The organism is Pilimelia anulata, from assembly GCF_014647895.1.
Taxonomy (GTDB): Bacteria; Actinomycetota; Actinomycetes; order Mycobacteriales; family Micromonosporaceae; genus Pilimelia; species Pilimelia anulata.
Genome location: NZ_BMQB01000006.1, coordinates 1 through 115343, shown reverse-complemented (window position 1 = coordinate 115343; position 115343 = coordinate 1). Strand labels below are relative to the sequence as shown.

The window sequence follows — 115343 nt, the reverse complement described above, 5'->3', positions numbered from 1 at the left end:
GCCCGCGCTGGTCGTACGCGTGCCCGGTGGTCCGGACCTGCTTGCCGTCGACGTCGCGGACCCGCTCCTCGGTCACCCGCCCGGCCGGGCTGTAGTCGAACTCGACCTGCTCGGTGCGGTCCGGGCGGAAGAAGCCCGGCATGTTGGACGGCCGGCCGTACCGGTTCGTGCGGGTCACGTTGCCGTTGCCGTCGCGCAGGAACGCGGTCCGCCGGTCCAGCCCGTTCGGGTCGTCGGCGGTGAACGTCATCCGCCCGGCCGGGTCGATGCCGAACTCCTGGACCCGCTTGCCGTCGGCGCCGGTCCGCCGGACCAGGTGGCCGGCGTTGTCGTAGGAGTTCTCCTCGACGACGTAGTCCCGCCGGCAGTCCTCCGGCTTCGGCTTCGTGCAGCCGGGGATGACCAGGTTCTTCAGCACGATCCGGTGCAGCAGGTCGTCGCCGAGGTAGCTGTACTCCAGCCGGCGGCCCATCGCGTCGGTGTCGCTGGCCAGCCGGCCGGCGTAGTCGTAGGAGTACGAGTGCAGGACCAGGTCCCGGCTCGCCCGGCGCGGCGCGTCCTCGGGGTCGTCGCGCCAGTCCCGCAGCCGCACCTCGGCGATCTTCTGCGCGGCGGTGTACCGGTAGGCGTACTGGTTGCCGTTGGCGTCGACCTCCAGCACCTTGTTGCCGAACCGGTCGTGGTCGTACGTCGTCTCGCCGCCCTCGGCGTCGACCGTGCGGACGGCGTTGCGGTACTCGTCGTACTCGGTCGTCGTGGTCCGCTTCGGCGCGTCCGATTTCAGGTCGGCGACGGTGGTGGACAGCAGCGCGCCGTCGGGGTCGTACGCGTACGTGGTCTGCTGCTGGTGCTCGGCCCCGGTGACCGCGTTGCGGGTGGCCGGGCCGGTGGCCGAGGCGAGCCAGCCGTGCTCCTCGTAGGTGTACGTGGTGGTCGCGCCGGCCGGGTGGGTGTCCGAGATGACCTTCTCGGTGAGCTTGCGGCCGAGCCCGTCGTACGCGTACTCGGTGCGCAGCCCCGACGGCTCGGTGACCCGGGCGAGGTCGCCGGTGCGGTAGTAGGCGTAGGTGGTCTCCTTGCCCTTCGCGTCCGTCGTCGCCGCGAGCAGGCCGGGCGGGGTGGTGCCGCCGTCGGCGGCCGGCGAGAACCCCGTCGTGTACCGGTGCGCCACCTCCACCCAGCCGGGGCTGGTCTGCTTGCGGACGGCGCCGAACGGGTCGTACTCCAGCCTGGTCAGGTACGTCTCGTCCCTGGCGTCGGCCGACCGGCCGTCCCGGCTCTCGGTCATCAGGTCGCCGAGCGGGTCGAACGGGTCGGTCACCCCGGCCGGGTACGTCGAGTACGTGGTGCTGCACTGGCCGAAGCCGCCGGCCGGCTCCAGCGTGCGGCACGTCCTGCGCTGGGTGACGTTGCCGCGCTTGTCGTACGCCAGCTCGACGGCGAAGCCGTTCTCGTTGCGGATCGTGCGCAGCCGGCCGCGGTCGTACTCGAACGACCGGATCGCCATGCCCTTGAGCGGGTGCTTGACGAACACCGGACCGCCGCCGCTGGACGGGATCTCCGTGCAGAACATCGGGTCGCCGGGGTCCGGCTTCGTGCACACCTCGACCGGCCCGGTCGGCGACGGGCTCGGGGTCGGCCGGGTCGGGTCGTCGTCGACCGCCTCGATGCCGAGCGGGGTGCCCGAGCGCAGCATCTGGCCCCCGAGCGCGTCGTACTCGTACAGGTACGGGTGGTCGCGCGGGTCCAGCACCTGCACGCTGAGCCGCAGGTCGGTGGCGTCGCCGTAGACGGTCGGGCGGCCGATCTCCCAGGTGCCGCCGTGCTCGTCGGTGTACTCGCGGACCCGGTCGGCGTCGGCGTCGTACTCCGCCTCGGCGGCGACCCGGCCGCTGGGCAGCGTGTACTTGCTCAGCCGGTGCGCGACGGCCCCGGCCATGCCGTAGTGCGCGGCGACCGCCTCGGGGCCGAGCGGCCGCAGGTACAGCGCGACCTCGTCGATCGTCCCGCCGAACGACTGGGTCGGCTGGCCGAACCACTCCGGCCACGCGCCGGTGGCCGTGCCCGCGCCGATCTGGGCGTGGTTCAGCGCCGCGGAGTCGATCGCGCCGGTCAGCTTGCCCTGCGCGACGCCGTCCACGTACAGCGTCTGCACGCCGTTGGCGGCGGACAGCACGACGTGGTGCCACTTGCCGTCGAGGAGGTACACCGGCGCCCGGATCGGCTCGATCCGCCCGGTGGCGAACTGGCCGCGGACGAAGCCGTCCCGGTCGACATACAGGATCGGCACGCCCTTGGTGACCTTGTTGGAGCCGGCCGGCGCGTCCTGGTAGGCCAGCAGCGGGCCGGGGTTGTGGCCCGGCGGCAGCTTGAACCACAGCTCGACCGCGGCGTCGCGGGCCTTCTTCAGCGCGCCCATCGGCAGCGCGATCGAGGAGTCGACGCCGTTGAACGAGGCCGCCTTGTTGGGGCTGCCGGCCAGCCGGCCGTCGGCCCCGAAGGTGACGTTGCGGGCCTTCCCGGCGTCCCGGCCGAGGTTCACCGCCACGTCGCTGGCCGCCGCGTCGGCGCCGACCGGGTCGCCGAGCCGCCAGTACGACTCCGGGCGGGCGTCGTGCACGGCCGTGCGGTAGTGGCTGCCCTCGGTGTACTCGTAGGCGGCGCACTCGCCGGCCCGCGGCCCGCAGACGCGGCGCAGGAGGTCGCCCTCGTACTCGTACGACCAGGTCAGCGGCGCGCCGTTGACCGGCTCGGTGGAGATCTTCCGGATCCGCTTGCCGTCGGACTCGATCCGCAGCGTGCGGATCGGCTTGTCCTCGTTGCCGAGCACCTCCATCGACACGAGCCTGCCGCTGCCGAGCTGGGTGTCGTACGTCAGCCGCAGCGCCTTGCCGTACCGGTCCTCGGCCCGGAACAGCCGCCCGCTGCTGCCGAAGCTGTACACCGCGCCGGTGCGGTCCTTGAGCCGGAACGCGTCCCGCTCGACGTACAGCTTGGCCACCCGGCCGCGCGGCGCCGCGTACGTGCCGTCGGCGTTGCGGCCGAACCGGACCACCTGCCCGTCCGGGTACGTGACCACCTGGCTGCCGCTGCCGTCGGTGTCCGCGGTCAGCCGCATGTCGAACCGGCTGGACCAGCCGGCGCCGAACAGCCCGTCCCGGCGCGGGTCCAGGCTGTTGTACGTGCGGACGACGTTCGGGTCGAGCCCGGTGCCGGCCAGCGTCGCGTCGACCGCGGTGAAGCTGACGTTGCCCAGCCGGGCGTCGAACTCGCGGCCCTGCGCCGCCTGCGGCGCGCCGGCCAGGTTGCCGACGATCGCCGGCTGCGGTACCGCGGTGCCGATCGTGGCCCGGCCCAGCGGCACCTCGGTGCTGGTGTCCTTGACCGTCGCCGACCAGGTGTACCCCTTGCTCCACTGCATCCGGCCGACGGGCACGGTCCACATCGAGTCGGTCGAGTACGGCGTCGTCTTGCAGGTCGCCTTGATCGGGTTGCCGTCGTCGTCGTTGTCGCACAGCTCGAACCGGTACTGGAGGGCCGAGTTCGCCGGGGCGTCCGGGTCGACGGCCTGCACCAGCAGCGTCGGCGTGAGTACCTCGCTGGTGTACCCGTTCGGCGGGAAGGCCGCGCGGATGTCGGCCGGCTTGTCGAACACGTGCAGGGTCAGCCGGCCGGGCGGGACCTGGTGGTCGGTGTAGAACGCGCCCTTGACCACCATTGAGAAGTCGATCAGGTACGCCCCCGGCGGCAGCGGCTGGATCAGCGCGTCGATTGTCGCGGACTTCCCCACCGGCACGGCGGCCGGCAGCGCGCCGGCCTTCTGCTGGCCGATCGGCTTGTGGTCGGCCGCGCCGTAGATCCGGTACCCGAGGTAGTGCTCGCCGACCTTCCAGTCGGCGGCGCCGCGGTTGGTGACGGTGACCGCGACCCGCCCGCCGCGGGCCTGGGTGACCTCCGGGTTGGGGCGCGGGTTCGGGATCGCGTACGCCGCGTTGTACGGCGAGTGCGTCACGTACAGCTTCGGCTTGTTCGGGGTGGCCGGGCCGGCGAGCGCCTTCCAGGCCGAGGCGTCCGAGGTGGACGCGCGCAGCGACAGGCCGTTGTTGGCGGCGCCGTTCGCCCAGCCCTGGATCAGCTTGGCGCCGGCCGCGCCGAGGTCGACGGCGTCGGCGCCGGCCGGGCAGGGCGACTGCTGGCCGTGCGGGACGTACCCGCGGTTGGCCGACTTGCGGGCCAGCGAGCCGCCGACCCGCGGGCCGGGGTAGCCGTGGTCGCCGCCCGAGGACCAGCCCTCGGTCACCGGGTGCACGGTCATCGCCCGGGCGGCGCAGGTCGGCGCGAACGCCTGCGCGTAGGAGAGCATCGCGCCGAGGATCGTGTGCCGCCTGATGCTGTCCACGTCGAACTTGAGGTATGTCGCGGCCGGCCGGCTGTCGACCTCGGCGGGCACCCCGGGGTCGCGGGGGCCGCGCCCGACGTACAGGTACTCGCTGTTGCGGCCCACCGAGCCGGTCCCGTGCACGTACATCGCGTCGCTGGGCCCGATGCTGCCCACGTCCGGGCCGGCGAGGCTCAGCTCGGTGGTCTGCGTGCCGTCCGGGTTGCGGAACAGCCGCCGGCCCGGCCCGGCGCCCTCCGGCACCTCGACCGCGCCCGCGCGCAGCCCCGCGGCCGCGGGCGCGGCGGTCAGCATCCGGAAGCTCGCGGCGTTGCCGGGCCGGACCGCGCGCGGCGCCAGCAGCGGGAACCGCCCGCGGGTGGAGGCCGGCAGGTGCCGGTTCGCGCTGCCGGCGGCCAGGTGGCCGAGCCCGTCGGCCGAGCCCCAGCGTTGCTGCGGCTTCGGCGTCACCGCGTGCGGCGCGACGGGCGCCGCCGGGCGCGCGGGCGCGCCGAACGCGCCCGGCGCGCCGAGGTTCACCACCAGCGCGGCTGCCAGCCCGGCCATGATCGTGCCGCGTGCCGCGGAGCGCCGTTGCCCGCACCAACCCATGACCGTACGCATCGACGCGTTCACCGATGGAACCCCCGCAACCGATCGGCCGACCGAAACATCGGCCACTATCACCGATCGATATGGATCAGTCAACGCGCGCCGGGCGGCCCCCCGCCGGCGGGTCGGTCACGCTCCGCGGCGGCTCAGCCCGCCGCCGGGGCCGGGTCCGGGCGCCGGTGGTAATCGGCGCTGGCGACCGCCGCCGGGTACCGCCGGGCGAGCCAGTGGCCGTAATTCACGGCGAGGCTGTCCGCCGCGACGATCAGCCGCACCTCCGGCGGGAGCAGCCGGCCGACCGCGCGGTCGGCCAGCCGGGCCAGCACGTACGGGCGGAACAGCCGGTACCCGCGCAGGTAGACGTACCGGTCGAACGCCCCGGTCAGCTTGCCGTACCCGCGCTCGAACCCGCCGACGGCCGCCGAGACGCCGCGGCGGCGCGCGGTCGCGGCGGCGAGCCCGCGCAGCACCCGCCGCGGCCTGCGGTCCACAATGGACAAAAGTCCAGCCCGGGCGGGGTGCCGGTACTCGGCCGCGCCGATGTCGAACACGCGCAGTCCCGGCCGCGCGGCCAGGTCCGCCCACGCCTCAGCCCGCATCGTGACGAGGATCACGTCGTGGCCGTCGTCCAGGAGCTGCGCGACCGCCAGCTTCACCGCCTCGCGCGGCTCGATGACGAACGACAGGTACACCACCGGCGCCGCCATCAGACCGGCTCCCCGACCCGCACGGGCGCGCTCGGCGCCGCCGCCGGGGTGAGCGGGCGGCCGTCCACGATCTCGGCCAGCCGGGTGGCGAACGGGTCGAGCAGCCGGTCCCGCTGGTACCGGACCGCCCACTCCCGCGCCGCCGCCCGCAGCGCCGGCGGAGCCGTGCGGGCGGCGTCGGCCGCCGCGCGCATCGCCCCGGCCAGCGCGCCCGGCTCCAGGCTGTTCGCGGTGAACCACAGCGGGTACCCCGACAGCACGTCCTCGGCGGCGATCCCCGGCGCGTGCACCGACACGATCGGCCGGCCGGCGGCCATGTACTCGAAGATCTTCCCCGAGGTGACGTAGCGCGAGCCGCCGGCGAGGAACACCAGCACGTCGCTGTCCCGGTAGAAGCCGGCGACCTCGGTCTTGCTGACCGGGCCGCGGTACCGGATCCCGCCGGGCGTCTCGTCGGCGCCGTCGGGCAGGCCGAGCAGCTCGCGCAGCGCGGCCACCGCGTTCGGCGTGAACCCCAGGTGCCCGTACAGGTCCAGGGTCGCGCCGGCCAGCTCGGGCGCGCCGCGGGCGGCGCCGAACGCCGCGACCAGCTCGCCGATCGGCATCCGGTCGGTGAGCGTGCCGAGGAAGCCCAGCCGCAGCGGCCGGTCCGCCGGCGCGCCCGCGCCGTCGGCGAGGCCGCTGAGGTCGAGCAGGTCCGGGTCCCAGCCGTTGGGCACGACCATCGTGCGGTCGGCGACGGCCGGGTACCGCTCGGCGTACCACTGCCGGGTGCACTCGTTGACGAACACCGAGCTCGCCGCGCGGCCCATCGCCCGCCGCTCCCAGCGGCAGGCCGGGTGGTTCGGCGGGTACTTCACGGTGTCGCCGAACTGGTCCAGCGTCCACGAGTCGCGGAAGTCGATCACGTACGGGATGCCGCGCAGCCGGTGCAGGGTGTGCGCGGCGGCGAACGTCGCGTACGGGTTGCCGGTGGCGACGACGGCGTCGAACGGGCGCTCGCGGTGCAGCTTGAGGCCGGCGCGGACGCACGACCAGCCCCAGGAGCCGTAGTGCTCGGGGAAGTTGAGGTTGCTGACGACCTCGTACCGGCGCTTGGCGACCTTGGGCAGGAACCGGCGCAGCCGGCCGTACCGCCGCAGGTCCTTCTCCCAGACGTACGTGTCCAGCGGCGGGCGCTCGATCCGGACCCGCGGGTCGAGCGTGGCGAGCAGGCTGTCGTCGGTCGACCGGACCACGTCGCGCAGGAACTCCAGCGGCGCGCCCAGCGCGGTGACGTCCCAGCCCTCGCGGGCCAGCCGGTTGACCATCGCCCGGGTGCGGTACACGCCGCTGGCCCGCGACGGCGGGAGGAAGAAGCCCAGGAAGAGCAGGCGGCGGTTCACGCGTCACCCCGTACGGCCAGGTGGTCGAAGCTGTAGGCGATCCGGGCCCGGCGCCGCGCGGCGGCGTCCGCCCGGACGGCGTCGTGCAGGAGCAGGATGGCGTGCGGGTCGGCCGCGATGATCGCATCGTACCCACCGGCGGCGACGTGCGCGGCGAACAGCCGGGCGGCCGCGGCCGGCCAGAGCCGGCGGTGCACCCGGTCGACGAGCCGGCGCTGCACCGGGAACGCGATCCGCCGCTGGTACGCCCGCCCGAGCCGGCGCAGCGGCGCGCGCAGCGGACCGACGGCCGGGCGGTGCAGCAGGAACAGCGGGATCCGCCAGACCAGCAGCCGGGCGATCCACTGCGGCCAGTGCCCCGCCCACAGCAGCTCCCGCCGGAAGTGCACCGGGAAGCCGGCCGCGGCCAGCTCGTGCGTCCAGGCGCCGGGCTCGTGGGTGAACAGGCTCGCCTCGCCGCCCGCGGCGCGGACGGCCTCGGCCTCGGCCCGGGCGGCCGTCCGGCGGGCGGCGCCGAGCGCCACGATCAGGACCCTCACGCGGTCACCCCCGGCGTGACGGGCGCGTCGGCGGCGCGCCGCTGCGGCGGCACGGCCGCCGGGCGGTCGGCCGGGGCCGGGTCGCCGAACCAGTGGTGGTGGTGGTGCGCCGCGACGGCGGCGGGGCCGTACCGGGCGACCAGCCGCCGCCGGGCCTCGGCCAGGTCGATCCGGGTGTCGAACCGGTCGCGCAGGCGCCGGTAGCCGGCGATGAGCGAGCCGGCCGTGTCCTCGACGGCGACCAGCTCGCCGGCGACGTCCACGACGTCGGCCAGGGTCTCCTCCGGGCCGCCGCAGCGGGTGACGACGACCGGGGTGCCGGCGCTGATCGCCTCGACCGGGGTCATCCCGAAGGTCTCCCAGCGACTCGCGTGCAGCAGCAGATCGTGGGTGCCCATCAGGCGCAGCGACTCGGCGTGCGGGACGGCGCCGGTGAAGGTGACGGCGTCGGCGACGCCGAGGCTCGCGGCCAGGTCGTGCAGCCGGGTGCTGTCGCCGACCGCGCCGACCAGGGTCAGGGTGAGCCGGGGGTCGTCGGCCCGGCAGGCGGCGAACGCCTCCACGATGAGGTGCACGGCCTTGCGCTCGATGAACGAGCCGACGTACAGCCAGCGCAGCAGCTCCCGGACGGGCTCCGCGCGCTCCGGCCCGAACTCCACCGGGTTCGGCACGATCACGATCTTGCCGGCGTGCTCCGGGAAGGCGTCGAGGAGCTGGTCGACGAGGACCTGCCCGACGGCGAACAGCTTGGTGCAGCCGGCCAGCACCTCGCCGTACATCGCGCGGCTCTCCGGCTCGGCGAGGATGTCGGCGAGGAAGGACATGTGCTCGGTGACGTACAGCTCGGCGCCGGGGGCCAGGTTCTGCAGCGCGGCCCAGGCGGTCGGGGTCCCGACGTGGGCGTGCACGACCGGGGCGGGGATGGGCCCGCCGAACGCGCGGCGCATCGCCTCGGCGTGCAGCCGGGAGATGCGCGGGCGCCCGGACCGGGACACGACCGGCACCGGGTGGTACCCGACGGTGGCGTTGGCGACCCGGCCGACCGTGGCCGGCAGGTCCGGTCTGAGCGCGTCCTGGGCGGCCAGCACCGCGGACTCGGTCGCGATCGTCATGGCCGCGCCCCAGGAGTCGAAGTGGTGCAGCGCGATCTCGTCGCAGCCGGGGGCCACCGCGCGGACCATCGCCTCGACGAAGGTGCCGCCGAACGGCTGTTGCCGGGTCGGGTACCACGGGGTGAGGACGGCCACCCGCCGTGCTGACGTCACGGCCATGTGCAGGGCTCCTCCATGTACGCGATCGCGGGCGCGTACCCGGTGGCCCACCGGTCGGACCGCATCGGCCCTGACGGATGCCGCTCGGGGACGCGCACGGATGAGTCCGGGTCGTCTGTGGTCAGATCCTATCGAGTGCGATCGACACCCTGCATCCCCACCGCGGCCAGCGTTCGGCCACGGAACGTACCACTGGGCAAAGAGGAAGAGAACGCCCATAATCGGCGTCACATTCCACTGTATAGCCGCTGAACAGGCGCTTTACCGAAGATCAACGCATGGCTACATGGACATGTATATGTCGCATTTATTGATACATAGCCAAAGAGGGCGCCCGCGGCCACCGGGTCGGCGGCGACGCGGGCACCCTCTCACGCGGGTGCGGCCGGGCGGGTTACGCGGGGGCGCAGTCCACCGTGATCCCCTCGCGGGCCGACTCCAGGATCGCCCCGCACACCTCGACCGTCCGCAGGCCCTGGCGCAGCGTGACGATCCCGCTCTCCTTGCCGTCCACGGCGTCCCGGAACCGCTCGTGCTCGACCAGCAGCGGCTCCCGCTTCGGGATCGCGAACCGGACCATGTCGCCCTCGGCGACGCCGCGGAAGTTGCGCAGCGCCTCCCACTCGGTGTCGATCGCCGCGTTGGCGTAGAAGGTCAGGTCGGCGGTCAGCGTGTCGGCGACGAAGCAGCCGCGCTCGCCGGTGACGACCGTCTGCCGCTCCTTGAGCGGGCTCAGCCAGTTGACCAGGTGGTTGACCATCAGGCCGTCGCTGAGCTGGGCGGTCGCGGCCACCATGTCCTCGTGCGGGCGGCCGGAGCGGGACACCGTCCGGGCCGATACCGCGCGGTACTCCTTGCCGGTCACCCAGGCCGTCAGGTCGACGTCGTGGGTGGCCAGGTCCATCACCACGCCGACGTCGGCGATCCGGTGCGGGAACGGGCCCTGCCGGCGGGTGGTGACCTGGTAGATGTCGCCGAGGTCGCCGGACTCCAGCCGCTGCCGCAGGCTCTGCAGCGACGGGTTGTACCGCTCGATGTGGCCGACCCCGGCCACCAGCCCCTTGCGCTCGAACGCGTCCACCAGCCGGCGGGCGGCGTCCACGTTCTGCGCCAGCGGCTTCTCGATCAGCGCGCACACGCCGGCGTCGGCGAGCGCCAGGCCGATCTTCTCGTGCAGCGCGGTCGGGCACGCGACCATCGCGTAGTCGAGGTTGAGCGCGAGCAGCTCCTCCAGCGAGGCCACGACGGGCGCCGGGGCGGCATTCTGGGGGTCGCCGGCCGGGTCCATGATGCCGACCAGCTCCACGCCGTCGAGCCGGGACAGGACGCGGGCGTGGTTGCGGCCCATCGCGCCCAGCCCGATCAGGCCGGCACGGAGGGTGGTGGTCATGCGGTACTCCTTCGAATTCGGTACGGCGGGTCAGGCGCTCGCGTTGACGCCGGCGGCGATGCGGCCGAGCTGCGCGGTGGTCAGGGCCGGGTGGACCGGCAGCGAGACGACCTCGCGGGCGGCCTTCTCGGTCTCCGGCAGGTCCCACGGGCCCGGCTTGCCGTCGACCAGGTACGGCAGCAGCCGGTGGATCGGCGTCGGGTAGTAGACCGCGTTGCCGATCCCCTTCTCCTTCAACGACGCCTGGAACGCGTCCCGGTCGCCGGACACCCGGACGGTGTACTGGTGGTACACGTGGGTTGCGCCCTCGGCCACCGGCGGGGTGACGGCGGTGGTGATGTGCTCGTCCAGGTACGCGGCGTTGGCCTGGCGCTGCTTGGTCCAGCCGGGGAGCTGCTTGAGCTGCTCGCGGCCGATCGCGGCGGCCACGTCGGTGAGCCGCATGTTGGCGCCGACGACCTCGTTGGCGTACCGCTGCTCCATGCCCTGGTTGCGCAGCAGCCGCAGCGTGCGGGCGAGCCCGGCGTCGGCGGTGGTGATCATGCCGCCCTCGAGGCTGTGCATGTTCTTGGTCGGGTAGAAGCTGAAGCAGCCGGCGGTGCCCCACGCGCCGACCGGCGTGCCGGCGAGGGCGGCGGCGTGCGCCTGGGCCGCGTCCTCGACCACGCCGAGGCCGTGCTTGGCGGCGATCTCCATGATCCGGTCCATGGCGGCCGGGTGGCCGTACAGGTGGACGGGCATGATCGCGACGGTCCGCGGGGTGACCGCGGCGGCGACGGCGGCCGGGTCGAGGCAGAAGCTGTCCGGCTCGATGTCCACGAAGACCGGGGTGGCGCCGACCAGCCGGATCGCGTTGCCCGAGGCGGCGAACGAGAAGGACGGGACGATGACCTCGTCGCCGGGGCCGTAGCCGAGCGCCAGCAGGGTGAGCTGGAGCGCCGAGGTGCCGGAGTTGACCGCGATGCAGTGCCGCCCCTCGACCAGCGCGCTGAACTCCTGCTCGAACGCCGCGACCTCGGGCCCCTGGACGACCATCCCGCTGCGCAGGACCCGCACGGCGGCCTCGATCTCGGCCTCGCCGATCACCGGCTTGGCCGGCGGGATGAACTCGTTGTGCTGCCCGGACATGGGCTCTCCTTCGCTGGTGGTGCGGGCCGTGCCAGCGTAGCCGCAGGCTGTTCCCGCAGGTCAGGTGGTAATGGTTACGGTTCGGTGCGGACGCGGCCGCCCAGGGATACAACGACGGCGTCGGCGAGCGAGTCGAGGTACGCGGGCGCGATCGGGGTGCGGACGATCGCGGCCCGCCAGTACAGCGGCCCGAGGATGAGGTCGACGGCAAGCTCGGTCGACGCCGCCGCCGGCAGCTCGCCGCGCTCGACGGCCCGGCCGACGATCCGGGCGGCGATGTCGCGCTGGTGGGTCCGCAGCGTGTCCAGCAGCGTCTCGGCGATCTGCGGCGTGCGGGCGGCCTCGGCGAGCAGGTCGGGGATGATCTGCGAGGCGAGCGGGTGGCGCAGGCCCAGGGCGAGGGCCTGGAGCAGTACCCGCAGGTCGTCGCGGAGGGTGCCGGTGTCCGGCAGCGGCAGCCGCTGCCCGGCGATGGCCGAGACGATCTCGATGACCATGTCCAGCTTCGACGGCCAGCGGCGGTAGATCGCGGTCTTGCCGACGCCGGCGCGGCGGGCCACGGCCTCGATGGAGAGCCGCCCGTACCCGACGTCGGCCAGCTCTTTCATGACCGCGCCGCGGATCGCCGTGGTGACCTCGTCGCGGAGCACCGCGGCGCCCGCCGGGGCCCGGCCGGTGCCGGAGGGACGTCGGTTCTCGGTGATCGCCACGTACGCACTATAGCGTAACGACGCTACGGTTGCGTCTCGACGGGCCGATGCCCTACGGTGGGGGGACCCGGGACGGGCCGCACCCCGTACCCTGAGTCATGCGCCCCACCAGCCACGAAGATCGGAGCGCCACCCCTATGGCCGAAACGGCGGTAACCGCCGGGACGCGAACCGAGCCCGGCGCCGCCGCGCTCGCCGCCCGGCACGGCCTCGGGGTCGCCGGCGCGCGACCCGGCCTCCTCGCCTACACCCGGCAGCTCTGGGCGTACCGGCACTTCATCACCGCCTACGCCAACGCCCGGGTCATCGCCCAGTTCTCCACCGCCAAGCTCGGCCGGATCTGGCAGGTCCTGACGCCGGTCACGAACGCCCTCGTGTACTACCTGATCTTCGGCGTGATCCTGCACGCGGGGCACGGCATGAAGAACTTCATCGGGTACCTGTGCGCCGGGATCTTCCTCTTCACCTTCACCTCGGCCGTGGTCAGCGCCGGGCTGTCGGCGATCAGCGGCAACCTCGGCCTGATCCGGGCGCTGCACTTCCCCCGGGCCAGCCTGCCGCTGGCGCTGACGATGGTGCAGTTCCAGCACATCATCGCCTCGATGCTGGTGCTGTCCGGGATCATGCTGGTGACCGGCGAGCGGATCACCGCGCAGTGGCTGCTGGTCGTCCCGGCGCTGCTGCTCCAGTCCATCTTCAACGCCGGGCTGGCCCTGGCGATGGCCCGGCTGGGCGCGAAGCTCACGGACCTGCGGCAGGTCATGCCGTTCATCCTGCGGACCTGGATGTACGGCTCCGGCGTCCTGTACAGCGTGACCCTCTTCGCCAACCACCTCCCGCCGTGGGCCCGCGAGCTGGTCGGCTTCAACCCCCTGCTGGCGTACATCGAGCTGATCCGGCACGCGATGATGGAGGAAGTCCCGCTGACCAACGAGATCGGCGTCACCTGGCTGGTGGCCGGGGGCTGGACCCTGCTGGTCGGGCTCGGCGGTTTCGTCTACTTCTGGCGCGGCGAACAGGAGTACGGACGTGGTTGAGGCCAGCACCGCCGCCGACGCGGCGACCACCAGCGACGGCGAGCGCATCCCCACCGTGATCGTGGACGACGTGCACATCGTCTACCGGGTGCACGGCGCCGGCAGCGCGACCGGCAACACCCCGGTCGCCGGCCTGCGCCGGCTGGTCACCGGCAAGCGGGCGCCGAACGTCACCGAGGTGCACGCGGTCAAGGGCGTGAACTTCACCGCGTACCGGGGCGAGGCCATCGGCCTGATCGGCTCCAACGGCTCCGGCAAGTCGACGATCCTGCGGGCCATCGCCGGCCTGCTCCCGGTCGAGCGCGGCCACATCTACACCCAGGGGCAGCCGTCGCTGCTCGGGGTCAACGCCGCGCTGCAGAACGACCTCACCGGCGAGCGCAACGTGGCGCTGGGCTGCCTGGCCATGGGCATGTCGCCCGAGGAGGTCAAGGTCCGGACGCCGGAGATCATCAAGTTCTCCGGGATCAACGACCGGGGCGACTTCTCCTCGCTGCCGATGCGCACGTACTCCTCCGGCATGTCCGCCCGGCTGCGCTTCTCGATCGCGGCGGCCAAGAAGCACGACGTACTGCTCATCGACGAGGCGCTGGCCACCGGCGACGCCCGGTTCCGCCGGCGCAGCGAGGGGCGGGTGCGCGAGCTGCGGGCCGAGGCCGGGACGGTGTTCCTGGTCAGCCACGCGATCGGCACGATCAAGACCACCTGCGAGCGGACGATCTGGCTGGAGAGCGGCCTGATCCGCGCGGACGGCCCGACGGCCGACGTGTGCCGCGAGTACGAGTCCTACATGAACAAGTAGAGAGCGAGCCGATGGACTTCTTTGCCCACCCGAGCGCGGACGTCGAGTCCGGGGCCGCCGTCGGCGCCGGCACGAAGATCTGGCACATCGCGCACGTGCGGTCCACGGCCACGATCGGCGCGGACTGCGTGATCGGCCGCAACGTCTACGTCGACGCGGGCGCCGTCGTCGGCGACCGGGTGAAGATCCAGAACAACGTGTCGGTGTACCGGGGCGTGACGATCGAGGACGAGGTCTTCGTCGGCCCGTGCGCGGTGTTCACCAACGACTTCCGCCCGCGGGCGCAGAACCCCGACTGGGAGATCACCCCGACGCTGGTCCGGCGCGGCGCGTCGATCGGCGCCAACGCCACCCTGATCTGCGGGATCACCGTCGGCGAGTACGCGATGGTCGCCGCCGGCTCGGTGGTCACCAAGGACGTGGCGCCGTACCAGCTCGTCGCCGGCAACCCGGCCCGGCCGCGCGGCTGGGTGGACGAGAAGGGCAACGTGATCTCCCGCGACCCGGCCGCCCCGCCTGCCCGCTGAGGGGCGTGGCCGCCGGCGGTACGGGGTAGAACGGGAGGATGCAGACGTTCCTGCCGTACCCCGATTTCCGGGACAGCGCGCTGGCGCTCGACCAGCGGCGCCTGGGCAAGCAGCGGGTGGAGACCATCCAGGTGCTGCGCGGCCTGACCGTGCCGGGGTACGGCTGGCGGCACCACCCGGCGGTCAAGATGTGGTCCGGGTACGAGGAGGCGCTGGTCCGGTACGGCCTCGACATGTGCGCCGTGTGGTGCGCGACCGGGCGGGCCGACACCTGCGCCGGGACGCTCGCGGCCGACCTGGTCGCGGCCGGCGGGCCGGCGGCGGTGCGGACCCGGGCGGAGCTGGCGGCGGCCGGCGACCTGCCGCCGTGGCTCGGCGACGAGGAGTTCCACCGCAGCCACCGGTCGTCGCTGCTGACCAAGGACCCGGCGCACTACGGCGACCGGTTCGCCGACACCCCGCCCGGCCTCCCGTACGTCTGGCCGGCCTCGGACCGCCCGCCCGCACTGCTCGCCGCCGCCGGGTCATAGCCGCCGGCGGGCTGCCGCGCATAGCGGGCAACGGACCGGCCACGAAACCGGTCCGCACGTTGTCCGGCGGCGCCGGGCGGCCATACCGTCGCGGCATACCCGCGGGAGGTCCACCCATGCGCCGCAGCGCCGTACCGATGGCGATAGCCCTGCTCCTGACAGGCGCCGCCGCCCCGGCCGCGGCGCGGCCCGCGCCGGCCGACATCCCGACGATCACGCTGGAATCGCTGCGGGCGCACCTGGCCACGTTCGCCCGGATCACCGCGGAGAACGGCGGCCACCGGCTGACCGGCAGCCCCGGCGAGGTGGCGCTGCGCCAGCACGTCGCCGGGGCGTTGCGCGCCGCCGGCTACGAGGTGAGCACGCAGGGCTGCCCGCCGAAGTGCAAGGGCGTCAACCTGTTCGCCGACAGTACCGGCGGCGACCCGCAGCGGCTCTACCTGTTCGGCGCCCACCTGGACAGCGTCTCGACCACGCCCGGCCTCAACGACAACGCGGCGGCGGTGGCGACCGTCCTGGAGACCGCGCTGGTGCTCGCCGAGCGGAAGCCGGCGCTGGCCGCGCGGGTCCGGTTCGCGTTCTGGGGCGACGAGGAGCCGGGGATGGTCGGGTCGCTGCACTACGTGCGCGGGCTCGACGCCGCCGCCCGGGCGCGGATCAAGGGGTACCTGAACTTCGAGATGGTCGGCTCGCCCAACGGCGGCTACTTCGTCAACAACCCGGCCACGCCGCTGGGGACGCTGTTCCGCGAGTACTACGACGCCAGGGGCGTACCGGTCGAGGAGAGCGTGGAGCTGGCCCGGCGCTCGGACAACGTCGGCTTCGACACGGCCGGGCTGCCGGCGACCGGGGTGAACGGCGGCGCGGGGGCGAAGAAGACGGAGGCGCAGGCGGGCAAGTGGGGCGGGACGGCCGGGCAGCCGTACGACGGGTGCTACCACCGGGCCTGCGACACGGCGGCCAACGTGGACCCGGTGGCGCTGACGCACGCGGCGAACGCCCAGCTCACCGCCCTGTACAAGCTGGCCGTCGCCCGCTGATCACCCGTGGCCGAAGGCGCGCACGCAGCTCGGCGGCCGAAGGGGCGGTCAGGGGCGGTTGGCGTCGCGGTCGGTCAGGAGGCCCGCCGGTTCGTGGATGGGGTACTCCTGTAGCGACCTGCCGCTCCGAGCGGCCCGGCCGGCCAGCGCGTGGTACACGTCGTCGGGAACGTTCCGAATGGTCACCGCCGCCATGCCTGCACTCCGGCGGCTGTGCAGGCATGGCGGCAAGGACGTTTCAGCCGCCGATGACCTCGTGGTGGGCGCCGGTCCAGCGGTCCGGGTCGGTGACCCGGCGGCCGTCCACGATCACCCGTACGCCCGGCAGGTCCTTCAGGCCCAGCGTCCGGTACTCCGCGTGGTCCGCCTGCACCACCACCGCCGTCACCGGCTGCCCCGAGTACGCCGGCAGCCCGAGCGCGGCCAGCTCCTCCGGCGTGTACATCGGGTCCGACACGTACGGCTGCGCCCCGCGGGCCCGCAGCGCCGCGACCGTCGGGAACACCCCGGAGAACGCGGTCTCCTTCACCCCGCCCCGGTACGCGGCGCCCAGCACCAGCACCTCGGCGTCGGTCAGGTCGCCGTACGCGTCGGCGAGGAGCTGCACCGCGTACTCCGGCATCTCCGCGTTGGCCTCGCGGGCCGCGCGGACGACCGTCGCGGCCGGGTCGTTCCACAGGTACAGCCGCGGGTACACCGGGATGCAGTGGCCGCCGACGGCGATGCCGGGCCGGTGGATGTGGCTGTACGGCTGGCTGTTGCAGGCGTCGATCACGGTGTTGACGTCCACGCCGATCGTGTCGGCGTAGCGGGCGAACTGGTTGGCCAGGCCGATGTTGACGTCCCGGTACGTGGTCTCGGCCAGCTTGGCCAGCTCGGCGGCCTCGGCGTTGCCCATGTTCCACACGCCGTTGGGCTTCGGCAGGTCGTCGCGGGCGTCGAAGTCGAGCACCTGCTCGTAGAAGGCGAGGCCGCGGGCGGTGGAGCCCTCGTCGATGCCGCCGACCAGCTTGGGGTACTTGCGCAGGTCGGCGAAGACCCGGCCGGTGAGCACCCGCTCGGGGCTGAACACCAGGTGGAAGTCGGTGCCGGCGGTCAGGCCCGAGCCCTGCTCCAGCATCGGCGCCCAGCGGTTGCGGGTGGTGCCGACGGGCAGGGTGGTCTCGTAGCTGACCAGGGTGCCGGGGCGCAGGCCCTTGGCGATGGCCTGGGTGGCGGCGTCCATCCAGCCGAAGTCCGGTACCCCGTCGGCGTCCACGAACAGCGGCACCACGACGACGACGGCCTCGGACCCGGCGACGGCGGCGGCGGTGTCCGTGGTCGCGCGCATCGTGCCGGCCTCGACCGCCCGCTTGAGGGTGACGTCCAGGTCGGTCTCGCCGGGGAAGGGCGCGGTGCCCTCGTTGACCAGGGCGACGACGCGCTCCGACACGTCGGCGCCGACGACCTCGTGCCCCTTGGCGGCGAACTGCACGGCGAGCGGCAGGCCGATCTTTCCGAGCGCGACGACACAGATCTTCATGGTTTTCCTCCTCGGGACCGGCTGATCAGCCGGCGGATCACCCGACCGGGCGTGACCGGGGCGATGGCGACGACCAGGCGGCCGTGGTGGTTCGCGGTGAGCGTGACGACGTACAGGCGGGCGCCGCGGCGGTGCAGGACCCGCCGGGCGCCGAGGCCGCGTGGGGCGCGCAGCCCGGCGGTACCGGTGCGGCCGGCGACGGTGACGCTGGCTTCAACGACCCGCACGCTGCCCAGGTGGGACGATTCATCAAAAAAGTCGGTGAACTGGAACGAACCACGCACACGGGTACCGGCCTCGTCGGCGTCCGCCAGCACGGTGGCCCGGGCGTCGCCGGCCCGGATGCTCAGGTCACCGCGCGGCAGGTCGGCGAGCTGCCGCCGGGTGCTGTGCGCGTGCACGGTAAGCCGGCCGGTCCGGCCGCCGGCCCAGCTCAGGCCGACCGTGTCCAGCCGGGCCAGCCAGTCCACGGCCATCGCCGGGCTGAGCGCGAACACGTCGTCCGGCAGCCGCAGCCGCGGGTCGCGGAAGCCGGGGTACGCGACGTACTCCCGCCCGCCGTCGACCACCAGCGGCGGGTCGGCCTCGTCCTGCTGCACCCGCAGGAACGCCAGCAGCTCCGCCAGGGGCGTGTGCTGGGCGTACGCGATCCGGACCCGCTCCGGCACGAACAGCCGTTCGCGCAGCCCGTCGGTCAGGTACCGGTCGGCCAGGTGGCGCACGCCCTCGTGGATGCGCCGCTGGGTCGCCGCGTCCTGGTTCGGGAAGTCGCGGCCGATCAGCGTCGCCACCTCCCAGCGGAAGTGCCGGAGCAGGATCGCGTCCCGCTTCGGGCCCGCCGGGATCAGCTCGGCGACGAAGTCCATCAGCTTGCCGACGCAGTCCAGCTTCACGTCGCTGCGCCGCGGCTTGAAGGTGATGTTGCTGAAGTCCAGCCGGCGGACCGCGTAGTAGCAGGCGTAGTCGGCGACCACCGCGATCCGCTCCGCCCGGACCATCGCCTCCAGCGTGAACGGCTGGTCGCTGAGCATCGGCATGTCGGTCGGGAAGCGCAGCTCGTACTTGTCCAGCAGCGCCCGGCGGAACAGCTTCGTGTTGGCCAGCGACCACGGCAGCGCCGAGTCGTACAGGTCCACGTCGTCGGCGTTGCGCTCGAAGATCTGCTGGTCCACGTACCGGCCGTTCACCCCGACCACCCGGCCCAGGGTCACGTCGGCGCCGCTGCGGTCGGCCATCGCGACCATCCGGTACAGCGCCTGCGGGCCCAGGTAGTCGTCCGCGCCGACGAACAGCACGTACCGGCCGGTGGCCTCCTCCAGCGCGCGGTTGCTCGGCTCGGCCGGGCCGCCGGAGTTCGGCTGGTGGCGGACCCGGACCAGCTCGGGGTACCGGGCGGCGAACCGGTCCAGCTCCGCCCCGCTGCCGTCGGTGGACCCGTCGTCGACCGCGATGACCTCCATGCGGTCCGCCCCGATGCTCTGGTTCACCAGGGACTCCAGGCACCGGGTCAGGTACGGCATCGTGTTGTAGACGGCGACGACCACCGTCACATCCGGTTGCGCCACTCAGCCCTCGCCCGTGCTCTCGGCCCGACCAGCGGGCACCCCGGCGGCCCGCCCGGCGGCGGGCAGCAGCCCTCGATACAGCTCGTCCAGCGTGTCGACCTGCGCCTCCCAGGTCCAGCCGGCCAGCAGCCCCGGCGTCGCGTACGCGGCCCGGTACCGCGCCGGGTCGGCCAGCACCGCCGACACCGCCCGAACGTAGTCGGCCGTGTCCACCGCCGTGAACACCTCGCCCTGCCCGGTCGCCCGGACCGTCTCCGCCATCGTCTTCACGTCGCTGACCACCAGCGGCAGCCGGGCGTGCGAGTACTCGAAGAACTTCGTGATCAGCGCGATCTCGTGGTTCGGCCAGTGGTGGATCGGGATCGCGCCCACGTCGGCCCCGGCCAGGTACGGCACCACGTGGTAGTGCGGCACGTACGGCAGCACGTGCAGCCGGTCGGCCACCCCCAGCTCGGCGGCCCGCCGGACCAGCGACGTCACGTAGTGGCCGTCGGGCTGGTTGACCACGAACGCGGTGTGCACGCCGGGCAGGTCCGGCAGCGCCTCGACCATCGTGCCCAGGCCGCGCTGCGGGGCGGCCGCGCCGCTGTACACGACCAGCGGGGTCGCCACGCCGATGCCGCAGCGGGCGCGCAGGTCCGGCGCCGGGCCGGCGTCGGCCGGGGCGTGGTCGGCGGCCGGGGCGTTGAGCACCACGGCCGGCTGCGCGGCCAGCTCGTGCTCCGCGCGCAGCAGGTCGCCCAGCGCGGGCGAGACGGTCATCACCGCGTCGGCGTACGGGGCGTACTCCCGCTCGTGCGCCATGTTGCCGGGCCGCCAGCGGGCGTTGTCCTGCCACGGCTTCACGCCGGGGAGGAACTCGTGCGCGTCCCAGACCAGCTTGACGTCGCGGCCGCGGGCAGCGGCGCGGATCTTCGCCCGGGCGCCGACGCCGAGCATCCGGAAGTCGTTGGCGTGGATCAGGTCGGGGGCCAGGGCGTCCACCGTGGCCGCGTACGCCCGCTCGTAGTCCCACAGCCCCGGCTCCAGCCGGCGCCACGCGCGGTCGCCCAGCGCCCTCTGCCAGAACACCGTGTACAGCCGGTCCCACGGGCCGGTCAGCTTGCGCCGGGACCGGGCCCGCTTGAGCATCCCGGTGCGCAGCCACACCCACTTGCCGAGCAGCTTCGCCGCCGCCCGCTCGGCCCGGATCCGCCGGCGCGCCCCGCGCAGCCGCTCGGCCGGGGTGCCGGCGCGCTCGGCCAGGGTGAGCTGCGCGGCGCGCACGTCCAGGTCGGCCCGCCAGGACTGGACGACCGCCGCGCGGTGGGCGGCGATGCCGTTCTGCGGGTACGCCAGCGGGTACCGCAGCCAGGCCCGCCGGAACTCGTGCCGGCGCCGGCCCATCGCGGTCGGCATCGGCAGCAGCCGGACGGTCGCGGGGCCCAGCGACCACTCCTGCGGCTGGCCGGTCAGCGACCGGCCGAGCAGCGTGACGTCCCAGCCGCGCTCGGCCGCGGAGCGGGCCGTCTTCTGCACCCGCGAATCGCCGAGAACGCCGTTGTCGACGAGCATGACGATGCGTCCACGCCGAGCGTTGTCGAGATTCATGGGTCCGGAGGCCGCCTTCCCGCGCGGTCGTGCACCGACCAGCGCGAGTCTACGACAACGCCGATACGCCCCCGGATCGGCGTCCGGCCCACCCGGGAGCGACCCGGGTGCCGCCGCGCGGCCTCAGCCGACGCGCAGCGCCACCGGCGCGCTCAGCTTGGTGCCCACCCGGGCGATCACCTCGTACGAGCCGGCCGGCATCGCCCCGATCGGGACGCCGCTGCCGCACTTCTGCCCCTGCGTACTGGATCGGCCGTTCCAGGTCACCATGTACTCCAGCCGCTCCCCCGCCCGGATCGTCCGGACGTTCGGCAGATTGCGGCCCGTCGCGCAGTGGTCGGACGACCACATCGTCTCCGCGCCGCGGACGATGCGCAGCTCCTGGGCGTCCGCGCCCAGGTCCCGGGCGCACGAGTGGGTGGCCGCGTTCTGCACCACCAGCCGGATCGACAGCGCGGTGCCGGCGGGCGCGCCGGCCCGGTCCGGTACCGGCGTCAGGGCCAGGTCGGTGTCCGTACAGGAGGGTGCGGTCAGCGTCGGCGCGGCCGGGGCGCCGCCCGGCACCGGCGCGACCGCCGGCGTCGGCTTGCCGGTGCCCGCGCCCGCGGGGCCGGGCGTACCGGCGGCGTTGCCCGACGTGGACGGCGCGACCGCGCCCGGGTCCGCGCTGCCGAGGTCCCCGCCGATGCCCGGCTCCTCGGTGCGGGTGCTGTCGCTGGTCGCGGTCGGCTTGTCCGGTTCGCCGGCACTGCACGCGGCGTACGGGATGAATGCCAGCAGCACCAGGCCGCCGAGCACGACAGCGCGCCGCCGCCAGTAGACGGCGGAGGGCAGAGGGCCCACCGTCATTCGCATGATGTCCTCACCGTAACCGCGACACGCCAGCCGAACGGCCACGACGCGCCGGTGCGCCGGCCGTTCCCGCCCGCCATCCGGCGGGCCGGCCGGCGGCAGTACTGTCGACGTCTCAGTCAGACACTTCCCCCACGAGTGGACCCGCCCCGGGTCGGCCGGGCGCCCGCGCCGGGCCCGCCGCCGCGGCGCCCGCGGAAGGAATCGACGGATGCCGACGGTCGCCGACGAGGCCCTGGCGTGGTACGACACGCACGCCCGGGACCTGCCCTGGCGCGCGCCCGACGCCGGCGCGTGGGGCGTCCTGGTCAGCGAGATCATGCTCCAGCAGACGCCGGTCCGCCGGGTGCTGCCGGTCTGGCGCGAGTGGCTGGACCGGTGGCCGGCGCCCGCGGCGCTCGCCGCCGAGCCGGTGGCCGAGGCGATCCGGGCGTGGGGGCGGCTCGGGTACCCGCGGCGGGCGATGCGGCTGCACGCCTGCGCGGCGGCGATCACCGCCGAGCACGGCGGCGCGGTACCGGCCGACCTCGACGTGCTGCTGGCGCTGCCCGGCATCGGCGCGTACACCGCCCGCGCGGTCGCGGCGTTCGCGTACGGCCAGCGGCACCCCGTGGTGGACACCAACGTGCGCCGGTTCGTGGCCCGCTGCGTGGCCGGCGAGCCGGACGGCGGCGCCACCACGACCCGGGCCGACCTGGCCGCGACCGAGGCACTGCTGCCGGTCGCGCCGGGGGTGGCGGCGCGGGCCAGCGCGGCGTTCATGGAGCTGGGCGCGGTGGTGTGCACGGCGCGGGCGCCGCGCTGCCCGGCCTGCCCGGTGCGCGGGCGGTGCGCCTGGCGGCGGGGCGGCCGGGCGCTGCCGGCCGGGCCGAGCCGGCGGCCGCAGGCGTACGCGGGGACGGACCGGCAGGTGCGCGGCCTGCTGCTCGCGGTGCTGCGCGAGGCGGTGGACCCGGTCCCGGCGGCGACGCTGGCGGGGGTGTGGGCGGACGCGGTACAGCGGGACCGCGCCCTGGCCAGCCTCCTGACCGACGGCCTGGTGGTCTCCCCCACCCCGGGCCGGTACGCCCTACCGACCTGACCCCCGCCCTGCCGACCCCGGCGCCGGGCCGCGGATGCGGAACGGGCGGCCGGCTCGACGCCGACCGCCCGTTCCCGTGCTCTCCGCCGCCCGGCTAGGAGGCCTTCTCCTCCGGCGGGGTGCTGGCCGGGCCGCCGGCGGTGGCCGCGTCGGCGGCCAGGTCGGCGGGGATCGTCTCCGGTACCGGGGACGTCTTGTCCGCCCCGCGGAAGACCAGCTTGGCCTTCTCCACCTGGTCGGGGTCGCCCTCGCAGTCCACGATGACGATCTGGCCGGGGCGCAGCTCGTTGAAGAGGATGCGCTCGGACAGGGTGTCCTCCAGGTCGCGCTGGATCGTCCGGCGCAGCGGCCGGGCGCCCAGCACCGGGTCGAAGCCCTTCTTCGCCAGGTACTTCTTGGCGCTGTCGGTCAGCTCCAGGCCCATGTCCTTGTTCCTGAGCTGGGTCTCGATCCGGGCGATCATGATGTCCACGATCTGCAGGATCTCGTCCTGGCCGAGCTGCGGGAAGACGATCGTGTCGTCGATCCGGTTCAGGAACTCGGGCCGGAAGTGCTGCTTCAGCTCGTCGGTGACCTTGGTCTTCATCCGCTCGTAGCTGGCCTCGGACGCCTCGGACTGCTGGAAGCCCAGCGACACCGCCTTGGCCACGTCGCGCGTGCCCAGGTTGGTGGTCAGGACGATGACCGTGTTCTTGAAGTCCACGATCCGGCCCTGGCCGTCGGTGAGGCGGCCGTCCTCCAGGATCTGCAGCAGCGTGTTGAAGACGTCCGGGTGGGCCTTCTCGATCTCGTCGAAGAGGATCACCGAGAACGGCCGGCGGCGCACCTTCTCGGTGAGCTGGCCGCCCTCGTCGTAGCCCACGTAGCCGGGGGGCGCGCCGACGAGGCGGGACACCGTGTACCGGTCGTGGAACTCCGACATGTCGAGCTGGATCAGCGCCTCCTCGGAGCCGAAGAGGAACTCGGCCAGCGCCTTGGTCAGCTCGGTCTTGCCGACGCCGGACGGGCCGGCGAAGATGAACGAGCCGGCCGGGCGCTTCGGGTCCTTGAGGCCCGCCCGGGTGCGGCGGATCGCCTTGGAGACGGCGCGGACCGCATCGAGCTGGCCGACGATCCGCTTGTGCAGCTCGTCCTCCATGCGCAGCAGCCGGGCGGTCTCCTCCTCGGTCAGCTTGTACACCGGGATGCCGGTCCAGTTCGCCAGGACCTCGGCGATCTGCTCGTCGTCGACCTCGCTGACGACGTCCAGGTCGCCGGCCTTCCACTCCTTCTCCCGCTGCGACTTCTGGCCGAGGAGCTGCTTCTCGTCGTCGCGGAGCTGGGCGGCCTTCTCGAAGTCCTGCGCGTCGATCGCGGACTCCTTGTCCCGGCGGACGTTGGCGATCTTCTCGTCGAAGTCGCGCAGGTCCGGCGGCGCCGTCATCCGGCGGATCCGCATCCGGGCGCCGGCCTCGTCGATCAGGTCGATCGCCTTGTCCGGCAGGAACCGGTCCGAGATGTACCGGTCGGCCAGGTTCGCCGCCGCGACCAGGGCCGCGTCGGTGATCGTGATCCGGTGGTGCGCCTCGTACCGGTCGCGCAGGCCCTTGAGCATCTCGATGGTGTGCGCCACCGACGGCTCGGGCACGTTGATCGGCTGGAACCGGCGCTCGAGCGCCGCGTCCTTCTCGACGTACTTGCGGTACTCGTCGAGCGTGGTCGCGCCGATCGTCTGCAGCTCGCCGCGGGCGAGCATCGGCTTGAGGATGCTGGCCGCGTCGATCGCGCCCTCGGCGGCGCCCGCCCCGACGAGGGTGTGGATCTCGTCGATGAACAGGATGATGTCGCCGCGGGTGCGGATCTCCTTGAGCACCTTCTTCAGGCGCTCCTCGAAGTCGCCGCGGTACCGCGAGCCGGCAACCAGGGCACCCAGGTCGAGGGTGTAGAGCTGCTTGTCCTTCAGCGTCTCGGGCACCTCGCCCTTGACGATCTTCTGGGCCAGGCCCTCGACGACCGTGGTCTTGCCGACGCCGGGCTCGCCGATGAGCACCGGGTTGTTCTTGGTGCGGCGGGACAGCACCTGCATGACCCGCTCGATCTCCTTCTCGCGCCCGATGACCGGGTCGAGCTTGCCCTCGCGGGCGGACTGGGTCAGGTTGCGGCCGAACTGGTCCAGCACCAGGCTGGTCGACGGCGCGCCCGCCTCCCCGGTGGCGGTGCCGGCGGCGGCCGGCTCCTTCCCGCCCTGGTACCCGGAGAGGAGCTGGATGACCTGCTGCCGGACCCGGTTGAGGTCGGCGCCCAGCTTCACCAGGACCTGCGCGGCGACGCCCTCGCCCTCGCGGATCAGGCCGAGCAGGATGTGCTCGGTGCCGATGTAGTTGTGGCCGAGCTGGAGCGCCTCGCGCAGCGACAGCTCCAGCACCTTCTTGGCCCGGGGGGTGAACGGGATGTGCCCGCTCGGCGCCTGCTGGCCCTGGCCGATGATCTCCTCGACCTGCTGGCGGACGCCCTCCAGCGAGATGCCGAGGCTCTCGAGGGCCTTGGCGGCGACGCCCTCGCCCTCGTGGATCAGCCCGAGCAGGATGTGCTCGGTGCCGATGTAGTTGTGGTTGAGCATCCGGGCCTCTTCTTGGGCCAGGACGACAACGCGCCGCGCTCGGTCGGTGAACCGCTCGAACATCCCTCGTGCTCCTCACGTGCCGTGCCGAGCGCCGCGTGACATTCGGCGCTGTCCGCGCCGGGTGTGCCCCGCGGCGCCGTGCCACGCCGCCGGCCGGCGGCGTGCGCCGGGATCGATCCGGTCCGTCGGCGCCCCGCCCCGATGCCCCGGGGCGGTGTCCGTTCACTCTATCGCCGTTGGCCGACCCTGCCGGCCACACGAACGCGCTACCTGCTGATCCGCGCCGCCGCCGGGGCGCCGGAGCGGACGTTTTCCCTAACCGCGCGCCCGCGCCGGGGCTTCCCCGCGCGGCCGCTGTACGCGCAGAGCGAAATTACCCCGCCGGGCGGCGGCGCCGCAGCCCGTTGTCCACAGCCTGTGGACAACGCCGGCCGGGCCCGGCCGGCGGCCCCGGACCCGGCCCGGCCCGCCCGGGAACCCGGGCCGGCCCGTCCCCGGAAATCGCTCCCGGAAAGCAGCACGGGCGGCCCGGCGCCGCAGCGCCCGGCCGCCCGTGGCGGCGTGCTGGTGGAACCGGCTCAGCGGCCGGCCCGCGCGTTGTACTCCTCGACGATCTCGGCCGGAATGCGGCCGCGGTCGGAGATGTCCTTGCCCTCCTTCTTGGCCCACGCCCGGATCGCCTTGTTCTGCTCCCGGTCCGACGGCGGGACGCCGCGGCCGCGGGCGGCCCGGCCGCCGACGACCACGCCGCCGCGCCCGATTCGGGTGCCATTGGCGACGTAGTTCTTCAGCGCGTCGCGCATCTTGGCGGCGTTCTGCTTGGACAGGTCGATCTCGTACTGGACGCCGTCGAGCGCGAACTTCACGGTCTCGTCGGCGTCACCGCCATCGATGTCGTCGACGAGCTTGTGGATGATCTGCTTTGCCACTGCGGATACCTTTCCAGGGACCATGCGACCGGGCACGCCTTCGTACGCGCTCACGGCACTGTATTTCCCGACACATTCGCGTGGGTCGGACGCTCTCCGTGAACGATTGCGTGAGCAAACGATCACTCTCCACGATCATTGGCCCACGAACTGCTAAAGCCCACGAACGTCGAACGCGTGATGCCCTGCACAATATCCTAATAGCCGCCGGATGCGTCAATGGGATCCGCAACATGTTTCGCCGGGGCGCGCAGGATCGCCCCGGCGGGGGTGGTTACTCGGCCCGGACCAGGGGGAACAGGATGGTTTCCCGAATTCCCAGGCCGGTCAGGGCCATCATCAGTCTGTCGATTCCCATTCCCATACCGCCGGCGGGCGGCATTCCGTACTCCATGGCCCGCAGGTAGTCCTCGTCCTGGCGCATGGCCTCGGCGTCCCCGCGGGCGGCCAGCTCAGCCTGGGCGCGGAACCGCTCCCGCTGCTCGACCGGGTCGACCAGCTCGGAGTAGGCCGTGGCCAACTCGACACCCCCGAGGACGTACAGGTCCCACTTTTCGGTGACCCCGGCCGCGCTCCGGTGGGCCCGGGTCAATGGGCTGGTCTCGGCGGGATAGTCCCGGACGAAGGTCGGCGCGTGCAGGGTCGGGGCGACCAGGTGCTCGAACAGCTCCTCGGCCAGCTTCCCCGGGCCCCACTTCGGGTCGACGGCCAGTTCGTGCTTCTCGGCGAACCGGACCAGCTCGGCCATCGGGGTGACCGGGGTCACCTCCTCGCCGAGCGCGGCCGAGAGCGACCCGTACAACGTGACGGTGGCCCACTCGCCGCCCAGGTCGTACTCGGTCCCGTCGGCATGCGTGACGACGTGAGAACCGCTCAGCGAATGGGCCGCCGCCTGGACCAACGTCCTGGTCAGCGCGGCCATCGTGTCGTAATCGCCGTACGCCTCGTACGCCTCGAGCATGGCGAACTCCGGCGAATGGGTGGAGTCGATGCCCTCGTTGCGGAAGTTACGGTTGATCTCGAAAACCCGCTCGATGCCCCCCACGACGCAGCGCTTGAGGAATAGCTCCGGGGCGATCCGCAGATAAAGATCCGTATCGAGCGCATTGCTGTGCGTGACAAACGGCCGGGCCGCCGCGCCCCCGTGCAGGGTTTGCAGCATCGGGGTCTCGACCTCGACGAATTGCCGCTCGTGCAGCACCCCGCGCAGCGTCCGGACCACCTCGGCCCGGGCCCGGACGGTCTCCCGGGCGGCCGGGCGGACGATCAGGTCGACGTACCGCTGCCGGACCCTGGCCTCCTCGCTGAGCGGCCTGTGCGCCACCGGCAGCGGCCGCAGCGCCTTGGCCGCGAGGTCCCAGCGGTCGGCCAGCACGGACAGCTCGCCGCGCCGGCTGGAGATCACCTCGCCGGTGACCGAGACCAGGTCGCCCAGGTCGACCAGGCGCTTCCAGCCGGCGAGCCGGTCGGCGCCGACCCGGTCCAGGGACAGCATCGCCTGGAGCTCGGTCCCGTCGCCCTCACGCAGCGTGGCGAAGCAGAGCTTGCCGGTGTTCCGTACGAAGATCACCCGGCCGGTCACCGAGACCGTGTCGCCGGTGGCGGTGTCGGTCGGCAGCGCGGCGTACGCCGCCCGCACGGCGGCCAGGGTGGTCGTGCGCGGCACGGCGACCGGGTACGGGCTGACGCCCTCGGCGAGCAGCTCGTCCCGCTTGGCCCGCCGGATCCGGAGCTGCTCCGGCAGGTCGTCGTCGGCGGTCGGCGGTGCCTGTTCGGTCACGGGGCTTCCTCGCACATCGGGCTCGGGCCGCGGCGGCGTCGCGCGGTCCGGGCGCCGCCGGCGGGGTCAATGGGGACCGCCCGAGCCTACTCAACCCCGCCCGACCCCTTACAACCCGATCAGCGCCCGGCGTCGGCGGGGTGATTGCGGTCGTACACCAGGCGCAGCCCGATCAGGGTGATGTTCGGCTCGTGGTGGGTGATCGAGCGGCACTCGTCCAGCACCACCGGGGCCAGCCCGCCGGTCGCGATGACCGCGCGCAGCGGGCCCAGCTCGGCGCCCATCCGCTCGATGATGCGGTCGACCAGGCCGGCGTACCCGAAGTACATGCCGGCCTGGAGGCATTCGACGGTGTTCTTGCCGATCACCGAGGCGGGCGCGGCCGGCTCGACCTTGCGGAGCTGGGCGGCCCGGGCGGCGAGCGCGTCGAACGAGATCTGAATACCGGGGCTGAACGCGCCGCCGAGGAACTCGCCGCGCGCGCTGATGACGTCGAAGGTGTTCGTGGTGCCGATGTCCACGACGATCGACGGGCCGCCGTACAGGGTGTATGCGGCGAGGGTGTTGACGACCCGGTCGGTGCCCACCTCCTTCGGATTGTCGATGAGCAGCTTCACCCCGGTCCGCACGCCGGGCTCCACGACGAGCGTCGGTACGTGCGGGTAGTACTTCTCGAACATCTTGCGCAGCGCCCGCAGCGCGCTCGGCACGGTCGAGCAGGCGGACACCCCGGTGATCTCGACGGCGTCGCCGGCGAGCAGGCCGCGGTACAGCAGGCTCAGTTCGTCCGGGGTCGCCTCGGGGTCGGTCTTGATCCGCCACGAGTGCACGAGCTTCTCGCCGGCGAACGTGGCCAGCACGGTGTTGGTGTTGCCGATGTCGATGCAGAGCAGCACGTCAGGCTCCCCGTACCCGCAGGTCCAGTGCGATGTCCAGGATGGGCGACGAGTGGGTCAGGCCGCCGACCGACAGGTAGTCGACGCCGGTGGCCGCGTACGCCGCGGCGTCGGCCAGCACCAGCCCGCCGGTGGCCTCCAGCTCGGCCCGGTCGCCGACGGCGGCCACCACCTCGCGCAGCCGGTCCGGCGGCAGGTTGTCGGCCAGCAGGAAGTCGGCGCCCGCCCCGACGGCCTCGACCGCCTCGGCGACCGTGGTGACCTCCACCTGCACCGGCACGTCCGGGAACGCCGCCCGGACCCGCCGGTACGCCTCGCCCACGCCGCCGGCGGCGAGCTTGTGGTTGTCCTTGATCATGGCCACGTCGTACAGACCCATCCGCTTGTTGGTGCCGCCGCCGACCCGGACCGCGTACTTCTCCAGCGCGCGCAGGCCGGGGGTGGTCTTGCGGGTGTCCAGCACCCGGGCCTTGCTGCCGTCCAGCGCCGCGGCCCAGCGGCGGGTGTGGGTGGCGACGCCGGCGGCGCGGCAGAGCAGGTTCAGGGCGCTGCGCTCGGCGCCCAGCAGCGCCCGGGTCGGGCCGCTGACCACGGCGAGGACGTCGCCGCGGGCCACGGCGTCGCCGTCGGCGGCGCGCAGCTCGACGGCCACGTCCGGGGCCACGGTCTCGAAGACGGCGGCCGCGACCCAGAGGCCGGCGACCACGCCGTCGGCCCGGGCCACCACGTCTGCGGTGTCCCGCTGGTCGACCGGGATGGTCGCCTCGCAGGTCACGTCGCGCCACGGCGTACCGAGGTCCTCGTCCAGCGTGCGGGCGACCAGGCGGGCGACCCCGGCCGGGTCGAGGCCGCCGGCCCGCAGGGCCGCGGCGGTGCGGTCGCGCATCGCTCCTCCGTTCGTCGGGGCGGCGGCCGGGGCGGCCGGCGCCACCGGGCGCCAGGCGTCCCGCCGGCTCCCGTCCGGGTCGAGGGTGGCCACCAGGTGCCCGCGCCAGCGGTCGGCCGCCTCGGGGAAGTCCTCCCGCCAGTGGCAGCCGCGGGTCTCGGCGCGGGCCGCGGCGGCGCCGACCAGCAGGGTCGCCACGGTGGCCAGGTTCGCCATCTCCCAGCTCGCCGTGCCGGCGGGGGCCGGGGCCGCGGCCAGCTCGACCAGGGCGGCGGCCGCGCCGGCCAGCGAGTCGGCCGAGCGCAGCACGCCGGCGCCGCGGGTCATCGCCCGCTGCAGGGCGGCCCGCCCGGCCGGGTCGACCGCCGCGGCCGGGCCCGCCGGCGCGGGCGCCGGGTCGGCCTGCGGGGGCAGGCCGGCGGCGATGTCGTCGACGATCCGGCGGGCGAAGACCAGGCCCTCGAGCAGCGAGTTCGAGGCGAGCCGGTTGGCGCCGTGCACGCCGGTGCAGGCCACCTCGCCGCACGCGTACAGGCCGGGGATCGACGTGCGGCCGGCGAGGTCCGTGACCACCCCGCCGGAGGCGTAGTGGGCGGCCGGGGTGACCGGCACCAGGTCGTGCGCCGGGTCGATGCCGGCGGCCCGGCAGGAGGCGACGATCGTCGGGAACCGGCCGTGGACGAACCCGGCGCCCAGGTGCCGGGCGTCCAGGAAGACGTGGTCGGCGCCGGTGGCCAGCAGCTCGCGGTGGATGTTCTTGGCGACGACGTCGCGCGGGGCCAGCTCGGCCAGGTCGTGCCGGCCGACCATGAACCGGCGGCCGGCGGCGTCCACCAGGTGGGCGCCCTCGCCGCGCAGCGCCTCGGAGACCAGCGCCTGCTGGGCGGCGGCCGGGCCGGCCACGCCGCCGCCGACCGCCAGCGCGGTCGGGTGGAACTGCACGAACTCGATGTCGGTGACCGCGGCGCCGGCCCGCAGCGCCAGCGCCACCCCGTCGCCGGTGGAGACGACCGGGTTGGTGGTGGCGGCGAACACCTGGCCCATCCCGCCGGTGGCCAGCACGACCGCCCGGGCGAGGATCGCGCCGACGCCGTCCTCGCTGCCCTCGCCGAGCACGTGCAGGGTCAGCCCGCAGGCCCGGCCGTCGGCGGCCCGCAGCAGGTCCAGGACCAGGGCGTGCTCGACCAGCCGGATCCACGGGTCGCGGCGGACCGCCTCGTGCAGCGCCCGCTGCACCTCGGCGCCGGTGGCGTCGCCGCCGGCGTGCACGATCCGGTCGGCGTGGTGGCCGCCCTCGCGGGTGAGCATCAGCGAGCCGTCCGGGTGCCGGTCGAACCGGGCGCCCCAGCGCATCAGCTCGCGGACCCGCTCCGGCCCCTCCTCGACCAGCACCCGGACCGCGGCGGGGTCGCACAGCCCGACGCCGGCGACCTCGGTGTCCGCGGCGTGCGCGGCGGGGGTGTCCAGCGGGTGCAGGACCGCGGCGATGCCGCCCTGCGCCCAGCGGGTCGAGCCGTCGTCGATGTTGACCTTGGTGACGACCGTGACGTGCAGGCCCGCCTCGCGCAGGTGCAGCGCCGCGGTCAGCCCGGCGATGCCCGAGCCCACCACGACGACGTCCGTCGTCTCCGACCAGCCCGGGTCGGGGGCGGCCAGGCGGACGGGCAGGGCGGGCAGGGGCGGCCTCATGGCCTCATTCAACCCGGCCGGACCCCCGGCGCCCAACGCCGGGTGCGCCATCAGCGCTCGGGCAGGCCCTTGACGCCCGCACCCTTGAGGGACTCGGTGAACTTGCCGGTGTTCACGTACAGGTAGCAGCGCACGCCGCGGTTCCCCGCCTCCCAGTCCTCCTCGGTGTTGGGGACGGCGACGGTGCCGGTGCGGTAGCGCAGGTTCGCGTCGTTGGGCACCTTCACGTACGTCGCCACGACCGCCCGGCAGCGGGTGTGCATCCGCTCCCAGTCCGGGCCGGTCGTCGGGTACGCCAGCGCGGCCGGGGCGGTGAACACGCCGACGAACTCGCTGTTGTGCCGGCCGGTGCAGGCCACCGGGGTCATCTTCGTGATCGCGCCGGCGGCCGAGGCGGTGACCCGGTAGCAGCCCAGGTCCAGCGGCGACGCCGTGGCCAGGCCGTCGGCCAGGGTGCCGGAGCGGTTGATCAGGTCGCCGAAGTCCTCGACGTTGGCCACCTCGCCCAGCTCGCACCGGTACCAGCGGGCGCCGCCCGCCCAGCCCGGGCTCGACGGGACGGTCACCCCGAGCCACAGCCGGCCGTACCGGAAGTCCTTGCCGAGGAACTTCGTCGCCTCCTTGTCGCAGGTGGCGTACGCGCCGCGGTACGCCGCCGACGACGTGGTCGGCGGGGACTTGGCCTCGGCCGCGGTACCGGTGAACCCGCCGACGTGGATCGTCTCGGTCTTGTGCGGCTTGTCGCAGTCCACCGGCTCGTACGCCGCCCGCGGCCCGGACTCGGCGAACGCCGCGTGGCAGGTCTCGTCCCGCGGGGTGAACGTGGTCAGCTCGGGCAGGTCTGGCCACTCGTCGGCGAGCACGCCGTCGATGCCCGGCGGGCGGCCGGTGCCGCAGGCGGCGAGCGCGCCGAGCAGCGCCGGGACCAGCGCCGCGCGCAGTGCCCGTCCGACCCGCATCCGCCCTCCCTCGCGCACCGCTTCCGCCGGGGCGCCGCGGGCGCCCCTATCCGACCGTAGCGGCCAGGTCGCCCCGACGCAGGTCACCGGGCATTCCGGGGGCCGCCGCGGCGGGGTCGGCGCCCAGCTCGATGATCCGGTTGTGGGCATCGACGTGCACCACCCGCGGCTCGTACGCGCGCGCGGCGGCGTCCTCGAACTGCCCGTACGAGATCATGATCACCAGGTCGCCGGGGTGCACCAGGTGGGCGGCGGCGCCGTTGATGCCGATCACGCCGCTGCCCCGCTGGCCCGGGATCACGTACGTCTCCAGCCGGGCCCCGTTGGTGACGTCGACGATCGCCACCTGCTCGCCGGCGAGCAGGTCGGCGGCGTCCATCAGGTCCTCGTCGACCGTGACCGACCCCACGTAGTGCAGGTCGGCCTGGGTGACGGTGGCCCGGTGGATCTTGGACTTGAGCATCGTGCGGATCACGGCGGTCTCCCGTCAGCGCGTGGGGGCGAGGTCGAGGGGGGCGTTGTCGATCAGTCGGGTGGCGCCGACCCTGGCCGCGACCAGCAGTCGGGCCGGGCCGGCGGCCGGGGGCGGGCCCAGGTCCGGGTCGGTCAGGACCAGGTAGTCCAGGACCGGGTCCGCCGGGCCGGGCGGGTCCGGGGCGGGCGGCAGGTGGGCCCGCGCGGCGGCCAGCGCGCCGGCCGCTCCGGCGCCCGCGGCGGCCGCCGCGGCGCCCGCGCGCAGGGCCGCGGACAGGGCCAGGGCGGCGGCCCGCTGGGCCGGGTCGAGGTACCGGTTGCGGCTGGACAGCGCCAGCCCGTCCGGCTCCCGCACGGTCGGCACGCCGACCACCCGCACCGGTACGTCCAGGTCGCGGACCATCCGGCGGACCAGGGTGAGCTGCTGGTAGTCCTTCTCGCCGAAGAACGCCAGGTGCGGCCGGGTGAGCTGGAGCAGCTTCAGCACGACGGTCAGCACGCCGGTGAAGAAGCCCGGCCGGCTGGCGCCCTCCAGCAGCTCGCCGGGCGGGCCGGCGGAGACGGCGGTGGCGGGCCGGCCGGCGGGGTACAGCTCCGCGGCGTCCGGGGCGAAGACCAGGTCCACGCCCTCCCGGGTGCAGATGGCCAGGTCGGCGTCGAGGGTGCGCGGGTACCGGTCGAAGTCCTCGGCCGGCCCGAACTGCAGCGGGTTCACGAAGACCGTGGCGACGACGCGGTCGGCGGCGGCCCGGGCGGCGCGCAGCAGGGTGGCGTGGCCCTCGTGCAGCGCGCCCATGGTCATGACGACGGCGACGGTGCCGGGGAGGGCGTCGCGGGCGGCGGCGAGCGCGCCCCGGTCGTGCACGAGCCGCGTCACCGCGCACCCCCGGCCGGGTCGGTCGGGGTGGCGGGCGGGTCGGCGAGGGCGGCGTGCAGGGCCGCGGTGGTCGCCGGCGGGTGGGCGGCGCGGTCGGCCGCGCGGCGGGCCAGCGCCCGGTACGGCGCCGCGATCCCCGGCGCGGTCCGGTCCAGGTCGGCGAGGTGGGCCCGGACCGTCGCGGCGTCCCCGCGGGCGACCGGGCCGGTGAGCGCGGCGGCGCCGCGGGCCAGGACGTTGTCCAGCGCGGCGCGCAGCAGCGGGGCGAGCAGCGCGGCCGGGTCGGCCACCCCGGCCCGGCCGGCCAGCTCGGCGGCGTCGGCGACGAGGGTGACCAGGTGGTTGGCGCCGTGGGCGAGGGCGGCGTGGTACCGCACCCGGTCCGCCTCGGCGATCCACTCCAACCGGCCGCCGAGGTCGGCGACCAGCCGCCGGGCGACCGCCCCGGCGCCCGGCGAGGCGGTCGCGCCGAACGTCACGCCGGCGGCGAGCCGGGCGGCGTCGCCGGGGTCGCCCACGAAGGTCATCGCGGGGTGCAGGGCGAGCGCGCCGGCGCCGCGGTCGAGGGCGGGGGCGAGGACGCCGAGGCCGTACGCGCCGGAGAGGTGCGCCACCACCCGGCCGGGGCCGACGGCGGGGGCGAGCGCGGCGACGACATCGGCGACGGCGGCGTCGGGGACGGCGACGACGACGAGATCGGCGCCCTCGGCGGCCGCGCGGGGGTCGGCGACGACCCGGGCGGCGGGCGGGGCGGGATCGGCGGCGGTGCCGGCGGTGAGGTCGTGTGCCAGGCGGGCCGCGGTCCCGGGGGTGCGGCCGGCGACGGCGATGATGTGGTGGCCGGCGGCGGCGAGTGCCGCGGCGACGGCGCTCCCGGCGCGGCCGGGGCCGACCAGGGCGACGCGGAGGGCGGGGCCGGGGGGCGGCGCGGTGCGGGGGTCGCCGGCCCGGCTGGCGGGCGGGCGCACGGGTGCGCTCATGTCGTGATCCAGTCCTGGACGGGGTACCGGTCGAGCGCCAGTATGCGCCCGCCCGGACGCGATCCCACCATCCCTGTGACCAATCTCCCGCCGCCGGATACGCCACGTTTTGCCCGGCGCGCCGGCAGCCGCCCGGCGGGTCAGCCGGACCGGGCGGCGCGCCACTCGTCGGCGAGCAGGGCGTAGATCAGCTCGTCGGTCCACTCGCCCTTGATGTACTCGTTCCGGACGAAATGGGCCTCCAGCCGCATGCCCAGCCGCTCCAGCACCCGGGCCGACGGGCGGTTGCGGGCGTCCAGCCGGGCGTGCACCCGGTGCAGGCCGGCGCCGTCGAAGGCCAGCGGGAGCAGGGCCGCCGCGGCCTCGGTGGCGTACCCGCGGCCGCCGTGCTCGGGGAGGAACATGTACCCCAGCTCGCCGCCCAGGTGCTCGGCGCTGCGGTGGAACAGCAGGACCTCGCCGAGGTACGTGCCGTCGGGCAGGGTGACGGCCAGCTCCAGCGCGTCCCCCTCGGCGGCCAGCACCCCGCCCCGGCGCACCTTGCGCTCCAACTGCACCCGCGCCTCGGCCTCGTCGCGCGGGCCGAACAGCAGGTACCGGGTGACCTCCGGCAGCGACTGGATGTGCCGCACGTGCGGCAGGTCGGCGGGCGTGTAGGGCCGGACCACCAGCCGCTCGGTGCGCAGCGGCTCCGTCAGGTTGACCATGACCGCGACCCTACTGCCCGCCCGGCGCCCCGCCGAGCGCGTTTCCGGCACCGCCGGCCGGCCGCCGGGGCGGGGCCGCGTAGCGTCGGGCGCCGTGGGCGGCGAGACGTGGCGGGCGGCGATGGAGCGGGCGCTGTACGGGCCCGCGGGGTTCTTCCGCCGCGGCGCGCCGGCCGACCACTTCCGGACCAGCGCGCACGCCTCGCCGCTGTTCGCCGGCGCCCTCGCCCGCCTGGTCGCGACCGTGGACGCGGCGCTCGGCCGGCCCGACCCGCTCGACCTCGTCGACGTCGGCGCCGGGCGGGGCGAGCTGCTGCTGGCGCTCGCCGCCGCGCTGCCGGCGGGCGTCCGGGCCCGGCTGCGCGCCGTCGCGGTCGAGGTGGCGCCCCGGCCCGCGGGGCTGCCGGCGTGGCTGGACTGGCGGGCCGCCGCGCCGGACGCGGTGACCGGCGTGCTGCTGGCGACCGAGTGGCTGGACAACGTACCGCTGGACCTGGCCCGCGCCGGCCGGTACGTCACCGTGGACGCCGCCGGGCGCGAGGGCCGCGGCGGGCCGCTGGCGGCCGCCGACGCCGCGTGGTGCGCGCGCTGGTGGCCGGGCCCGGGGCCGGCGGAGATCGGCCGGAGCCGGGACGCCGCGTGGGCCGGCGCGGTCGCCCGGCTGCGCCGGGGCGTCGCGCTGGCCGTCGACTACGGGCACACCCTGGCCGACCGGCCCGCGGGCGGGAGCCTGGTGGGGTACCGCGGCGGGCGGCGGGTGCCGCCGGTCCCGGACGGGCGCACCGACCTCACCGCGCACGTGGCGCTGGACTCGGCCGCGGCGGCGGCCGGGGCGCCGTACCGGCTGGTCCGGCAGCGGGACGCGCTGCGCGCGCTCGGCGTCGACGGCGGCCGGCCGCCGCTGGAATCGGCGCACCGCGACCCGGCGGCGTACCTGCGCGCGCTGGCGGCGGCCGGCGCGGCCGGCGAGCTGCTGGACCCGGGCGGGCTGGGCGGGCACTGGTTCCTGCTGCACCCGCGCGGCCTCGGCGACCTCGACCCGCTGGCGGCCGGTCCGGGGTAACGCGGCCGCCGGCCCGGGGTGGCCCGCGGACCGCCGGCAGGGGGTAGCGCGCTGGCCCGCCGGCCCGGAATGGCAACGGCCCCCCGGCCCGAATGGCGCGCGGGCGCGCCGGCCCGGGATGGCGCCGGCTGGCGGTCCGCAGTGGCGCGTGGGCCGCCGGGCCGGCGTGGCGGGCGGCGGATGGGAGGATGGGCGGGTGCAGGACAGCGCGCGGGAGATGGTCGTCGGCACGCAGGGCGGGGTCGCGGCCACCGACATGGTGCTCAACATCGGACCGCAGCACCCGTCCACCCACGGCGTGCTGCGGCTGCGGCTCGTCGTCGACGGCGAGCGGGTGACCGCGTGCGAACCGGTCGTCGGGTACATGCACCGCGGCGCCGAGAAGCTGTTCGAGGTGCGCGACTACCGGCAGATCCTCGTGCTGGCGAACCGGCACGACTGGCTGAGCGCGTTCAGCAACGAGCTGGGCGTGGCGCTCGCGGTCGAGCGGCTGATGGGCATCGAGGTACCGGAGCGGGCCACCTGGCTGCGCACGGCGCTCGCCGAGCTGAACCGCGTCCTCAACCACCTGATGTTCCTCGGCTCGTACCCGCTGGAGATCGGCGCGATCACGCCGGTCTTCTACGCGTTCCGCGAGCGGGAGGCGCTGCAGGAGGTGCTGGAGGAGGTCTCCGGCGGGCGGATGCACTACATGTTCAACCGGGTCGGCGGGCTCAAGGAGGAGGTGCCGGCCGGCTGGACCGGGCGGGCCCGGGCGGCGATCGACCTGGTCCGCCGCCGGCTGCCCGACCTGGACAACCTGATCCGGCGCAACGAGATCTTCCTCGCCCGTACGGTCGGCGTGGGCGTGCTGTCGGCGGCGGCCGCGGCCGCGTACGGCGCGTCGGGGCCGGTGGCCCGGGCGTCCGGGCTGGACCTGGACCTGCGCCGGGACGAGCCCTACCTGGCGTACGGCGAGCTGGACGTCCCGGTCGTCACCCGGACGGCCGGCGACTGCCACGCCCGGTTCGAGGTGCTGCTGGACCAGGTGTACGCCTCCCTCGACCTGGCCCGCACCTGCCTGGACCGGGTCGACCGGATCACCGGACCGGTGAACGTCCGGCTGCCCAAAGTGGTCAAGGCGCCCGAGGGCCACACCTACGCGTGGACCGAGAACCCGCTCGGGATCAACGGCTACTACCTGGTCTCGCGCGGCGAGAAGACGCCGTACCGGCTCAAGCTGCGCACCGCCTCCTACGCCAACGTGCAGGCGCTGGCCACGCTGATCCCCGGCTGCCTCGTGCCGGACCTGATCGCCATCCTCGGCTCGATGTTCTTCGTCGTCGGCGACATCGACAAGTAGCGCCTACCAGGTCTCGCCCGCGCGGTAGCCCTGCGCCGCGTAGCCGCGGGCCTCGTCGCGGTAGCTGGGCTGCGCCCCGGCCGGGCGGGCGGCGGCGTCGGCGTACCGGTCGCGGCGGTTGTGCGCCGACGGCACCGACCGCTCCGCGGCCCGGGCCTCGGCGGCGCGCGCCTCGGCGATCCGGGCCTCCTCGGCGTGCCGGGACTGCTCGGCGTACCGGGAGCCGGCGGACCGGGACTCGGCCGGGCGCTGTACGTTCCGCGCGTCGGTCCAGCGGGACTCGCCGCGCGGCTCGGCCCAGCGGGTCTCCGGGCGCTGCTCGTACCGGGCGTCGGCGTACCGGCCGGCGAACCGCTCCTCGGCGTGCCGGTCCTCGGTCCAGCGGGGGTTGCCCGCGGTCTCGGCGTACCGGGTGGCCTCCTCCTCGGCGTGCCGGGCGGCGGCGCGCTCGGTGTACCGGGACAGCTCCTCGTACCGCTGGGCGCGGTGCCGGGCGGCGCCGTACCGGGTCGGCTCGGCGTACCCGGCCGCGTCGGCGCGCTCGGCGTACCGGCCCTCGGCGGGCTCGGCGCGGTCGGCGTAGCGGCCCTCGGCGGGCTCGGCGCGGTCGGCGTAGCGGGCGTCGGCGGGCTCGGTCCAGCGCTGGTCGGCCGGCTGGTCGGCGGCGGGGCGCTGGTCGGCGTACCGGGGGTCCGCGGGGCGGGCCTCGGCGCGGCGGTGCTCGGCGGGCCGGGGGTCGGCGTGGCGGGGGTCGGCGTGGCGGGCGTCGGGCTGGCGGGGGTCGGCTCCGCGGGGGTCGGTGTAGCGGTCGTCGGCCCAGCGCCGGTCGGCGCGCGGGTCGGGCCAGCGCTCGTCGGCGGCGTGGGTCACGGCCGGGATGCCGTAGCCGTCGGTCCGGGCGGCCTGCAGGTCGGCGTAGCCGCCGGTCGCCGCGGCGGCGCGGGGGTCGGCGTAACCGTCGGTCGCCGCCGCGGCGCGGGGGTCGGCGTAGCCCTCGGGCAGCGCCGCGCGGGGGTCGGCGTAGCCGTCGGTGGCGGCGGAGCCGTAGCCGCCGTCGGGGTAGCCCGCGACCCAGCCCTCGGCGGCGGGGTGGCCCGCGGCGGCCCGGGCGGCCTCGGCACCGTAGCCGGCGCGGTCGGTGCGGCCGGGCACGTACCGGGTCCCGGCCGGCTCCTCGGCGGCCCAGCGGGCGGCGTCGGCGTACCGGGCGTCGGCGGCCCGGCGCGGGTCGGCCGGCGGCTCGGTCCAGCGCGGCGCGGCGGGCTGCTCGGCCCAGCTCTGGTCGGTCCAGCTCTGATCGGCTCGGCTCTGGTCGGTCCGGCTCTGGTCGGCCCGCGGGTCGGCGGCCCACCGCTGCTGGTCGGCCGGCTGGCCGGTCCAGCCCCGGTCGGCGCGCTCGGCCGGCCACTGCTGCTCGGCGGTCCACCGGCCGTCCCGCTCGTCGGCGTACCCGGCCCCGTACCGGGGTCGGCCGCGGCCGTCGGTCTCCGCCCAGCGGGACCCCGCGGCGCCCGACCGGCCCCGGTCGTTGACGGGGTCGCGTCGGGCGCTGCCCTGCAGGTCGTTGGCGTACTGCCAGTCACCGTCGCGCTGCTGCTCGATCATCGCGGGTACCTCGTATCGGGGTTGCTCGGACTCGGGCTGGTCGTCGCCGGGCCGGTCGGCCCGCGCTTGCGGGGGCGGTTCGGGCGCCGCGGCGGGCGGGCCGGTCTCCAGGTGCGTGATCCGGGCGCGCAGGTCGGCCACCTCGCCGGCCGAGCCGTGCTGCTTCTCGACGAGCGACTTGTGCACCGCCCGGACGGCCGTCTTGATGTCCTCGCGCAGGTCCTCGCGCAGCGCGTCGCTCTCGTCGAAGATGGCTTCCTCGACGCGGTCCAGGCTCGCCATGCCGCCGCGCAGCGTGCCGGACAGCCCGATGACGACGACCGCGAGGACCGCCACCACCGCCGCGATCCGCAGCCCGCCGTCACCGTCAGCGAACAGGATCATCAGTGCGGCGACCGGTGCCGCGACGACGCCGCCCCAGAACAGCAGGGAGCGGGCGCCGCGCACGGATGCGGGGTCGACGCTGGGCATGCGAGGAACGCTACGGACGGTAATGCCCGATGGGAATGCGCTGGTGCCGTTCCGGCACGGTCAGCGGCCCGGCCCGATCCGGCCGGGGTGAACCGGGCGCCGGCCGGCCGACAGGGGAACCGGACGCCTCAGCCGGGGTCGCCGCCGCGCAGGTACTCGATGAAGGCCGCCCGCAGCAGCGGCTCGCTGGCGCCGTACCCGTGGCCGTGGAACTCCCGCCACATCGCCACCGCGTCGTCGACCGTGGCGCCGTACGCGCCGAGCGAGCCGTCCAGGTCCTCGACCGCCGCCGCGTGCGGCAGGTGCTGGATGACCGACCAGAAGAACCGCAGGTCGACCCGCTGGCGGGCGCGGGCGAACGCCCGCTGGCGCAGCTCCTCGGTGGGCAGCGCGTCGAGCGCGGCGACGTCCGGTGCGGAACCCTCGGCGGTGCTCATGCGCCCACCCTACCGGCGGGTCGCCCGCCCCACCGGTCAGCGGCGGTCGGGGTCGCCGACCCACGACTCGCGCGTGGGCGCGTCGGACCAGCCCGCGACGGCGGGCGGGCGGCCGTACCGCTCGACCAGCCGGGTCACCACCAGGCCCCCCAGCACGGCCAGGGCGGCGAGCACGTACGGCGGCTCGGTGACCAGCGTGCCGACGGCGACCACGAGCAGCGTGGCGAGCAGGGTGCCGGCGATGCCGCCGCGCCGCCCGTACGCGCTGACCCCGCCCAGCAGGGCGATGCCGAGGGCGAGGCCGGTCCACTGGAGGCCGCTGTTCGGGACGACCGGCTCCCCGGCCAGGGCGGTCAGCGCGGCCCCGCCGGCCGCGGCGAGCGCGCAGCTCGCGGTCAGCGCGGCGGTCACGACGGCGGCCGCCGCCCCGCCCCGGCGGACGGCCGGGTCGCGGACCGGCCGGAACCGGCCGAGCACCCGGCGGAACCGGCGGCCCGCCCCGAGCAGGCCGAGCAGCACCAGCGCGACGCCGACCGCGGCGGCCAGCGGCAGGGCGTGGGTGAGCAGGACGTACCCGTTCTGCGGCTCGACCGGCGCGGAGCGGCCGGCGACCAGCGCGGCCGCGGCGAGCGCGGCGGCGGCGGTGGCCGCCCAGCCGGGCACCTGGAGCAGCCCGACGAGCAGGCCGAGCAGCAGCCCGACGACGGCGGCGGCGCCGACGGCGACGACCGCGGCGGTCAGCGTCCCCTTGTCGCCCTGCTCGGCGACGTGCAGCGCGGCGGCGACGCCGATCGGGCCGATGGCGAGGTTCGCGGCGCCGGCCCGCAGGCTCACGTCCGCGGCCAGCGCGAGCAGCCCGAACCCGGCCGCGGTGACCAGCAGCGCGGACCGCGCGTCGCCGGCGAACCCGGCCGCGTCCCGCCGGTACAGCAGCGCGACCGCGAGCGCGGCGGCGACCAGCAGCGCGGCCTCCCAGAACAGGTGGAAGCCGAGCCGGTCGCGGCCGGGCTCGCCCTGCTCGGGGTCGTCGAAGACCCGGTCGAGCACCTCGGCCGGGACCGCCGCGGGCGGCCGGGCCGGGGCGGCCGGCAGCGGGCGGGGCGGGTCGCGGAAGTCCTTGATCCGGTCGTATGCGGTGCGCTGCTGCGGTACGCGCGGGTCGTCCACCTCGTCGACATAGGGTGGGAACTGGGCGAATGACGTGCCCTCGTCCCGGTCGCCGTAAGCCATGACCCTGCCTTCCGCTCGTCTCCCGGCGCACGCTACCGGCACGAACGGTCAGCCGTAACCGGATGTCCGGCTGGTTACCGCGGCCCCGGCCCCGGGCGGCCGCGGAGGGTCACCCGGGCGTCGCGCGGCGCTGTCGCGGCGGGTCAGGCCGGGGGCGCGGGCGGGGGTTCGGGGTCGTCGTCGCGGGGCGGGACGCGGCAGGCGCGCTCCAGCAGCAGGCCGCCGGTGACCAGGGCGAGGGCGGCGACCGTACCGGCGACCGCGACCGGCACGTCGGCCGTCCGGGCCTCGGTCGAGCCGGCCCGGGCCTGCTCGATCATCAGCCAGACCAGCGATCCGCCGTACATGCCGGCGAACACCGCGCCGGTGACCGACGACGCCTTGGCCAGCACGGCCAGCCGGGCGACGAGCAGCGGCGCGGCGACCCGCCGGCCGGCGACCCGGGCCCGGGTCTGCGCGGCCAGCACGAACGCCACGACGGCGAGGACGGCGCTGCACGCCGCCGGTACCCACGGCAGCGCCGGGAGCTGCCCGTAGAAGCGGCTGATCAGCAGCCAGGACAGGGCCAGCGTGAGCAGGCCGGCGAGGACGAGGGTGGACGGGCTGGTGGGAACGAGGCCGGGGCCCCGCGGCGGGGGCGGGTCCGGTGGCTGGTCCGGTGCGCTCATCGCCTACGAGCCTAGCGGCAGGTCGGGTCGGCCCTTGATGTCCGGTACGTCACCCAGGACGGGCTCGACCTGGAGCAGGTCGGTGAGCCAGCCGCGGCCGGGCAGCTCGCCGTACGGCTGGATGTCGATCCACGGGCGCAGCACGAACGCGCGCAGGTGCGCCCGCGGGTGCGGCAGGGTCAGTTCGGGGTCGTCGCTGTACACCGGGGCGTCGGCGTCGTCCCAGACCGCGACGACGTCGACGTCGAGGCTGCGGGGCGCGTACCGGCGGTCGGGGTCGCGGCGGCGGCCGGCGGCGTCCTCCAGCGCGCGGGCGCGGTCGAGCCAGTACCGCGGCGGCACGTCCGGCGCGACCGCGAGGACGGCGGCGTTGAGGTACGCGGGCTGGTCGGCGTCGCCCCACGGCGGCGTCTCGTACACGCCGGAGGTGAGGACGAGCACGTCGTCGAGGGCGGCGACGGCGTCCCGCAGGTGGCCGATCCGGTCGCCGAGGTTGCTGCCGAGGCCGAGCACGGCGCGACTCACGGCCCCTCCCCCGGGCCGGCGGCGGGCGGTTGTTCGCGGCGGAGGGTGACCGCGACGTCGGCGAAGGTGAGCGGGATCGGCGCGGACGGCTTGTGCACCGTCACCGTCGCGGCCCGCACCCGCGGGTCGGCCAGGCAGGCGTCGACCAGCCGGGCGGCCAGCGTCTCGATCAGGTCCACCGGCGGGCCGGCGACGATCCCGGCCAGGCGGTCGGCCAGGGTGCCGTAGTCGACGGTGTCGGCCAGGGCGTCGCTGCGCCCGGCCGCCGCGAGGTCGACCTCCAGGACGGCGTCCACGACGAAGTCCTGCCCGGCCGCCCGCTCGTGGTCGAACACGCCGTGGTGGCCGCGCACGCGCAGCCCGGTGAGCGTGATCCGGTCCGTGCCGGGCGCCGCCGGCTCCGACGCGGGGGCTGCCGGTTCCGCAACGGGGGCCGCCGATCCAGCCGCGGGGGCCGCTACCGGCCCGGGAGGCGCTGGCACCGGCCCGGGAGGCGCTGGTGCCGGTCCGGGGGCTGCCGGTCCGGGGGCTGATGGTTCCGCCATGCGCACAGCTAATCAGGTGGGTCCGACGACCGGGCGGCCGGTGGCCGCCCAGACGGCGAGCGCGTCGGCGGTCGCCCGGACCGCGTGCACCCGCACCCCCCAGGCCCCGGCCGCGACCGCGAGCACGGACGTGGCCAGCGTCGCGGCCTCCCGGCTGGCCGGCGGGCGCGGGTGGCCGGCGGCGTCCGGCAGGAGGGCGCCGAGGTACGACTTGCGGCTCGCCCCGAACAGCACCGGGAAGCCCAGCCCGACCAGCTCGCCCAGCCGCGCCGCCAGGGCCCAGTTGTGCTCCGGGCGCTTGGCGAAGCCCAGGCCGGGGTCGAGGATCAGCCGGTCGGGCGCGACCCCGGCGGCCAGCGCGGCGTCGACCCGGCCGGTCAGCTCGCGGCGGACGTCGGCGACCACGTCGTCGTACCGGGCCAGCGCGGCCATGTCGCGCGCGTGCGCGCGCCAGTGCATGAGGACCCAGGGGCAGCCGGCGGCGGCGACGACCGCGCCCATCGCCGGGTCGGCGAGGCCGCCGGAGACGTCGTTGACCAGCGCGGCGCCGGCGGCCAGCGCCGCCTCGGCGACCCGGGCCCGGGTGGTGTCCACGCTGACCGGTACGCCGGCCGCGACCAGGGCGCGGATCACCGGCAGCACCCGGCGGCTCTCGGTGTCGGCGTCGACCCGGGCGGCGCCGGGCCGGGTGGACTCGCCGCCGACGTCCACGTAGTCCGCCCCGTCGGCGCGCAGCGCGACGCCGTGCGCGACGGCCGCGTCGAGCGAGTCGTACCGGCCGCCGTCGGAGAACGAGTCGGGGGTGACGTTGAGCACCCCCATGACGACGGGACCGGGCGGGAGCGTGTTCACCGGCCCGACGGTACGCCGGGCGGGCCGCGGCGGCTGCCGCGCCCCGCGTGCCCGTGATCACGTCGAGGGTCGGCGTGTCGGCGGCGTGTCCCGCTGGGCCGCCCATGATCGACCGGATCGCCCGCGGTGCCCGATTCGGGCATCCCCGGGGCGTTCGCGCAGGTGGGGAGCGTCTCAACCGCATCACGAGGCCCAGTGAGAACACTCTTCTTAGGTTGTTCTGAAGGGGGGCGACCCGTACGCTCTGCAAATGCGGGGCATCAAGTGCCTGGGCCTGCGGAAATAGGTTGAAAGTCCGACAAACCGGCACAGACTCGCTCACCCCCGGTGGCGAGGTGACGAACGGAGTGTTATGAGCGCCAGCGATCTCGTGCACGCGGCGTGGTCCGTCGGCGACCCGCGCGAGGCACTGCTCGCGCTCCACGCCGCCGCCCCGCCGAAGGGCGTCAACACCGAGGGCGTCGTCAGCTTCTTCGCCAGCAAGATCGCGCCGATCCTGCTCGCCATCCTCGGCATCATCTTCATCGGCCGGGCCAGCCGCGGCGAGATCAGCAAGGTGCTGACCAGCTCGGCCATCGCGATCGTGGGGCTCGGGTTCATCGCCGGCGCCGCGACGATGTTCTTCGTCGGCGAGTACCTCATCGGCCTGATGTTCAAGTAGGTCGGCATGCGGCTGCGTACCGACGACGACATCTACCGGGCCCGCCTCGTCTACCTGGGTCCCCCCGGCTACACGCTGCCGGTGCACCTGCCGTACGCGCAGTACGGCCTGTTCATCATCCTGGTGCCCGCGTACATGTTCGTCTCCTGGCTGTTCACCCAGGAGGTCGAGATCTTCCCTGCCTGGCCCATCGCCCTGGCGATGGTGACCACCTCGTTCGTCTTCCGCCACGTCGACCCCGACCGCCCGGCCCGCGCGGTGATCCGCACGGCGCTGACCGACTGGCGACGCACCCGCGAACCCGCGGTGGAGCAGCGTGACCCCCGGTTGGTGGCGAACCGGATACGAGTGCGGCAGGAGCTGACGTGACGGATTCCACGCCCGACCATCGCGGTACCGACGACGACCGGATCATCGAGGGCGACCTCGTGACGAGCCCGGGGCACGGCGCGGTGGCGGTGTTCCGCGCGGTCGGCAGCCCGCCGCGCCCGCCGCTCGCGCCCCGGCCGGACGCCGGCGCACCGTCCGAGCTGGACATCGAGTCGCCGTTCCTCGATTTGTTCGCCGAGGAGCCGGCGCGCGCGCCGCAGCGGCCGGAGCCGCATGCCGGCGCGCCGGCCGCGACCCGCCGCGCCGCCGACCGGCGGGCGCTCGGCGCCCGCGGCACCGCCGAGCGACCCGGCGCCGGACCGGGCGACGGAGCGGACGCGGAGTCGCGGCCGGGCCGACGGGCCGGCGAGCGGGCGCGGCCGGCCGACGAGTCCGGGCGGGCACGGCCCGGCGACGACGCCGGGCGGGTGGGCGGCGACCGGCGCGAGCGACCCGGCCGGGACAATCCCGGTCGCGGGGCCGCGTCGCGGCGCGCGGGCAGCGACCGGGACAGCGCCGACGGCCGGGCCGGCTCGGGCGGCCCCGGTGGCGCCGCCGGCCTCGGTGGCGCCGGTGGCCCCGGCGCGCGGGACGCCGCCCGCAACTCCGCGGTGCGGGCCGGCAGCGGCCGGGCGGCCGGGGGGCGGCGGCCGGTGCCGCGCGAGAGCGCCTGGACCGGGCTGGTCGACCCACCCGGCACCCGACCGAACGGCATCGAGCCGGCCAGCGCCCGGCAAGCCGCCGGCGACCCGACCGGGGCAGAGCCACTCCCCCGGGACCGAGCGACGCGGGACCGAGCGACGCGGGACGGGGCAGCGAGAGAGTCCGTGACGCCGGACCAGCCGGCGCGCGAGCCCGCGACGCCGGACCAGTCGGCACGGGAGTCGGCGGCTCGGGGTCGGGCGGTGCGGGATCCGGTCGTCCGTGGGCGGGCGGCCGGGGAGCGAGCGGCCCGGGAGCACGGTCGCGACGGTGCGGCCGAGCTGCCCGGACGCGACCCGCGCGACGGACGCCGGGTGCCCGGCGACGACCGGCGCGCGGACAGCGGTGCGGCCGGTGCGATCGGTGTCGGCGGCCCGCCGCGGGCCGGCGCCCGGACGACGGCCGCCGAGGCGGTCGGCCGGATCCGCACCGTGCGCGACCGCGGCCCGCGCGGCCGCGGCGTGATCGACGCCGACGTCGTCGAGGCCGACATGGTCGGGTCAGACGTGGTCGAGGCCGAGGTGATCAAGGCCGATGTGGTCGGGTCCGCGCCGCTGCCCGGGCGGGCCGGCCCGCCGGCCGGCCGGCCGCACGACGCCGACGTCTTCGACGGGGACGCCCTCGACGCCGACGTCCTCCACCCCGGGGTGCTCGACCACCCCGGGGTGCTCGACGCCGACGTGCTGGACGTCCGCCCGCTCGACCCGGCCGCGGCCGACGTCGACGTACTGGATGTCGACGTGCTCGACGCCGGCCCGCCGACGCGCGAGCCGACGGCGGCCGCCCCCACAGCCCCGCCGGCCGGCCGCGGCACACCGCCCGGGCGCGGCACGCCGACCGGGCACGGCGAATCGACCGTCGAGCAGGGCAGGTCCGCGGTCGGACGGGGTGGGGCCGCGGTCGACCGCGCACGGCCGGCGCTGACCGAGGAGGCGCCGGGCGTGTACGCGATCGCCCCCGCCCCGGCGGGCCCGGTCGACAACCCCCGCCGTCCCACCGGGCCGCCGGCCGACGGCACCGGCATCGGCATCGGCATCGGCACCGGAATCGAGCGGCCGGGCCGCCGACCGGCCCAGCGCCCGGCCGACGCCTGGTACCGCGAGGACCCCGCCGACCCGCGCGACCGCACCGCCGCGCCGGCCGAGCGCCGCCCCGAGCGCAAGCCCGGCAACCGCCCGCCGGGCGAGCGCCAGCCGGGCGAGCGCCAGCCGCGGGAGCGGACGTCGACCGTCCGCCGGTCGTCCCGCGGCGGGGGCGAACTCGTCGTCCGCCGGCCGTCCCCGCGCAAGCCGCGGTTCCGCGACCGCGACCCGGCCGTGGACCTGGCGATCACCGAGATCGCCGGGCACCTGACCTTCACGCCGCACACGGTCACCGCCTGGTACTGGCTGCCCGAGGCGCGGTGGGCGTTCCGCCCGGACGCCGAGCGGGAGGCGCTGCTGTCGGCGATCTCCGAGCAGTACGCCGGCCTCGCCGGGTTCCGGCTGCACCTGCGCCGCACGACCCGGCCGTTCCCGGCCGACGAGTGGGCGCGCACCGTGGACGCGCACACCCCGGCGCCGCTGGCCGCCGTACCGGGGGCGACCTCCTGGCCGGACCACCTGGTGGCGGCGCAGCGGCACCTGCTGTCGGTGAACCACGCCGAGGGGCAGACGTACCTGGGCGTGACGTTCCACCGGCGGTCGCTGGGCGACTCGCTGGGCGAGCGGCTGCTGCGGGCGTTCGGCCGCGGCGTCGCCGACACCGAGCGCAAGCGGATGAGCCGGACGGTCGAGCAGTTCGACGAGGTGCTGGGCGCGTTCGGCATGCGCGGGCGGCGGGCGAGCGCGCACGAGCTGGAGTGGCTGCTGTACCGGTCGGTGGCGCTGTGCATGGCGCCGCCGGGCGCGCTGTCGCCGGGCGCCGGCGGGCGCTGGGACACCGCCGACCTGCTGGGGCTGACCGAGCAGATCGAGCGGTACCGCACGCCGTACGGCAGCACGGTCAAGCTGGTGAACCGGATGACCGGCGAGGAGCGGCACGTCGCCGTGCTCACGGTCGGGCGGATGGAGCCGCTGGAGATCCCCGAGCGGCACGAGCCGTGGCTGCACTTCCACGAGCGGCTGCCGTGGCCGATGGAGCTGTCCAGCCGGATCGACATCCTCGGGCCGAACGATTCGTTCAAGAACCTCGAGCACCGGCTGCGGATGATCCGGTCGCAGCAGCAGGACTACGCCGAGCACGGCATCGACGCCCCGCCCGAGCTGGAGCGGCTGGCCAAGCGCGCCCTGCACATCGGCGACGACATGACCACCGGCCTGCCGGTGGAGTCGGCCCGGGCGCACGGCTGGCACCGGGTGGCGGTCGGCGGGCGGTCCCGGGAGGAGTGCCTGGAGCGGGCCCGGCGGCTGATGCAGTTGTACTCGCGGGAGCTGCGGCTGTCGTTGCAGCACCCGAAGCAGCAGGACTGGCTGGCCCGCGAGTTCATCCCGGGCGAGCCGGTGGCGAACACCGGGTACCTGCGCCGGATGCCGGTGAAGCTGCTGGCGGCGGCGCTGCCGCAGGCGGCGAGCACGGTCGGCGACCGGCGCGGCGACCTGATCGGCCGCACGGCCGGCACCTGCCGGCGGCCGGTGTTCCTGGACCTGCACTTCCCGATGGAGGTGCGGGAGCGGTCCGGCCTGGCGGTGTTCGTGGCCGAGCCGGGCGGCGGCAAGTCGACGCTGCTCGGCGCGCTGGGCTACCTGGCGGCGCGGCGCGGCGTGCAGGTCACGCTGCTGGACCCGTCCGGCCCGCTGGCCCGGCTGTGCGCGATGCCGGAGCTGCGGCCGTACAGCCGGGTGCTGAACCTGACCGGGTCCGAGCAGGGGACGCTGGCGCCGTACTCGCTGATCCCGACGCCGACCCGGACGGAGTTCGCGACGGGCGCGTCGGGCGACCGGGAGTTCGAGATCGCGGTGTCGAACGCCCGGGCCGAGCGGCGGATGCTGGTGCAGGACATCTGCATGATGCTGGTCCCGCCGCAGGTGGCCCGGGAGGCGTCGACGGCGACGCTGCTGCGGCACGCGGTCCGGCAGGTCCCGGCCGAGGAGACGTCCACCCTGGACGACGTCATCACCTGCCTGCGCGGCCAGGACGAGGCGGCCCGGGAGCTGGCCGACCTGCTGCTGGACACCGCCGAGATGCCGCTGGCGCTGCTGTTCTTCGGCCGGCAGCCGGAGGGGCTGCTGGGCGCGGACGCGGCGCTGACCGTGATCACCATGGCCGGGCTCCGGCTGCCGGACCTCAAGATCGAACGGGAGTACTGGTCGGCCGAGGAGGCGCTGGCGCTGCCGATGCTGCACACCGCGCACCGGCTGGCGGTCCGCCGCTGCTACGGCGGCACGATGAGTCAGCGCAAGCTGGTCGGGCTGGACGAGGCGCACTTCATGGAGGGGTGGCGCTCGGGGCGCTCGTTCCTCGTCCGGCTGGCCCGCGACTCCCGCAAGTGGAACCTGGCCGCGCTGGTCGCCTCGCAGAACCCGCGCGACATCCTGGGCCTGGATGTGCAGAACCTGGTGTCGACCGTGTTCGTCGGCCGGATCGCCGAGGACAGCGAGATCGCCTCGGAGGCGCTGCGCCTGCTGCGGGTGCCGGTCGGCGACGGGTACGAGGCGACGCTGGCCTCGCTGTCCCAGGTCGACACCGCGTCCTCGGCCCGGCTGGGCTTCCGCGAGTTCGTCATGCGCGACACCGACGGACGGGTACAGAAGGTGCGGGTCGACGTCTCGTACGTCGAGGGCCTGCTCCAGCACCTCGACACCACCCCGGCCGCGAAGGCCGGGCCCGGCCTGGTGCCGGACGTGGCGACCGGCGATGACGAGGAGGGCTGACATTGTCGAGGCGAGTCGGGTCCGGGTCCCCGCGGCGGGGCGTCGCCGCGCTCCTCGCGGTCCTCGTGGCGGCGCTGACCTGTCTCGCCCCGGCGAGCCCGGCGGCGGCGCGCGGCCGGGCGGCGGCGGCGGCCGCGCGGGTCGACCTGTGCTCGCCGGCGCAGTGGCAGAACGACTTCCGCGGCTGCGCGGCCAGGCTCAAGGACCTGCCGGACCAGGCGTGTGAGAAGGCGCCCGTCCCGGACAGCCCCGGCTCCGGCATCTCGGGCTGGTTCGGGTCGCGGCCGGCGTCGGCGGAGCGGGGCGGGCCGCAGGGCATGTACAGCCAGTACGCGTACGCCGGCTACGACTTCCCGAACACCAGCTCCGGCTGTATCCCCGAGCTGCTCGACATGCAGATGGAAACCAAGATCGCGAACATCGAGTTCATGGGCGCCACCATGATCATCGGTGCGTCGAACGCGCTGCGCGAGCGCGCGTGGGACCCGCGCAGCATGTGGAACTGGGCCGACCCGATGGTCGCCGGCGCCACCCGGGCGATCTACGAGAAGGTGTTCAGCGTCTTCGGGCTGCTCACGCTCTGCGTGGTCGGGCTGTACCTGATCTGGCGGTCCCGGCAGTCCGACATGAGCAGCGCGCTGACCACCGCCGGCTGGGCGCTGCTGGTCATGACCGCGGTGACCGCGATCGCGGCGTGGCCGGTCCGGTCGGCGAACCTGGCCGACGCCACCCTGATCGGCTCGCTCGGCGTGGTGCACGAGGCGGTCGGGCCGCGGCCGGTCGCCCTGCCGAAGTGCGACGACGCCGACCCGGAGTCGTGCAAGGACCACCGGCCCCCGGCGATCCGGGCGTCGGACACGGTCACCGAGTCGATGCTGTACAAGAACTGGCTGCGCGGGCTGCTCGGCTCCGCGGAGAGCACCACGGCCCGCAAGTACGGCCTGGCGCTGTACGACGCGAAGGCGCTGAGCTGGGACGAGGCCGCGAAGATCCGGGCCAACCCGAGCACCCGGGAGACCACGATCGCGGCGAAGAACGCGCAGTGGCGCAAGGTCGTCGGGCAGATCAAGACCGAGGACCCGGAGGCGTACCAGTACCTGACCGGGGCCAAGGGCATGGACCGGATCGGCGCCGGGTTCATCGCGCTGCTGGCGGCGCTGCTGTTCGCGATGTTCGACCTGACCGCGTCGCTGCTGGTGCTGCTCGGCTTCCTGCTGTTCCGCTGGGCGGTGATCGCGGCGCCGCTGCTCGGCACCATCGGCCTGCTCCGCCCGGCCGGCGCGGGCGTGCGCCGGCTGGCCAACGCGGTCGTGGCGGCGGTGTTCAACATCGCCATCTTCGGCACCGGCGCGGCGATCTACCTGTTCGCCGTCGACATGATCATGGGTACGGCGACGCTGCCCGGCTGGCTCCAGGTCGCCCTGGTCTGGCTGTGCGGCGTGGTCGGCTGGCTGCTGCTGCGGCCGTACCGGCGGATCACCGAGCTGGGCGGGAAGAACCCCAGCCGGGTGGTGGCCGGCGCCGGGAGCTGGCACCGCCGGCTGTTCACCGACGGCGGGCCGAACCGGCTCACGGTCAACCAGGTGTCCGTCGCGCAGACGACCGTCCGGCCGGAAGCCCGGATCGACTCGCCCGGCGTCGCCCCGACCAGCGACGGCGCGGTCGAGGGCGGCCCGCCGCCGCGGACCGAGCCGGTGCGCAGCACGAGCGACGGTGGCCGCCCGGAGACCGGCACCCGGCCGCGCCCGGCCCGGACCACGCCGGGCTGGTCCGAACCGGGCGTGCCCGACGAGCCGGCCACGGTGACGGTCTTCCGGCCGGGCGCGGGCGAGGTCGAGGTGCCGGCGAGCACGCCGCGGCAGCGGGCCGAGGCGAGGTGACGGGATGCGCGTGACCGGCCGGCTGCTCGTCGGTTTCCTGCGCTCCCGGTACGGCGTCGCGCTCGCCCTCGCGGTGGTCGTCGTCGGCATCCTCGCGACCACGTCGCTGCTCGCGCCGCCCCGGCAGGACGCGAGCACCGGCCCGCCGGTCGACCCGATCCCGACCGTGCACCCGACGGTCGGCGACGACGGCGAGAAGGCGCCGCCGGCGCCGCGGCTCGCCGCGCTGCCCGGCGCCAGCCCGCCGGAGCGGGTCGCCCGCACGTTCGCGGCGACCTGGCTGACCGGGCCGCGCGAACCGGCCGGCTGGCGGGACCGGCTGCGGCCGATGATGACGGCCGGGCTGGCGGAGAAGTTCGCCGACGCCGACCCGGCCAGCGTCCCCGCCACTGCGCTCGGCGGCGCGGCGACGGTGACGGCGCTGAACGAGTACCTGGCCGAGGCGGCCGTCCCGACCCGGCGGGGCCAGCTCAAGCTGCGGCTGCTCGCCGACGGCGGCCGGTGGCTGGTCGACGCGGTGGACTGGGAACCGACATGACCCCGCGACCCCCGACCCGCGGTGCGGCGCGGGCCGGGCGGGTGCGGCGAAGAACCGGCGGGAGGGCGGCGTGAATCGACCCCCGATCCGCCGCGGCGCCCTCGCCCTCGCCCTGACCGGCGCGCTCGCGCTGCTCTGCTGCGGGGGCGGCGCGGCCGCGGTGATCATTACCAACTTCGGCGGGGCCCGCGAGTCCAGCGCGGCGCAGGCGCTCGCCAACTGCGGGCAGGGCGGGCTGCTGCCGCTGACCGGCAAGCTGCCCCCGGTACGGGGGCTGAGCACCGACCAGCTCACCAACTCGGCCGTCATCATCCGGGTCGGCCGGCAGATGCGGGTACCGCCGCGGGGGTGGGTCGTCGGCGTGGCCACCGCGATGCAGGAGTCGCGGCTGACCAACCTCGGGCACCTCGGCGCGAGCAACGACCACGACTCGATCGGGCTGTTCCAGCAGCGGCCCAGCATGGGCTGGGGGACGCCGCGGCAGCTCCGCGACCCGGCGTACACGGCGCGGAAGTTCTTCGAGCGGCTGGTCCGGGTGTCCGGCTGGGAGAAGCTGGCGCTGACCGTCGCCGCGCAGCGGGTGCAGCGCAGCGCGTACCCCGACGCGTACGCCAAGCACGAGCCGCTCGCCACCGACGTGGTCAACGCGCTCGCCGACGGCGCCGCCCGGGCGGCGGCCACCGCGACGGGGGCGCTGGCCTGCGCCGGCAGCGGCGAGATCGCCGCCTCCGGCTGGGCGCCGACCGTACCGGCGGGGGTGGTGTCCGGGTTCCGGACCGCGGAGCGGCCCAGCCACCACGGCATCGACCTCGGCGCCCGCCGGTACACCACCATCCGGGCGGCCGCCGGGGGCGTGGTCACCCACCTGGAGTGCGACAACGACTCCCGGCCGTCGTACTGGTGCGACCGGGACGGGTCGCCGAGCACGCCCGGCTGCGGCTGGTACCTGGAGATCACCCACGCCGACAAGGTGATCACCCGCTACTGTCACCTGGTGCGCCGGCCGACCGTCCAGGTCGGGCAGTCGGTGCCGGCGGGGTACCCGGTGGGGCAGGTGGGGACGAGCGGCAACTCGTCCGGACCGCACCTGCACTTCGAGGTACACCTGAACGGCGACCGCAGCAGCGGCGGCGCGGTCGACCCGGTCGACTTCCTCCGACAGCGCGGCATCACCCTGAGGTAAGACGATGAGCGAGCAGTGGTCCGACCCGTTCGCCGACCCGGCGGGCTGGGGGGCCGAGCCGCCGCCGGCCGTCGTGGCCCGCCCGGCCGCCGGCCAGCGGGCGCTGCGCGGGCGGCGGGTGCTGACCGGGCTGCCCGGTCACGGCTGGCGCGGCGACCTGCGCGCCGACGACCCGGTGGTGCAGGGCAGCCGGACGCTGGTCCCGGTACTGCCGGAGGCCGAGTGGTACCGCGCCGAGGCCGAGCGGGTCGAGGTGTTCGCGCCGCTGGTCCCGGTCGACCGGGTGTGGGTGGAAACCGTCGCCGACGCCGCCGCCGCGGTACCGGTGTCGAAGCTCGTGTCGCTCGACCACCCGGCGCCCCGCCCGCCCGTGCCGGTGCTGGACGCCGGGTCGGTGACCGGCCGGCGGCTGGCCTGGCGGGACGGCGACCGGGTGGCCCGCGACCTGCGCGCGGTGTCGGAGCTGCACGAGGGCGCCGACGGCGAGGTGTGCGTCCGGGTGGCGGCGGAGCTGGAGTGGTACCGGTGGGCGTGGAGCGGCAAGCCGCCGCGCACCCGCGCCCTGCCGGTCGCGACCCTCTGGCTGGAGTAGGGCGGGCGGTCAGACCTTGACGGCCGTGCAGACGCGCCAGCCGCCGTCGCGGAGCAGGCCGAACCGCCACGTGTCCACCCGCCGGCTGCGGACCTGGCTGTCGAAGATGCCCATCACCGAGACGTCCGTCTCGACCGTCACCCGGTCCGGGCCGTCGGTCGTGGTGGCCAGCGCGCCCCAACTGATCTGGACGCGGCTGTCCGGGAACTCCTTCTCCCGGTCCAGCGCCTCGTCGCGCAGGTCCTCGACGGCGGCGAGCGGCCCGGCGTTCGGGCAGGCCAGGGTGCGGGAGTCGACGATGCTGCGGTCGACGAGCAGGGCGCGCAGGTAGTTGTCGACGGTCGCGTCGGGGGTGTCGGTGCGCGGGGTGGTGGCCCGGGCGTAGAGCAGGGCGCCGAGGCCGAGGCCGCCGGCGAGCAGCAGGATGACGATGCCGGCGCCGACGCCGAGCAGCAGCCGCTGCCGCCGCGCCCGCTCCGCGGCCACGTCCGCGCCGCCCGGGCCCGCCGCGCCGCCCGGACCGACCCGACCGCCCGAACCGACCCGGCCGGGCGAACCCGCCGAGCCGGCCGGATCGACCGGGTCCACCGGGCCGGCCGAACCCGCCGAACCACCCGGACCCGCGGAGCCCATCCCACCGGCCGCACCCGCCCGCTCGGCCGGACCCGCCGGACCCGCCGCACCGGCCGCGTCGACCGGGGCTCCTGCGGCCCCGCCGAAGCCCGGCGCGCCCCGACCGGCCCCGCCGAACAAGTCGCGGGCCGTGGCGGGCCTGTCGGGCGCGGCCGGCTCGTTCGGCGGCGGGACCGGCTGGGCCGGAACCGCGCCGGGGTGCGCCGCCGTCGCCGTGGCCGGCGGGCCGCCGGCGCCCGGCCGGGCCGCACCCGCGCGTCCGCGCTGCTCGCCGCCCGCCCGCCCGCGCCCGTCCGCCGCCGCGTCCCCCCGCCGCTGCGGGCCGGGGTCGCGCACCGGCTCGGGTACGTCCGGCGTCGGGTCGGCGCCACCATGGGTATCCACCCTGCCGAGCCTACTGGCCCCGCCGCCACGCCCGGCCGCGTCGCGGTACGCCCGATCGGGGGCCGCCGCCGCCCTCCCCATCGGACCCCGCCCCGGCGGGCCGGCCGCCGCGGACCGGGGTGCCGGCCGCCCGGCAACGCGATTGTTCACAGTTTTCGCCGTCCGGGTACCGTCGCGAATCCCGCCGATCCCGCTCCGCACACCGGGCGAGACGTACGCAAATGCGCGGCGCCGCCGCTTGCCCGTTCACCGCCCGGAACGCGCGATCGCCGGCCGCGCCGGACGGGGTGACGTAGGGTGTCGCCAACTCACCAGAGTGACCCGCCCACGACACTCCGATGTGCGGGAGCGGGTCACCCGATTCGCGTACGGAGGCAGTTCGTGAATCAGCACTCCCGCCCCGCCCGCACGGGCGTCGGGCTCCTCGCCGCCGGCCTCGTGGCGGGTGGCCTGGCGATAGCGGCCCCGGCCGCGGCGGCGCCGCCCGCCGCCGGCCCCGGCCCGGTCAACCCGGTGGCGGCGGACCCGCCCAAGGACGCCCCGGTCGACACCCTCGACCCGCAGGACATGCGGCTGCTCGCGGAGGCGACCGCGAAGCACGCCCGGTTCGTCGACCTCATCGTCGCGACCGACAAGGGCCGCACCGGCGCCGTCGCCGGCAAGCTGGCCGGGCTCGGCGCGCTGGTGGCCAAGCGCAGCGACGAGCTGGGGTACCTGCACGTCCGCATCCCGACCGGGTCCGCGGTCGCGGCGGCGAAGCTGCCCGGCGTGGCCGCGGTCGACTTGAACGAGCGGCTGCGCGAGCCCGAGCCGGCCCGGCCGGCCGCGGGCAAGCGCGGCCCGAACAAGCCGTCGCCGGACGCGCCCGGCGCGGGGACGAAGGCCGACAACCCGTTCATGCCGATCCGCGAGACCGGCGTGGTGGAGTTCCAGAAGGCCAACCCGGCCGCGGACGGCCGGGGCGTCACCATCGGCATCCTCGACTCGGGCGTGGCCGTCGACCACCCGGCGCTGGCGAAGACGACCACCGGCGAGCGGAAGATCGTCGACTGGTTCACCGCGACCGCGCCGCTGGTGGAGAACGACGGCACCTGGGTGCCGATGCTGACCGCGGTCACCGGGCCGACGTTCACCCTGGACGGCAAGACCTGGACGGCGCCGGCCGGCGCGTACCGGTTCGGGCTGTTCAAGGAGGCCGTCACGGACGCGGCGTCCGGCTGCGAGAACTGCGGCGACGCCAACCGCGACGGCGACAAGACCGACGAGTTCGGCATCCTGTACGACCCGGTGACGAACGACATCCGGGTCGACGCCGACCTGGACAACGACTTCACCGACGGGCCGGCGCTGCGGCCGTACAAGGAGAAGTTCCAGGTCGAGTACTTCGGCACGGACAAGCCGGAGACGCCGGTCGCCGAGCGGCTGCCGTTCACCGTCGAGTTCCGCGAGGACGTCAGCGCCGCGCCGCTGGGCCGGCCGGGCGTGGTCGACGTGGTCAACATCGGCATCGTGGACGGTTCGCACGGCACCCACGTCGCCGGCATCACCGCGGCGAACGACCTGTTCGGCAACGCGGTGTTCGACGGCGCGGCGCCCGGCGCCAAGCTCGTCTCGGCCCGGGCCTGCACGTTCGGCGGCGGCTGCACGGCCGCGGCGCTGACCGACGGCCTGGTGGAGCTGGTCACCAAGCGCAGGGTCGACGTCGTCAACATCTCGATCGGCGGCCTGCCGGCGCTCAACGACGGCGCCAACGCCCGCGCGGTCCTGTACAACCGGGTGATCACCGACTACGGCGTGCAGCTCTTCGTGTCGGCGAGCAACTCCGGGCCGGGCATCAACACCGTCGGCGACCCGTCGGTGGCCGACAAGGTGGTCTCGGTCGGCGCCAGCGTCAGCAAGGCGACCTGGCTGAGCAACTACGGCTCGGCGGTCAGGAACGACCAGGGCCTGTTCACCTTCTCCTCGCGCGGCCCGCGCGAGGACGGCGGGTTCAAGCCGGAGGTCGTCGCGCCGGGCTCGGCGATCTCGTCGACGCCGCTGTGGCAGAACGGGTCGCCGGTCGCCGAGGCCGGGTACCCGCTGCCGCCGGGGTACGCGATGTTCAACGGCACCTCGATGTCCGCGCCGCAGGCCACCGGCGCGGCGGCCGTGCTGCTGGGCGCCGCCCGGGCCAAGGGCCAGCCGGTGACGCCGGCGCTGCTGCGCCGGGCGCTGTTCAGCTCGGCGAAGCCGCTGGCCGGCTACCCGACGTACGCGCAGGGCTTCGGCCTGATCTCGGTGCCGGGCGCGTGGAAGCTGATCGAGAAGAACCCGGACGCCCGGATCTACTCGGTCGACGCCCCGGTCTGCACGCCGCTGTCGGACAAGCTGACCCGGCCGCACCGCGGCGCCGGCCTGTACAACCGGTGCGCGCCGGCCGCGGGCGGGCACCGGGCGAATGAGCAGAAGACGTACAAGGTCACCGTCACCCGGGCCACCGGCCCGAAGGGCGCTATCGCGCACAACCTGAAGTGGGTCGGCAACGACGGCACGTTCAGCGCGCCGGCGACGGTCAACCTGGTCCGCGGCCAGGCGGCCACCGTCGAGGTCACGGCGAAGCCGGGGCCGGGCGTGCACAGCGCGATCCTGGCCGTGGACGACCCGGCCAGCCCGCTGGTCGACGCCGAGGTGTCCACCGTGGTCGCGGCGCCGAACGCGCGGCTGACCGGCCCGGACTTCGGCCAGCAGGTGCGCGGCTCGATCGACCGCAACAACGCCCGCTCCTGGCTGGTCGACGTGCCGGCCGGGGCGACCGCGCTCCAGGTGCACCTGTCGGACATCGCCACCGGGTCGCAGACCCGGTTCCTGGCGATCAACCCGTACGGCGTGCCGATCGACAGCTCGTCCAGCCTGAACTGCTACACCAACTTCTCCGACGCGAAGGTGTGCGACCCGGTCCGCCGCTCGTACGCCGCGCCGATGCCGGGGCTGTGGGAGTTCACGGTCGAGTCGCGGCGCACGTCGCCGACGCTGGACAACCCGTTCTCGCTGACGGCGACCGCGCTCGGCATCAAGGTGGCGCCGGAGGTGCTGACGATCCCGTCCGCGCCGGCGAACACCGACGTGCCGGTGAAGTGGTCGCTGACGAACACGTTCGCCGGCACCGCGGTGACCGGGCGGGCGGGCCCGCTGGGCAGCCTGAAGTCGGCGCGGCCGACGATCGCGGTCGGGGCGGAGCAGCGGTACACGGTCGACGTGCCGGCGGGGGCGCAGAAGTTCAGCGCCACCATCGGCAAGCCCGCCGACCTCGGCGCCGACCTGGACCTGGCGGTGGAGTTCAACGGCCGGGTCGTGGGCCAGGCAGCGGACGGCGACTCGGAGGAGTCGGTGACGCTGGCCAGCCCAGCGGCCGGGCAGTACACGGTGGTGGTCAGCGGGTACGCGATCCCGGCGGGCAGCACGGCGTACGACTACGTGGACGCGTACTACGCGCCCGCGCTGGGCTCGCTGCGCCCCGCCGCCGGCTCGCTGACCCTGGCCAACGGCGCCAAGGCCGACCTGACCGGGGTGCTGCGCACCGCGGGCGGGCCGGGCGCGGACCGGAAGCTGACCGGCGACCTGGAGCTGGTCACCGAGTTCGGCACGGTCGTCGGCCGCGGCACGGTCGTGGTCAACAGCGTGAAGTGACCGGCGCCTGATCGCGGAAGCGGCCCGCCACGGACATCCGTGGCGGGCCGCTTCCTGTGCGCGGGAGTGTGGCTACGGGCGGGCGGTGCGCTGGGCGCCGGTCAGCTTCCAGAACACGCGGGCGATGGCGCTGCTCGCGTGGCCCATCGAGACGTCGCCGACGTTGGTGATCGTGTCGCACCGGGCGTGGTAGCACGGGTCGTCGTCGTCGCCGATGCCGCTGACCTTGATGCCGGCGCTCTTGAACGACGAGTGGTCCGAGCTGCCGCCCCAGTTGATCCCGCGGGTGGTCAGCTTCTTGGCGTCGAAGTACTCCTTGAACAGCGCGCTGATGTCCGAGGAGTCGCTGTAGATGCCCCAGCTCTTGATGTTCTTCTGGCCGACCATGTCGAAGTTCAGGTAAAACTTGATCTTCTTCTTCTCGTCGGCGGAGAGGCCGGCGACGTACTTCTTCGAGCCGATCAGGCCCAGCTCCTCGGCGCCCCACCAGCCGAACCGCATCCGCATGGTCGGCTTGACCTGCGAGCGGGCGACGGTGAGCGCGTTCTCCAGGACGGCGGCCGAGCCGGAGCCGTCGTCGTTGATGCCGGGGCCGGCGGTGACCGAGTCGAGGTGGGCGCCGATCATGCCGACCTGGTTCGGGTCGCCGTGCGGCCACTCGGCGATCACGTTGTAGCCGGTGGCGCCGTTGTGCGAGAAGCTCTGCACGTCCACGGTGAAGCCGGCGGCCTTGAGCTTGCCCTCGATGTAGTCGACGGACGCCTTGTAGCCGGGGCGCCCGTGCGCCCGGGTGCCGCCGTTCTGCTCGCCGATCTTCTGCAGTTCGGTGAGGTGGGCCACCGCGGCGGAGCCGGGGATCTCCGGCGGGTCGGCGGGGACGAGCTGTTCGGCAACCGCCGCGGTGGGGTTCGCGGCGGCACTCGTCACGCCGAGCATTCCGGCGACGACGGCGAGTGCTGTTGTACCGGCCAGGATGGGGGTTCGTAGCCGCATTGCGATCTCCTCGACGGGGGTGGAGGGGCCGGGGTGGATGACCGGGCCCACCATACGTGGCATAGACGTATGTCGAAAGGTTATGGAACGGCGACGGCCCCGTCCAGGGCTGTGACCAGGTCAGACCAAAGATCAGCCGGATCCTCCAGCCCCACGGACAGCCGCAGGAGCGCCGCGGCCGGGGCGGCGTCGCCGGTCACCGGGCGGTGGGTCAGCGACGCCGGGTGCTGGATCAGCGTGTCCACCCCGCCGAGCGAGACGGCGTGCGCGATCAGCTTGCAGCCGCCCGCGACCGCCGCCGCCATCGGCCCGCCGCCGGCCACCTCGAACGCCAGCACGGCGCCCGGCCCGGCGAGCTGCCGGCCGAGCAGCCCGGCCGGGTCCGCGCCGGGCAGGCCCGGGTAGTGCACCGCCGTCACCGCCGGGTGGCCGGCCAGCCTGGCGGCCAGGTCGCGGGCGCCGTCCTGCGCCGTCCGGACCCGGACGTGCAGCGTCTGCAGGCCGCGATGCAGCAGGTACGCGGCGAGCGGGTGGACCAGGCCGCCGGTGATCGCCCGGACCCGGCGCAGCGCCGCGCCCCAGCGCGGCCCGCAGGCGACGACGCCGCCGAGCGCGTCGCCGTGCCCGCCCAGGAACTTCGTCGCCGAGTGCAGCACCAGGTCCGCGCCGTGCCGGGCCGGCTGCTGGAGGACCGGCGTCGCGAACGTGTTGTCCACCAGCACCGGCACGTCGCCGGCCGCGGCGCGCAGCCGGTCCAGGTCGCACAGCCGCAGGTCCGGGTTGGCCGGCGTCTCGACCAGCACCAGGCCGGTGTCCGGGCGCAGCGCCGCGGCCACCCCGTCCGGCGCCGCCCAGGTCACCTCGGTGCCGAGCAGGCCGCTGGCCAGCAGGTGGTCGGAGCCGCCGTACAGCGGGCGCACCGCGACGACGTGCGGCCGGCCCTCCTGCACGCTGGCCAGCAGGACCGCGGTCAGCGCCGCCATGCCGGAGGCGAACGCCACCGACTCGGGCAGCCCCTCCAGCGCGGCCAGCGCCTCCTCGAACCGGGCGACCGTCGGGTTCCACAGCCGCTGGTACACCGGGCTCTCGCCGTTCACCGGGCGGCCGCCGGTGGCGAGCGTCTCGTAGCTGTCCCCGCCGGCGGCCACGCCGGGCAGCGGGTACGTCGTGGACAGGTCGATCGGCGGCACGTGCGCCGGCAGGTCGCCCAGGCCGGAGCGCCCGCCGTGGACGGCGTCGGTTTCGGAGAAGGTGCGGTTCCACATACCGGCGATGGTGAGTTCGTACGGGCGACTTGGCAAGGAGGCCGAACATTGTTCGGCGAACCGGTGAAGTTGCCGCACGGAGACGTTCATGGATCCGGCAGAATGGGCCCCGTGCCGAACGACGCCCTCGACGCCCTGGACCGCGCGCTCGTCCGCCTGCTGGTCGCCGACGCCCGCACCCCGAACGCCGCCCTCGCCGCCGCCCTCGGCATCGCGCCGTCCACCTGCCTGGCCCGGGTCCGGGCGCTGCGCGAGCGGGGGGTGCTGCGCGGATACCACGCCGAGGTCGACCTCGCCTCCCTCGGCCGCCCCCTGCAGGCGATGGTCGCCGTCCGGCTCGCCCGGCACGAACGCGGGCAAGTCGCTCGATTCCGGTCGCGCGCCCAGAGTTTGCCGGGGGTTCTCGCGCTGTACCACGTCACCGGACGCACCGATTACCTGTTGCACGTGGCAGTTGCCGACGCCGACGCGCTCCGCGACTTCGTCACCGACGCGCTCCTCGGCGAACCGGACGTCGCCCACGCCGAGACGAGCCTGATCTTCGAGCACCTGCGCGGTGCGCCGCCGACGTAAGTCAAGACCCTCGATGGGGGGAATCCGCGGACATCATTGACCGAACGTACCGTCACCGCCGCACGGAACGCGGCGGCCATCGACGCCCGTCCCGGGACCGCCCGGGCCGGGTGACTTACCGCGACCGGCGGAACACCGGAGTTCACCGATGCATGCCGCAACGCGGGATCGGCGGGGACCGTTCCCCTCAGTGATCGAGATGGTTCGCGCCGCCGGCACTCGCGACCCCAGCGCGGGGGTCGGCGGCCCCGGACCGTCCCAGGAATAGTCACGAGGGAGTTCCGTCCGCATGAAGATCACCAAGCGCTCCGCCGTCGTCGCCAGCGCCGCCGCCGCCACCCTGGCCATTGTCGGCGGAGTCGCCTTCGCCGCCTGGTACGAGGAGGGCACCGGTACGGCGTCGACCACGGCGGCCGAACTCCAGCCCATCGTCGTGGAGGGTGCGGTGATCAGCACGCCGGCGCTCAAGCCGGGTGCCACTCGCGATTTCGTGCTGACGCTGAACAACCCGAACGCGGACGCGCTGACCATCGCGGGTATTGCGCTGAACCCGTCCGTCTCGGCCACCCCGTCGGCGTGCAACGCCGGCGACGTCTCGCTGAACACGAGCGCGCCGCTGTCCCGCACCGATCTGCCCGGCAACCAGACCGTCACGGTCACGATGACGGGGGCGGTTTCCATGGTGGCTCCCGCCACGGCGGACAACGACTGCCAGGGCGCAACCTTCAGCATCCCGGTGAAGGTCACCGCCAACCTGGCCTGACGGCATTCGGGGGTGGACTCGCACCCGGAGTCCACCCCCGCCACCCGTCCGCCGACGGGAAGGAGGACCGTGCACCCCGTTCGCAAGCGATACATCGCGGCCAGCAGCGCGCTGCTCGTCACGGTCGTGGGCGCGGCCGCGTGGGCGAACTGGCACGAAGTGGCCGAAGCGCTCGCCCTGACGAGCAGCCAGGACCTGCAACCGGCGCAAATTGTCGGCGTGACCGTCACCGACCAGCCCATCAAGCCGTTCAAGCACAACGGACTGCACATCGTCGTGCACAACCCGAACCCCTACGCGGTGCGGATCAGCCGCATCACGTTGGACGGCCCGATCGCCGTGCAGCCCGGCCACCCCCAGTGCGTGAAGACCGGCCTGACCCACGGGTTCCCCTTCTTCCCCAACAAGGCGATCGAGGCGAACAAGAACGGCACCATTCTCGGCACGAATCTGATTTCGATGACTTCGGCGTCGGACAACGGCTGCCAAGGGGCGAGCTTCCACTTCCCCCTGCGGCTGCGCACCACCGCCGACTGAGGACTGTGTGGGGTCGGGTCGATCCGTCCCCCGGGCCCGATCCCACACAGCGCGGTACCGAATAGCGAAAGGCAGTCGATGAACCGGCGCACCGTCTACGCCCTCGCCGCGGGCGCCATCGTCGTCGCCGGAATCCTGACCGGCTCCGCCTGGGCCGCCTGGTTCACCACCTCGACCGCCACCGCCACCGCCACCGTCGCGCCCTGGGTGACCACTCCCCCGCCGACCCCCGCCGCCACCCCCGGACCGGTCGCCCCCGCGGTCACCGTCCGCAAGTACCGGGTCACCCTCACCTGGCCGGCGACCGCCCGCCGCGGCGACAGGGGGTACGAGGTGCGGCGCCGCCCCGCCGCGTACCGCTCCTCCTCCCCCGGCCCCGGCTGCACCGGCGTCCTGCGCCAGCCGGCCTGCACGGTCCGGGCCTCGGACCGCGGCCGCTGGCAGTACCGGGTCCGGGTGCTCCGGCACCGCGGCGCCGGGCCGTGGGGCCCGTGGTCGGCGCCGGTCGCGGTACCGGGTGTCACCACCCCGCGACCGCCCGCCACGCCGCCGCCCGCGCCGAACCCGACGCCGACCCGGCGGCCGCAGCCCACGCCGCCGCCCGCCACGCCCGGGCCGACCCCGCCGCCGCCCGGGCCGACCGCCACACCCACCGCCCCGCCGGCCGCGGCGCTCGCGCCGGCCGCGCAGCGGTGACGGCGCCGGCCACGCCGCGCCCCGCCCCCGCCGCGCCGGCCTGGCGCGACCCCACGACCGTCGCGCTGCCGGTGATCGGGCAGCGCCCGGCCGGGCGGAACCGGGCCGGGCGCGCCGCCGTACCGGTGGGGGTGCCCGCGGTCCTGCTCGCGGCCGCCCTCTGGGCCACCGTCGGGCCGGCGGCGGCGCTGCTGCCGGACGGGACCGACCCGCTGGCCGTCGGGGCCGCCCGGATGCTCGGCGGCGGGGTGCTGTTCGCGCTGCTCGGCTGCCGGCCGGCGGCGCTGCGCCGGCTGCGGGCCATCCCGGACGCGCTGCCCGTGGTGCTGGTCGCGGCCGGCGGGATGGCGATCTACCAGGGCTGCTACTTCTCCGCCATGCACCTCACCGGGGTGGCGGTCGGGTCCGTGGTGACGGCCACCAGTACGCCGATCTTCACCGGGCTGGCCGCCGTGCTGCTGCGCCGGGGGCGGCCGGGGCGGCGCTGGTACCTCGGCACCGCGCTCGCCGTCGCCGCCAACGCCTGCCTGGTCCTCGGGCCGGGCGGCGGGACGGTCAGCGCCGCCGGGGTGCTGTGCGGGCTGGCCGGCGGGGCCGCGTACGCCGGGTTCGCGACGGCCTGCGGGGTGGCCGTGGGCAAGGGGGCCGCGTCGCCGACGGTGATGGCCGTCAGCCTGCTCGGGGCGGGGCTGGCGATGACGCCGCTGGTCGCGCTGACCGGGGTGGGGTGGCTCGCCGCGCCCGGCGCGCTGATCGTTGTCGGCTATCTCGCGGCGGCCGGGACGGTGGGGGCGTACCTGCTGTTCGGGCGGGGGTTGGAGCGGACCGCGCCGGCGACCGCGACCAGCCTGGCGCTGATCGAGCCGGCGCTGGCCGCGCTGCTCGGGCTGCTGCTGCTGCGCGAGACGCCCGGCGCCAGCACCGCCGCGGGGCTGCTGGTGATGGCGGCGGCGCTGGCGGCGTTCACCCTGCACCGGGGCGCGGGCGCGGCGACGCCGTGGGGTCTGACGTGGACCATCCTGCCGGCCCGGCCGGGCGGGGCGCACCGCCGGGCGTTCGGCGGCGGGCGGCGCGGCGAAGGCGATCCCTCCACGTAGGCCGGTGCGGCGCGGGGACGGTTCGTCCCGGTACGCCGGGGCACTCGACGCGGTCCGCGGGGCGCCGGCGGGCCGGCCCGCGGGAGTGACGGGCGGGCCGGCACGGGCTGCCGCGCGCACATCCGGAATACAGTCTGCGCTACGGTCTTACCCGGGCATGGGAGGTGCGGGCGGTGACGACGCGACTTGGCGAGGCCGCCACGCTGTACCGGCAGGCCAGCGCGACCGCGACCGCCGTCGCCGCGCTGCTGGACACCCCGCCGCCGAGCGCCCCGCCGCGGACCGACCTGCCGGCGCTGGCCGGGCGGCTGGGCAAGGCCGCCGTGGCGCTGGCGCCGGGCTGGCTCGGCGCGCCGCTGGTGGAGGGCTTCACCGCCGACTTCGGTACCGCCCCGCGGCCCCGGTTCGTCCGGCTCGGGGTGGGCCGGCCGCGCGGCGACGCCCAGTTCCCGGTCGTCGTACCGCTGCTCGGCGAGGGCCACCTGGAGCTGGACCGGGACGCCCGGGACCCGCGGGTCGCCGGCCTGCTGCGCACGCTGCTGCTGCGGCTGCTGGCCGCGGTACCGGCGGGGTCGCTGCTGGTCCGGACGGTCGACCCCGGCGGGGGCGGGGTGTTCGCGCCGTTCGCGCCGCTCACCGACGCCGGGATCATGGCCCCGCCCGCGGTCGACGCGCACGGGCTGCGCGCCCTGCTCACCGAGGCGGAGCAGTGGATCGCGCCGGAGCGCGGCCGGCGGCCCCGGCACGACCGGCACCTGCTGCTCCTCGCCGCCGGGCTGCCGACGGGGCTGACCAGGGCCGACCTGGCCCGGTTCGGGGCGCTGGCCCAGCACGGGCCGGACGCCGCGCTGCACCTCGTGCTCGCCGGCTGGCCGGGCGCGCCGACCGCCGCCGACCCGGTCGCCCGGCCCCTGCCGCGGGCCACCCGGGTCGCGGTCGGCGACCGGTACGCGCTGGTCGGCGACCCACCCGGGGCGCTGTTCGGCGTACCGGGGGCGGCCCGGCCGGGGGCGTCCGGCGGGTTGAACGCGCCCGTCGTGCTCGACCCCGAGCCGCCCGGCGCGCTCGTCGCCCGGCTCTGCGCGGCGGCCGGCGTGGCCGGCAGCGGCGCGCTGCGCCTGGCCGACCTGCTGCCCGCCGACGAGGCGCCGCTGTGCGCGACCGAGGGCGTCGGCACGCCGGTCGGGGCGGACGGCGACCGGCCGATCGAGCTGCGGCTCAACGACCTCACCCCGCACTGGCTGATCAGCGGGCGCCCCGGCGCCGGCCGGTCGGCGTTCCTGCTCAACGTCGTGCACGGGCTGGCCGCCCGGTACCGGGCGGCGGAGTTGGAGCTGTCCGTGGTCGACCTGGGCGACGGCGGGGTCGCCGCCGAGGTGGCGCCCGGCGAGGACGGCTGGCTGCCGCAGGTCCGGGTGGTCGGCGTGGCCGCGGACCGGGAGTACGGGCTCGCCGTCCTCCGCGAGCTGGCCGGCGAGCTGCGCCGGCGCGAGCGCGCCTGCGCGGGGCTGGGCGTGCCGGGGTACGCGCAACTGCGGGCCACCGGGCCGCAGCTCCCCCGGCTGGTCTGCGTGATCGACGACTTCCCCCGCCTGGTCGGCGCCGACGACCGGCTGACCGCGGACGCGTGGGCCCTGCTGGACGACCTGGCCCGGCGCGGGCGCACGTACGGGGTGCACCTGGTCCTGGCCGGCGGCGCCATGCGCGACCTGCCGCAGCTCGCCAGCACCCGGGAGGCGCTGGGCGGGCAGTTCCCGGTCCGGGTGGCGCTGCCCGGCGGCGGGGACGTGCTCGACCCGACCAACGACGCGGCGGCGGGGCTGGCCCTCGGTACGGCGGTGATCAACACGGCGGGCGGCTTCGGCGGGCCGCGCGGGGCGACCCGCGGGCACGAGAAGACGATCCGCTTCCCCGACCCGTACGCCAGCCGGGCGACGCTGGACGCGCTGCGCCGCCGCGGCTTCACCACCCGCACCCCGGACGGCGGGCCGCCCGCGGTCTTCCACGGCGGCGCGGTCCCGGCGCTGGCCGACGACCCGACGTACCGGGCGGCGCTGGCCGGGCGGGTCACCCGGTCGGCGGTGCTGCTCGGGCACACGATCGAGCTGCCCCGGGCGACGGCGGCGTTCGCGCTGGACAAGTCCGCCGGCCGGCACCTGGCGATCGTCGCGCCCGGCGGCGAGGGCGCGCACCTGCTGGACACCGCCGCCCGGTCGCTGGCCATTCCGGACCGGCCGACCCGGTTCGTGGTCTGCGCGGCGGAGCCCGACGGCGCGGCGGCCGCGGACACGCTGGCCAAGGAGCTGTCCGCGGCGCACGAGGTGGACCTGGTCGACGCCGGCGGCCTGCGGTACGCCCTGGACGGGCCGGCCTGCGTGATCGTCTTCGGCATGGACGCCCTGCTGGACACCGGCCAGCTCCCCCCGGAGACCCTGCGCGAGCTGCTGCACGGCGGGCCGGCCCGGGGCATCCACGTGGTCTCCTGGTGGCGCAGCGCCCGCCGGCTCAGCGACGCGCTCGGCGCCCGCGGCCGGGACGACCTGGCCGGGCTGGTGTTCCTGGACGTGTCCGGGATCGACGTGGCCGCGCTGACCGGGCAGCCGCTGGACTGGCGGTACCGGCCGCAGCGCGCCCTGTTGTTCGACCGGCACGCCGACCGGGCCTCGGTGATCGTGCCGTTTGCCCCGGCGGGGGCCGCCCGGTGAGCCAGGACCTGTGGGGCGAGTACGTGGCCGCGACGCAGGAGCTGGACCTCGTCCAGCGGGCCGCCGGCGAGGCCGGCTCCGCGGCGCCGGACGCCGTCCGCAACGAACTGGACGCCCTGCGCGACCGGCTGGTCACCCAGCGGACCCGGTTGGTCAGCGCCGGCCTGACCGCCGAGCTGGCCCCCGTACCGGCCGAGGCGCACGCCGCCGCCGAGGCCGTCGGCGCCGACCCGGGCCGGGCGCTGACCGCGCTGCGCCGGGCCGCGGCGCTCGCCGACGCCGCCGACGCGCTGCTGGCCCCCGCGGCGCTGGCCGGCCCGGCCGCGCCGGCGGGGCCGGGCGCGTGGCAGCGCAACCTGCTCGTGTACGGGCCGTTCGCGGCGGTCGCGTTCGTGGTGAACCTCGTGCTGTACGCGGTCGGCGGCACCCCCGCGTCCGCGCTGGCGCTGGTCTGGATGACGGGCATGGCGCTGCTGGCGTACGGGCTGGGCTGGCTCGTCGTCGGCCTGATCGCCGGGGTCGGCCCGGCGGTGCGGACGCTGGACCGCACGCCGCTGGTCGGCGCGGCGGCGTGCGCGCTGCCGCTGCTGTTCGCGCTGGCCGGGCTGGCCTGATTCACCCCGTCGGGGCACGGCCGAAACGTCATACGTCCCGGTACGATCGCATTGGTCGGTTATTGGGGTACGACGCTGGGGCTCTGGGTACACATTGCTGCCGAACGCGCAGAACGTCGACATCGGACACCTCGGCACGGTCCTGGACGGCCTGCTCGACCTGCTCCGCCGGGCGCACGCCGAGCCGGTCAGCCGGGCCACCGCCGGTACGCTGCGCCGGCTCGCCGCGCACGGTCCGCAGCGGCTGTCCGCGCTGGCCGCGGCCGAGGGGGTGACCCAGCCCGGCATGACGCAGCTCGTCTCGCGGCTGGAGCGGGCGGGGCTGGCCGAGCGGGTGCCCGACCCGGCGGACGGGCGTGCGGTCCGGGTCCACCTGACGCCGGCCGGGCGGGCCGCGGTGCGGCGGCGCCGGGCCGAGCGGGCGGCGGCGCTGCGCGCGCTGCTCACCACGCTGCCGCCGGCCGACCACGACGCGCTGTCCGCGGCCCTGCCGGCGCTGGACCGGCTGGCCCGCGCCTCGGCGGGACCCGGCTGACCGTCAGCGGCGCAGGATCAGCGACATCGCCTCGGCCCGGGACTTGCCGTCCTCCTTGAACAGCCCCCGCACCGCCGAGGTGATCGTCTGCGCGCCGGCCTTGCGGATGCCGCGCATCTCCATGCACAGGTGCGCGCACTCCAGCACCGCGATCACCCCGCGGGCCGACAGCGCCGACATCAGCAGGTCGGCGATCTGCGAGGTCAGCCGCTCTTGCACCTGCGGCCGCCGGGCGTACACGTCGACCAGGCGGGCCAGCTTGGACAGTCCGGTGATCCGGCCGTCGTCGCCCGGGATGTAGCCGATGTGGGCGACGCCGCGGAACGGCAGCAGGTGGTGCTCGCAGAGCGAGATCACCTCGATGTCGCGGACCAGGACCAGCTCGTCGTGGTCCGCCTCGAACGTCGTCGTCAACACCCGCGCCGGGTCGACCCGCAGCCCGGCGAACAGCTCCGCGTACGCCCGGGCCACCCGGCCCGGGGTGCGGCGCAGGCCGTCCCGGTCCGGGTCCTCGCCGAGCGCGATCAGGATCTCCCGCACCGCGGCCTCGATCCGCGGCAGGTCCACGGCGTCCTCGACCGGCCCGCCGGTGAGCCGGCCGTCGACCAGCCGGGCGGCGAGGTGGTCCAGGACAGGGTGCTGCTCCCCCGGCGCGGGGGCGTCGTCGTGCCGGCCGGTCAGGGCGTGCCGTCCCCGCCCGGCCCGGCCGGGGCCGGGGTGTCGCCGTCGCCGGACCCGTCGGCTGCGGGCGCGCCGCCCGCGGCCGCCGGGGCGCCGCCGTTGCTCGCCGGGACGCCGTTGCCCGCGCTGTCCACGGGCGTCGGGACCGCCGGCGTACCCGAGCGGCGGCGCTTGCCGTTGCCGCTGTACGGGGCCATCGGCGGGCGCTTCTCCACCCGGGCGCAGATGCGCGCCATGTCGGCCGTGGAGATGGTCTCCTTCTCCATCAGCTCGACGACGATGCTGTCCAGCACGTCCCGGTACTCGACCAGGATCTCCCACGCCTCGTCGTGCGCCAGCTCGATCAGCGAGCGCACCTCCGCGTCGATCTCGGCGGCGACGGTGTCGGAGTAGTCGCGCTCGTGCCCGTACGTGCGGCCGAGGAACGGCTCGTCGCCGGTCGTGCCGTACTTGACGGCGCCGAGCTTGCTGCTCATGCCGTACTGGGTGACCATCGCCCGGGCCAGGTTCGTGGCCTTCTCGATGTCGTTGCCGGCGCCGGTGGTCGGCTCGTGGAAGATCAGCTCCTCCGCGGCCCGCCCGCCCAGCGCGTACGCCAGGGTGTCGATCATCTCGGCCCGGGTCTGGGTGTACTTGTCCTCGGTCGGCAGCACCAGGGTGTGCCCGAGCGAGCGCCCGCGGGACAGGATCGTCACCTTGTGCACCGGCGCGGAGTGCGGCAGCGCCCAGGCGACCAGCGCGTGCCCGCCCTCGTGGTACGCGGTGATCCGCTTCTCGTTCTCGCTCATCACCCGGCTGCGCCGCTGCGGGCCGGCGACCACGCGGTCGATCGACTCCTCGAGGAACTCGTTGCCGATCGCCCGCTTGTCGTTGCGGGCGGCCAGCAGCGCGGCCTCGTTGATGACGTTGGCCAGGTCGGCGCCGGTGAAGCCGGGGGTGCGCCGGGCGACCGAGTCGAGGTCGACGTCGGGCGTGAACGGCTTGCCCTTGGCGTGCACCTTGAGGATGGCCTTGCGGCCCTCCATGTCCGGGGTGTCCACGGCGATCTGCCGGTCGAACCGGCCGGGCCGCAGCAGCGCCGGGTCGAGGATGTCCGGCCGGTTGGTGGCCGCGATGAGGATGACCCCGCCCTTGGCGTCGAAACCGTCCATCTCGACCAGGAGCTGGTTGAGGGTCTGCTCCCGCTCGTCGTGCCCGCCGCCCATGCCGGCGCCGCGGTGCCGGCCGACGGCGTCGATCTCGTCCACGAACACGATCGCCGGGGCGTTGCTCTTGGCCTGCTCGAACAGGTCCCGGACCCGGCTGGCGCCGACGCCGACGAACATCTCGACGAAGTCCGAGCCGGAGATCGAGTAGAACGGCACCCCGGCCTCGCCGGCCACCGCCCGGGCGAGCAGCGTCTTGCCCGTACCGGGCGGGCCGAACAGCAGCACGCCCTTGGGGATCTTGGCGCCGAGGGCCTGGTACTTCGCCGGATTCTGCAGGAAGTCCTTGATCTCGTGCAGCTCCTCGACGGCCTCGTCGGCGCCGGCCACGTCCGAAAACGTGGTCTTGGGCATGTCCTTGGAGACCATCTTGGCCTTGGACTTGCCGAAGTTGAGGACCCGCGAGCCGCCGCCCTGCATCTGCGACATGAAGAAGAACAGCAGCAGGACCAGGAAGACGATCGGCAGCAGGTTCAGCAGCAGGCTGACGAGGATGCTGTCCTCGTTGCGCTCGGTGTCGTACTCCTTGATCCGGCCGGCGCCCGCGGACGCCTGGATCTGCTCGAAGAACTTCGTCGCCGCGCCGCTGGGGTACTGCGCCTGGATCCGGGTGGTCTCGACCTTGCCGTACTTGGCGGGGGACTCCAGGTCGAGCTGGACGGTCTGCTCCTTGTCCTGGATCAACGCCTTCTTGATCTGGGCGTTGGCCAGCTTCTCCTGCAACTGCGAGGTGGTCACCGCGTGGTAGCTGGAGCCGCTGGCGAAGAAGGAGCTGAGCAGGACCGCGCCGACGATCACCAGGATGATCCAGACCACCGGCCGGCGGAAGAAACGCGTACGTTCCATGCTGTAGTCGGGCGCGCGCCCGGATCCTCCTGATCGACGTCCGTCACACGACGCCGGCACACCCTTACCGGCCCTTCGCACGCTCCCCGCGACCGGTGCCGCGACGGAGGGTGACGACGAACCGCGGCGAGCCAGCGCGGCGGGCCGGTCATGGTAGACGACCGGCTATTCGACGTTACACCGTCACCGGCTACGCATGGGCGCGGGCGTCTCCGGCAGGGCCGAAAGGGCGCCGGCTCAGCCGCGCTGGTACACCTCGGGCTTGAGCACGCCCACGAACGGCGCCTCCCGGTAACGCTCCGCGTAGTCCAGCCCGTACCCGACGACGAACTCGTTGGGCAGGTCGAAGCCGACGTGCCGGACCGGCACCTCGACCCGGACGGCGTCCGGCTTGCGGAACAGCGCGACCACGTCCACGCTGGCCGCGTTCCGCGACTCCAGGTACCGCAGCAGCCAGGACAGGGTCAGCCCGGAGTCGACGATGTCCTCGACCACGACGACCCGGCGGCCGGCGATGTCCCGGTCCAGGTCCTTCATGATCCGGACGACGCCGGACGAGGCGGTGCCGTGCCCGTACGACGAGACGGCCATGAATTCCAGCTCGGTCGGCGGCCCGATCCGGCCCAGCGCCCGGGAGAAGTCGGCCATGAACATCAGGGCGCCCTTGAGGACGCAGACGAGGAGCAGCCCATCGGTGGCGTCGGCGTGCTCGGCGGCGACCTTGGCCGCCAGCTCGCGGACCTTCTCCTGGATCTCCTCCTCGGTCAGGATCACGCGGTCGATGTCGGCGTCGTACCAGGAGCCGTCAGCCATGCACCCAGGGTGCCGCATCCCGTGCGCCGACGTACACCGGGGACCCCCACTTCCGATCCGCCCCATTCGCCTGTTTCGCAGGCGTCCGCCGGCCCGATCCGGGCTTGTCCGTCCGCCGCGCGGCGGCCCCCGCCGGCCCGAACGGATGGTTCGCGCGGCGGCGTCAACCGGGACCGGGCGGGGTCGCGTACCCCCGGTCGGCTGCGAGCGGCGCGGCGGGAAGGCGGGCGATGAATTGAGCAACGATCTGTACGGGGTGGCGCCCGCCCGCTGGTACCCCGACCGCTGGGACACCGTCCGGCGCATCGTCGCCGACCGGCTCGCCGGCCTGACCCGCCCCCGGCCCGGCCCGCCCGCGGCCGCCGGGGAGCCGCTGCCGCCGAACCAGGTCCACCTCGTCACCGCCCTGGAGGCGGCGCTGATCGGGATGCGCGGGCGCGGGCGGGCGATCACGGCCAGCCAGCCGTACGAGGTGGGCGGCGTGCTCGCCCCGCTGGTCGTGCTCGGCCGGACCGCCGCCGACTCGGTGTGCTGGGAGGTGCCCGACGACCTGTACGCGCACGGGCACGCCGACGCGCTCGCCCACGTGGTGCTGGCGCTGCTCGCCAACGCCGCCCGGCACGCCCCCGGCCGGGCGGTGACGGTCGCCGCGGAGCCGGTCGGCGGGTTCGTCCGGGTGTCGGTGGCCAACGACGTGGCCGAGGGCGCGGCCGGGGTGCCGGCGCCCGGTGTGGGGCTGCGGGTGTGCGGGCGGATGGTCGTGGCGGAGGGCGGGCGGATGCACGTCCAGCCGGGCGTGCACGGCCGCTGGCGGGTCCTCCTGGACCTCCCCGCCGCCGCCTGAGTCGCTGCCGCACCCGTTCCCCAGCCCGAATCGCCGCACCGCAGTGCGCCGCGTTCAGGGGGCGGCGGGGCCGTCGAAGTGCAGGAGGTCGCCGGCGCGGCGGGCGCGCAGGCCGCCCGGCAGGTCGATCGGGCCCTGGCCGCGCCAGTTCGTGACCAGGGCGTCCACGGCGGCCACGTGGCGGTGGGCCAGCGCCCCGCCGGGGGCACCGCGGGCGAGGGCGCTGGCGTGCAGGGCCCGGGTCCGCACGGCCGCGGGCAGCCCCGCGAGCACCGACACCCGCAGCGCCCCGGACGGGTCGACGCCGCCCGACCCGGCGGCTCCGGCGCGGACGCTTGCGCCGGACGGGGCGTGGTTCGGCGGTGCGGGGTCCGGGGTCAGGGCGTCAGTGAGGGCGGCGGCGGCGAGGGCGTCCAGGGCCGCGTTGTCGGCGGCGATCATGGTCGCCGAGCGGGCCAGGTTCGCCACCACCCTCTCGCCGAGGGCGTCGACCAGCGCCGGCAGCGCCGTCGCGCGGACCCGGCTGCGGGCGTACGCGGGGTCCGCGTTGTGCGGGTCCTCCCACGGTGCCAGGCCCAGGTCGGCGCAGGCCCGCCGCGCGGTCGCCCGGGGCAGGTCGAGCAGGGGGCGGACGAGGTCCGTCCCGCGGTACGGGCGCACCGCCGGCATGCCGGCCAGGCCGCGCGGCCCGGCGCCGCGGGCGAGCGCCAGCAGCACGGTCTCGGCCTGGTCGTCGCGGGTGTGGCCGAGCAGGACGGCGGCGGCGCCGTGGGCCGCCGCGGCGGCGGTCAGCGCCGCGTACCGGGCGGCGCGGGCGGCGGCCTCCGGGCCGCCGGGGCCGGTGCTGTCGACGGTCGCCACGTCGGCCGGTTCCAGGCCCAGCTCGCGGCCGCGGGCGGCGACCGCGCGGGCCCGCTCGCCCGCGCCGGGCTGGAGGCCGTGGTCGACCGTGACCAGGCCCGCGCGCAGGCCCAGCCCGGGCGCGACGAACGCGGCCGCCGCGGCCAGCGCCAGCGAGTCGGCGCCGCCGGAGCAGGCGACGAGCACGGGGGCACCCCCGCCGGCGTACGGCAGCAGGGCGGCCCGGACCGCCACCCGGACGGCGGCGACGGCGGCCGGCGGGCCGGTCACGCGGCGGTGTCGTGCACCCGGGCGATCCAGCGCTCGGGGGCGGTCAGCTCGTCGAGGTGCGGCAGCGCCAGCGGCGAGGCGAAGACCCGGTTGAAGCCGGCCATCCCGACCCGCTCGACCACGCCGTGCACGAACGTGCGGCCCTCGGCGTACTGGCGCATCTTGGTCTCGACGCCGAGCAGCCGGCGGAGCAGCCGGTCGACGGCGTTGCCGCCGCGGCGGCGGGCGTTGAAGCCGGCGCGGATCGTCGCCACGCTCGGGATCACCTCGGGGCCGACCTCGTCCATGACGAACTCCGCGTGGCCCTCCAGCAGCGTCATCAGCGCGGTGATCCGGTCCAGCACCGCGCGCTGGGCCGGGGTGGCGACCAGCTCGACCAGCGAGCCCTTGCCGTCGCGGGCGGCGCCGGCCAGGCCGGCCAGGCCGCGGCGGAGCCGCTCCACCAGGTCGCCGGGGTCGCCGGCCGCCTCGACGAACTGGGCGATCTCGGCGAGGAAGTGGGCGCGCATCCACGGTACGGCGGTGAACTGGGTGCGGTGCGTCACCTCGTGCAGGCACACCCAGAGCCGGAAGTCGCGCGGGTCGGCGCCGAGCCGGCGCTCGACGTCCACGATGTTCGGGGCGACCAGCAGGAGCTGGCCGGGGTCGCCGGCGAAGACCTCGTACTGGCCGAGGACCCGCCCCGACAGGTACGCCAGCACCGTCCCGGCCTGGACGCCGCTGAGCCGCGCGCCGACGGCGGTGGCCACCGGGCCGGGCTGCTTGCCGTCGGCGAGCGTGCCGATCAGCGGGCCGATCACCCGGCGCAGCCCGTCGACGTTGGCCCGGGCCCAGTCGGCGCGGTCCACCACCCGGACCGGCGGGTGCGCGACCGCGGCCCGCAGCCCGGTGAACGCCGCCACGTGCCCGGCCGCCTCCTCGGTCAGCCGGCGCAGGTCGGCGACGACGGCCCGCGCCTCGGCCAGCTCGATGGCCGGCCCGGTGCGGCCGAATGCGCCCGCGGTGCCGGCGGCCAGGTCCCAGTCCACGAACTGCCCCATCCGCCCACCGTACCCGCGCCGCGCCCGCCCGACTCCCACCGCGAGCCGGGGTGCCGACAGGGCGGGCCCGGCGGGGCCGCGTGCGGGCCGGACCCGGGCGGTGGGGTCAGCGGCAGCCGCAGGTGGCCAGGGCGGCGGCGAGGTCGTCCAGGGCGGCCTCGGTCTCGAACGGGCCCAGCGGCGAGTTGTTCGCCAGCGCGGCGAACGCCAGCGTCCGCCCGCTCGCCGTGGTCACCACGCCGGCCATGGCGTTGACGTCGCGCAGCGTCCCGGTCTTGGCCCGGACCACGCCCCAGCCGGGCCGCGCGGACCCGTCCGCCGCCCGGAACCGCCGCTGCAGGGTGCCGGACCAGGCGCCGACCGGCAGCCCGTCGTACAGCCCGGCCAGCGTCGGCTTCTCCCCCGCCGCGGCGATGACCCCGGTCAGCAGCTCCGCCGAGAGCAGGTTGCGCCGGGACAGCCCGCTGCCGTCGGACAGCGTCCGCCCGGCCCCGGACAGCCCCAGGTCCGCCAGCACCGCCCCGGTGGCCGTGGCGGCCCCGGCGAACGACGCCGGCTCCTGCCGGGCCAGCGCGACCTGCCGGGCGAGCGTCTCGGCGACGATGTTCTCGCTGTCGGCGAGCATGACGTCCACGAGCCGCTGCAGCGGCGGCGACTCGACCCAGCCGAGCACGGTGCCGGGGGCGGGCGGGGTGCCGCTCGGCGCGGTGGCGCCGGGGGCCACTCCGCCGGTGGCCGGCGGTTCTGCGGCGGTCGGGTCGGCGGGATCGGGGCCGGCGGGGTCGGCGGCGGTGGGGTCGGCGGCGGCGCGGCGGGCGGCGGCGCCGGCCGGCGGGGGTGCGGGGGCGGTGCCGCGGGCGACCGTACCGGCGCCGAGCAGCGCGGCGAACGCCCGCCCCGCCGCCAGGTCCGGCGTCGGGTGCCGCGGCGTGGGCGCCTCGTCGCCGGGGTGCGCCCGGCCGGCGTTGATCATCAGGGCGGTGACCGCGCCGCCGGAGCCGCCGGTGGGGATGTCGGAGTCCCAGCCCGTGCCGAACACCGGCCCGGTGAACAGGGACGTGTCCACCAGCACCCGGCTCGGGCGGCGGCCGCCCAGCGCCGCCCGGACCCGGGCGGCGAGCCGGTCCAGCCGGGCCGCGAACGGGTAGGTGCCGGCGCCGTCGGCGCTCAGCGTCGGGTCGCCGCCGCCGACCAGCACCACGTCGCCGGGGCGCTCGCCGGCCACGGCGCGGGTGGCGATCCGGTACGCCGGGCCGCGCGCGGACAGCACCGCCAGCGCGGTCACCAGCTTCATCGTCGAGGCGGGGATCAGCGGGGCGGCGGCCCGCCGGTCGTACAGCACGGCGCCGCCGTCCAAATCCACCACCGAGACGCCGACGGCGCCGCCGATGCCGGCCCCGCCGAGGACGGCGTCGAGCGCGGTCCGCACGCCCGCGGCGGTGGCGGCGGTGCCGTCCGCCGCGGTCAGGACGGGCGGCGCCGCCGGGACCAGCGCGGGGCCGGCGGCCGGCGCGGCGCGGCGGTCGCCGAGCAGGCGGTCGAGCGCGCCGGCGCGCTGGGCGACGACGCCGGCGCCGCCGAGCAGGGCGAGGACGAGGCCGGCGGCGAGCCCGACGAGCAGGCGGCGGGACCGGCGGCGCGGCCGCACGGCCGTCCCCTGCGGCGCGAGCGGCGGTGCGGCCGGGGGCGCAGCGTGCGCGCCCGGCGGAGCGTTCCCGGGCACTGTGGGACCGGGCGGAGCGATTCCCACCGGACCGCCGGCGCCCGGACCGCTGCCCGCCGGGTCGCCGCCGGCCGGGCCGCTGCCCGCCGGGGTGATGCCGGGCGGGGCGGTGCCGGGCGGGGCTGTTCCCCTCGGGGCGGTTGCCGGTGGGGTGGCGGAGGAGGTCGCCGAGTGGGTCTCGGGAGAGGTGACGCTGCCGGCGGGCGGTGCGGTCGGGCTGGCGGGCGGTACGGTCGCGCCGGCACCGGCGGGTACCGGGGCCACGCCGGCGCGCGTCGGTCCGGAGCGGGCGGCCGTGGCCGGCTGTACCGGACCTGCCGAGCCGACCTGCGGCGCGGGCGGGACGGGGGCGGCGACGCCGGGCAGCACGCCCGGCGGGGGCGGCGGGATGGAGGCGAACCGCGGGGCGGCCGGCGGGGCGGCGGCCGGTGGGGGCGGCCACGGCACGGCCGACGCGCTCGCCGACCAGGCCGCCGTCGGCAGCCGCGGCACCGACCGCAGCGTGGGGTCCGCGCCGCCGTCGGCCGACGGTACCCCGGCCGGGGCGGCGGGTACGGCCGGGCCGCCGGCCATCGCCGCGGCGGGCCCAGCGGCGGCGGGCCCAGCGGAGCCGGCGGTCGGGCCGGGCGGGTTGCCGAGGTCCTCGGTGCGGTCCCCGTCGTCGGCGCGGGCGGCCGGGAAGTCCCGGGTCACGCCGTCGCCGGCGCCCGCGCGGGGCGGTACGGAGAGGTCCTCGGTCCGGTCCGGATCGTCGGGCGCACCCGCCGAAGCGGAGCCCTGCTCACGTTGCGTGACCCCCGTACCGGCCCCGAACGGGGGAACAACCCCGCCGCCGGCCGGTCCGCCCGCCGGATCGGGCGGGGCACCGGGCCCGCTACCCGGACCCCCGCCGGCACCCGGCGGAGGCGGCACGGCGGCACCCTCCGCCCCACCCGGCACGCCCGGGCGCACCGCGCCCGACACACCGCCGGAACGGGACGAATCCGCGGCGGGTCGACCGTACGGCTGCTCCAGCGTCGGTTCCTCGGACGGATTTCCGCCACCGGCCGCCGGAGTTGCGTCGGCTTCGACAGAATCGTCCTGTGAACCTCGCCTCCCCACCCAGCCCTCCTCACGCGTCCGTCCCGGTCCTACGGGACACTACTCACAGCCGGCCAACGGCGGCGACGGAGAACAGTAACGAGGAGCGTGGAATGGACTTCGACGTCACGGTCGAGATCCCCAAGGGTCACCGCAACAAGTACGAGGTCGACCACGTCACGGGTCGTATCCGCCTGGACCGGACGCTGTTCACTTCCACCCAGTATCCCGCCGACTACGGCTTCGTCGACAACACGCTCGGTGAGGACGGCGACCCGCTGGACGCGCTCGTGCTGATTCAGGAGCCGACGTTCCCGGGCTGCCTGGTCCGCTGTCGGGCGATCGGCATGTTCCGGATGACGGACGAGAAGGGCGGCGACGACAAGCTGCTCTGCGTACCGGCGGACGACCCGCGGATGGAGCACCTGCGCGACATCCACCACCTCGCCGAGTTCGACCGGCTGGAGATCCAGCACTTCTTCGAGGTGTACAAGGACCTGGAGCCCGGCAAGTCCGTCGAGGGCGCGACCTGGGTCGGCCGCACCGAGGCCGAGGCCGAGATCCTGAACTCGCGGAAGCGGTTCGCCGAGGCCGAGGCCACCGCGGCCGAGAACGGCGGCGCCGCCCACTGACGCACCCCGGTGGGGCGGGGCCCGACCCCCGCCCCGGGTGCCCTCAGCCGACGAGCACGCGGACCTGGCCGTACACGCCGAGGACCGCGCAGGCCACCGGCACGATCGAGACCAGCGCCGCGGTGTCGAGCAGGTCCGCGAGCCGCCCGAGGTAGGGCGAGACGGGGCGCTCCGCCGCGCCGAGCAGCATCGCCGCGACCGCCGCCGCCGGCAGCACCGCCGCGAGCAGGCCGAGCGCCACCGGCCCGGCCCCCGCCGCGAGCCCCAGCCCGACCAGGGCCAGCGCCGCCAGTCCGGCGGCGAGCACCGGCACCCGCTGCGCCACCGCCGCGAACACCCGCGCCCGCAGCAGCAGCGCCGCCCCCGCCACCGCGCCGAGCGCCGCCGCGGCCGGGCCGCCGGCGCCGACCAGGACCAGGACCGCGCCCGCGCACAGTACGGCGTGCCCGGCGAGCAGCCCGACGAGCAGCGCGGCCGTGCGGGCGACCGCGGCGCCGACCGCCGCCGGGTCGGGCAGCGCGTCGGTGGGCGCGGCGTCGCCGGCGGGCTCCGCGGGCGCCGGTACCGGGACCCGGCCCAGCCGGATCGCCAGCAGCGGCAGCAGCCCGAGCCCGCAGACCAGCGCCGCCAGCGCGACCGCCGCGACGGTCTCCGCCCGGGCGGCGTAGCCGGCGAGCCCGGCCAGGGCCGCGCCGCCGCCGGCGAACAGGCCGGCGACGTGCACCCGCCGCCCCGCCGCGGCGCCGAGCAGCCCGGCCAGGGCCGCGACCGCGAGGGCCACGCCGCCGACCAGCAACTGGGGCGCGCCCAGCCAGTCGAGCCCGGGCAGCCGCCCGGCGCCGCCGGCGGCGACCGCGAGGGCGCCGCCGGCGAGGGCGTACGGCAGGGCGTACCCGGTCAGGGCGACGCCGAGCCCGCGGTCGCCGTACACCCGCGCGGCCACGACGCCCGCGGCGGCGAGGGTGCCGGCGACGACGGCCGCCGGGTACGCCGGCCCGCCCGCGGCGACCAGCCCGGCCAGCGGTACGGCCAGCAGCACCCCGCCCGCGGCCAGGCAGGCCCGGCGGGTGCGGGCGGCGTCCCAGCCGGCGCCCTGCCGGCGGGCGGCGTCGGCGACGACCTCGACGACGTCGTCGTACTCGGGCTCGGGCCAGCGGGCGCCGGCGGGCACCAGGTGCAGGACCGCGCCGTCGCGCACGCCCTGGGCGTACAGGTGGGCGGCCGGGTCCAGCGGCTCGCCGGTGAGCCGGCGCAGCGCCCAGCCGCCGTGCTCCTCGCCCGCGTCGGCCAGCTCCTCGCCGGCGTGCCGGAGGATCTCCGGGAGCAGCTCGGCGAGCGGGGCGTGCGCGGGTACGGCGAGGTCCAGCCGGCGGGCCGGCGCGCTGACGGTGAGCCGGACGAGCCCGGCGGCCATCGTGGTCGGTCCGGTCGGTTCCTCGGCCATCGACCCTCCTCCACCCCGCCGGCCCCGTGCGATCCCGCGCACTGTACCCATCGGACCCGCGCCCGGGTCGGGCACTGCCTACGATGAACCACGCTCGCCCGACCCCCTCCGGCGGGCGGGGAGGCCGCCGTGAGCACCACCGTCGTCCGCCGCCAGCCGCGCCGGCCCGCGCCGCCGATCCCCGGCGGGGAGGTCCGGCTGGAGCCGCCGCCCGCGGTACCGCCGGAGTCCGACGGGCGCTGGCAGCGGGCCCTGGTCCTGCTGCCGGTGCTGTGCGGCGGCGTGGCGATGGCGATGCTGGTCGGGCGGGGCGGCGGCGCGTACGCGTACGTGGCCGGCGGCCTGTTCGGACTGTCCACGCTGGCCATGCTCGTCACCGCGCGGGCCGGCGGCTCGCCCCGCCGGGGCGAGCTGGCCGCCGCCCGGCGGGAGTACCTGCGCCGGCTCGCCGCGCTGCGCCGGGAGGTCCGCGGGACCGCCCGGGCCCAGCGGGTCGGCCAGCTCTACCGGCACCCGGACCCGGACCGGCTCTGGTCGACGGCGGACAGCCACCGGCTGTGGGAGCGGCGCCGCGGCGACGCCGACTTCGGCGTGGTCCGGGTGGGGCTGGGGCCGCAGACGCTCGCCACGCCGCTGGTCGCCCCGCCGCCGGGGCCGGGCGAGCCGGAGCCGACCGCGGCCGGGGCGCTGCGCCGCTTCCTGGCCACGTACGCCGTCGTGCCGGACCTGCCGGTGGCGGTGGCGCTGCGCGGCTTCGGCCGGGTGCACCTGCACGGCGGGGCGGGCGCCGAGCCGGCGCCGGCGGCGCTGGCGCTGGCCCGCGCGGTGCTGGCGCAGCTCGCGGTGTTCCACGCCCCGGACGACCTGGTCGTCGCCGTCTGCGCCGGGCCGGGCCGGGCGGCCGAGTGGGACTGGGTGAAGTGGCTGCCGCACGCCCGGCACCCCCGGGCGACGGACGCGCTCGGCCCGCTCCGCCTGGTCGCCCCGACCGCCGCGGGCCTGGAACGCCTGCTGGGCGACGTCCTCGGCGCGCGCCCGCCGCACGGCCGACCCGCACCCGCCCCGACGGGCGGCCCGTACGCGGCGGCGCCCGGCCCCCACGCCGCGACGACACCGGGCGGCCCGTTCACCGCGGCAGCGGGCGGTCCGTTCGGCGCGGCGCCGGGCGGCGCTTTCGGCGCGGCGGGCGCGGGGCCGGCCGGGCCGCATGTCGTGGTCGTGCTGGACGGCGGCGACACCGCCGGCGCCGCGCTGCTCGGCGCCGAGCCCGCCGCCGGCGTCACCGTGCTGGACCTGGACCACCCGGCGCCCGCCCGGCCCGGCCGCGGCGTGCTCGCGCTGGCCGTCGGCCCGGGCGGCGCCCTGCGCACGGCGACCCGGGACGGCGCGGCCGACGCCGGTACCGCCGACGCCCTCGACCCGGTCAGCGCCGGCGCGCTGGCCCGCCTGCTCGCCCCGCGCCGGCTCGCCGCCGCGGCCGCGCCGGGCGCCGAGCCGCTGGCCGGCGCGCCCGGCCTGCCCGACCTGCTCGGCATCGACCCGGACGGCTTCGACCCCCCGGCCGCCTGGCCCGCCCGCCCGGCCCGGGACCACCTGCGGGCGCCGATCGGCGTCGGCACCGACGGCGGCGGGGTGGAGCTGGACCTGAAGGAGTCCGCGCTGGACGGCATGGGCCCGCACGGCCTGGTCGTCGGCGCGACCGGCTCGGGCAAGTCGGAGCTGCTGCGCACGCTGGTGCTGGCGCTGGCGGTGCGGCACTCGTCCGAGGAGCTGAACTTCGTCCTGGTCGACTTCAAGGGCGGGGCGACGTTCGCGTCGCTGGACCGGCTGCCGCACACCGCCGCGGTGATCACCAACCTGGCCGACGAGCTGCCGCTGGTCGACCGGATGGTGGACGCGCTCAACGGCGAGCTGGTCCGCCGGCAGGAGCTGCTGCGCCGGTCCGGCAACCAGCCGAGCGTGCGGGCGTACGAGCGGGCCCGGGCCGGCGGCGCCCCGCTGGCGCCGCTGCCGACGCTGCTGCTGGTCTGCGACGAGTTCTCCGAGCTGCTGAGCGCGAAGCCGGAGTTCATCGACCTGTTCGTCCAGATCGGCCGGGTCGGGCGGTCGCTGGGCGTACACCTGCTGCTGGCCTCGCAGCGGCTGGAGGAGGGGCGGCTGCGGGGGCTGGACACGCACCTGTCGTACCGGATCGGGCTGCGCACCTTCTCCTCGCTCGAGTCGCGCACGGTGCTGGGCGTGCCGGACGCGTTCGCGCTGCCCCGCTCTCCCGGCCACGGGTACCTGCGCGCCGGCACCGACCCGCTGGTGCGGTTCCGGGCGGCGTACGTCTCCGGCCCGTACGCCCGCCCCCGCCCGCCGGGCGCCGCGCCCGGCGAGCCGCCGCGGGCCCTGGCGTACACGACGGAGGCCGCGCCCGCCCCGCCGGGCGCCGCCGCGCCCCCGGCGGCGCCCGCGGGCAGCCTGCTGGACCTGCTGGTCGACCGGATGGTCGGCCAGGGCCCGCCGGCGCACCAGGTGTGGCTGCCGCCGCTGTCGGCCGCGCCGGCGTTCGACGAGATCCTCGGCCCGCTACGGGTGGACCCCGACCGCGGGCTGGCCGTGGCCAACCCGCAGTTGCACGGCGCGCTGCAGGTGCCGGTGGCGGTGGTGGACCGCCCGTACGAGCAGCGCCGCGACCTGCTCTGGCTGGCCCTGGACGGCGCCGCCGGGCACGTCGCGGTGGTCGGCGGCCCGCAGGCGGGCAAGTCGCACGCGCTGCGCGCGCTGGTCTGCGGGCTCGCGCTGACCCACACGCCGCGCGAGGCGCAGGTGTACTGCCTGGACTTCGGCGGCGGCACCCTGGCCCCGCTGGCCGGGCTGCCGCACGTCGGCGGGGTGGCCGGGCGGGCCGACGCGCCCGCGGTCCGGCGGACGGTCGGCGAGCTGGCCGCCCTGCTGGCCGCGCGGGAGCGCCGGTTCGCGGCGTCCGGGGTGGACTCGATGCGGGCGTACCGGGCGGCGCGGCCGGACGACGACCCGTACGGCGACGTGTTCCTGGTGGTGGACGGCTGGGCGACGCTGCGTGCCGAGTACCCCGACCTGGAGCCCGCCATCGCCGACCTGGCCGCGCGCGGGCTGTCGTACGGCGTGCACGTGGTCGCCTCGGCGCTGCGCTGGGCCGAGTTCCGGGCGGGCCTGCGCGAGCTGTTCGGGTCCAGGGTGGAGCTGCGGCTGGGCGACCCGGCCGACTCGCTGGTCTCCCGGCGGGCGGCCGGCAACGTGCCGGCGGGCGCGCCCGGCCGCGGCGTCACGGCCGAGGGCCTGCACCTGCGCACGGTCCGCCCGGAGGTCACCGCGCTGGGCCCCGACCCCGCGGCCCTGCCGGCCGCGGTCGCGGCGCAGTGGGCGGGGCCGGCGGCGCCCGCGGTCCGGCTGCTGCCGACCCTGGTGCCGTACGGCGAGCTGGCCGGCGCCGCCGGGACGGGCTGGGCGGTGCCGGTGGGCGTCGCCGAGGCCGACCTGCGCCCGGCCACCGTGGACTTCGCGGCCGAGCCGCACTTCCTGGTGTTCGGCGACGCGGGGGCGGGCAAGTCGTCGTTCCTGCGGGGGTTGGCGACGACGCTGGTCCGGCGGTACCCGCCGGAGGCCGCCCGGCTGGTCCTCGTCGACTACCGGCGCAGCCTGCTCGGCGCGATCACCTCGGAGCACCTGATCGGGTACGGCAGCACCGCCGAGCGGACGGCCGAGCTGGTCGACTCCGTCGCCGGGTACATGCGCCGCCGGCTGCCCGGCCCGGACGTCACCGCCGCGCAGCTCCGCGACCGGTCCTGGTGGACGGGCCCGGACTGCTTCGTCCTGGTCGACGACTACGACCTGGTGGCGGGCGGCCCGACGAACCCGCTGCTGCCGCTGCTGGACTTCCTGCCGCGGGCCCGCGACATCGGCCTGCACCTGGTCCTGGCGCGCCGGTCCGGCGGCGCGGCGCGGGCCCAGTTCGAACCGGTCATCCAGCGTTTGCGCGAGTTGTCGTCACCGGGACTGGTGATGTCCGGTGACCGCGGCGAGGGCGAACTGTTGGGCAGTGTGCGGCCCGGTCCGCTGCCGCCGGGTCGCGGCTGGCTGGTGACCCGGCAGCGGGGTGCCGCGTTGATCCAGGTTGGATACCTGCCGCCGTATTGATCAACGCAACGCCGATAGGCCCATAATCCAGACAAATTTGGACAAGTGAGGTTAAGCTGTCGGGCAGCATGCCGTCGCTGGCGGCACTGACAGGTGGGCCGCCCCCGCGGCCCGGGATTCCCCGAGGATCGACGCGTTGCCCGCTTCGCACGACCGCCGGCCGGTCGGCCGCTCCGCGGCGCTGCTCCTGAGCGTCGCCACCCTCACCCTGACCGCCCTACCCGGGGCCGCGGCCGCGGCGCCGGGCGGCCGGGGCGCCGCCGCGCGGGCCGCCGCGGTGACCGGCGCCGACAGTGGACCGGACGCCGTCACCGCCCGCCGCGAACAGTGGCAGCTCGGCGCCCTGCACGCGCGTGCCGCCTGGCGGCACGCGACCGGCGCCGGCGTCACCGTGGGCGTCATCGACTCCGGCGTGGACAGTTCCCACCCCGACCTCGCCGGCCGGGTCCTGCCCGGCCTCGACCTGGTCAGCGACGACCACGACGGCACGTACGACGCGGTCGGCCACGGCACCACCGTCGCCGGCCTGATCGCCGGCCGGGCCGACGACAGCACCGGCGCGGTCGGCGTCGCGCCGGGCGCCAGCATCCTGCCGGTCCGGGTACTGGACGCCAGCAACCGGTACGACGACGCCGCCGTCGTCGCCCGCGGCATCCGCTGGGCCGTCGACCGGGGCGCCAGCGTGCTCAACATCTCCCTCGGCGGCGCGGGCGGCAGCGAGGCGCTGGCCGACGCGCTGCGGTACGCGTTCCGGCACGACGTCGTCGTCGTCGCCTGCACCGGCAACCTGGGGCCCGGCGCGCCGTCCGGCGTGTGGTTCCCGGCCCGGTTCCCCGGCGTCGTCGCGGTCTCCGGCCTCACCCGCGACCCCGAGCGGAGCTGGCGCAGCGCGGTCACCGGCCCGGCCACCGCGCTCAGCGCCCCGGCGACGTCGCTGGTGGGCGCGCGGCCGGGCGGGTACTGGACGGTCCAGGGCACCAGCTTCGCCGCCCCGCTGGTGGCGGCGTCGGCGGCGCTGGTCCGCTCCCGCTGGCCGGACCTGCCGGCCGGGCAGGTCATCGAACGGCTCCTGCGCACCTCCCGCGACCTGGGCCCGACCGGGCGCGACCCGGCGTACGGGTACGGGGCGGTGGACCCGTACGCGGCGCTGATCGCGCCGGTCCCGGCGGTCACCGGGAACCCGCTGGCGGAGACCCGGGCGGCCGGGGCGGAGCCGGGCACCGAGCCGGGGACGGCGCGGCTGGGCGGCGCGGCGACGACGGCGGAGACGGCGGTGGGCCCGGTCCCGGTCCCGGACCGCCGCCTCCCCCTGATCCTGGCCGGCGGCCTGGTCCTGGCGGCCCTGGTGGCCAGCGTCACCCGCCCCCGCCGCTGACCCCACCCGCGTCCGCCGCCGGGCGGTCGCGGTCCGGTCAGCGTCCCGCGGACGGGGTCGGGTCCGGCGGGAGGGGTTGGGGGGTGAAGGTGGCGGCGCGGGCGCAGTCCGTGTGCCAGCGGCCGATGATCATCGTGTCCATGAAGCGGTCCAGGTAGACGCAGCGGGCGCCCAGCGGGACGCTGTCGCCGCGCAGGTGCCCGTCCGCCAGGCTCATCCGCATCCAGGGGACATTGCGGTCGCCGCAGGTCCGGCGCAGGCCCACGCCCTCGCCGTCCGCCCGGGCCGCCGGCGGGTCGACCACGCAGGCGTTGACGCCGACGTTGGCCAGGTGCCCGCCGACGCCGCGCCAGTGCTGGGTCCGGTCCGGCCCGCAGGGCCGCAGCGCCGCCGCGTACTGGCCGCCCGGCAGCCGGCCCACGCTCAGGCACTGCCCGTCCGCGACCAGCCGGAACGGCTGCTCGGGCAGCCCCTCGCCGGCCGGGCCGGCGGCGACCGCCGGGGCCGGCGCGGCGACGACGCCGGCCAGCGCGACCCACCACCCGATCCGCACCACGACGCCCCCCATCACCGTCCGTGCGACCGGACTCTAATCGGGTACCCGGGCCCGCCGGCCGATTTCCGCCGCCGCGTACCGGTGACCGCGGCGGCGCGGCACCGGCCGCGGGGGGGCCGGTGCGAGCGGCGGGCGCCGGTCGGGGCGCGGTGCCGCGGCGGGTCAGGCGCAGCGGCCGGTGCGGGTGCGGTTGTCGGCCGTCCGGCCGACCTCGGCCACGCCCGCCGCCTCGGCCGCGCTGACGGCGAAGCCGGTGTTCTTGTCGTCGGCCGCGGCCGCGAAGATGACCCCGAGCACCCGGCCGTCGGTCGACACCAGCGGGCCGCCGGAGTTGCCGCTGCGGACCAGCGCCCGCAGGGTGTAGACCTGCCGGGTCACCTTGTTCTTCTCGTAGATGTCCGGGCCGGTGATCTGCCGCAGGTCGCGGACCCGGGCCGCCTGGGCGTTGAACGGGCCGTCCAGCGGGAAGCCCAGCACGACCGCGTTGGCGCCGGTCACGGCCGGCGTCCGGACGAACGGCAGGACCGGCGCGCGCATCCCCGGCACCCGGATCACCGCGAGGTCGCGGCCCGGGTCGTAGACGACCACGGTCCCGTCGTACCGGCTGCCGTCCAGCTCCACCCGGACCTGCGTGGTGCCGGCGACGACGTGCGCGTTCGTCATCACCCGCTCCTCGGCGTACAGGAAGCCGGAGCCCTCGATCCGCCGGGCGCAGGACGGCGCCGTGCCGAGCACCTTCACCACCGACCGCTTGCCGGTGGTGACCGCCACGGACCGGGCCAGGCCGGGGTCGGGCGGGGCCACCTCGGTGACCCGGGTGGCGTCGAGGCCGTCGAAGACGTCCGGGAAGCCGCGGGTGTCCACGCTCTCGCGCAGCCGCTGCGACATCGCCTTGGCCTGCTCGGGGACGACCGAGTCGATCCCGTCCAGCACCTTCGAGGTGCGGACCGCGGCGGCGAGCCAGGGCAGCGAGGAGACCCCCAGCGGTACGGCCACCAGCCACACCACCAGCACCATCGCCACCAGGGACACCCCGGCGCCGCCGATGTCGTCGGCCACCCGCCCGTACTTGTGCCGGATCCCGCGGCGCAGCCGCGCGCCCAGGAACCCGGCGGCGGCCTGGCCGACGACGGCCAGGCCGAAGACGGCGGCCAGCGCCATCGTCACCTTGACCGTCGGGTCGGCGATGCGGTTGGCGAGCCACGGGCCCAGTTGCAGGCCGACGACCGCGCCGCCGAAGAAGCCGGCGAACGACAGCGCCCCCGTCACGAAGCCCTGGCGGTAGCCGCTGAAGGCGAACGCCAGCATCAGCAGGATCAGCAAGTAGTCGAGCGGGGACACCCCATCAGGGTACGGGCGTGTCGGGCCCGGAGCCCACAACGGGCGGTCCGGCTGGCGCGTCGTACGGCCCCGGGTCGGTGAGCCGGTCGGCCGACCACGGCCGGGCCCAGCCGCCCAGCTCCAGCAGCCGGGACAGCACCCCGGCGGTGAAACCCCAGATCAGCATCCCGGAGACCGCGAACGCCGGCCCCACCCAGCCGCTCGGGTGCCGGACCTGCCGCCGGTTCGCCGGGTCGGCCAGGTCGGCCACCCGGACCCGGGCCACCCGGGCCACCTCGGCCACCTGGACGGCGTGCAGGTCGTGCGGCGCGTGCCACCAGGCCAGCACCGGCGTCACCACGAAGTCGCTGACCGGGATCCACAGCTCCGGCAGGGTGGCCAGCACGGTCACCGTGTCGCGGCACAGCCCGACCTCCTCGCCGGCCTCGCGCAGCGCGGTGGCCGGCGGGTCCGCGTCGGCCGGCTCCGCCGCCCCGCCGGGGAAGGCCGGCTGCCCGGCGTGGGTGCGCATGGTGCGGGGCCGCTGAATGATCAGTACGTCCGGCTCGCCCGAATCGTCCTGCGCGAACAGGACGAGCACCGCGCTGTCCCGCCCGCCCGGCTCGGGCCGGCGCAGGCTGGTGAAGTCCTCGGTCCGGGCGTCCCGGACCCGGCTGAGCAGCGGCTCCCACCAGCCCGGCGGCCGGCCCGCCGGGCCGCTCACCCGCCGGCCCCGAGGTGGGTGGCGGCGAGCGCCGGCAGGGTGGCGTCGGTGAGCGGGGCGCGGTGCAGGTACCGCAGCGTCCCGCCCGGCCCGACGAACAGCGTCACCGGCAGCCCCGGCGCCCCCACCGCGCGCTTGAGGGCGCCGGCCCGGTCGACGAGCTGCGGGAACCGGATGCCCGCCTCCCGGCCCAGGTCGGCGGCCAGCGCGGGGTCGTCCTCGGTGACGACGCCGACGACCCGGACGCCCCGGTGCCGGTCGGCGTACCGCTGGAGGAGGGGCAGCTCGGCCCGGCACGGCGGGCACCAGGTGGCCCACAGGTTCACCACGGCGGGCCCGGCGAGCGCCGCGGTCGCCACCGCGGGCCCGCCGGCCAGGCACGCCAGCTCCACCCCCGGTACGGGACTCCCCGCCGCGGGACCGGACACTCCCGCATCCGGGGTGCCGGCGGACGGGGGGCCGGCGGACGGGGGGGTCGCGGTGGTGAGGTCGGCGCAGTCGGCGAACGGGGCCGGCGCGGTCGCGGCCGGCGCCGCCGCGGGCCGCCCGCCGCCGCACCCGCCCCCGACCGCCAGGACGCCGGCGAGCAGCACGGCCGCGCCCACCCGCCCCGCGCCCGCCGGCCGTGCGTGCGGCGACGGCGGTGCTGGCTGTGCCGGCCGGCCGGGCGGCGGCTGTGCGGGCAGCGCCGGCGGCGCTGGACGTGCGGGCCGGTCAGGCGCCGGCGGCGGTGCGGTCACGCCGGCTCCGGGGCCGCGTGGGCCGGTACCAGGTCCGGGTCGATCCCGGCCAGCTCGGCCAGCTCCCGCGCCCGCGGCCCCTTCAGCAGCCGCGCCGCGACCGCGGGGTCGGTCGGCCCCTCCCCGTACGCCGGGCAGAGCGCCGCCAGCGAGCACGCCCCGCACGCCGGCTTGCGGGCCTGGCAGACGCGGCGGCCGTGGAAGATGATCCGGTGCGACAGCATGGTCCAGTCGCGCTTCTCGATCAGCTCGGCGACGGCGTGCTCGATCTTCACCGGGTCGGTCTCGGCGGTCCACTGCCACCGCCGGGCGGCGAGCCGCTGGAAGTGGGTGTCCACGGTCAGGCCGGGCACGCCGAACGCGTTGCCGAGGATGACGTTGGCCGTCTTGCGGCCGATGCCGGGCAGCTCGACCAGTTCGGGCAGGGTCTCGGGCAGCTCGCCGCCGTACCGGTCGACCAGCGCCCGGCCGAGCCCGAGCAGCGACTCGGTCTTGTTCCGGAAGAACCCGGTGGGCCGGATCAGCTCCTCCACCTCGGCCCGGTCGGCGCCCGCGTAGTCGGCCGCCGTCGGGTACCGGGCGAACAGCGCCGGGGTGACCGCGTTGACCCGCTCGTCGGTGCACTGGGCGGACAGGATCGTGGCGACGGCGAGCTGCAGCGGATTGTCGTGGCGCAGCTCGCAGTGCGCGTCGGGGTGCGCCTCGGCCAGCGCGCGGGCGATCCGGCGCGCGCGGCGCTTCCGGCCGATCGGGGTCTCGGTGCGGTGGCGCTGACCGGCGGCGCGTTGGCGGGTGGCGCGCTGGTCAGCGGCGGCGGGGGGCACGGCACGGCTCACGGACCGAGCCTACGGCCCACCCCCGACACCGGCCACGCGGCGCCGCCGCCGGGCGCCGCGGCGGCGGGCGGGAGCCGGCGCGCGCGGCGACCGGGGTCAGCGGCGCAGCGGCGGCACGATCCGCCCGGCCACGTCGAACCGGGCGCCGGTCCGCGGGAAGTCCCGGGTCGACAGCGTCCGGACCAGGTCGGCGCTACGCGCGGCCCGGTCCACCGTCGGCCGCCCGTCGGCCATCGCGGTGGAGACGAACTCGCCGGCCGACCAGGTGCCGTCCCGGCGCAGGGCGACCCGCAGCACGCCGCCGAGCCCGCTGCGGCCGGACTCGCGGAGCACCGCGCCGCCGGCGGCGAAGTTGCCGAGGCTGTACGCGATCAGCCGGCCGCGGTAGAACTCCATCCCGCGCAGCACGTGCGGGCCGTGCCCGACGACCAGGTCGGCGCCGGCGTCGATGACCGCGCGGGAGAACGCGACCGGGTCGCCCCGGTTCTCTCCCGCGAACCGCTCCTCGCCCGGCCGGACCGCGGTCTTGTCGGCCCCCTCGGCGCCCATGTGCGCCTGGACCACGACGACGTCCGCCGCGGCGACCGCCCGCCGGACGACGGCCGCGGCCTCGTCGAGCCGGAGCAGGTTGTTCGACCACGCGTACACCGAGAAGCCGACCACCCCCACCCGGACCCGGCCGGCCTGGACGACGGTCACCTCGTCGGCGGCGCCGGTGTACCGCAGGCCCTGCCGGTCCAGCGCCCGCCGGGTGTTGCGGATGCCCGCGCCGCCGAAGTCGTTGGCGTGGTTGTTGGCCTGGTTCAGCAGGTGGAAGCCGCCGGCGCGCAGGTGCGCGGCGTACCCCGGCGGAGCCCGGAACTGGAAGCACTCCACCGGCGGCGGCGTGACCCGGCTGAGCACGGTGATGTCGGACCCGCCGGAGGCGGTCGCGGGCGGGCGGCACTTGCCGACGCCGGTGTCCTCGGTGAGCGGCTGCTCCAGGTTCCCCATGGTCAGGTCGGCAGCGAGCGCCGCGCGCACGTCCGCGAAGAAGCCGGCGCCGTCGCGGGCGGGCAGCCGGTCGGGCGCGCTGCCGAGGATGACGTCGCCGGTGGCGGCGAGGGTGACCGTGCCGGCCTCGGGGAGCTGCGCGGTCGACCCGCCCCGGCCGCCGGTGGTGGGCTGCTGGTCGGCGGCGTCGGTGGTGAGCCAGCGCGGGACGCCGTGCGGGGCCCGGTCGGCGGCGACGGTGGCGACGGCGACGAGGACGAAGGCGAGCAGCGCCACCCCGCCGATCGCGGCGATCCGGCCGAACCGGCGGGCCGAGGCGTGCTCGTGCCGGCCGCGCGGCGTGGTGTGCGGCCACTCGCCGGTCGGGATGCGGTGGGCGGCGCCGGTCCGGGCGACGCCGATGGCCCGCGGCCCGCCGGCGTGCGGCCCGGGCACCCGCCCCAGCGGCACCGTACCCTCGCCGGCGGCGAACCCGTCCGCCGCGCGGTGGTCGACGCCCGCCCGGCGGTCGGCGGCGGCATGCTCGCCCCCCGGCGGCGCGGGGGCGGGGTGGCGGTCGGGGCCGGCGGTCGGGGCGCGGGGCGGTGCGGGGACGCCGGCGGACCGCCCCGGTTGCGGTCCCGGGGCGGGCGGAAACGACTCGTCGGCGTCCATGGCACCCGCACCCTACCCCCGCGCCGGCCACCCCCGACAGTCCCCAAAGGACCGCGGATCGCGACCGCCCGAGCCGCCGGACGCATCGGCGGACGTTTACGCTCCGTAATGATTCGCTGGCCCGCCGGCGCCCGCCGGGAGCGCCCCGACCTGGGGATGAACACGCCCCGCAGCCGGATACGAACCGTGAATAAGCCTCGGGGGTCGCCCCCAAAGGTGGTACGGATGTGCCTAGACTGGCCACGCGACGGGGGAGCAAGCGGTACGGCGAGAATCGGCGCGGGAGACGCCCCGCGCCGGGTGAGTCGGCACGGGGGCGACCGCGCGGGTCGCCGGCCGCACACGGTCGGTGTCCGCGGGGGGCCCGCCGGCGGACGGTGCGGGAGCGCGGAATCCCGGAAAGGTTGGGCGATGGACGAGGTACTGGCCCGCAGCGGAATCTTCCAGGGCGTTGACCCGGAGGCGGCCGAGGCGCTCGCCAAGGAGATGGAGACGGTCGAGGTCCGCAAGGGCGACATCCTGTTCAACGAGAGCGAACAGGGCGACAGCCTGTACATCGTCCTCACCGGCAAGATCAAACTCGGCCGCCGCGCGGCCGACGGCCGGCAGAACCTGATCTCCGTCATGGGCCCGTCGGACATGCTCGGCGAGCTGTCGCTGTTCGACCCCGGCCCGCGGACGGCCACCGCGACCGCGATCACCGACACCAAGCTGGCCCGGCTGCGCAAGGCGTCGCTGCGCCCGTGGCTGGCCGACCGCCCGGAGATCGCCGAGCAGCTCCTGCGGGTCCTCGCCCGCCGGCTGCGCCGGACCAACGACGCGCTCGCCGACCTGATCTTCACCGACGTCCCCGGCCGGGTCGCGAAGAACCTGCTCCAGATGGCGAGCCGGTTCGGCACCCGCGACGGCGGCGTCCTGCGGGTCACCCACGACCTGACCCAGGAGGAGCTGGCCCAGCTCGTCGGCGCCTCCCGGGAGACCGTGAACAAGGCCCTCGCCGACTTCGCCTCCCGCGGCTGGCTGCGGCTGGACGGCAAGAGCGTGATCATCCTGGACCCGGAGCGGCTGGCCCGCCGCGCCCGCGTCTGACCCGCCCCCCGCGCGGCGCCACCCCCGGGTAGGCTGCCGCCGGGCGGACCGCGTTCGATCGATGCCCGCACACCCCACGTGTGCGGGCATCGCCGTGCCGCCGCCCCCGTACCCGACGCGGGCCGCCCGACACCCACACCCCCGAACCCCTCGACGACGGGAAGCAGATGTCTCGCACCCCCCGCACCGCGGCGCTCGCCGCGGCCGCCGCCCTGGCCGTCCTCCCGGCCGCCGTACCCGCTGCCGCGGCGCCCGCCGACGACGCGCCCGTGACCACCGCGCCGCGCCCGGTGGCCCTCGACAACGACCCCTGGGTACCGCACGGCAAGCTCGACATCGCCCTCGGCAACCCCAACGAGACCGGTACGCCCGGCACCGTCCAGCTCCTGCTGCCGGCCACCCTGACCGTCCGGGACGACAAGCGCTGCACGGCCGTCGACCCCGGCACCCTGCCGGCGGTCCCGGCGACCGTGGCCGCGGCCTGGTCGTGCGCGCTCGGCACCGTCCCGGCCAAGGGCGGCAAGGAGGCGACCGTACGGCTGCGCTCGGCCACCGCCGAGCCGGTGTTCGGCGTCGAGGCGAAGGGCTGGGTGCGCGGCGCCGGCGCCGCCGGCGTCGGGGCGAACAGCGAGTTCGCCGTGGCCTGGCCGGCCCGGCTGCCGGTCCGGCTCGCGGCGAAGCCGGGCGCGAACAACGGCGGTACGGTCGCCGTCACCGCCGCCGTGACCAACGCCGGCACGATCCCGCTGCGCGGCTACGCCCTGCTGGCCCGGGTCCCGGCCGGCGTGACCGTGGCCTCCAAGTACTGCAAGGCCACCGCGCACGCGGGCAAGGACGGCTGCGAGGTGCTGCGGCTGGACGACGTCGCGCCCGGCAGGGCCGACGAGGTGACGATCAAGTTCAGGGTCGGCAGCCGCGGCGGCGCGGTCGAGCTGTGGCTGGCCCCGCCGAGCCGCTACCCGAACAAGGACACCTCGACCAGGGTCACCCTCCCGCCCAAGGGCTGACCGCCCCGGCCGGCGGAACGGCTAGCGGAACGGCCAGGAGAAGATGCGGCGCAGCGACCCGCCCGTCGTGCTGGACCCGCCCGACGGCTGGTCGCCGCCCTCGGTCGCCGTCCGCGGCGCCGGCGCCGTCCCGCGCGCCCGGACGGTGGCCTTGCCGTACCCGAGTACCGAGCGCCGCCCCGGCGGCTCGTCCCCCGGCAGCACCAGGCCGGCGAGGGTGTCCCGCAGCTCGGCGGCGTTCGGCCGCTCGGCCGGTTCGTTGGACATGCCGGTGCGCAGGACGTCCAGCAGCACCGGCGGCACGCCGGGCAGCGGCGGGATCGGCTGGCTGAACAGGTCCATCAGCGTCAGCAGGCCGGGGTTGCCGGCCTCGCCCCAGCGCGGCGGCCGCCCGTGCATCACCGCGTACAGCGTGGCGCACAGCGCGTAGATGTCCACCGCCGACGTCGGCTGGCTGTGCCGGAACATCTCCGGCGACGCGTACGCCGGGGTCATCACCTCGACCGTCACCGCCGTGTCCCGGGCCTCGGCGAGCACGGCCAGGCCGAAGTCGGCGAGGACGGCCGGGTTGAAGTACGAGTGCAGCAGGTTCGCCGGCTTGATGTCGCGGTGCAGCACCCCGCACTCGTGCGCGTACACTAGCGCGTCGGCGATCCGGACGCCCAGGTCGCGGGCCTCGCCGGCGGTCAGCGGGGCGTTGTTCATCCGGTCCAGGTAGGAGCCGTCGCACAGCTCCATGATCAGGTACGGGTGCCCCTCGCCGGTGACCCCGACGTCGAACAGGTCGACCACGTGCGGGTGCGAGCTGAGCCGCCCCGAGGCGCGGGCCTCGCGGAAGAAGCGGCGGCGGTCCCGGTCGCTGTCGAGCCGGTGGTTCTCGACCTTGACGGCGACCTCGCGGCCGACGGAGTTCTGGACCGCGCGGTAGACCGTCGCGTACCCGCCCCGGGCAAGCAGGGAGAAATCAGACAATCCCGGTACGCTCGGGGCGCGAAAATTGGATGGTCCGTCGGTCACAGCAAGCACCGTACGCTACGGCGGAGCGCTACGCGCTCGCCCGACTGACCGAAAAGCGACCGTTGAGTCGGACAAATCCCCCGGTGTTTCCGCACCTCGCCCCGTCCCGTTCACTCCCCCAGTCGGGCGGCCAGCTCGTCGGCCGCCGCCCGGCCGGACACCTGCTCCGTCGCGTACGCCAGCCGGACCGCCTCGCCCGCGGCGCTGCGCGCCTCGGCCAGCTCGCCGCGCGCCGCCAGCACCTCGGCGAGCGTCCGGGTGGCCAGCACCCCGCTGCGCACGTCCTCCCCCGGCGCGACCAGCGCCGACCGGGCCCAGGACAGCGCCTCGTCCGCCCGGCCCGCGGCCAGCAGCGCCGCCGCGTACCCGGCCTGCGCCTCGCGGCGGGCGAACAGCAGCGACGGCGCGTCCCCGGCCTGCGCCACCGGCTGCAACAGCCGCACGGCCGCCGCGGCGTCGCCGCCGGCCAGCCGGGCCGCCGCGAGCAGCGCCCGCGGCCCCACCTGCGCCGCCGGCAGCGCCTCCGCCGGCCCGGCCACGCTCAGCGCCGCCTGCGCCTCCGCCGCCGCCCGGTCGGCGTCGCCGCGGTCCAGGGCGACGAAGCCGCGCAGCGTGCGGGCCATGCCGAGCAGCATCGGGTGGCCGAGCCGCTCGCTGTACCGCAGGGCCTCGGCCAGCAGGTCGCTCGCGTGGTCCGGCTCGCCCAGCCCGCGCGCGATCGCCCCCCGGACCACCAGCGCGAAGCCCCGCCCCCAGTCGTCGGAGACGTTCGCGAAATCGCGGAACGCCGCCCGCGCCTCCCCGTCGGCCTCGCCCAGGTCGCCCAGCTCGCAGGCCGCGTACCCGGTCACCGCGCGCAGCGTCCCGACCGCCCAGCCGTCGCCGACCCGCTCGCCGGCCGGCAGGAACTGCCGGGCCAGCCGCTGCGCCTCGCCCAGCCGCCCGGCCAGCAGCCGGGTGAAGGCCGCGGTGCCGCGCAGCCACGCCTGCCCGATCGGGTCCTCCAGGGCCGAGTACAGCGTCGACGCCCGGGCCAGCGCCGACTCGGCCCCGGCGAAGTCCGCCCGGGCGGTCTCCACCCAGCACAGGTTCTGCAGCGACCACGCCTGGCTGCGCCGGTCCCCGGCCTCCACCGCCAGCTCGTACGCGGCGGTGAACCGCGCCCCCGCCTCGGCCAGCCGCCCGGCCACGTAGTCGAGCATGCCCAGCCGGCGCATCGCCTCGGTGCGCGGGGAGATCGCGTTCGCCGCCGCCGCCACGTCGGCGGCCTCGCGCCACGCCTCGGCCGCCCGCTCGACGTCCCCGCCGGTGCGGTACGCCCGCCCGGCCAGCAGCAGCGCGTGCGCCCGGTCCACGCCGAGCACCTCGTCGCCGATCAGCTTCTCCACCACGGCCAGCGCGTCGTCGACCCGCTGCCGCTGGAACAGCGCCCTGGCGTACACGAGCTGGTCCGGCACCGGCAGCGGGCCGCCGGCCAGGACCATAGCGCGCTCGGCGTACCCGACCGCCGGGCCGGGCTCGCCCCGGCCGACCGCGCGGGCGGCGGCCCGGCTCAGCGCGGCCACGCCCAGCGGGCGGACCTGCCGGGCGGCGGCGTCCGCCCGCAGCCCGACCTCGTCGGCGAGCGCCGCCGCCCGCTCGACGTGGTGGGCGACGAACGCGTCCCGGTCGTCGGCCCGGACGGCGGCGTCCAGCCCCCGCGGCGGCTCCTCGGCCGCCGCCCACCGGGCCAGGTACGCGTGCCGGGCGGCCAGGTCGGCCTTGCCGATGCCCGCGTACGCGGCCTGCCGCATCAGCGGCGTGGGGAACGCGAAGCCCTGCTTGATCCGGTGCAGCATCCGCCGGGTGAGCAGGTCGTCGACGGCCTTCTCGCTCTCCGCGCCGGTCCACGGCCGGCCGGCCCGGCGCTGGCGCAGCGCGGTGAGCACGTCCAGCGGCACGGTGTCGCCGATCACCGCGGCGTCGCGCAGCACCGAGCGCGCGTCGCCGGGCAGCGCGTCGATCCGGGCGGCGAGGACGGCGGCCAGGTCCCGGGACAGCAGCCGCGAGCCGAGCGACCCCGGCGCCAGCCGCCACACCGGCCGCCCCTCCGCCCCGGCCGGGCCCTCGGTCAGCGCGCCCCGCTCGATCAGCAGCGTGACCAGCTCGGCCAGGTAGAACGGGTTGCCCTGGGCGGTGGCGAGCAGCGCGTCGGTGTCCGGCTGGGGCAGCCGCCCGCCCCCCAGGTACGCCGACAGCAGCCGGGCCGCGTCGGCGCCGCGCAGCGGCGGCAGCGCCAGCACCTCGGCCTCGGCCATGCCGGTCAGCGCGCCCGCGGTCCGGACCAGCTCCGGCCGGCCGAGCAGGATGCCCAGCACCGGCCCCTCGATCGCGGAGAACGCCACGCCCAGCGCGGCGATCGCCTCCGGGGTGGCGTCGTGCAGGTCGTCCACGATCACCACGACCGGGCCCTGCTCGGCCAGCGCGGTGAGCAGCGCCCCGACCGCCCGGGCGACCTGGTCGGTGCCGTCGTCGATGACCTTGGTGGTGCCGGGGCGCTCCTCGTCCGGCCCCGGCCCGGCGGCGTCGCCGAGGCCGAGCAGCGCCAGCAGCGGCTCGGTCGGCACCGCCGCCTCGGCGCCCGGCCGCAGCACCACCCGCTCCAGCCGGTCGGCGACCGCGCCGCGGGCGTTCGGGCCGGTCGGCGTCGCGCGCAGGCCCAGCGCCAGCTTGACCAGGTCGGCCAGCGGCGCCAGCCGGCGGCGCTCGCCGAACGCGGCGCAGCGCACGGTCAGCACCCGCGGCGGCCGCCCCGCGTACGGGCCGGGGCCGGGCTCGAACTCGCCGGCCACCCGCCGGGCCTCGGCGGCGAGCCGGCTCTTGCCCGTACCGGCCTCGGCGGTCATCACCACCACCTGCGGGTCGCGCCGGTCGACCATCTCGGCCAGCCGGCCCTCGAACCGGCCCAGCTCGGCCTCCCGCCCGACGAACGGCGCCTCGTCGCCGAGGCCCGGCCGGGTGCCGGGGGCGTCGTGCATGCCGAGCAGCTCGTACGCCTCCACCGGCGCCCGCTTGCCCTTGAGCCGCAGCGGGCGGAGCTGCCGCCAGGACGCCACGTGCCGGGTCGCGGTCGCCGTACCCGAGCCGGCGTACACCGTGCCGACGGCGGCGGCGTCGGACAGCCGGGCCGCGGTGTTCACGGTGTCGCCGATGACCGTGTACTCCAGCGCGGCCTGCACGCCCGCGACCACCTCGCCGGTGTTCAGCCCGACCCGCAGCCCCAGCGGGGCGCCGCCGCCGCGCTCGTCGTCCAGCACCCGGCGCACCGACCGCTGCATGGACAGCGCCGCCCGGACGGCCCGCTCGGCGTCGTCCTCGTGCGCCACGGGCGCGCCGAACACGGCCATGATGCCGTCGCCGGTGAGCTTGTCGACGTGCCCGCCGTACGTCTTCACCGCCCCGGCCAGGGCGGCCAGCACGCGGTCGGTCACCGCGCCGACCCGCTCGGGGTCGACCTCCTCGGACCAGGAGGTGAAGTCGGACAGGTCGCCGAACAGCACGGTGACCACCCGCCGCTCGGAGACCGGCAGCGTCGCGTCGACGGTGAGCGCGAGCCCGCACCGGTGGCAGTAGTACGCACCCGGAACGGCGACCGTGCCACAGCGCGGGCAGGTCATCGCGCCGGCCCGCCGCGCTCGGCGGCGAGGAAGTCGAGCTGGGCCCGAGCCGACCAGGTCGCGGCCGTGCGCAGGTGCGGCGGCAGGTCCGCGTAGACGGCGTCGACCACCGCCGCCGCGGTGTCCGCGCCGGCCGCGACGACCGCCCGCACCTGGTCCAGCCGGGCGCGGCGGTGGGCGAGGTAGTGCGCGGCGGCCGCGGCCGTGTCGGCCAGCGGCGGGCCGTGCCCGGTCAGCGCGGGCACCCCGGCGTACGCGGTAAGCAGTTCCAGGCTGGCCAGGTACGCGCCGAGGTCGCCGTCCGGGTGGGCCACCACCGTCGTACCGCGGCCGAGGATCGTGTCGCCGGTGGCGACGGCCCGCTCGCCGGCGGCGGCGAGCAGGTAGCAGCGGGAGTCGGCGGTGTGGCCGGGGGTGGCCAGCGGCGTCACCTCGACGCCGTCGAGCGCGCCCCCGTCGACGACCCGGGCGCCCGAGGAGGCGAGGAAGTCGGCCAGCCCGTCCACGTGGTCGTGGTGCCCGTGGGTGACCAGGACGTGTGCCACCGGCCCGGTGGCCAGGATCGCCGCGAGGTGGCCGGCGTCGCGCGGGCCGGGGTCGACGACGGTGGCCGGGGCGCCGGGCGCGGCGCGCAGGACCCAGGTGTTCGTGCCGTCCAGGGTCATCGGGCCGGGGTTGGGTGCACGCACCAGCGTCGCCCAGCCGGGCAGCCGCTCCGCGACGGCGGCCGCTGGCGCCGTCAGTCGCGCCGGTCCCCCCACCATGCCGCCGATCCTACGGGCCGGGCCCACACTTCCCCACCGCCCGCCGGTACCGCGGTCGATCCCGGGGCGTACCCCCGGGATCGACCCGGACGGATCAGTCGGCGACCTCCACGATCATCTCGACCTCCACCGGAACGCCGAGCGGCAGCTCCGATACGCCGACCGCGCTGCGGGCGTGCTCGCCGGCCGCGCCGAACACCTCGCCGAGCAGCACCGAGGCCCCGTTGACGACCACCGGCTGCTGGGTGAACCCCTCGGCGGACGCCACGAACCCGACGATCTTGACGACCCGGACGACTCTGTCCAGCCCGACCAGGTCCTCGATCGCGGCGAGCCCGTTGAGCGCGCACTGGCGGGCCATGGCGGCGCCGTCCTCGGCGCTCACCTCCCGGCCCAGCTTCCCGGTCGGGTTGACGCCGTCGGCCAGCGGGAGCTGGCCGGAGACGTAGACGTACGCGCCCGACCGGACCGCCGGCTTGTACGCCGCCAGCGGCGGCACCACCTTCGGCAGCGCGAGCCCCAGCCGGCTCAGGTTGGCGTACGGGTCGACGGCGCTCACTCGCCCCTGCCCTTCGGACGCTTCAGGTACGCGACGAGCTGCTCGGTGTTCGGCCCCGGGACGGCGGTGACCAGCTCCCAGCCGTCCTCGCCCCAGGTGTCGAGAATCTGCTTGGTCGCGTGGACCAGCAGGGGAACAGTGGCGTACTCCCACTTCTGCATGCGCGCACCTTACCGGCGCGAGTCCTCCGCGCCGGTCGCGGACGCACTAGGCTGGCAAACAGCGCAATTCGCCACGGGCCCGGCCACCGGGCCCCGAGCGGCGGGGAGGGGCAGTGACGGATCCGACCACCCGGCAGCCGGACGAACCGGCCGGTGCCGCGTACCCGGATCCGCTGCGCGACCCGCCGGACGAGCGCAACCGCGGCCCGGCGTACCCCGAACCGGGCGCCCGCGGCGGTCCCGGAGCCGACCGGTACGACGGGCCGCTGGCCGAGCCGGCCCGGCCGGGCTGGGCGCTGGACGACACGTTCGCCGGCACGCCCGCGCCGGCGGGCGGGGCCCGGGCGACACTCGAACCCGACCCGGACCGGTACCCCCGCGACCCCCTCGGCGACCCCGCCGAGCCGCCCTCGAGCGGAGCGGCGGCCGGCGGCGGCGCGGAGCCGGGCGCGGACGGGCTCGGCCGGCCGCGGGGGGCGCGGGCGCCGGTGGCGACGGAGTTGACACCCGGCGGCTGGCTCGGCGAGTCCCCGCCGGACGACGACGTCCCGGGCGGCCGCCCCGCATCCGGCGGCACCCCGACCCCGATTCCCGGCCCGGCCGACCCCGGCCCACTGAGCACCGCACCACCGAACACCGACCCGGCCCCCCGCGGCCTCCCCCTGCCGAACGAAAGCAGCGGGGGCGGGCGGGGCCTGCCTTTGTCGGACGAAAGCGGCGGAGCCGGGCGGGGCCTTCCACTGCCGGGGGCGAGCGGGCGCGGCCTGCCGCTGCCGGGCGAGCGCGACCCGTTCCTGCCGGGCGGTCCGGGCGGCTTCCTCCCGGGCGGCCCCGGCGACCCGGCCGGGACGGGACGTGCCGCCAGCGCGACCCCCGACGCGACCATCGCAGCACTCGGCGCGGCCGGTGTCGCTCGTGACCCGGCCGACCCCGGACCCGCCCCGGCTGCCGGGGGAATCCCGGCCAGCGCGGGACGCCGGCCGGCCAGCGCGGAAGGCAGGCCGGCGGAAGGCAGGACAGCCGGCCCGGGAAGCGAGACGACCGTCCCGGGCGGCGCCGGACGGAGCCCGGGTATCGGGGGCACCGCGGGCGTCCCCGGCGGCTCCCCGGCACCCGGCGGAGCGTCCGCGGATCCGGCGGACCGCGGGATGGCCTCGACCCGGCCGGACCCGGCCGACCCCTACTCCGGCATGGACGCCCGGACCGCCTGGCTCAAGGGCGGCCCCCGCCCGGCGGCCTACACCGGACCCGGCGGCGGCCCCCCGGCCGGTATCGCGGGTACCGAGCCACGGGATAGCCTGCGCCCGATGGCTCCCCCGAGCACCGACCCGCGCGACACCGCGCGAACCGCGAACGCCGCCGAAACGACCCCCCGCACCGCCGGCCCGGCCGGCGGACCGGACACCGCACCCGTCCCACCGGCGCGCCCCCCCGCCGCCTCCCCCGCGGCGGGCCCGACCGGGGGCCTCCCCCCGCGCGGCGGCACGCTGCCCGACGGCACGCCGGGTGGCGCGCTGCCCGGCGCCCCGCCGCCCCCGGCCGGCTCGACCGGCGACCGCCACAGCGCCCCCACCCCGCCGGACGGCCCCGTCGGCGCCGCCGCCTCGACGACCCCCGGCAACGCGACCCCGACGAGCCGCGGCTCGCACGGCGCCGAGGCGACAACGGCCCACGGCCGGCACGACCCGCCCGCCACGGCGCCCGGCGGCCACCACGGCGCACCGACCGGACAGGGCGGCGCCGACGGCCCCGCCGGCGCGGGAACCGACGTGGTCGGCACCACCGCTGACATACCGCCGGGCACGCCGGCACCGGACGGCAGGACCACCGCACCGGGGGCCCCCGACGACGCGGCAGCGCCCGACGCCGCCCCGTCGAGCCGCTTCCGCTTCGGTCGCCGCGCCAGGGGCAACCCCGCCCCGCCGAACGGCCCGGACGGCCGGGACGCCGCCGCCGACACCCCGACCGCCGCCGACGGCCCGGCGACGGCGTCGCCGCAGCCCCCGGGCGAGCCCGGCGACGAGCGCGCGGGCCGCGCCGCCCGCCACTCGGCCGGCGCGGACCAGCAGTCCGACGCGCAGTCACCGGCCGAATCGGCGCAGGCGGACGACCCGGAAGCGGCACCGCGCCCCCGGGTCGGCGCCCACCGCAAGCCGACCCGCTCGGCTCGCCGAAAGGCCGCCCGCGCGGCAGCCACCCCCGCACCGGCCGCCGACGCCCGAATGCCGGGCACACCACCGGCCGACGGCCCCGGAATGCCGGGCACGCCACCGGCCGCCACGGCCGCCACGGCCGCCGGGGGGCCGATCACCGATCCGGACGCCCCGACGCCGCCGGCCGCCGGCCCGGATACCCAGGCCGCCGAGGACGCCCCGGCACCGCACACCCGCGCTGGCCGCCGCGCCCGCCGGGAGACCCCACCGAGCCCGCCCGGCACACCCCCGGCCTCCGGCGGGCCCGACCTCCCACCGGGCGCTGCCCCCGGTCCGCTCGACCCCGGCGACGCGGCCCCGGCCGCACCGGACCCGCCGCGCGCAGCGGAAGCGGCGGACGGGGGCGAGGAGCGCTCGGGCGCACGGCGCTGGTTCCGCCGCCGCGCCGGCCGCCGGCCGGAAGCCGCCGAGCCGCCGCCGGCACCCCCCACCCCACCGGTGTACGCCGTGGGCACCCCACCCTCGGGCCGCCCCCTGTCGGACCTCGCCCTCGACCCGACCCCGGACACCCCACCCGCGCCCGGCGGCCCGGCCGCACCCGGCGGCTCGCCGGCGCCCGGCGCCCCCGCCGCCGGCACCCGTACGCCGGCCGACGCCCGCCCCGGCAGCGACGGCGCCCCCACCGAGCCCGACGACGGCCGGACCCCGGAGGCGGCCGGCCCGGAGGCGGCCGCCCCGGAGCGCACCGCCCTCCCCTACCCGGCGAGCGGGATCGCCGGTACCGAGGCCAAGTTCGGCCCGCTCCCGGCGGCCCCCTGGATCGCGCCCAGCAAGCCGTCCGGCCCGCCGCCGCCCGCCATGATCGACCTGCCGTCCCTGACCGGTGTGGGCCCGATCGACGCCGAGCAGGCCGCCAGGCGCCGCAGGTCCCGCCCCGCCGCGGCCGCCACCGAACCCGCCCCCGACGCACCGGCCGGGCCGCCGAGCGCCCCCACCCCGAACGCCACGGCCACCCCACCGGACGCAGCGGCCCCCGACACCACGCCACCCGAGAGCACCCCGCCCCACGCGCCCGCGCCCGACGCAGCCGCACCGACCGCCCCACCGGCCGGTCCGGACGCCGGCACGCCGCCCGCCACGGAGCCGCCCGGCCCCGCCCCGGCCGCCGGACCGCCGCGGTTCGCCAAGCGCCGCCCGCCCGTCGACCCCCCGCCCGACGACCACCAGCCGGACAGCTTCCACGCCCGGCACAAGCGCCGGCTCAGCCGCCGCGGCGTCCTGCTGACCGTGCTCGGCGCCGTGATCCTCGCCTGCGCCGGCGGCGCGCTCACCTTCTACCTGACCAGCCGGGAGCCGGCGGTCCGGGGGGCCTCCGGGCCGATCGAGGCGGCCACGCAGTTCATGGAGGCCGCGTACCAGCAGCGCGACCCCGGCCGCGCCGCCGCCCTGACCTGCCCGGACGCCCGCAACCAGCAGGCCGTCGCCGCCCGCATCGACGAGCTGACCGCCGCCACCCGCAACCTGGACGAGCCCGAGCTGTCGTTCTCCCCGCCGGTGATCGAGGAGGGCGCCAAGCCGGACCGCGCCGAGGTCGACACCACGCTCAGCATCGCCACCGCCGACGAGCGGTCGGCCCAGCAGCGGCTGCGGCTGACGACGATCCGGGAGAACGGCTGGTTCGTCTGCGAGGTCCAGCCCGGCTGAGCCGACCCCGGAGCGCGCGACCGGGTGGTCCGGCCGACCCCGGCGACCGCGACCGTAACGCCCGACCCCGGGACCGGGCGGCCGGGCGCTCGACCCGGGACCGCACGGCCGGGACTCCCGGCGGTGACCGCGGCGCGGGGCGACCGGCGGGTCGGCGGGCTCGGCTACCCTCGCCAGCGTGCGCCCCCACTCCGTCGAGTCCGCCTGGCCCGCCCGGCTGCACGTGATCACCGGCAAGGGCGGCACCGGCAAGACCACGGTCGCCGCCGCCCTGGCCCTCGCGCTGGCCGGCGGCGGCCGCCGGGTCCTGCTGGTCGAGGTCGAGGGGCGGCAGGGCATCGCGCCGCTGTTCGGGGTGCCGCCGCTGCCGTACGAGGAGCGGACCGTCGCCCGGACCGACGACGGCGGCGAGGTCCGCGCCCTGGCCGTGGACGCCGAGGAGGCGCTGCTGGAGTACCTGTCGCTGTTCTACCGGCTCGGCGCGGCCGGCCGCGCGCTGGGCAAGATCGGCGCGATCGACTTCGCCACGACGATCGCGCCGGGGATGCGCGACGTCCTGCTCACCGGCAAGGTGAAGGAGGCGACGACCCGCGCGGTGGACGGCCAGCGGGTGTACCACGCGGTCGTCCTCGACGCCCCGCCCACCGGCCGGATCGGCCGGTTCCTCAACGTCACCGCCGAGACCGCACGGCTGACCAAGGTCGGGCCGATCAAGACCCAGAGCGAGGGCGTGGCGACGCTGCTGCGCTCGCCGATGACGGTCGTGCACGTGGTGACGCTGCTGGAGGAGATGCCGGTCCAGGAGGCGGCCGACGCGTTCGCCGAGCTGGAGCGGCTCGGCCTGCGCACCGGCCGGGTGATCGTCAACCGGACCCACCCGCCGCTGCTGCCGCCCGGCCGGCTCACCGCCGCCGGCCTGCGCCGCGGCCTGGCCGCCGCCGGACTGCCCACCGACGCCGGCACGGTCGGCGCGCTGCGGGCCGAGGCCGAGGCGTACCGCACCCGCCGCGCCCTGGAGACCGACCTGCGCGCCCACCTGGACACCCTCGGCCGCCCGGTGGTGGCGCTGCCGCACCTGCCGGGCGACATCGGCCCGCCCGCCCTGGCCGCGCTGGCCGGCCACCTCCTCGACCCCTGACCCGCCGCGGCGCCCCCGCGCTCCCTTGGTCGGCGGGGTGGGGGCGAGCGGATAGGGTCTGGGCGTGGGTCAGGCGGAGGTGCTGGAGGTCGACCGGCTGCTCGCCGACCGCGGCGTGCGGATCGTCGTCTGCTGCGGGGCCGGCGGGGTCGGCAAGACGACCACCGCGGCGGCGGTCGCGGTCCGGGCCGCCGAGGTGCACGGCCGCCGTACGGTGGTGCTGACCATCGACCCGGCCCGCCGGCTGGCGCAGGCGCTCGGGCTGCGCGAGCTGGACAACACCCCGCGCCCGGTGACCGGCATCGAGCCGGCCGGCGCGGGCGAGCTGCACGCGATGATGCTGGACATGAAGCGCACCTTCGACGAGGTGGTGCTCGCCCACACCGACGCCGCCCGCGCCGAGGAGATCTTCGCGAACCCGTTCTACCAGGCGATGAGCGCCACGTTCTCGGGCACGCAGGAGTACATGGCGATGGAGAAGCTCGGCCAGCTCCGCGCCCGCGACGCCTGGGACCTGATCGTCGTGGACACCCCGCCGTCCCGCTCGGCGCTGGACTTCCTGGACGCCCCGGCCCGGCTGGCCCGGTTCCTGGACGGCCGCATGCTCAAGCTGCTGCTGGCCCCCGCCCGGGCCGGCGGGCGGAGCCTGTTCAGCCTGGTCACGGCGTCGATGGGCCTGTTCAGCAAGGCGGTCCAGCGGGTGCTGGGGACGCAGCTCCTGACCGACCTGTCCGGCTTCGTGGCCGCGCTGGACTCGATGTTCGGCGGCTTCCGGCAGCGGGCCGAGCAGACGTACCGGGTGCTCCAGGACACCGAGACGGCGTTCCTGGTCGTGGCCGCCCCGGAGCCGGACGCGATCCGCGAGGCCGGCTACTTCGCCGGCCGGCTGCGGGCCGACCGGATGCCCCTGGCGGGCCTGGTCCTGAACCGGGTGCACGGCACCGACCTGCCGGACCTGTCGGCGGCCGACGCCGCGGCCGCCGCGGAGAAGCTGCCCGCCGAGCACGCGCTGACCGCCGGGGCCCTGCGCGTGCACGCCGCGCTGGTCGCGCTGCGCGACCGCGAGCGGCGCACGGCCGCGCGGTTCGCCGCGGACTTCCCGGACGTACCGGCGGTCGCGGTACCGGCCCAGCCCGCCGACGTGCACAACGTCGACGGGCTGCGGCGGATCGGCGCGGACCTGGCCCGGGCCGTACCGCCGTCCTGACCGGCGCTCAGCCGGTGGTGACCAGTTCCTTGTCGCCGTGCTCGTCGATGGTCGCCGGTGCGCCGGAGTGCTTGGCCAGGGCCACCTCGAACGTCTTCCGCCAGCTCGTCACGTTCGGCTGCCGGCGCAGCAGCGCGCGGCGCTCCCGCTCGGTCATGCCGCCCCAGACCCCGAATTCGATCCGGTTGTCCAGCGCGTCGGCCAGGCATTCGTACCGCACCGGGCAGGAGCGGCAGATTCGCTTGGCGACGTTCTGCTCGGCACCCTGGACGAACAACGCGTCCGGGTCCCCGTTCCGGCACGCGGCCAGGCTGGGCCAGTCCGTGATCATGCCCATTAGTGCACGTCCCCCTTTGTCGCGTTCCCCCATGCCACGATCGCGCCCGGGATCCGCGTCCCCCGCGCCGCCGGGGCGACCCCCCGCCGCCAGCAGCTCGGTCAACAACCCGCCATCGCTTGCCCGCTGTTTCCGGGCGCTGTGTGACACTCGCCGGACCATCATGCTCCGTAGTCGTCCGATTACGCAACGTTGTCTGCTAAATCAACTGCCCCGGCCGTACCGGGCATTCACCCGGAGGCGCTGGTCACCGGCCCGGGCCGTAACCCGAGCGGCACCGTCGAAGCGCGGACGCGGGTACCCCGTGGGACGCGTAACCCGACCGAGATCGCACGAAACAGACACGCCCTACTGAAATAGAGCGAACCAAGACTTAGGGGGTGGATCACCGGTTGTCAGTCAACCGCACGCCGGGGGACGCGTGTAGAACACAACGAGAACTGAGTGGGAAGGAAATGGCTCACCCGGAGGTGCCGGGTCATCGCCGCGAATCGACCGGGCGCCTGAGGGCTGGGGTGGAGTCGGTCACGTACGCTGTCCCGCGTGAATTTGTTCGGCGGTAGTGATGACCATCGACGCGGTACGGGCACGCACGAGGGCATCCCCGACCAGACCCGGCGGGCCCCAGCGGGCCCGGCGGGAAGCGGCGACGGGGACCCGGACGGCATTCCCCGGCAGCGGCGGATCGACGCGGTCCAGGACCTGTTCCGATTCGACCACGTGAAGCAGATCCTGCAGGACGGCAAACTGGTCGAGAACCTCCGCCCGGACAACCGCAGCCTCGCCGGCAAGGCCATGACCCTCGCGGTCGCCGGCGTGCTCGCCGGCCTGGTGGTCGCGGCGGCGGCCTTCCCCGGCGCGGCGATGAGCGGCCTGGCCGCCAAGGCCGGCGCCGAGACGTTCGAGAAGCTGCCCAGCGAGCTGACCGTCAAGCAGGCCCCGCAGATCAGCTACGTCTTCGCCAACGACGGCAAGACCCTGCTCGCCACCATGTACGACGAGAACCGCAGCGACACCAAGCTCGCCAACATCTCCCCGCTGATGCGCCAGGCGATCATCGCCGCCGAGGACCACCAGTTCTTCGAGCACAACGGCGTCGACCCCAAGGGCATCGCCCGCGCGCTCGTGGTCAACAACAAGGGCGAGGCGCAGCAGGGCGGCTCGACGCTGACCATGCAGTACGTCCGCCAGGCCATCTCCTACTCCGCCGAGACGCCCGCCGAGGTCGTCGCCGCCACCGAGGACACCCCCGCGCGCAAGCTGCGCGAGATGCGGTACGCGATGTCGCTGGAGCGCAAGCTCAACAAGGACGAGATCCTGGAGCGGTACCTCAACATCGCCCCCTTCGGCAACGGCACCTACGGCGTCTTCGCCGCCGCCAAGGTCTACTTCGAGAAGTCGCCGAAGGACCTCACCATCGCCGAGGCCGCGATGCTCGCCGGCATGGTCAAGGCGCCCTCGGCGTTCGACCCGACCACCGCCAAGGGCAAGCCGCTCGCCCAGGCCCGGCGCAATTACGTGATCGACCAGATGGTCAGCATCGGCGCGATCAAGCCGGAGGACGCCAACAAGGCCAAGCTCGCCGGCCTCGGCGTGAAGGGCAAGCGGACACCGAACGGCTGCGTGTCGACGAAGAAGAACGACTGGGGCTTCTTCTGCGACTACTTCTACCGGTGGTGGCTGGAGCAGTCGGCGTTCGGCGACACGCCGTACGACCGCGAGCGCGCCCTGATGTCCCACGGCTACCGCATCGTCACCTCCCTCGACCCGAAGGTCCAGGACGCGACGAAGCGGGCGGTGGAGCGCAATTACTCCACCGGCAATAAGCACGCCCTGATGCTGGCGGCGGTCGAGCCGGGTACCGGCCGGGTCCGGTCGCTGGCGACGAACCGGAGCTACGGGATCGACGACCCGCGGAAGCCGAAGAATGGCGAATCCACCAATCCGGACAAGCGCCGGGCGGGCATCCGCGGCACGTACCCGACGACGACGAACCCGCTGATCACCGGCGGCGGCGACATCTACGGCTACCAGAGCGGCTCGACATTCAAGATTTTCACCATGGCCGCGGCGTTGGAGAAGGGCTACCCGCTCTCGTACACCATCAATTCGCCGAACCGCGCGGTCACCCGGTTCGCGGTGGCCTCCGGGCCGGCGTCCTGCGGCGGCCGCTGGTGCCCCAGCAACGCCTCGAAGTCGATGGCCGGCAACCGCAACATGTGGAGCGGCTTCGGCCGGTCGGTGAACACGTTCTTCGCCAAGCTGATCGAGAAGGTCGGCCCCGACGCGGCGGTCGAGATGGCCAAGCGGACCGGCATCAAGTTCCGGGCCCCGGAGCCGGACGCGCGGCTCGCCGCCGACCCCGGCGACTGGGGCGCGTTCACCCTCGGCGTCTCCTCGTCCACCCCGCTGGACCTGGCCAACGCGTACGCCACCTTCGCCGCCGACGGCAAGTACTGCGCGCCGACCCCGGTCCAGGAGATCCTCGACCAGGCCGGCAACAAGCTGCGCTCCGGCGAGCCGAAGTGCGAGCAGGTGATGAAGGTCGAGACGGCCCGCGCCGTCGTCGATGCCGCCCGCTGCCCGCTCGGCGACCGCGCGCAGGCCGGCAACTGCGACAGCGGCGGCGGGACCGCGCCGGGCGTGCGCGGCACGGTCGGCCACCCGGTGTTCGGCAAGACCGGCACCACCGAGAACAACAAGACCGCGACCCTGGCCCTCTCCACCCGGCAGCTCGCGGTGGCCGGGACGATGGCCGACCCGGACTGGGCGCAGACGTACCGCAGCATGGACGTGTTCGCGGTCAACAACGCGGTCGCGCAGACCGCGCGGGACGGCCTGAGCGGCCGGTCCAGCGAGGAGTTCCCGGCCCCCGGCGAGCGGACGGCGCAGGGCGACCAGGTCCGCATCCCGGACGTGACCTGCCGCAGCATCGAGCACGCCCGGGAGCGCCTGCGCGACGCCGGGTTCAACGCGGAGATCGGGCCGCCGCCGGGCGTCCGGTCGTCCTGCCCGCCGGGCACCGTCGCCGGTACCGACCCGAACTACTTCGCCCCGAAGGGCAGCACGGTGGTCATCGAGGTCTCGATGGGCCCGCGCACCCGCCCGAGCGCCACCCAGCGCCCCCGCGGCGGCCCCCAACCCTGACCGTGGATCCGTGCACTGTCGTGATGTCGACAGTGCACGGACATCGGCGGCGAGCCCCCTTGGGGTGATCGGCAGCCCGGCCGGATTCGGCGGGTCCGGCACGGCGGTGGGGAATTCACGGATGACCGCCCGAGCGCTGGAGCCTCCTGGAAGAGCTGACCAGCCCGAACGCCCACGCGGAGCACGGTGAGCGTCAGTCGGATGAGCGTTGGCGGCGGGTCAGGGCGGTCGCGCGGCGCAGGCGGGCCGGGTCGGCCGGGTCGATGTCCGCGCCCGCGCCCTCCCCCGGTCGCTCCGCCCACCCCCGGATCCGCGCCGCCACCGCGGCCAGCCGCTCGTCCCCCGGCCCCACGTCGATCCGGAACAGCGACTCCTGGACCGGGTCCAGGTCCGCGCCCCACCGGACCACGCCGTCCAGGTCCAGCAGGATGTCCCGGATCAGCGCCTCCTCGCGCGCCACGAACCCGCCGGCCGCCCCCGCCGGGTACCAGGCCGGCCGGACCGCCACGGCCGTACCCGAGCGGTGGTCGGCGGCGTGCGGGCCGCGCGCGTCCGGCAGGTGCCCGACCAGGTCGGCGGTGGCCAGGGAGTCGTCGATCCCGTACGCGAACCGGCGCACGCAGTGCAGCAGCACCGTCGCCGCGTCCCCCGCCCGCAGCGCCACCTCGGCGTCGCAGCCCTCGACCCGGTACCGGCGGAACTCCCCCTCGGCCGACCACCGGGCCGCCGCGGCGGCCGGCAGCGACGGCAGGGCACCCAGCGCCACCGCGCCCGCACCGGCCCCGAGCAGCACCCGCCGGCGCACCGCCCACGGCGCGACCGGACCCGGCACCGGGCCGCCCGCCCGCTGCCCGCCCCGGCGCTGCCCCGGGAGCGGGCGCTGGGGTTCCGCAGCGACGACGGGGCGCTCACCCGCGCGGTCCGGGCCGCCGCCCGGGCGCGCCGTCACGCCGCACCCCCGCGCGCCGGGCCCAGCCGGGCGGCGAGCGCGCGCTCGTCGCGCACCCGCTCGCCGAGCAGGTCGGCGAAGCCGCGGACGAACCCGTCCAGCGCGGCGGGCGGCAGCCGGTCGGGCGGGGTGACGTCCGGGCCGCCGGTGGCGCGCAGCAGCGCCGCCCGCTGCTCGGCGGGCCCGCGGCCGGCGGTCGCGAGCAGGTCGCGGGCGACCGCGGCCACCCCGTCGGCCGTACCGCCGAAGCGCGCCGCGTGGAACCGGCCGAGCCGCGTGCGCCGCCCGTCGCCGAAGAAGTGGTCGCGCAGCGCCGCCGGCAGGGTGGCGCCGCCGCGCAGCAGCGCGGCCAGGTGGTACCCGTCGGCGCTCTCGGCCAGGTCGGCGAGCGCCAGCGCGCCGCGCCGCCCGCGCCGGCCGAGCCGCTCGACGGCGTACCGGTGGCCGGAGCGGTACCCGGCGCTGTCCCGGCGCCACTGCCCGTACGCCATCAGCAGGTCCCCGCCCCAGCTCGCCAGGTCGCCGTCGCCGGCCCGGCCGGGCGGCGGGGCGGCGTCGAGCCAGCCGGTCGCGGCGGCGGCGATCCGGGCCACGTCCAGGTCGAGGTCGTGCACGGGGTCGCGGACCTCCCGCGGTACCGGTACGCCCGCCGCCCGCACCCGCTCGGCGAACGCCGGGTCGGTCCCGCCCAGCGTGCGCCACGCGCCGCCGGTGGTGCCGTCGTGCCGCAGCGCGCCCAGCACCAGCCGGGCGGGGTCGCCGGACCCGTCGCCGACGGCGCGGGCGTGCAGCGCGTCGACGTGCGCGACCAGCTCGTCGACGGTCGCGGCGGGGTCGTTGACCGAGGCGGCGCCGGGGTCGGTACCGGGGCGGTGGATGTTCTTGTCGATCGGGATCTTCCCGTCGCCGGTGCCGACGCTGAGGCCCTGCACCTGGTTGAACGACCAGTTCTCCGGCAGCGTGTGGCCGACGTTGCCGGAGTACCCGGACGACATCCCCGCCACGAACGACCACCGGGCGCCGGTCCGGGCGCTGATCTGCGCGCACACGTGGCGCGAGCCGTAGATGCCGTGCACGTACCGCTTGCCCTTCTCCGCCAGCCCGGCCACCACGCCCTCGAAGTACGGCAGGATGTGGCTGTCGATCTGCGCGGCGGTGGCGTCGTAGTCGACGGCGAAGTAGATGACCGTGCCGCGGTTGAAGCCGTACTTGACCGCCGCGGCGTGCGCCCCGGCGGCGTCCTCGAGGCCCTGCGCCCGGGTGAAGTAGTCCCGCTCGCCGCCCCAGTACTGCGAGATCGGGAACACCCGCAGCCCGTGCCCGAAGATGGTGTCCAGCTCGCCGGGCTGGATCTCCTTGTTGAGGGTCCCGCCGGGCTGCTCGTCGAGGTACCGCCCGAGCACCCGGTACCCGGCGGCGTGCAGCGCCCTGGCCCGCGGCGCGGTGACGGTGGCGATCCCGTCGGTGGCGGTGCCGGCCCGCTCGGGATCGCCGTTGGAGGCCAGGAGCTGCGCCCACGTCGGGTAGTCGCCCCGGCCGCTGGCCGGCAGCGCGGAGAACTCCTGGAACCGCTTCAGCGCCCCGACGGCCTCGGCGTCGAGCCGGTCGCCGAACCGCCCGTACCCGTTGGCGACCAGCCCGCCGAGGAGCAGCCGCGCCCACTCGCCGCCGGCCCCCTCGCCCACCGGGTGCCCGCGCAGCCCCTCCCGGCTGGCCGGGCCGAGCGCGCCGTTGGCCTGGTCGTCGGTCATCCCGAGGGCGAACTGGACGGCGAGGATCAGCGCCCGATGGGTGTCCCGCCCGAACCGCCCGTCCGCCGGCCCGACGAAGAAGTCCCGCCGGCCGAGGTGCGCGCCGTTCAGCCACTGCTGGAGCTTGCGGATCTCAGCCGAGCCGCCGGGCCGCAGCCGGTGCGCGTCGAGGGTGAGCATGGCCTTGACCAGCTTCGGCGGGACCGGCTTGCCGGCCCCCACCGCGACGCCGGCGTCGCCGGCCAGGGCGCGCAGCGCGGCCCGGGTGCCGCCGCTGATGGTCCCGTCGACCGGACCGGCGTCGTACTCGCGGGCGTGCAGGGCGTACTGGACGATCCGGGCGAGGTTCGCGTTCCGCTCGTCCATCGGCACCCCGCCGCGCTCGGCGAGCCGGGCGAGCGTGGCCGGGCCGAAGCTCGCGGCCAGCGTGGTGATCCCCAGCTCGTACTGGAGCCCCATGGTCCACGACGCGACCGTCGCCGCGTCCGCCCGGCCGGTGACGGCGCACGCCCGGTACCCCGCCACCTTGCCGTACGTCGCGTTGGCCCACCGCTGCCCCTGCTCGACCACCGCGCTATCGGCCACGAACGATCCCGTCCCGAAAGTCATTCATGAATGACGATGCTAGGAGCCCGTCCGGTTCCCCGCAGCCCCCATTCATCGACGATGATGGGTACGATCGCCGCTCCGCAGGGGTACGGTCGGCCGCCTTTCGGGGCGGGATCGGGCCGCGGTACCCGGTCAGGCGCCGAGCTGGCGCCGCACCTCGGCGGCGACCCGCCCGCCCTCGGCCCGGCCCGCGACCGCGACCCGGGCGGCCTGCATGGCCGCCCCCATGGCCTTCGGCCCGGCGAACCCGCCCGCCGCCAGCGCCTGCGCCACGACCCCGGCCAGCTCCCCGTCGGCGAGCTGCGCCGGCAGGTACCGGTCCAGCACGGCGCCCTCGGCCCGCTCCTTCGCCGCCGACTCCGCCCGCCCGGCGTCCCCGAACGCCGTCGCCGCCTCCCGGCGCTTCTTGGCCTCCTTGGTCAGCACGGCCAGCACCTCGTCGTCGGACAGCTCCCGCGCCGCCGTACCGGCCACCTCCTCGGCCCGGACGGCCGCCAGCGCCATCCGCAGCGTGGAGGTGGTCACCTGGTCGCGGGCCTTCATGGCGGTCCGCAGGTCGGCATTGAGGGAGTCCTTGAGATTGCCCATGGCAGGAAAAACTACTCTGGTACGCATGGGCATGCGCGCCGTTACTCCCCGCTCCCCGCTGGTCCGCACCGCGGGCGCGCTGGCGCTCGCCGGCGCCGGGGCCCTGGCGTACGCGGCGCTGGTCGAGCGCCACCTGTACACCCTGCGCCGCTTCGACGTGCCGATCCTCGCCACGGACGCCGAGCCGCTGCGCGTCCTGCACCTGTCCGACCTGCACCTCACCCCCGGCCAGGAGCGCAAGCGCGACTGGGTGGCCTCGCTGGTCGGCACCGACCCCGACCTGGTCGTGGTGACCGGCGACAACATGGCCCACCCGGACGCCCTGAACACCGTCGTGGCGGCGTTGCAGCCGCTGTTCGGGCTGCCGGGGGCGTTCGTCTTCGGCTCGAACGACTACACCGGGCCCGTCTGGAAGAACCCCTTCGGCTACTTCCGGCGCGAGCGCGAGTACCGGCACGGGGTCGAATTGCCGTACGAGGAGCTGCGCGAGGTCCTCACCGGCGTCGGCTGGGCCGACCTCAACAACGCCCGGACCGTCCTGAAGGCCGGCGGCCGGCAGATCGAGATCGCCGGGGTGGACGACCCGCACCTACAGCGCGACGACTGGCCCGCGGTGGCCGGGGAGGTCACGCCGGGGGCGGACGCCCACCTGGCGCTCGCCCACTCCCCGGAACCGGCGCTGCTGGACCTGATGGCGGCGGACGGATTCCGGCTGCTGCTGGCCGGGCACACCCACGGCGGGCAGGTGTGCGTACCGGGGGTGGGGGCGCTGGTGACGAACTGCGGGCTGCCGCGCCGGATGGCCAAGGGGCTGCACCGGTGGCCGGGGTCGGAGGCGTGGCTGCACGTGTCGGCGGGGGTGGGGACGCACCCGACGGCGCCGGTCCGGTTCGCCTGCCGGCCGGAGGCGTCGCTGCTGACGCTGATCCCGCGGTGAGGCCGCCGCCGGGTCGGGTCTTCCGGCGCGGCGGAGGGTGCCGATGTGCGGGGGGCTCCGGGGGTGGGCTACGATATTGCGGCACCCTGCGGGGTGTGTAACACCGGGGTATGGCGCAGCTTGGTAGCGCGCTTCGTTCGGGACGAAGAGGCCGTCGGTTCAAATCCGGCTACCCCGACATAGACAAGGCCCTGACCAGCGGAAACGCCGGTCAGGGCCTTATTTCTGTCCATGGCTATTTGAACCGTCCCCCGAAACCCCCATTTACCCGTGGCGGCGATCAGGTCCCTAGGGCGCGGGGTCGCCCGCTGTGGCGGTTGCCTGGAGGGGATCACCCGGTCGGCCTCACTCGTGCCTGGGAGGCACCGTGTCGGCCTTCGGCGAGCCCGCACCGAGCTGTTCGAGGATGTCCGATACGTCCGGGGCCAGAGCGGGCTTGACGATGTAGTGCTTCTTCGTGATCTCCTCGCTGCCGTGCCCGAGTTGGGCGGCAGCTTTCTTCGCGTTGGCGTCCTTGTCAATGAGGGTGGCGACGGTCTTGCGGAAGGTGTGCGGGGTGACCCATGCGAGTCCGGCGTCGGCTCGGGCTTGGCGCCACTGGCGGCGTACGTTCTGCGGGGACAACCAGGTGCCCTTGCGCGAGGCGAAGATCGCATCGTGTCCGACCGGGTCGACGCGTTCCCGCACTGGGACGGGCAGCGCCCGTTCGTGTTCGCCGACCCGAGCAAGAACGATAAGGCACGCTCGCGGATGGACACCGCGCATGAGCTCGGGCACCTGCTGCTGCGCCATGACGCCGAGCTGGGCAGTCAGTTGCTCGACCGGCAGGCAACGGCGTTCGGCTCACACCTCCTCGCGCCAACGGGCCAATTGCGCGACGAACTGCCCGGCAAGCTGGACTCGGTCGGCTGCACGAACTCAAGCGCCGCTGGGGCATGTCGCTGAAGGCTCTGATCTACTGAGGTCCCCCCGCTTTCCCGGAGTGGGGTTACCTGCCGCCGGTTGGCGTCGGGGTGGTGCTGAGTGATCCTGGCTGGCCGATGTTGGTCTGGTGCCAGGTGGTCTCGCATTCGTCGGGGCTGAGGTAGCCGAGTTCGTGTTGGATGCGTCGGGTGTTGTACCAGGTGTCGATGTAGGCGAACAGTGCGTTCTCGGCTTCCTCGCGGGTGCGTCAGGTGGTGCGGTAGACGAGTTCGATCTTCAGGGTGGAGAAGAAGTTTTCCATCAGGGCGTTGGGTCGCACTCCGAGGCGAAAAACGCCGACGCGGCCTTGAGGACCTCGTTGACACGGCGCAGCTCAGCGTTCTCCCGCCGCAACTGGCGGTTCTCCTGCGCCATGTCCGTCGTCGGCC

General features: G+C 76.2%; 91 protein-coding genes, 1 tRNA gene and 4 pseudogenes (1 of these 96 running past the window's edge). 37 read left to right on the top strand and 59 right to left on the bottom strand.

From position 1 onward, the window contains the following. The 8 genes from IEY94_RS14685 to IEY94_RS14650 all read right to left on the bottom strand — a co-directional run. A protein-coding gene (locus tag IEY94_RS14685) for a polymorphic toxin-type HINT domain-containing protein (protein ID WP_189170739.1) crosses the window boundary here: on the bottom strand, positions 1 to 4945 show its 5' portion. 4301 nt of this gene lie to the left of the window's left edge; only the first 4945 of its 9246 coding nucleotides appear in the window; it begins with the start codon at positions 4943 to 4945; the stop codon falls past the left edge of the window. 191 nt (positions 4946 to 5136) lie between these two features. Then, positions 5137 to 5697, bottom strand: coding sequence for a hypothetical protein (locus tag IEY94_RS14680; RefSeq protein WP_189170738.1), 561 nt, complete (start codon positions 5695 to 5697; stop codon positions 5137 to 5139). Continuing rightward, a complete protein-coding gene (locus IEY94_RS14675; RefSeq protein WP_229783905.1) occupies positions 5697 to 7082 on the bottom strand; it encodes a glycosyltransferase in 1386 nt (461 codons plus the stop codon). Before IEY94_RS14675 ends, IEY94_RS14680 begins: the two co-directional genes overlap by 1 nt. After that, entirely contained in the window at positions 7079 to 7621 is a 543-nt protein-coding gene (locus IEY94_RS14670; RefSeq protein ID WP_189170737.1) for a hypothetical protein, read from the bottom strand. The genes IEY94_RS14675 and IEY94_RS14670 overlap by 4 nt, the downstream gene beginning before the upstream one ends. Beyond that, on the bottom strand, positions 7618 to 8892 hold the full coding sequence (locus IEY94_RS14665) for a glycosyltransferase (RefSeq protein WP_189170736.1): 1275 nt from the start codon (positions 8890 to 8892) through the stop codon (positions 7618 to 7620). The genes IEY94_RS14670 and IEY94_RS14665 overlap by 4 nt, the downstream gene beginning before the upstream one ends. A 394-nt stretch (positions 8893 to 9286) precedes the next feature. Further along, positions 9287 to 10282 (bottom strand): Gfo/Idh/MocA family protein, encoded by a 996-nt coding sequence (locus IEY94_RS14660; protein WP_189170735.1) that lies wholly within the window; start codon positions 10280 to 10282, stop codon positions 9287 to 9289. Positions 10283 to 10312: 30 nt separating this feature from the next. Then, entirely contained in the window at positions 10313 to 11410 is a 1098-nt protein-coding gene (locus tag IEY94_RS14655; protein WP_189170734.1) for a DegT/DnrJ/EryC1/StrS family aminotransferase, read from the bottom strand. A 74-nt stretch (positions 11411 to 11484) separates the two neighbouring features. After that, positions 11485 to 12120, bottom strand: a complete 636-nt coding sequence (locus IEY94_RS14650; RefSeq protein WP_229783903.1) for a TetR/AcrR family transcriptional regulator — start codon at positions 12118 to 12120, stop codon at positions 11485 to 11487. A 137-nt stretch (positions 12121 to 12257) separates the two neighbouring features. On the opposite strand from IEY94_RS14650, the gene IEY94_RS14645 reads away from it, so the two are divergent. The 5 genes from IEY94_RS14645 to IEY94_RS14625 all read left to right on the top strand — a co-directional run bounded on the left by IEY94_RS14645 (position 12258) and on the right by IEY94_RS14625 (position 16056). Then, positions 12258 to 13157, top strand: a complete 900-nt coding sequence (locus tag IEY94_RS14645; RefSeq protein WP_189170733.1) for an ABC transporter permease — start codon at positions 12258 to 12260, stop codon at positions 13155 to 13157. Further along, positions 13150 to 13959: an ABC transporter ATP-binding protein gene (locus IEY94_RS14640; protein WP_189170732.1), complete on the top strand. Its 810-nt coding sequence runs from the start codon at positions 13150 to 13152 to the stop codon at positions 13957 to 13959. Before IEY94_RS14645 ends, IEY94_RS14640 begins: the two co-directional genes overlap by 8 nt. Before the next feature lie 11 nt (positions 13960 to 13970). Continuing rightward, complete coding sequence (locus IEY94_RS14635; RefSeq protein ID WP_189170731.1) at positions 13971 to 14486, top strand: acyltransferase; 516 nt, start codon at positions 13971 to 13973, stop codon at positions 14484 to 14486. Positions 14487 to 14524: 38 nt separating this feature from the next. Then, positions 14525 to 15016, top strand: coding sequence for an MSMEG_6728 family protein (locus tag IEY94_RS14630; RefSeq protein ID WP_189170730.1), 492 nt, complete (start codon positions 14525 to 14527; stop codon positions 15014 to 15016). Positions 15017 to 15132: 116 nt separating this feature from the next. Beyond that, positions 15133 to 16056 (top strand): M28 family peptidase, encoded by a 924-nt coding sequence (locus IEY94_RS14625; protein WP_189170729.1) that lies wholly within the window; start codon positions 15133 to 15135, stop codon positions 16054 to 16056. A gap of 48 nt (positions 16057 to 16104) precedes the next feature. On the opposite strand, the gene IEY94_RS14620 is transcribed toward IEY94_RS14625, so the two are convergent. From IEY94_RS14620 to IEY94_RS14600, 5 genes are all read right to left on the bottom strand, one after another. After that, positions 16105 to 16242 (bottom strand): FitA-like ribbon-helix-helix domain-containing protein, encoded by a 138-nt coding sequence (locus tag IEY94_RS14620; RefSeq protein ID WP_189170728.1) that lies wholly within the window; start codon positions 16240 to 16242, stop codon positions 16105 to 16107. Positions 16243 to 16294: 52 nt separating this feature from the next. Beyond that, positions 16295 to 17578, bottom strand: coding sequence for a nucleotide sugar dehydrogenase (locus IEY94_RS14615; RefSeq protein ID WP_189170727.1), 1284 nt, complete (start codon positions 17576 to 17578; stop codon positions 16295 to 16297). Next, positions 17575 to 19143: a glycosyltransferase family 2 protein gene (locus tag IEY94_RS14610; RefSeq protein WP_189170726.1), complete on the bottom strand. Its 1569-nt coding sequence runs from the start codon at positions 19141 to 19143 to the stop codon at positions 17575 to 17577. The genes IEY94_RS14615 and IEY94_RS14610 overlap by 4 nt, the downstream gene beginning before the upstream one ends. After that, positions 19144 to 20697, bottom strand: coding sequence for a glycosyltransferase family 4 protein (locus IEY94_RS14605; RefSeq protein WP_189170969.1), 1554 nt, complete (start codon positions 20695 to 20697; stop codon positions 19144 to 19146). 159 nt (positions 20698 to 20856) lie between these two features. Then, positions 20857 to 21576: a RodZ family helix-turn-helix domain-containing protein gene (locus IEY94_RS14600; protein ID WP_189170725.1), complete on the bottom strand. Its 720-nt coding sequence runs from the start codon at positions 21574 to 21576 to the stop codon at positions 20857 to 20859. A 220-nt stretch (positions 21577 to 21796) separates the two neighbouring features. Between IEY94_RS14600 and IEY94_RS14595 the strand changes: the two genes are divergently transcribed. Then, on the top strand, positions 21797 to 22666 hold the full coding sequence (locus IEY94_RS14595; protein ID WP_189170724.1) for an HhH-GPD family protein: 870 nt from the start codon (positions 21797 to 21799) through the stop codon (positions 22664 to 22666). Between the two features lie 94 nt (positions 22667 to 22760). On the opposite strand, the gene IEY94_RS14590 is transcribed toward IEY94_RS14595, so the two are convergent. The 11 genes and pseudogenes from IEY94_RS14590 to IEY94_RS14545 form a co-directional block, all read right to left on the bottom strand. Continuing rightward, positions 22761 to 25328, bottom strand: coding sequence for an ATP-dependent Clp protease ATP-binding subunit (locus IEY94_RS14590; RefSeq protein ID WP_189170723.1), 2568 nt, complete (start codon positions 25326 to 25328; stop codon positions 22761 to 22763). 518 nt (positions 25329 to 25846) lie between these two features. Further along, the gene (locus IEY94_RS14585; RefSeq protein ID WP_189170722.1) at positions 25847 to 26197 is read right to left on the bottom strand and encodes a histone-like nucleoid-structuring protein Lsr2; all 351 of its coding nucleotides are present in this window, start codon (positions 26195 to 26197) and stop codon (positions 25847 to 25849) included. Between the two features lie 274 nt (positions 26198 to 26471). Then, positions 26472 to 27977 (bottom strand): lysine--tRNA ligase, encoded by a 1506-nt coding sequence (gene lysS / locus IEY94_RS14580; RefSeq protein WP_189170721.1) that lies wholly within the window; start codon positions 27975 to 27977, stop codon positions 26472 to 26474. Between the two features lie 119 nt (positions 27978 to 28096). Beyond that, positions 28097 to 28873 (bottom strand): type III pantothenate kinase, encoded by a 777-nt coding sequence (locus IEY94_RS14575; RefSeq protein ID WP_189170720.1) that lies wholly within the window; start codon positions 28871 to 28873, stop codon positions 28097 to 28099. Between the two features lies 1 nt (position 28874). Continuing rightward, on the bottom strand, positions 28875 to 29759 hold the full coding sequence (gene nadC / locus IEY94_RS23590; protein WP_229784035.1) for a carboxylating nicotinate-nucleotide diphosphorylase: 885 nt from the start codon (positions 29757 to 29759) through the stop codon (positions 28875 to 28877). A 48-nt stretch (positions 29760 to 29807) separates the two neighbouring features. Next, a pseudogene (locus IEY94_RS23585) lies at positions 29808 to 31448 on the bottom strand (L-aspartate oxidase); the annotation flags it as partial. A 50-nt stretch (positions 31449 to 31498) separates the two neighbouring features. Further along, complete coding sequence (locus IEY94_RS14565) at positions 31499 to 32407, bottom strand: septum formation family protein (protein WP_189170718.1); 909 nt, start codon at positions 32405 to 32407, stop codon at positions 31499 to 31501. A gap of 46 nt (positions 32408 to 32453) precedes the next feature. Next, a complete protein-coding gene (gene panD, locus IEY94_RS14560) occupies positions 32454 to 32882 on the bottom strand; it encodes an aspartate 1-decarboxylase (RefSeq protein WP_189170717.1) in 429 nt (142 codons plus the stop codon). Between the two features lie 12 nt (positions 32883 to 32894). Next, complete coding sequence (gene panC, locus IEY94_RS14555) at positions 32895 to 33758, bottom strand: pantoate--beta-alanine ligase (RefSeq protein ID WP_189170716.1); 864 nt, start codon at positions 33756 to 33758, stop codon at positions 32895 to 32897. After that, complete coding sequence (locus IEY94_RS14550; protein WP_189170715.1) at positions 33755 to 34738, bottom strand: Rossmann-like and DUF2520 domain-containing protein; 984 nt, start codon at positions 34736 to 34738, stop codon at positions 33755 to 33757. The genes panC and IEY94_RS14550 overlap by 4 nt, the downstream gene beginning before the upstream one ends. Before the next feature lie 140 nt (positions 34739 to 34878). Continuing rightward, positions 34879 to 35445 carry a GNAT family N-acetyltransferase gene (locus IEY94_RS14545; RefSeq protein WP_189170714.1) on the bottom strand — a complete coding sequence of 189 codons (567 nt, stop codon included), beginning with the start codon at positions 35443 to 35445 and terminating at the stop codon, positions 34879 to 34881. 121 nt (positions 35446 to 35566) lie between these two features. Between IEY94_RS14545 and IEY94_RS14540 the strand changes: the two genes are divergently transcribed. Further along, on the top strand, positions 35567 to 36508 hold the full coding sequence (locus tag IEY94_RS14540; RefSeq protein ID WP_189170968.1) for an SAM-dependent methyltransferase: 942 nt from the start codon (positions 35567 to 35569) through the stop codon (positions 36506 to 36508). A gap of 217 nt (positions 36509 to 36725) precedes the next feature. Then, positions 36726 to 37850: an NADH-quinone oxidoreductase subunit D gene (locus IEY94_RS14535; protein ID WP_189170967.1), complete on the top strand. Its 1125-nt coding sequence runs from the start codon at positions 36726 to 36728 to the stop codon at positions 37848 to 37850. Between the two features lie 3 nt (positions 37851 to 37853). Here the strand turns inward: IEY94_RS14535 and IEY94_RS14530 are convergent, their stop codons facing one another. The 7 genes from IEY94_RS14530 to folP all read right to left on the bottom strand — a co-directional run bounded on the left by IEY94_RS14530 (position 37854) and on the right by folP (position 44153). After that, positions 37854 to 39926, bottom strand: a complete 2073-nt coding sequence (locus tag IEY94_RS14530; protein WP_189170713.1) for a hypothetical protein — start codon at positions 39924 to 39926, stop codon at positions 37854 to 37856. Positions 39927 to 40054: 128 nt separating this feature from the next. Further along, positions 40055 to 40363 carry a hypothetical protein gene (locus IEY94_RS14525; protein WP_189170712.1) on the bottom strand — a complete coding sequence of 103 codons (309 nt, stop codon included), beginning with the start codon at positions 40361 to 40363 and terminating at the stop codon, positions 40055 to 40057. A 36-nt stretch (positions 40364 to 40399) separates the two neighbouring features. Beyond that, a complete protein-coding gene (locus IEY94_RS14520) occupies positions 40400 to 41593 on the bottom strand; it encodes an ABC transporter permease (protein ID WP_189170711.1) in 1194 nt (397 codons plus the stop codon). A gap of 143 nt (positions 41594 to 41736) precedes the next feature. Then, positions 41737 to 42261 carry a DUF3180 domain-containing protein gene (locus IEY94_RS14515; RefSeq protein WP_189170710.1) on the bottom strand — a complete coding sequence of 175 codons (525 nt, stop codon included), beginning with the start codon at positions 42259 to 42261 and terminating at the stop codon, positions 41737 to 41739. 3 nt (positions 42262 to 42264) lie between these two features. Further along, positions 42265 to 42786, bottom strand: a complete 522-nt coding sequence (gene folK / locus IEY94_RS14510; RefSeq protein ID WP_189170709.1) for a 2-amino-4-hydroxy-6-hydroxymethyldihydropteridine diphosphokinase — start codon at positions 42784 to 42786, stop codon at positions 42265 to 42267. Next, positions 42783 to 43160, bottom strand: a complete 378-nt coding sequence (gene folB, locus IEY94_RS14505) for a dihydroneopterin aldolase (RefSeq protein WP_268244847.1) — start codon at positions 43158 to 43160, stop codon at positions 42783 to 42785. Before folB ends, folK begins: the two co-directional genes overlap by 4 nt. 183 nt (positions 43161 to 43343) lie before the next feature. Continuing rightward, positions 43344 to 44153, bottom strand: coding sequence for a dihydropteroate synthase (folP, locus tag IEY94_RS14500; protein ID WP_189170966.1), 810 nt, complete (start codon positions 44151 to 44153; stop codon positions 43344 to 43346). 382 nt (positions 44154 to 44535) lie between these two features. Between folP and IEY94_RS14495 the strand changes: the two genes are divergently transcribed. After that, positions 44536 to 44844, top strand: coding sequence for a hypothetical protein (locus tag IEY94_RS14495; RefSeq protein WP_189170707.1), 309 nt, complete (start codon positions 44536 to 44538; stop codon positions 44842 to 44844). A 6-nt stretch (positions 44845 to 44850) separates the two neighbouring features. Then, on the top strand, positions 44851 to 45213 hold the full coding sequence (locus tag IEY94_RS14490) for a hypothetical protein (protein WP_189170706.1): 363 nt from the start codon (positions 44851 to 44853) through the stop codon (positions 45211 to 45213). Between the two features lie 1202 nt (positions 45214 to 46415). On the opposite strand, the gene IEY94_RS24495 is transcribed toward IEY94_RS14490, so the two are convergent. Beyond that, the gene (locus IEY94_RS24495; RefSeq protein ID WP_444544020.1) at positions 46416 to 46760 is read right to left on the bottom strand and encodes a hypothetical protein; all 345 of its coding nucleotides are present in this window, start codon (positions 46758 to 46760) and stop codon (positions 46416 to 46418) included. 148 nt (positions 46761 to 46908) lie between these two features. On the opposite strand from IEY94_RS24495, the pseudogene IEY94_RS14485 reads away from it, so the two are divergent. The 5 genes and pseudogenes from IEY94_RS14485 to IEY94_RS14465 all read left to right on the top strand — a co-directional run. Then, positions 46909 to 49766: pseudogene (locus IEY94_RS14485) on the top strand (ATP-binding protein); the annotation flags it as partial. 2 nt (positions 49767 to 49768) lie between these two features. Continuing rightward, on the top strand, positions 49769 to 51646 hold the full coding sequence (locus tag IEY94_RS14480; RefSeq protein WP_189170705.1) for an MFS transporter: 1878 nt from the start codon (positions 49769 to 49771) through the stop codon (positions 51644 to 51646). 4 nt (positions 51647 to 51650) lie between these two features. After that, positions 51651 to 52184: a hypothetical protein gene (locus tag IEY94_RS14475; RefSeq protein ID WP_189170704.1), complete on the top strand. Its 534-nt coding sequence runs from the start codon at positions 51651 to 51653 to the stop codon at positions 52182 to 52184. 70 nt (positions 52185 to 52254) lie between these two features. Then, positions 52255 to 53367 carry a M23 family metallopeptidase gene (locus tag IEY94_RS14470; RefSeq protein WP_189170703.1) on the top strand — a complete coding sequence of 371 codons (1113 nt, stop codon included), beginning with the start codon at positions 52255 to 52257 and terminating at the stop codon, positions 53365 to 53367. Between the two features lie 4 nt (positions 53368 to 53371). Further along, entirely contained in the window at positions 53372 to 53959 is a 588-nt protein-coding gene (locus IEY94_RS14465) for a hypothetical protein (protein ID WP_189170702.1), read from the top strand. A 9-nt stretch (positions 53960 to 53968) separates the two neighbouring features. On the opposite strand, the gene IEY94_RS14460 is transcribed toward IEY94_RS14465, so the two are convergent. Beyond that, the gene (locus IEY94_RS14460; RefSeq protein WP_189170701.1) at positions 53969 to 54976 is read right to left on the bottom strand and encodes a hypothetical protein; all 1008 of its coding nucleotides are present in this window, start codon (positions 54974 to 54976) and stop codon (positions 53969 to 53971) included. Between the two features lie 381 nt (positions 54977 to 55357). Here IEY94_RS14460 and IEY94_RS14455 point away from each other — a divergent pair, with 381 nt between their 5' ends. Continuing rightward, entirely contained in the window at positions 55358 to 58642 is a 3285-nt protein-coding gene (locus IEY94_RS14455; protein ID WP_189170700.1) for a S8 family serine peptidase, read from the top strand. A 72-nt stretch (positions 58643 to 58714) separates the two neighbouring features. Here IEY94_RS14455 and IEY94_RS14450 read toward each other — a convergent pair whose 3' ends face one another. Further along, entirely contained in the window at positions 58715 to 59635 is a 921-nt protein-coding gene (locus IEY94_RS14450) for a M28 family peptidase (RefSeq protein ID WP_189170699.1), read from the bottom strand. Positions 59636 to 59715: 80 nt separating this feature from the next. Continuing rightward, entirely contained in the window at positions 59716 to 60900 is a 1185-nt protein-coding gene (locus IEY94_RS14445; protein ID WP_189170698.1) for a trans-sulfuration enzyme family protein, read from the bottom strand. A 102-nt stretch (positions 60901 to 61002) separates the two neighbouring features. Here IEY94_RS14445 and IEY94_RS14440 point away from each other — a divergent pair, with 102 nt between their 5' ends. The 8 genes from IEY94_RS14440 to IEY94_RS14405 all read left to right on the top strand — a co-directional run bounded on the left by IEY94_RS14440 (position 61003) and on the right by IEY94_RS14405 (position 68420). After that, positions 61003 to 61473, top strand: coding sequence for an Lrp/AsnC family transcriptional regulator (locus IEY94_RS14440; RefSeq protein ID WP_189170697.1), 471 nt, complete (start codon positions 61003 to 61005; stop codon positions 61471 to 61473). 289 nt (positions 61474 to 61762) lie between these two features. Continuing rightward, positions 61763 to 62236 (top strand): hypothetical protein, encoded by a 474-nt coding sequence (locus tag IEY94_RS14435; protein ID WP_189170696.1) that lies wholly within the window; start codon positions 61763 to 61765, stop codon positions 62234 to 62236. Positions 62237 to 62305: 69 nt separating this feature from the next. Then, positions 62306 to 62773, top strand: a complete 468-nt coding sequence (locus IEY94_RS14430; RefSeq protein WP_189170695.1) for a hypothetical protein — start codon at positions 62306 to 62308, stop codon at positions 62771 to 62773. Positions 62774 to 62851: 78 nt separating this feature from the next. Then, positions 62852 to 63469, top strand: a complete 618-nt coding sequence (locus tag IEY94_RS14425; protein WP_189170694.1) for a hypothetical protein — start codon at positions 62852 to 62854, stop codon at positions 63467 to 63469. Further along, positions 63466 to 64566 (top strand): DMT family transporter, encoded by a 1101-nt coding sequence (locus IEY94_RS14420; protein WP_189170693.1) that lies wholly within the window; start codon positions 63466 to 63468, stop codon positions 64564 to 64566. Before IEY94_RS14425 ends, IEY94_RS14420 begins: the two co-directional genes overlap by 4 nt. 173 nt (positions 64567 to 64739) lie before the next feature. Further along, entirely contained in the window at positions 64740 to 67271 is a 2532-nt protein-coding gene (locus tag IEY94_RS14415; RefSeq protein ID WP_189170692.1) for an FtsK/SpoIIIE domain-containing protein, read from the top strand. Beyond that, entirely contained in the window at positions 67268 to 67885 is a 618-nt protein-coding gene (locus IEY94_RS14410) for a hypothetical protein (RefSeq protein ID WP_189170691.1), read from the top strand. The genes IEY94_RS14415 and IEY94_RS14410 overlap by 4 nt, the downstream gene beginning before the upstream one ends. Before the next feature lie 94 nt (positions 67886 to 67979). Next, complete coding sequence (locus tag IEY94_RS14405) at positions 67980 to 68420, top strand: MarR family winged helix-turn-helix transcriptional regulator (protein WP_229783898.1); 441 nt, start codon at positions 67980 to 67982, stop codon at positions 68418 to 68420. 3 nt (positions 68421 to 68423) lie between these two features. Here the strand turns inward: IEY94_RS14405 and folE are convergent, their stop codons facing one another. From folE to hpt, 3 genes are all read right to left on the bottom strand, one after another. After that, complete coding sequence (gene folE, locus IEY94_RS14400; RefSeq protein ID WP_189170963.1) at positions 68424 to 69050, bottom strand: GTP cyclohydrolase I FolE; 627 nt, start codon at positions 69048 to 69050, stop codon at positions 68424 to 68426. A 47-nt stretch (positions 69051 to 69097) separates the two neighbouring features. Further along, a complete protein-coding gene (gene ftsH / locus IEY94_RS14395) occupies positions 69098 to 71152 on the bottom strand; it encodes an ATP-dependent zinc metalloprotease FtsH (RefSeq protein ID WP_189170690.1) in 2055 nt (684 codons plus the stop codon). A 237-nt stretch (positions 71153 to 71389) separates the two neighbouring features. After that, positions 71390 to 71965 (bottom strand): hypoxanthine phosphoribosyltransferase, encoded by a 576-nt coding sequence (gene hpt, locus IEY94_RS14390; RefSeq protein ID WP_189170689.1) that lies wholly within the window; start codon positions 71963 to 71965, stop codon positions 71390 to 71392. A gap of 235 nt (positions 71966 to 72200) precedes the next feature. Between hpt and IEY94_RS14385 the strand changes: the two genes are divergently transcribed. Then, complete coding sequence (locus IEY94_RS14385; RefSeq protein WP_189170688.1) at positions 72201 to 72809, top strand: histidine kinase; 609 nt, start codon at positions 72201 to 72203, stop codon at positions 72807 to 72809. 54 nt (positions 72810 to 72863) lie between these two features. Here the strand turns inward: IEY94_RS14385 and tilS are convergent, their stop codons facing one another. From tilS to dacB, 3 genes are all read right to left on the bottom strand, one after another. Beyond that, positions 72864 to 73940, bottom strand: a complete 1077-nt coding sequence (gene tilS / locus IEY94_RS14380) for a tRNA lysidine(34) synthetase TilS (RefSeq protein WP_189170687.1) — start codon at positions 73938 to 73940, stop codon at positions 72864 to 72866. Next, entirely contained in the window at positions 73937 to 74980 is a 1044-nt protein-coding gene (locus IEY94_RS14375) for an Rv3626c family coenzyme F420 biosynthesis-associated protein (RefSeq protein ID WP_189170686.1), read from the bottom strand. The genes tilS and IEY94_RS14375 overlap by 4 nt, the downstream gene beginning before the upstream one ends. Positions 74981 to 75086: 106 nt before the next feature. Further along, a complete protein-coding gene (dacB, locus tag IEY94_RS24015; RefSeq protein WP_268244842.1) occupies positions 75087 to 77396 on the bottom strand; it encodes a D-alanyl-D-alanine carboxypeptidase/D-alanyl-D-alanine endopeptidase in 2310 nt (769 codons plus the stop codon). A gap of 500 nt (positions 77397 to 77896) precedes the next feature. Between dacB and IEY94_RS14365 the strand changes: the two genes are divergently transcribed. Continuing rightward, positions 77897 to 78415, top strand: a complete 519-nt coding sequence (locus IEY94_RS14365; RefSeq protein ID WP_189170685.1) for an inorganic diphosphatase — start codon at positions 77897 to 77899, stop codon at positions 78413 to 78415. A gap of 43 nt (positions 78416 to 78458) precedes the next feature. Here the strand turns inward: IEY94_RS14365 and eccD are convergent, their stop codons facing one another. Next, positions 78459 to 79829, bottom strand: a complete 1371-nt coding sequence (gene eccD / locus IEY94_RS14360; protein ID WP_189170961.1) for a type VII secretion integral membrane protein EccD — start codon at positions 79827 to 79829, stop codon at positions 78459 to 78461. 159 nt (positions 79830 to 79988) lie between these two features. On the opposite strand from eccD, the gene eccCa reads away from it, so the two are divergent. Continuing rightward, positions 79989 to 84020, top strand: coding sequence for a type VII secretion protein EccCa (gene eccCa / locus IEY94_RS14355; RefSeq protein ID WP_189170684.1), 4032 nt, complete (start codon positions 79989 to 79991; stop codon positions 84018 to 84020). 136 nt (positions 84021 to 84156) lie between these two features. Continuing rightward, on the top strand, positions 84157 to 85395 hold the full coding sequence (gene mycP / locus IEY94_RS14350; protein ID WP_229783888.1) for a type VII secretion-associated serine protease mycosin: 1239 nt from the start codon (positions 84157 to 84159) through the stop codon (positions 85393 to 85395). A 37-nt stretch (positions 85396 to 85432) separates the two neighbouring features. Here mycP and IEY94_RS14345 read toward each other — a convergent pair whose 3' ends face one another. The 6 genes from IEY94_RS14345 to IEY94_RS14320 all read right to left on the bottom strand — a co-directional run bounded on the left by IEY94_RS14345 (position 85433) and on the right by IEY94_RS14320 (position 90849). Next, positions 85433 to 85951, bottom strand: coding sequence for a ricin-type beta-trefoil lectin domain protein (locus tag IEY94_RS14345; RefSeq protein WP_189170683.1), 519 nt, complete (start codon positions 85949 to 85951; stop codon positions 85433 to 85435). Positions 85952 to 86113: 162 nt separating this feature from the next. Further along, positions 86114 to 87292 carry a MarP family serine protease gene (locus IEY94_RS14340; RefSeq protein ID WP_189170682.1) on the bottom strand — a complete coding sequence of 393 codons (1179 nt, stop codon included), beginning with the start codon at positions 87290 to 87292 and terminating at the stop codon, positions 86114 to 86116. A gap of 4 nt (positions 87293 to 87296) precedes the next feature. Then, positions 87297 to 87995 (bottom strand): NUDIX hydrolase, encoded by a 699-nt coding sequence (locus IEY94_RS14335; RefSeq protein WP_189170681.1) that lies wholly within the window; start codon positions 87993 to 87995, stop codon positions 87297 to 87299. Then, the gene (locus tag IEY94_RS14330; protein ID WP_189170680.1) at positions 87992 to 88600 is read right to left on the bottom strand and encodes a TlpA family protein disulfide reductase; all 609 of its coding nucleotides are present in this window, start codon (positions 88598 to 88600) and stop codon (positions 87992 to 87994) included. The genes IEY94_RS14335 and IEY94_RS14330 overlap by 4 nt, the downstream gene beginning before the upstream one ends. A 131-nt stretch (positions 88601 to 88731) precedes the next feature. Further along, positions 88732 to 89484, bottom strand: coding sequence for an endonuclease III (nth, locus tag IEY94_RS14325; protein WP_229784024.1), 753 nt, complete (start codon positions 89482 to 89484; stop codon positions 88732 to 88734). A 183-nt stretch (positions 89485 to 89667) separates the two neighbouring features. Further along, complete coding sequence (locus IEY94_RS14320; RefSeq protein ID WP_189170958.1) at positions 89668 to 90849, bottom strand: CapA family protein; 1182 nt, start codon at positions 90847 to 90849, stop codon at positions 89668 to 89670. A 780-nt stretch (positions 90850 to 91629) separates the two neighbouring features. Here IEY94_RS14320 and IEY94_RS14315 point away from each other — a divergent pair. Together IEY94_RS14315 and IEY94_RS14310 are read left to right on the top strand one after the other, a co-directional pair. Beyond that, positions 91630 to 92307: a Crp/Fnr family transcriptional regulator gene (locus IEY94_RS14315; protein ID WP_189170679.1), complete on the top strand. Its 678-nt coding sequence runs from the start codon at positions 91630 to 91632 to the stop codon at positions 92305 to 92307. 167 nt (positions 92308 to 92474) lie between these two features. After that, positions 92475 to 93314 (top strand): hypothetical protein, encoded by an 840-nt coding sequence (locus tag IEY94_RS14310; RefSeq protein WP_189170678.1) that lies wholly within the window; start codon positions 92475 to 92477, stop codon positions 93312 to 93314. A 21-nt stretch (positions 93315 to 93335) separates the two neighbouring features. Here the strand turns inward: IEY94_RS14310 and IEY94_RS14305 are convergent, their stop codons facing one another. The 5 genes from IEY94_RS14305 to sp36 form a co-directional block, all read right to left on the bottom strand. Further along, the gene (locus tag IEY94_RS14305) at positions 93336 to 94286 is read right to left on the bottom strand and encodes a serine/threonine-protein kinase (RefSeq protein ID WP_229783886.1); all 951 of its coding nucleotides are present in this window, start codon (positions 94284 to 94286) and stop codon (positions 93336 to 93338) included. Positions 94287 to 94441: 155 nt separating this feature from the next. Further along, positions 94442 to 97987: an adenylate/guanylate cyclase domain-containing protein gene (locus IEY94_RS14300; protein WP_189170676.1), complete on the bottom strand. Its 3546-nt coding sequence runs from the start codon at positions 97985 to 97987 to the stop codon at positions 94442 to 94444. Further along, positions 97984 to 98751 (bottom strand): MBL fold metallo-hydrolase, encoded by a 768-nt coding sequence (locus IEY94_RS14295; protein WP_189170675.1) that lies wholly within the window; start codon positions 98749 to 98751, stop codon positions 97984 to 97986. The genes IEY94_RS14300 and IEY94_RS14295 overlap by 4 nt, the downstream gene beginning before the upstream one ends. A gap of 94 nt (positions 98752 to 98845) precedes the next feature. Further along, positions 98846 to 99310, bottom strand: coding sequence for a RidA family protein (locus IEY94_RS14290; protein WP_189170674.1), 465 nt, complete (start codon positions 99308 to 99310; stop codon positions 98846 to 98848). Further along, positions 99307 to 99471, bottom strand: coding sequence for a Sp36 family protein (sp36, locus tag IEY94_RS14285; RefSeq protein WP_189170673.1), 165 nt, complete (start codon positions 99469 to 99471; stop codon positions 99307 to 99309). Before sp36 ends, IEY94_RS14290 begins: the two co-directional genes overlap by 4 nt. A gap of 113 nt (positions 99472 to 99584) precedes the next feature. Between sp36 and IEY94_RS14280 the strand changes: the two genes are divergently transcribed. The 3 genes from IEY94_RS14280 to bagB all read left to right on the top strand — a co-directional run bounded on the left by IEY94_RS14280 (position 99585) and on the right by bagB (position 105673). Beyond that, positions 99585 to 103328, top strand: a complete 3744-nt coding sequence (locus IEY94_RS14280; RefSeq protein ID WP_189170672.1) for a hypothetical protein — start codon at positions 99585 to 99587, stop codon at positions 103326 to 103328. A 178-nt stretch (positions 103329 to 103506) separates the two neighbouring features. Next, on the top strand, positions 103507 to 104466 hold the full coding sequence (bagA, locus tag IEY94_RS14275; protein ID WP_189170671.1) for an ATPase BagA: 960 nt from the start codon (positions 103507 to 103509) through the stop codon (positions 104464 to 104466). Between the two features lie 64 nt (positions 104467 to 104530). Then, positions 104531 to 105673, top strand: coding sequence for an ArsA family ATPase (gene bagB / locus IEY94_RS14270; RefSeq protein WP_229783884.1), 1143 nt, complete (start codon positions 104531 to 104533; stop codon positions 105671 to 105673). Positions 105674 to 105680: 7 nt separating this feature from the next. On the opposite strand, the gene IEY94_RS14265 is transcribed toward bagB, so the two are convergent. Beyond that, complete coding sequence (locus IEY94_RS14265; RefSeq protein ID WP_189170670.1) at positions 105681 to 106010, bottom strand: WhiB family transcriptional regulator; 330 nt, start codon at positions 106008 to 106010, stop codon at positions 105681 to 105683. A 795-nt stretch (positions 106011 to 106805) separates the two neighbouring features. On the opposite strand from IEY94_RS14265, the gene IEY94_RS14260 reads away from it, so the two are divergent. After that, on the top strand, positions 106806 to 109157 hold the full coding sequence (locus IEY94_RS14260; RefSeq protein WP_189170956.1) for a transglycosylase domain-containing protein: 2352 nt from the start codon (positions 106806 to 106808) through the stop codon (positions 109155 to 109157). 193 nt (positions 109158 to 109350) lie between these two features. Here IEY94_RS14260 and IEY94_RS14255 read toward each other — a convergent pair whose 3' ends face one another. The 3 genes from IEY94_RS14255 to IEY94_RS14245 form a co-directional block, all read right to left on the bottom strand. After that, complete coding sequence (locus IEY94_RS14255) at positions 109351 to 109989, bottom strand: hypothetical protein (RefSeq protein ID WP_189170669.1); 639 nt, start codon at positions 109987 to 109989, stop codon at positions 109351 to 109353. A gap of 113 nt (positions 109990 to 110102) precedes the next feature. Beyond that, positions 110103 to 112442, bottom strand: coding sequence for a glycoside hydrolase domain-containing protein (locus tag IEY94_RS14250; RefSeq protein ID WP_189170668.1), 2340 nt, complete (start codon positions 112440 to 112442; stop codon positions 110103 to 110105). Positions 112443 to 112598: 156 nt separating this feature from the next. Next, a complete protein-coding gene (locus IEY94_RS14245) occupies positions 112599 to 113054 on the bottom strand; it encodes a GatB/YqeY domain-containing protein (RefSeq protein WP_189170667.1) in 456 nt (151 codons plus the stop codon). Positions 113055 to 113079: 25 nt separating this feature from the next. Here IEY94_RS14245 and IEY94_RS14240 point away from each other — a divergent pair, with 25 nt between their 5' ends. Together IEY94_RS14240 and IEY94_RS14235 are read left to right on the top strand one after the other, a co-directional pair. Next, complete coding sequence (locus IEY94_RS14240) at positions 113080 to 113991, top strand: metallophosphoesterase (protein WP_373291293.1); 912 nt, start codon at positions 113080 to 113082, stop codon at positions 113989 to 113991. A 104-nt stretch (positions 113992 to 114095) separates the two neighbouring features. Continuing rightward, positions 114096 to 114169 (top strand) — tRNA-Pro (locus tag IEY94_RS14235). 167 nt (positions 114170 to 114336) lie between these two features. On the opposite strand, the pseudogene IEY94_RS14230 reads toward IEY94_RS14235, so the two are convergent. Beyond that, positions 114337 to 114648, bottom strand: a pseudogene (locus IEY94_RS14230) (tyrosine-type recombinase/integrase); the annotation flags it as partial. Here IEY94_RS14230 and IEY94_RS24190 point away from each other — a divergent pair. Further along, a complete protein-coding gene (locus IEY94_RS24190; protein WP_189170665.1) occupies positions 114649 to 114936 on the top strand; it encodes an ImmA/IrrE family metallo-endopeptidase in 288 nt (95 codons plus the stop codon). It abuts the pseudogene before it with no gap. Between the two features lie 43 nt (positions 114937 to 114979). Here the strand turns inward: IEY94_RS24190 and IEY94_RS24330 are convergent. Then, positions 114980 to 115147, bottom strand: a pseudogene (locus IEY94_RS24330) (hypothetical protein); the annotation flags it as partial. Positions 115148 to 115343: the final 196 nt, after the last annotated feature.

What these genes read in the sequence shown, in the direction of transcription:
- IEY94_RS14680 (WP_189170738.1), bottom strand. Translation starts at nt 5,697, where the DNA reads ATGGCGGCGCCGGTGGTGTACCTGTCGTTCGTCATCGAGCCGCGCGAG.
- IEY94_RS14665 (WP_189170736.1), bottom strand. Translation starts at nt 8,892, where the DNA reads ATGGCCGTGACGTCAGCACGGCGGGTGGCCGTCCTCACCCCGTGGTAC.
- IEY94_RS14660 (WP_189170735.1), bottom strand. Translation starts at nt 10,282, where the DNA reads ATGACCACCACCCTCCGTGCCGGCCTGATCGGGCTGGGCGCGATGGGC.
- IEY94_RS14655 (WP_189170734.1), bottom strand. Translation starts at nt 11,410, where the DNA reads ATGTCCGGGCAGCACAACGAGTTCATCCCGCCGGCCAAGCCGGTGATC.
- IEY94_RS14645 (WP_189170733.1), top strand. Translation starts at nt 12,258, where the DNA reads ATGGCCGAAACGGCGGTAACCGCCGGGACGCGAACCGAGCCCGGCGCC.
- IEY94_RS14635 (WP_189170731.1), top strand. Translation starts at nt 13,971, where the DNA reads ATGGACTTCTTTGCCCACCCGAGCGCGGACGTCGAGTCCGGGGCCGCC.
- IEY94_RS14630 (WP_189170730.1), top strand. Translation starts at nt 14,525, where the DNA reads ATGCAGACGTTCCTGCCGTACCCCGATTTCCGGGACAGCGCGCTGGCG.
- IEY94_RS14625 (WP_189170729.1), top strand. Translation starts at nt 15,133, where the DNA reads ATGCGCCGCAGCGCCGTACCGATGGCGATAGCCCTGCTCCTGACAGGC.
- IEY94_RS14615 (WP_189170727.1), bottom strand. Translation starts at nt 17,578, where the DNA reads ATGAAGATCTGTGTCGTCGCGCTCGGAAAGATCGGCCTGCCGCTCGCC.
- IEY94_RS14605 (WP_189170969.1), bottom strand. Translation starts at nt 20,697, where the DNA reads ATGCTCGTCGACAACGGCGTTCTCGGCGATTCGCGGGTGCAGAAGACG.
- IEY94_RS14595 (WP_189170724.1), top strand. Translation starts at nt 21,797, where the DNA reads ATGCCGACGGTCGCCGACGAGGCCCTGGCGTGGTACGACACGCACGCC.
- IEY94_RS14590 (WP_189170723.1), bottom strand. Translation starts at nt 25,328, where the DNA reads ATGTTCGAGCGGTTCACCGACCGAGCGCGGCGCGTTGTCGTCCTGGCC.
- nadC (WP_229784035.1), bottom strand. Translation starts at nt 29,759, where the DNA reads ATGCGCGACCGCACCGCCGCGGCCCTGCGGGCCGGCGGCCTCGACCCG.
- IEY94_RS14565 (WP_189170718.1), bottom strand. Translation starts at nt 32,407, where the DNA reads ATGCGGGTCGGACGGGCACTGCGCGCGGCGCTGGTCCCGGCGCTGCTC.
- IEY94_RS14550 (WP_189170715.1), bottom strand. Translation starts at nt 34,738, where the DNA reads ATGAGCGCACCCGTGCGCCCGCCCGCCAGCCGGGCCGGCGACCCCCGC.
- IEY94_RS14545 (WP_189170714.1), bottom strand. Translation starts at nt 35,445, where the DNA reads ATGGTCAACCTGACGGAGCCGCTGCGCACCGAGCGGCTGGTGGTCCGG.
- IEY94_RS14540 (WP_189170968.1), top strand. Translation starts at nt 35,567, where the DNA reads ATGGAGCGGGCGCTGTACGGGCCCGCGGGGTTCTTCCGCCGCGGCGCG.
- IEY94_RS14535 (WP_189170967.1), top strand. Translation starts at nt 36,726, where the DNA reads ATGGTCGTCGGCACGCAGGGCGGGGTCGCGGCCACCGACATGGTGCTC.
- IEY94_RS14530 (WP_189170713.1), bottom strand. Translation starts at nt 39,926, where the DNA reads ATGCCCAGCGTCGACCCCGCATCCGTGCGCGGCGCCCGCTCCCTGCTG.
- IEY94_RS14525 (WP_189170712.1), bottom strand. Translation starts at nt 40,363, where the DNA reads ATGAGCACCGCCGAGGGTTCCGCACCGGACGTCGCCGCGCTCGACGCG.
- IEY94_RS14520 (WP_189170711.1), bottom strand. Translation starts at nt 41,593, where the DNA reads ATGGCTTACGGCGACCGGGACGAGGGCACGTCATTCGCCCAGTTCCCA.
- IEY94_RS14515 (WP_189170710.1), bottom strand. Translation starts at nt 42,261, where the DNA reads ATGAGCGCACCGGACCAGCCACCGGACCCGCCCCCGCCGCGGGGCCCC.
- folP (WP_189170966.1), bottom strand. Translation starts at nt 44,153, where the DNA reads ATGGGGGTGCTCAACGTCACCCCCGACTCGTTCTCCGACGGCGGCCGG.
- IEY94_RS14495 (WP_189170707.1), top strand. Translation starts at nt 44,536, where the DNA reads ATGAGCGCCAGCGATCTCGTGCACGCGGCGTGGTCCGTCGGCGACCCG.
- IEY94_RS14490 (WP_189170706.1), top strand. Translation starts at nt 44,851, where the DNA reads ATGCGGCTGCGTACCGACGACGACATCTACCGGGCCCGCCTCGTCTAC.
- IEY94_RS14475 (WP_189170704.1), top strand. Translation starts at nt 51,651, where the DNA reads ATGCGCGTGACCGGCCGGCTGCTCGTCGGTTTCCTGCGCTCCCGGTAC.
- IEY94_RS14465 (WP_189170702.1), top strand. Translation starts at nt 53,372, where the DNA reads ATGAGCGAGCAGTGGTCCGACCCGTTCGCCGACCCGGCGGGCTGGGGG.
- IEY94_RS14450 (WP_189170699.1), bottom strand. Translation starts at nt 59,635, where the DNA reads ATGCGGCTACGAACCCCCATCCTGGCCGGTACAACAGCACTCGCCGTC.
- IEY94_RS14445 (WP_189170698.1), bottom strand. Translation starts at nt 60,900, where the DNA reads ATGTGGAACCGCACCTTCTCCGAAACCGACGCCGTCCACGGCGGGCGC.
- IEY94_RS14440 (WP_189170697.1), top strand. Translation starts at nt 61,003, where the DNA reads ATGGGCCCCGTGCCGAACGACGCCCTCGACGCCCTGGACCGCGCGCTC.
- IEY94_RS14435 (WP_189170696.1), top strand. Translation starts at nt 61,763, where the DNA reads ATGAAGATCACCAAGCGCTCCGCCGTCGTCGCCAGCGCCGCCGCCGCC.
- IEY94_RS14425 (WP_189170694.1), top strand. Translation starts at nt 62,852, where the DNA reads ATGAACCGGCGCACCGTCTACGCCCTCGCCGCGGGCGCCATCGTCGTC.
- ftsH (WP_189170690.1), bottom strand. Translation starts at nt 71,152, where the DNA reads ATGGAACGTACGCGTTTCTTCCGCCGGCCGGTGGTCTGGATCATCCTG.
- hpt (WP_189170689.1), bottom strand. Translation starts at nt 71,965, where the DNA reads ATGGCTGACGGCTCCTGGTACGACGCCGACATCGACCGCGTGATCCTG.
- IEY94_RS14375 (WP_189170686.1), bottom strand. Translation starts at nt 74,980, where the DNA reads ATGGGGCAGTTCGTGGACTGGGACCTGGCCGCCGGCACCGCGGGCGCA.
- IEY94_RS14365 (WP_189170685.1), top strand. Translation starts at nt 77,897, where the DNA reads ATGGACTTCGACGTCACGGTCGAGATCCCCAAGGGTCACCGCAACAAG.
- eccD (WP_189170961.1), bottom strand. Translation starts at nt 79,829, where the DNA reads ATGGCCGCCGGGCTCGTCCGGCTCACCGTCAGCGCGCCGGCCCGCCGG.
- IEY94_RS14315 (WP_189170679.1), top strand. Translation starts at nt 91,630, where the DNA reads ATGGACGAGGTACTGGCCCGCAGCGGAATCTTCCAGGGCGTTGACCCG.
- IEY94_RS14310 (WP_189170678.1), top strand. Translation starts at nt 92,475, where the DNA reads ATGTCTCGCACCCCCCGCACCGCGGCGCTCGCCGCGGCCGCCGCCCTG.
- IEY94_RS14300 (WP_189170676.1), bottom strand. Translation starts at nt 97,987, where the DNA reads ATGACCTGCCCGCGCTGTGGCACGGTCGCCGTTCCGGGTGCGTACTAC.
- IEY94_RS14295 (WP_189170675.1), bottom strand. Translation starts at nt 98,751, where the DNA reads ATGGTGGGGGGACCGGCGCGACTGACGGCGCCAGCGGCCGCCGTCGCG.
- sp36 (WP_189170673.1), bottom strand. Translation starts at nt 99,471, where the DNA reads ATGCAGAAGTGGGAGTACGCCACTGTTCCCCTGCTGGTCCACGCGACC.
- IEY94_RS14265 (WP_189170670.1), bottom strand. Translation starts at nt 106,010, where the DNA reads ATGGGCATGATCACGGACTGGCCCAGCCTGGCCGCGTGCCGGAACGGG.
- IEY94_RS14260 (WP_189170956.1), top strand. Translation starts at nt 106,806, where the DNA reads ATGACCCTCGCGGTCGCCGGCGTGCTCGCCGGCCTGGTGGTCGCGGCG.
- IEY94_RS14245 (WP_189170667.1), bottom strand. Translation starts at nt 113,054, where the DNA reads ATGGGCAATCTCAAGGACTCCCTCAATGCCGACCTGCGGACCGCCATG.
- IEY94_RS14240 (WP_373291293.1), top strand. Translation starts at nt 113,080, where the DNA reads ATGGGCATGCGCGCCGTTACTCCCCGCTCCCCGCTGGTCCGCACCGCG.